This is a genomic window from Variovorax sp. GW823-FHT04F07 (assembly GCF_058795995.1).
Window position 1 is genome coordinate 555,830 of record NZ_JBXAIG010000002.1, and the last position, 109,943, is coordinate 665,772.

Sequence of the window (109,943 nt, forward strand, 5' to 3'; positions counted from 1 at the left end):
CTGGGCGCATCGATGGCGTGAAGCGGGACGGTGCCGTGCGCTCAGCGCACCACCATCGCCCCGAACACCACGATCAACAAGGCCAGGTAGACCTTGGCGTGGACGCGGTCCGGAATGCGCCCGATCCACAGCGCGGCGACGCGGATGCCGATCCACGACCCCACCACGAGCGCCGCCGCCGCGCGCACGTCGACATACCCCACATGCCACGGTCCGAACGCCGGCGTCGAAGTGGCGGACAAGGCCACGTAGGTGGCCGTGCCCGCCAGCGCGACCGGCAGGGACAGCGGATTGGCCATGGCCGTCGCGCGACTCATCTCGATGCCGCGACGGCGCATGAGCGGCACCGTCATCACGCTGCCGCCGACGCCGAGGAATGCGGCAATCCAGCCGATCGCCAGGCCCGACAGCGCCGTGGCCGTGAGAGAGGGCGCAGCCTTGCTCGCCACGGTCGGCGAAAGAAAACCGGGCCGCAGCCAGCAGTCCACGATGGTCAGCGCCAGGTAGGCGGCAAATGCCCAGCGCAGCCATTCCCCGTGGACCGCGGTGGCGGCCAGCGCACCCAGCACCGCACCGGCACCTATGACGCCCAGCAGCGGCCTGATGTGCGACCAGTCCAGCGTTCGGGCGCGCTGATGGCGCCACGTGGCCAGCAGCGCGCCGAAGACCATCACGCAGGTGGACGTGGCCACCGCGATCTGCATGGCCGACTGCCCGACGGCGCTGTCGGCCGCATTCAACTGGGACAGCAGCTGGTAGAGCAACGGGACCACGACGAATCCACCGCCGAAACCGAACAGCACGGTGGTGACGCCCGTCAGGCATCCGCACACCACCAACATCACATACAACGACACAAGGCACTCCATCGACACGGAAAGAAGCCTCGAGGCTAGAGTCCGAGGGACTGGCGCGCTTGCGATGTTCGGTCAACAATATTTGCGTTCCGGCCAACCCACCGACCCGCTGCCGTGCGCAACCAGCCTCTCGACACCCTCGACCCCACGCCCCGCGCCGTGCTGGCCATCGGCACCGACTACGCGCCCGGCACCCTGCTCGAAATGCACAGCCACCGCCGCGCCCAGTTTCTCTACGGCGCGACCGGGCTGATGGAGGTGGGCACGGATGACGGCGCCTGGGTCGTGCCGCCTCACAGCGGCGTCTGGATTCCGGCCGGCAAGCCGCACCGGGTGCGGATGGTGGGCGTCAGCACGCGCAGCCTCTACATCGAGCCAGCCGCCGCGCCGCGCGGCGGTCCGCAGTGCGAAGTGCTGGCCGTGTCGCCGCTGCTGCGGCAGCTGCTGATCGAGGCCATCGACGTGCCGGCGCTGTACGACGAACGCGGCCGCGACGGCCTGTTGATGTCGCTGGTGCTGAAAGAAGTCGGCCGCGCGGCGGCCCTGCCCTTCTTTGCGCCGCTGCCGGGCGAGCCGCGGCTGGCGGCGCTGTGCATCGCCTTCCTGCACGCGCCCGACGTGCGCACGTCGCCCCTGGCCTGGGCGCAGCAGCTGCACCAGAGCGCACGCACCTTCAGCCGGTTCTTCCGCCAGCACACCGGCATGGCGTTCGCCGAATGGCGCAGCCAGGCCTGCCTGCTCTCGGCCATGGCCCAACTGGCAACGGGCCGGTCGGTGACCGCGGTGGCGCTTCAGCTGGGCTACGACAGCCCGGGCGCCTTCTCCACCATGTTCCGCAAGCGGCTCGGGCAGAAGCCTTCGGCGTTCATCGTGGCCTGAGGCGGAGGTTCTCGCTCGCAGCGATGCATGGCATTCTTCGCCTGCTTGCCCACCGATTCACAGGGAGTGAAACCAATGAAGCCTCGTCTGCCCAAGCACCGCGCCGTGCTGGCGTGCCGTCTCGTCGCATCCGCCTGCGCAGCAGCGTCCTTGCTGACTGCCGTCGCCACACACGCCGCCGACACCTGGACCGAAATCGCCACCACCCCGCGCAAGCAGGTGCTGCTGCAACGCGATTCGGTCAAGCCGCATGGCGATGCCGTGGAAGCGTGGACGCTCTACCGCTACGACGAGCTGCAGACCGACGTGGGCAAGACCCCGTTTCGCACCTCGCGCTATCTCTACGACTACGACTGCAAGGGCCGGCGCGAAAAGATGCGCCGCGTCGTGAGCCACAACGGGCCGCTGGAAGTGCACGACATCGACCTCGCCCGGCGCAGCGAATGGAAGGCCGTGGGCGGCCCCACCACGGTGAGCGGGATCGTGTTCAAGCACGTGTGCGCGCAGGCGCGCTGACCGAAAAGACGCACGGGCGCTTTCCAGCAACGTGAAGAGGGCCTGAGGGCCCTGCGTTGCCAGCAGGAACGGCCACTGCTACGATGCCCTTCCGCGGGAAAACAGCCTCCCGCGCTGCAAAGCAAGACGGTGTCCCGTCCAAGCGCTGGTGACCCTCAACGGAGTTTTCCGTGGACACCGCCTTGCCTGACGCCCCCTCTGCGCTTCCTGCGCCCCCCACGCCCATTTCCTTTGCCGAAGCGTTTCGCTTCTGGCTCAAGCTCGGCTTCATCAGTTTCGGCGGGCCCGCCGGGCAGATCGCGATCATGCATGCGGAGCTGGTCGAGCGGCGGCGCTGGATCAGCGAGAAGCGCTTCCTGCATGCGCTGAACTTCTGCATGCTGCTGCCCGGCCCCGAGGCGCAGCAACTGGCCACCTACATCGGCTGGCTCATGCACCGCACGCGCGGCGGCCTCGTGGCCGGCGCCCTGTTCGTGCTGCCCTCGCTGTTCATCCTCATCGCGCTGTCGTGGGTCTACCTGCGCTTCGGCAACGTGCCGGTGGTGGCCGGCATCTTCTATGGCATCAAGCCGGCGGTCACTGCGCTGGTGCTGCACGCGGCGCACCGCATCGGCAGCCGCGCGTTGAAGAACCGGTGGATGTGGGGCATCGCCGCCGCGGCCTTCGTCGCCATCTTCGCGTTCGACGCGCCGTTTCCGGCGATCGTGCTGGCCGCCGGCCTCATCGGGCACTTCGGCGCGCGATGGGCGCCGGAGGTGTTCGCACTCGGCGGCGGCCATGGCAGCGCGCAGCAGCACCACGGCCCGGCGCTGATCGACGACGACACGCCCACGCCGGCGCACGCGCGCTTTTCACGCGCGCACCTGTTCAAGATTCTGGGCATCGGCCTGGGCCTGTGGCTGCTGGCCATGGGCGTGCTCATCGCGACCCAGGGCCTGCACGGCACGCTCACGCAGATGGGCGGGTTCTTCACCAAGGCCGCGCTGTTGACCTTCGGTGGCGCCTATGCCGTGCTGCCCTACGTCTACCAGGGGGCCGTCGAGCAGTACCACTGGCTCTCCGGCGCGCAGATGATCGACGGGCTGGCGCTGGGAGAAACCACGCCGGGGCCGCTCATCATGGTGGTGGCCTTCGTCGGCTTCGTCGGCGGCTGGTTGACGCAGGTGCTGGGGCCCGACTCGCTGTTCCTCGGCGGCGCGCTGGCCGCGACGGTCGTCACCTTCTTCACCTTCCTGCCCTCGTTCATCTTCATCCTGGCGGGCGGGCCCGCCATCGAGGCCACGCACGGCCGGCTGGGCTTCACGGCGCCGCTGTCGGCGATCACCGCGGCGGTGGTGGGCGTGATCCTGAACCTGGCGCTGTTCTTCGCGTACCACGTGCTCTGGCCGCACGGCTTCGCAGGCCGCTTCGACGCGATCTCGGCGGTGATGGCCGTGGCCGCGGCCGTCGCCCTGTTCCGCTTCAAGGTCGGCGTGATGACGTTGCTCGGTGCCTGCGCGGCCATCGGGTTGGCGCTCACGTGGCTGTCTGCCCTGCCGCGCTGAAGGAGTTCCCATGGACGCCCGACCCCAACCGCTGCCCTTCGACCCGGCCACGCTGCGCGGCTTGTCGCAGAAGCTTCTAATCAGCCATCACCAGAACAACTATGGCGGCGCCATCAAGCGCCTCAACGCCATCCGCGCGCAGCTCGCCACGGCATCTTTCGCCGCCATGCCCGGCTTCGCGCTCAACGGCCTCAAGCGCGAAGAGCTCATCGCCACCAACTCGATGCTGCTGCACGAGCTGTACTTCGCCTCGCTCGGCGGCGACGGCCGGACGATGGAGCCCGCCATGGCACTCGCATTGGCTGCAAATTTCGGCAGCGTCGATCGATGGCGCGAGGAATTCGCAGCGATGGGCAAGGCGCTTGGCGGCGGCTCGGGCTGGGTGCTGCTCACCTTCCAGCCGCGCGAGGGCACGCTGGTCAACCAATGGGCTGCTGACCACACCCATGCGCTGGCGGGCGGCGCGCCCCTGTTGGCGCTGGACATGTACGAGCACGCCTACCACCTGGACCACGGCGCCGCCGCCGGCGCGTACGTCGATGCCTTCATGGAGAACATCGACTGGGCCCCGGTGTACGCGCGCTACCAGCAGGCGGTGCACGCCGCCAGCGAACCCTTCGGCGCGGCGCAGGACGACGTGGCCGGTTCGATGCTGCTCGACGTGCGCCGCGCCGGCGTATTCGAGCAGGCCGCGTCGATGATCCCCGGTGCGCGCTGGCGCGACCCGGCCGCGGTCGATCGCTGGGCCGCCGAACTTCCGGCCGACCGCGCGCTCGTCGTCTACTGCGTGTACGGCCACGAGGTGGGACGCAGCACGGCCCTGCGGCTGCGCGCTGCGGGCCTGGATGCACGTTATCTGCGCGGCGGCATCGACGGCTGGCAGGCCGCCGGCCGGCCGCTCCAGCCCAAGCCTGCCGACCCAGGAGCCACGCCATGAAATGGATCACCCGCGAACGCCCGAAGATCGACCGCATCGCCTGCCCGTGGTTGATCCTGCGCTTCATCGACCGCGAGGCCGAGTTTCTCTACGTGCCGCCGGCCGACGTGCTGACGATGGCGCAAAGCACCGGCGCCACGCCCTACGACATTCCGGGCGTGGCGATGAGCCACGTCGGCGAGCGCTGCAGCTTCGATGCCTTCCTCACGAAGTACGAGCTCGCCGACCCTGCGCTGCACCAGATGGCCGACATCGTGCGCGGTGCGGACACCTCGCGACTCGACCTCACGCCGCAGTCGGCCGGGCTCTACGCCATCTCGCTGGGCCTGTCGCGCGTGTTCGCCGACGATCACGTCATGCTGCAGCACGGGCTGGTGATGTACGACGCGCTCTATGCCTGGTGCAGCGAGGGCCGCGGCGAGACGCACCACTGGCCGCCGAAGATGCCGGGGTGAAGCGGGTCGGAGGACGATGGCCTACCTTGCCGGAAGCACGCTAACATTTCGCCCGGCTCCGCCGCACCACCCGGGTCGGACCCTTGAACGCACAGCGACAACCCAGGGTGTCACCGCAAATGGAGCGTCCCGATGTGGAGCATCCTGGCCGACCTTGTCGTCGGCATCTTCGATTTCGTTCTCGATGTCCTGCTGTTCCGGGGCCTGCGCCGCAAGCACGGCCAGCGCAACCGCAGCGTGGCGCAAGACACCGTCGAGGTCGCGCGCTTCGATTTCGTCACGCTGACTTTCATCGCGCTGGTCAGCGTCGGCTTGATGCTGATCCTGGCGATCGGATTCGATGTGCCGGCGGGCTGGAGCGTGGGCATCGGCATCACCGTCGGCGCGATCTGGGGCCTCTGGCGGTACGCCCAGCTGGTTCGTGAGTGAGTGATGCGCACATGAAGCATTCAAGAGGGTCAACGATGCGGGGCACGGCTCGTTTCGCACGCCTGGTCACCGGGGTTTCGATCGCAGCGGCCGCCTTGCTGATCGCCAGTTCCGCGGCAGCCCAGTCCCTCGCCTGCAACGGCTACCTCGTCGGAAAAGGAGCGTCGCCCGCGACCTTGCTCCAGACCTGCGGCGAGCCGGTCTACCGGCAGATGGTCTGCGTGCCGATGGTGCAACTGGGCTGGATCCTCACGCCCTATCGGCCGGGCAGCCCCGAGGCGGTGCTGGCCAATCAATGCGTACCGATGGAGGAATGGACCTACGACCGCGGGCCGGGCACCTTCTTCGGCATCGTGCGCATCTACAACGGCACCATCGAATCGGTGCGCGACGGGGACCGCGGCCGTTAGGGAGGGGTCGACCGATCAGTGCGCCCGAAACGCCCGGCAACATCTGCGGTACCCACTACAGGGGAGGACGCCCGCGCAACGGCGTTGACGACGATGCCTGGCAGGGCCACCATGGCCCATCGTCCCCGTCACGCATGCCCAAACAGGCAACGGACTCGTTGGAGCAAGGGAGCAGGCCCGCTCTGTTCAGAGCTTTCAAGGAGTTCCCATGGCCGACGAAAGCGACAAGGTGTTCGCGGGCTCGATCCCGAAGTTCTACGACACGCTGATGGTCCCCCTGATCTTCGAGGGCTACGCCGTCGACGCGGCCGCCCTGGTCGCTGCGTTCTCGCCCGGCGCGGTGCTGGAAACGGCAGCCGGCAGCGGCGCGGTCACGCGGATGCTGGCACCCCAGCTCGGTGCCGGTGCACGCTACGTGGTGACCGACCTCAACCCCGCCATGCTCGACTACGCCGTCACCCGCCAGGCGAGGGACAACCGCATCGAATGGCGGCAGGCCGATGCGCTCGCCCTGCCGTTCGAGAACGCCTCGTTCGATGTGGTCCTGTGCCAGTTCGGCGCCATGTTCTTCCCTGACCGGGTCGCCGGCTACAGCGAGGTGCGTCGCGTGCTGAAACCCGGCGGGCGCTTCGTGTTCAGCGTCTGGGACCGCATCGAAGAGAACGCCTTCGCCGACGACGTCACCCGCGCCGTCGCCACCGTGTTCCCGGACGACCCGCCGCGCTTTCTCGCGCGCACGCCGCACGGCTACCACGACGTCGCGCAGATCCGCGACGACCTGCACCGTGCGGGGTTCACCGACATCGAGATCAAGACGCTCGAGAAGCTGAGCCGCTCGCCCTCGGCACGCGAGGTGGCGGTGGCCTACTGCCAGGGCACGCCGCTGCGCAACGAGATCGAGGCGCGCGATGCGAGCCTGCTCCAGCTCGCGACCGACCGCGCGGAGGAGGCGATTGCCAGCCGCCATGGCACCGGCCCGGTGGCGGGCAAGATCCAGGCGCACGTCATCGTGGCGACGGGCTAGACAGGCACTACGTCCGCAGGATCTTCTCGATCGCCTTGCCCTTGGCCAGCTCGTCGACCAGCTTGTCCATGTAGCGGATCTTCTGCATCAGCGGGTCTTCGACTTCCTCGACGCGCACGCCGCACACCACGCCCTTGATCAACGCGCGGTTCGGATGCAGTGCCGGGGCCTGCGCGAAGAAGGTCCTGAAATCGTTCTGCTGTTCGATCTGCTGCTGCAGCCCCGCCGCGTCGTAGCCGGTGAGCCAGCAGATGACCTGATCGACTTCGTCTTTCGTGCGTTGCTTGCGTTCCGCTTTCTGGACGTACATCGGGTACACCTTGGCGAACGGCATCGCGAAAATCTTGTGCTCGGACATCGTCATGTCTCCTTCAAGTCGGGCCGCAGGCTGACGCGGGCGCTCAGCCCTTGCGGCCACCCGCGGCTTTCTTCGCCACCACGGTCTTGCGCGCCGGCTTCATCGCAGGCGCCTCGCGCGCCGACTTCATGTGCCCGCTCTCCCCCGAGGTCATGCCCACGATCTTCGCGAGCTGGCGGCTCACGCTCACGTAGGCGTGGCCGAGGCGGCTGTCGAAGTACAGCGAGTCGCCGCGCGCCAGGCGCACCACCTCGCCGTTGTCGAAGTACACGTCGATCTCGCCCGACAGCACGTACGCGAACTCTTCGCCCGTGTGGCGCACGAAGTCTTCGGGGCCGTTGATGCGGCGCGCGTGCACGGTGCCGACGATGGGGCTCATCTGCTTGCCGGCAGCGGTGGTGCCCAGGAACTCGTAGGCGATGGCCAGCCCCTTGTAGACCACGCCCTTGCCCGCGCGCGTGACGACCGGGCCGTCGAGCTGCTCGGGCTTGACGCCGGCGCCCGCGAACATGGCGTTCATGTCCATCTCGAGCGCGCGGCCCAGCGCGGTGAAGTTCTCGTAGCCGAGCGCGAGCTGGCCGCGCTCGGCGCGCGAGATGGTGGTGATCGACACGCCGGAGCGCTCGGCCAGTTGCGCCAGCGTCCAGCCGAAACGCTTGCGCGCAGTGCGCAGGCGATGGCCGAAAGTGGTGCGGTCCAGCGTGGGCGGCTCTTCCTTCGGCTTCGCCCCGCCCCGGTTCCCTGTGTGTGGAGTCACGCTTGGCTTTCTCTAGGTATGCCGGGTGATTCTGCCAGCCCCGCGCCCGGCCGGCCACGCACGGCGCGACAGCCCCGGCATGCGTTTTGCGTATGCGCAAATTGCGTGTACGCAAATTTCACCTCGGTGGTGCACCCATGGTTTCCCCTTGGTTGGTGCAAATCAATTTGCGTATCCGCAAATTTCTACCTACACTTTTCGGCGATGACAACAAGCACACCCACTCCTGTCGTGGCCGACTACCTCGTGATCGGCGGCGGCATCGCCGGGGCCTCCGTGGCCCACTGGCTCGCCCCGCATGCCCGCGTGATCCTGCTCGAACGCGAAGCCCAGCCGGGCTACCACTCCACCGGCCGTTCGGCCGCTCTCTTCATGGAGAGCTACGGCACGCCGCAGGTGCGCGCCCTCACCATGGCCAGCCGCGCCTTCCTCGAACACCCGCCCGAAGGCTTTGCCGAGCACCCGCTGCTCACGCCGCGCGGCGCGATGATGGTCGCGGGCACCGAGCACCTGCACGAGCTCGAAGCGCACTGGGAGCTGCTGCGCGCCATGGACGTCGGCGCCCAGCGCCTCGATGGCGAGCAGGCGCGCGAGATGGTGCCGGCGCTGCGCCCCGAGCAGGTGGCCGGCGCGGTGTACGAACCCGACGCCTCCGACATGGACGTGCACGCCATCCACCAGGGCTACCTGCGCGGCATGCGCCAGGCCGGCGGCAAGCTGGTGTGCGACGCCGAGGTCACGGCCATGGAACGCGTGGGCGAACGCTGGCGCGTGACGGCCGGCGACGCGGTGTACGAAGCGCCCGTGGTCCTCAACGCCGCCGGCGCCTGGGTCGACACGATCGCGCAGCTGGCGGGCGTGCGCCCGCTGGGCATCGAGCCGCGCCGCCGCTCGGCCTTCATCTTCGCGCCGCCCGAGGGCCAGAGCGTGGCGCACTGGCCGATGGTGTTCGCCGCCGACGAAGGCTGGTACATCAAGCCCGACGCCGGCATGTTGCTCGGCTCACCGGCCAACGCCGACCCGGTCGAGCCGCAGGACGTGCAGCCTGAAGAGATGGACATCGCCATCGCCATGCATCGCATCGAGGAAGCGACCACGCTCGCCATCCGCCGCCCCACGCGCACCTGGGCCGGCCTGCGCTCCTTCGTGGCCGACGGCGACCTGGTGGGCGGCTTCGCGCCCGACGCGCCCGGCTTCTTCTGGGTCGCGGCACAAGGCGGCTACGGCATCCAGACCTCGGCCGCCATGGGCGAGGCCTGCGCCGCGCTGGCACGCGGCCTGCCGCTGCCCGAGCGCATCGCGGGCTTCGGGCTCACGGCCGAGATGCTCGGCCCGCAGCGACTGCGCACCGCCGCTGCCGCCTGACAAGAACAACCCACAACCCCAAGAGACCATCCCATGCGTGTCTTCAGTGCTTCCCTCGCGACCGAAACCAACACCTTCGGCCCGATGCCGACCGGCATCGCCTCCTTCAAGGACCGCGGCTACTTTCCCGCCGGCCAGCACCCCGATGCGCTGACGATCTACTCGGGCCCGCTGTGGGCCGCGCGCATCCGCGGCAAGGAAAAGGGCTGGACGCTGCTCGAAGGCATGGTGGCGGGCGCGCAGCCCAGCGGCATCACCACGCGCCACGCCTACGAAACCCTGCGCGACGAGATGCTGAACGACCTGCGCGCCGCGCTGCCGGTCGACATGGTGCTGCTCGGCCTGCACGGCGCGATGGTGGCCGACGGCTACGACGACTGCGAAGGCGACATGCTGGCGCGCGTGCGCCAGATCGTGGGCCCTGATGTGGTGATCGGCGCCGAGCTCGACCCGCACAACCACCTCACGCCCGCCATGGTGGACAACGCCAACGTGATGGTCTCCTTCAAGGAGTACCCGCACACCGACGTGCTCGAACGCGGGCTGGAGCTGGTCGACATCTGCGCCGCGGCCGTGGAAGGAAAAGTCAAGCCGGTGGTCGCGATGGTCGACTGCGACATCATCGTCACCGTCCACACCTCGCGCGAACCGGCGCGCAGCTTCGTGCAGCGCATGCAGGCGCTCGAAGGCAAGGACGGCGTCCTCTCGGTCTCGCTCACGCACGGCTTCTCGTGGGGCGACGTGCCCGAGATGGGCACCAAGGTGCTGGTCTACACCGACGGCGACCAAGCGAAGGCGAACGCGCTGGCACGCCAGCTGGCCGACGAAGTCATCGCCATGCGCGACGGCCTCACGGTCAACTACCCCAGCATCGACGACTCGCTCGACGAGGCCCTGGCCTTCGATGGCGGCCCCGTGGTGCTGGCCGACGGCGCCGACAACCCCGGCGGCGGCGCGGCGAGCGACTCCACCTTCATCTTGCGCCGCATGCTGGAGCGCGGCATCACCAACGCCGCGCTGGGCCCGATGTGGGACCCGATCGCCGTGCGCATCGCCTTCGACGCCGGCGTGGGCGCCAGGCTGCAGATGCGCATCGGCGGCAAGATCAGCCCGCTGTCGGGCGATCCGCTGGACCTCGAATGCACCGTGAAGGCGCTGAAGGAAGACCTGGTGATGACGGGCCTGTCGAACACGCCCACCGCCATGGGCGACTGCGCGCTGGTCGAGGTGAACGGCATCGAGATCGTGCTGATCACGCGGCGCAACCAGGCCATGGGCACCGACCTGTTCACGCAGCTGGGCTGCGACCTGACGGCCAAGAAGATCGTGGTCGTCAAGTCGTCGCAGCACTTCTACGCGTCGTACTCCCAGGTGGCCAAGCACGTGATCTACGCCGGCGCACCGGGTGCCGTGACGCTCGACCTCACCACCCTGCCGTACCGCAAGGCTCGCCTGCCGAAGTGGCCCATCGGCGTCGCCGCCTGAACTCCCTCTTCTTCTTTTTTGTTTCGCCCCACCGACCGGAGAACCGACGATGACCCGACGAACGCTTGCTGCCCTCGCTGCCCTGGCCCTTTCGGCCGCCAGCCTTCCCGCGCTCGCCCAGACGCCGCCCAAGACACTCAAGGTGGTGGCGCATGCCGACCTGAAGATCCTCGACCCGACCTTCACCACGGCCTACATCTCGCGCAACTTCGGCCACATGGTGTACGACACGCTGTTCGCGCAGGACGCCACCGGCAAGCCGCAGCCGCAGATGGTCGAGAAGTACACGACCTCGAAAGACGGCAAGCAGTGGAGCTTCACGCTGCGCCCGGGCCTGAAGTTTTCCGACGGCGCCGCCGTGACCTCGGCCGACGCCGTGGCCTCGCTGCAGCGCTGGGCGGCGCGCGACAGCCTGGGCCGCGCCATGACGGCCGTCGGCGCCGAGTGGAAGGCCACCGACGCGCGCAACTTCACGCTCACGCTCAACGAGCCCTTCGGCATGGTGCTCGACGCGCTGGCCAAGCCCTCGGGCTTTCCGCCGGTGATCCTGCCCGAGCGCATCGCCAAGCTGCCGGCCACCGCGCCCCTCACCGAGGTCGTCGGCTCGGGGCCCTTCATCTTCAAGCGTGACGAATGGGTGCCGGGCAACAAGACGGTGTTCGTGCGCAACCCGAACTACGTGGCGCGCAGCGAGCCGCCGAGCGGCCTGGCCGGCAGCAAGAAGACCAGCCTCGACCGCGTCGAATGGCTCTACCTGCCCGACGCCAACAGCGCGATCTCGGCGCTCAAGCGCGGCGAGGTCGACTACATCGAGCAGCTGGCGCCCGACTACATCGCGCCGCTGCGCACCGACAGCAACATCAAGATCGGCTCCGGCGGCGCCTACCAGGGCTTCCTGGTGATGAACCAGCTGCACCCGCCCTTCGACAACCCGAAGGTGCGCCAGGCGCTGCTGCAGGCCGTGAACCAGGAACGCTTCGTGGCCGCCATGGGCTTCCCGCTGGACATGCGCATGGCCTACTGCGCCACCTGGTTCATCTGCGGCAGCCCCAACGACACCTCGGCCGGCGCGGAGCCTTTCCGCAAGGCCGACGTCGCCAAGGCGAAGAAGATGCTCGCCGACGCCGGCTACAAGGGCGAGAAGGTGGTGCTGATGGTGCCCAGCGACGTGCCTTACCTCAACGCCGAGGCGCTGATGGCCGCGCAGACCATGAAGAGCATCGGCCTGAACGTCGATGCGCAGACCATGGACTGGGCCTCGATCGGTGCGCGCCGCGCCAAGCGCGACGCGTCCGACGCCGGCGGCTGGAACATGTACGTCACGGTGGCCGGCGAGTTCGACGTGAACTCGCCCATCAGCAACGCCTACCTGGGCGCGGCCTGCGGCAACACGCTGCCCGGCTGGCCCTGCGACAAGAAACTCGACGAGCTGCGCACCGCCTGGCTGAAGGAAACCGTGCCGGCCAAGCGCAAGGAACTGCTCGACGCCTTCCAGTCGCGCGCCTATGAGGCCGTGCCGTACATCAACGCGGGCCAGTACTCGGCCGCGTTCGCGGCGCGCGCCAGCATCAAGGGGCTGGACAAGATGTGGGCCGGCATGCCCACCGTCTGGGTGCTCGACAAGTAAGCCACGCGCACCGCCATGGGCTACATCGTTCGACGCTTTCTTTCCACGCTGCCGGTGATGGCGGTGGTGGCCGTGGTGGTGTTCCTGCTGATCCACCTGTCGCCCGGCGACCCGGCCGCGCTCATCGCGGGCGACCTCGCCACCACCGAGGACATCGACAAGCTGCGCGCCGCGCTCGGCCTGAACCTGCCGCTATGGCAGCAGTTCGGCCTGTGGATCGGCAAGATCTTCACGGGCGACCTGGGCACCTCGATCTTCACGCAGGTGCCGGTGACGCAGCTGCTCGGCCAGCGGCTGGAGCCGACGGTGTCGATCGCGGCACTGACCATGCTCATCACGCTGGTGACGGCCGTGCCGCTGGGCACGCTCGCGGCCTACTGCGCGGGCACCTGGATCGACCGCCTCGTGATGCTGTTCGCGGTGCTGGCCTTCTCTGTGCCGGTGTTCCTCGTGGGCTACCTGCTGGTCTACACCTTCGCGGTGCAGCTGCCGTGGTTCCCGGTGCAGGGCTACGTGAACTTCTCCGAAGGCCCCGGCGCCTGGCTGCGCGCGCTGGTGCTGCCCTGCGTGAACCTGGCGCTGGTGTACATCGCGCTGGTGACGCGCATGACGCGCGCCACCGTGCTCGAGGTGCTGCACGAGGACTACATCCGCACCGCACGCGCCAAGGGCCTGGGCGTGCTACCGGTGCTGGGCCATGCGCTGCGCAACGCGGCCATTCCCATCGCCACCACCATCGGCGCGGGCATTGCGCTGCTGATCGGCGGCGTGGTGGTCACCGAGACGGTGTTCGCCATTCCGGGCGTGGGCCGCCTGGTGATCGATTCGGTGCAGCGCCACGACTACCCGGTGATCCAGAGCGTGCTGCTGCTGTCGGCGGGCGTGTACGTGCTGATCAACCTCCTGATTGACCTGAGCTACCGCCTGTTCGATCCGCGCATCCAGTACTAGAACAAAGAACGAGCCCCACGACGCCATGTCCACTGCCCTGCCCTTGCGCGAGGTCGATGCGCCGGTGCCCTCCACCGCCGTTGCCGACACCGCCGAAGACCCTCCTTTCGTACCGCCGCGCTGGCGCTGGGTGCGCAAGCACCCGACGCTGATCGTCGGCGCGCTGCTGCTCCTCGCGGTGGCCGCGCTGTCCATCGCCGCGCCCTGGATCGCCACCCACGACCCGCAGGACATCGACCCGCTGGCGCGCATGCAGCCGGCTTCGGCCGAGCACTGGTTCGGCACCGACGCGCTGGGCCGCGACGTGTTCAGCCGCGCCGTGTGGGGCGGTCGCGTGTCGATGATCGTCGGCGCCTCGGTGGCCGTGCTCGCCACCTTCTTCGGCATCGCGCTGGGCCTGGTGTCGGGCTTCGTGCGCTGGGCCGACGGCCCGATCATGCGGGTGATGGACGGCCTCATGGCCATCCCCGGCATCCTGCTGGCGATCGCGCTCATGGCCGTGACGCGCGCCAGCCTCACCACGGTGATCATCGCCATCACCGTGCCCGAGATTCCGCGCGTGGTGCGGTTGGTGCGCTCGCTGGCGCTCACGCTGCGCGAGCAGCTGTTCGTGGAGGCCGCGCACGCGGTCGGCACGCGGCTGCCGGTGATCCTCGTGCGGCACGTGCTGCCGAACATCGTGGCACCGCTGGTGGTGCAGGCCACCTTCGTGGCCGCCGCCGCCGTGCTCACCGAGGCCGCGCTGTCCTTCCTCGGCGTGGGCGTGCCTTCGCAGACGCCGAGCTGGGGCAACATGATGGCCGAGGGCCGCAACTTCGTGACCGTGGCGTTCCACATCATCCTGTACCCGGGCCTGCTGCTGGCGGCCACGGTGCTCGCCATCAACCTGCTCGGCGACGGCTTGCGCGATGCGCTCGACCCGCGCCTGGCGCGGCAGCTGTGAAGAGGAACGCGCCATGACCATTCCCATGTCCCAGGCCACCCTCGCTCCCGGTGAGCCCTTGCTCGAGGTCGACAACCTGCGCACCTACTTCAGCACGCTCGCGGGCACCGTTCGCTCGGTCGACGGCGTGTCGTACACCGTGCGCGCGGGCCGCACGCTCGGCGTGGTCGGCGAATCGGGCTGCGGCAAGAGCGTGACGGCGCTCTCGATCCTGCGGCTGGTGCCCACGCCGCCCGGGCGCCACATGGGCGCCGTGCGCCTGCGCGGCATCGACCTGATGCAGCTGAGCGAACGCGAGATGCGCCAGATCCGCGGCAACCGCATCTCGATGATCTTCCAGGAGCCGATGACCTCGCTGAACCCGGTGCTCACCGTGGGCCGGCAGATCGCCGAGACGGTGCAGCTGCACCAGAAGGCCAGCCGCGCCGAGGCGCTGCAGCGCGCGGTCGAGATGCTGCGCCTGGTGCAGATCCCCGAGCCCGAGCGGCGCGTGAACGAGTACCCGCACCAGCTCTCGGGCGGCATGCGCCAGCGCGTGATGATCGCGCTGGCCCTGGCCTGCAACCCCGAGGTGCTGATCGCCGACGAGCCCACCACCGCGCTCGACGTGACGATCCAGGCGCAGATCCTCGACCTCATCAAGCGGCTGCAGAAAGAGCTGGGCATGGGCGTGGTGATGATCACGCACGACCTGGGCGTGGTGGCCGAGAGCTGCGACCGCGTGGTCGTCATGTACGCCGGCAAGAAGGTGGAAGAGGCCGACGTGGTCGACCTCTTCGACCGCCCGCTGCACCCCTACACCCGCGCGCTGATGGCCTCGATGCCCGCCATGAGCACCTCGAGCGCGCGGCTGCACGAGATTCCGGGCATGGTGCCCGCCGCGCACGAGCTGGGGCGCGGCTGCGCCTTCGCCGCGCGCTGCGCGCAGGCACGCGAACGCTGCCGCCGCGAGACACCGCCACTCTCGACGCAGGGCGACGGTCACGTGGTCGCCTGCTTCGCGGTGCAGGAACAATGGACCGACGAGGCTGCCGAGGTGAGCGCATGACGACAACGACAACGACGACCCCATCCACCAAGGCGCCGCTGCTGCAGGTGCGCGAGCTGCGCAAGCACTACACCTCGCCACGGCGCTGGCTGCGCCCGGCCAAGCCGGCGATCCAGGCGGTCGACTGCGTGTCGTTCACCGTGGGGCACGGCGAGACGCTGTCGCTGGTCGGCGAGTCGGGCTGCGGCAAGACCACCACCGCCAAGTCGGTGATGCGGCTGGTCGAGCCCACCTCGGGCTCGGTGCGCCTGAACGGCGAAGAGCTGCTGACCCTGCCCGCGAACGCGATGCGCCAGCGCCGGCGCGACCTGCAGATCATCTTCCAGGACCCGTACGCCTCGCTGAACCCGCGCCTCACGGCCGGCGACATCGTGGCCGAGCCGCTGCGCAACTTCGGCGACGTGTCGGTGGCCGAGCGCCGCGAGCGCGTGCAGTGGCTGTTCTCGCGCGTGGGCCTGCGGCCCGAGGCGGCGAAGAAGTTTCCGCACGAGTTCTCGGGCGGCCAGCGCCAGCGCCTGGGCATTGCGCGCGCGCTGGCGCTCAACCCAAAGCTGATCGTCTGCGACGAGCCCGTGTCGGCACTCGACGTGTCGGTGCAGGCGCAGGTGGTCAACCTGCTGATGGACCTGCAGGCCGAGTTCGGCATCGCCTACCTGTTCGTGGCGCACGACCTCGCCGTGGTGCGCCACATCAGCCACCGCGTGGCCGTGATGTACCTCGGCCACATCGTGGAGATCGCCGACCGCGACACGCTGTTCTCGGCGCCGCGCCATCCGTACACCGAGATCCTGCTGTCGGCCGTGCCCGTGCCCAACCCGCGCACGCCGGCGCGCCGCCTGCTGCTGCAGGGCGATCCGCCGAGCCCGGCCAACCCGCCCTCGGGCTGCCGCTTTCACACGCGCTGCCCGATGGCGCAGGCCGTGTGCAAGGAGAAGACGCCCGAACTGACGGAGCGCCCTTCGTCTTCCAAGGGTGGCCACTGGGTCGCCTGCCACTTCCGTTGAAAGCATTGCCCTCATGACCGACAAGACACCCCACTACGACCTCTTGATCCACGGCGGCACCGTGATCGACGGCACCAAGGCCCCGCGCTTCGACGCCGACGTGGGCATCGTCAATGGCCGCATCGCCGCCATCGGCAAGCTCGCGGGCCACACGGCCGACCAGACGCTCGACGCCACCGGCCGCATCGTCGCACCGGGCTTCATCGACTCGCACACGCACGACGACCAGGCCGTGCTGTCGCATGCGCAGATGCCCTTCAAGGTGTCGCAGGGCGTGACCACCGTGGTGGCGGGCAACTGCGGCATCAGCGCCGCGCCGCTGCGCGCCGACATGGACCTGCCGATGCCGCTGAGCCTGCTCGAGACGCCGCCGGAAGACCGCTTCACGACGTTTTCGGCCTACCTCAACGCGCTGCGCGCCACGCCTTCGTCGGTCAACGTGGCGGCGATGGTCGGCCACTCGACCCTGCGCGCCGTGACCATGTCCGACCTCGACCGCCCCGCCACCGCGCAGGAGATCGCCGCCATGCAGGCGCTGGTCGAAGAAGCGATGCAGGCCGGCGCCATCGGTCTGTCGACGGGCACCTTCTACCCGCCGGCCGTGAAGGCGACCACGGAGGAGATCATCGAGGTCGGCCGTCCGCTCACGGCGCGCAAGGCGCTGTACGTGACGCACATGCGCGACGAGAGCGACCGCGTGATGGAGTCGCTCGAAGAAACCTTCCACATCGGCCGCGCGCTCGACATTCCGGTGGTGGTGTCGCACCACAAGGTGCAGAACACGCAGAACTTCGGCAAGACCAAGGTGACGCTGCCCTTCATCCAGGAAGCGATGAAGCACCAGTGCATCGGCCTGGACTGCTACCCCTACACGGCCGGCTCCACCATGATCCGCACCGACCGCGGAATGATGGACGGGCGCGTGCTCATCGCCTCGAGCGTGCCGCACCCCGAATGCGCAGGCCGCGACCTCAAGGACATCGCGGCCGAATGGGGCGTGTCGGGCGAAGAGGCCGCGCTGCGCCTGTCGCCCGGCAGCGCCATCTATTTCATGATGGACGAAGACGACGTGCAGCGCGTGCTCGCCTTCGACGAGACCATGATCGGCTCCGACGGCATTCCACTCGGCGACAAGCCGCACCCGCGCCTGTGGGGCACCTTCCCGCGCGTGCTCGGCCACTACAGCCGCGACGTGGGGCTGTTCCCGCTGGAGACGGCGGTGTGGAAGATGACGGGGCTCACGGCACGCAACTTCGGCCTGCACGAGCGCGGCGCGCTCAAGGTCGGGCACCACGCCGACGTGGTGGTCTTCAATGCCGCCACCGTGCGCGACACCGCGAACTACGAAACGCCGACCGAACCCGCCGAGGGCATCGACGCGGTGATCGTGAACGGCGCCGTCACCTGGCGCCACGGCGTGCACAGCGGTGCGCGCAACGGGCAGGTGATCGTGCGCCAGGACGCGGCCTGACAGCGCGCACCTCGGCGGCGCCTGCACGGCGCCCGCCTTCGCATCCTGGTGCATGCGCAGCACCGGATCGGTGAACACGCCGGGCCTCACGGGCCCGGTTTTTCTTTCTCCCTGGCGCTCTTTCCCTCTGGCGGCGCACCCCTAGGGGATTTCCCTCGACAGCTGGCCCGGAGCTTGCGTAGTTTGCCCACATAGTTGAACATTTCAACTATTGAAGACTTCTACCAACCCGCCATGCACGCCCCGCTTCGCCTGAAAGACGACTACCTCAACGTCCTGCTCGACCTGGCCTCGCAGCGCACGCGCGACCGCGGCTCGCGCATCTACGAGATCGAGCTCGGCCTGTCGATCCGCGACGTGCGGCTTCTGCGCATGATCGGCGCCGCGCCCGGCATCACCATGGGGCAGCTGGTGCAGACCTGCGCCATCGAGAAGACGCTGGTCTCCAAGCTGGTGAGCTCGCTGGTGCAGCGCGAGCTGGTCGAGCGCCAGATCGGCACCGAGGACGCACGGCAGATCCGCCTGTGCCTCAGCAAGACCGGCATCGACATGGTGCTGCGCGCCGAGCCCATCGGGCATGAGATGGAAGCGCGCTTTCTCGACTGCCTGAGCGTCGCCGACATCGAGAACCTGCGCCGCATCATGCACAAGCTCATCGACGCCGAAGAAGGTTCGCGCGACATCTTCGAATTCCTGCTGGTGCAGCTGCGCGAAAGCAAGGAATCGCCCCCGTCTTCCTCCCCCTCGTCTTCCGCTCCCTCCCGAAAGAAGTAAGGCTCCATGGCAATCCACCTTTCACCGCGCCGCGTCGCGGCGGCTTCCCTGTCGGCGCTCGCTTTGTGCTTCGCCGCCACCGCGTCCGCCCAGACCGTGCTTCGCACCGTGCCCTCGTCGGATCTGAAGATCGTCGACCCGATCTGGACCACCGCCAACATCACGCGCAACCACGGCCTGATGATCTACGACACCCTCTTCGCGATGGACGAGAAGGGCGTCATCAAGCCGCAGATGGTCGACAAGTACAGCGCGAGCGCCGACAACAAGGTGTGGAGCTTCACGCTGCGCCCGGGCCTGAAGTTCCACGACGGCGCGCCGGTCACCTCGCAGGACGTGATCGCCTCGCTGGCGCGCTGGGCCAAGCGCGACACGCTGGGCCAGAAGATGTACGAGGCGATGGACAGCATCGCCGCCGACGGCCCCAACGGCTTTCGCATGACGTTCAAGCAGCCCTTCGGTGTGGTGCTCGACGCGCTCGGCAAGCCCAACCCGCTGGTGCCGTTCATCATGCCCAAGCGCGTGGCCGACACGCCCGCCGACAAGCAGATCGACGAGCTGGTGGGCTCGGGCCCCTTCACGCTCGCCAAGGAAGACTTCCGCCCGGGCGACCGCGTCATCTACCGCAAGAACACCGCCTACGTGCCGCGCAAGGAACCCGCTTCGGGCCTGGCCGGCGGCAAGGTGGTGCATGTGGACCGCGTCGAATGGGTGATGCTGCGCGACCCGCAGACGCAGGCCAATGCGCTGCTCAACGGCGAGGTCGACATGCTCGAGACGGTGCCCTCGTCGGGCTACACCGGCATGCGCACCAACGACAAGATCGAGCTGGTCGACGTGATGCCGGCGGGCCCCTTCACCGTGCTCTACAACCACAAGGTGCCGCCCTTCAACAACCCGAAGGCGCTGAAGGCCGCGATGCTGGCCATCAACCAGGAGGCGATGCTGCGCGCGCAGGTCACCTTCCGCGACTTCTACAAGCCCTGCGCCTCGATCTACCTGTGCGGCTCGCTCTACGCGAGCGACAAGACGGGCTTTTACACCGGCAAGCCGCAGTTCGAAGAGGCACGCAAGCTGCTCAAGGAATCGGGCTACGACGGCAAGCCCGTGGTGATCCTGCTGCCGGGCGACGCGCCCGCGCTGAACAAGCTGCCCGCGGTGTACGGCCAGCTGCTCAAGCAGGTGGGCTTCAACGTCGACGTGCAGACCACCGACTGGGCCACGCTCGTGACCCGGCGCGCCAAGAAGGATCTGCCCGAGAACGGCGGCTGGAACGCCTTCATCACCTTCTGGGGCGGCGTGGACGCGAGCAGCCCCATCGGCTACAGCCCGCTGACCGGCAACGGCGACCAGGGCTACTTCGGCTGGCCCGTGGTGCCCGAGCTCGAGGCGCTGAAGACCAAGTTCATCGCCACCGCCGACCTCGCGCAGCGCAAGGAGATCGCCACGCAGATCCAGCAGGTCGTGCTCGAACACGGCGTGCTCGCCCCGCTCGGCGAAGGCAAGGCGCCCACGGCCGTGCGCCGCGGCACCATCACCGGCCTGCTGCCGTCGCCGGCGGTGCTGTACTGGAACGTGCGCAAGACGTCCGCGCCATCGCCATGACCGCGACATAGGCCGGCCCGCGCGCCCGCCCCTCTCCCTTTCTGATCGCCACCCCTGACCGGCTGCGCCTTGCGCGGCAGCCGGGCGGGACTTCCTTTGCCCGCGCCACACGCCCGGCCCCTCGTCAAGGACCTGATTCACATGCTCCACTTCCTGTTGCGCCGCGGACTGGCCACCGCGCCCGTGCTCCTGATCGTGGCCGTCATCGTCTTCCTGCTGCTGCGCATGACGCCCGGCGACCCCGCGGCGGCCATCGCGGGCGACGCGGCCAGCGCGCAGGACATCGCACGCATCCGCGCCCAGCTGGGCCTGGACGCATCGATCGTCACGCAGTTCGTGCACTGGCTCGGCCAGGTGCTGCGCGGCGACCTCGGCTACTCGTTCTTCTACCGGATGCGCGTGACCGACCTGATCGGTCAGCGCCTGGAGCCCACGCTCTCGGTGGCGGCGGTGACGGTGGTGCTCACGGTGCTGATCGCCGTGCCGCTGGGCGTGCTCGCGGCCTCGCGGCGCGGCGGCCGGCTCGACCGCTTCATCATGGGCGCCTCGGTGCTCGGCTTCTCGGTGCCGGTGTTCGTGGCCGGCTACGTGATGATCTGGCTGTTCTCGATGCAGCTCGGCTGGCTGCCCTCGCAGGGCTACCAGCGCATCGGCGACGGCGTCGGCCCGTGGCTGCGCCACCTGGCGCTGCCCTGCGTCACGCTGGCCGTGATGTACGCGGCGCTCATCGCGCGGGTCACGCGCGCGGCGGTGTCGGAAGCGCTCACCGAAGACTACGTGCGCACCGCGCGCGCCAAGGGCATCGCCGAGTGGCGCATGCTGCTGCGCCACGCACTGGCCAACGCGGCCGTGCCGATCGCCACCGTCATCGGCCTGAGCGTGGCGGGCCTGATCGGCGGCGTGGTGGTCACCGAGACGATCTACGCGATCCCCGGCCTGGGCCAGCTCACGGTGGACGCCGTGCTCTCGCGCGACTACCCGCTGATCCAGGCGATCACCCTCTTCTTCTCGCTCGTGTACGTGGTGGTCAACCTGCTGGTGGACCTGAGCTACCTGCTGCTCGATCCGCGCATCCGGTACTGACCTTCCTTCGAAAGCCCCGCCATGACTTCGATCTCCCTGCGCGACGACGCGCCTGCCTCTGCCGCGGTTCCGCCCGCCGCGCCCCGGGCCCCGGCCCGCTCGCTGCTGCGCCGCCTGCTCGCCAACGGCGGCGTGCGCATCGGCGGTGTCCTGCTGGCCGCGATGCTGCTGCTGGCGGTGGCCGCGCCCTGGCTCGGCACCATCGACCCCAACGCGATGGACCCCGCGAACTCGCACCTGCCGCCCGGCGCGCGCGCCGAGTTCACCACGCTGGCGGGCGACAGCTTCGATCGCTTCTTCCCGCTGGGCACCGACAGCATGGGCCGCGACCTGTGGAGCCGCACGGCCTACGGCGCGCGCATCTCGCTGTCGGTGGGCGTGGCGGTGGCACTGGGCTCGGTCGCGTTCGGCCTCGTGGTGGGCATGGTGGCGGGCTACTTCCGGCGCCTGGACGGCGTGATCATGCGGGTGATGGACGGGATGATGGCCATCCCCGGCATCCTGTTCGCGATCGTGCTGGTGGCCGTGTGGCGGCCCAGCCTGCTCACGGTGATCCTGGCCATCGTGGTGCCCGAGACGCCGCGCGTGGCGCGGCTGGTTCGCTCGGTGGTGCTGTCGGTGCGCGAAGAGCCGTACGTGGAAGCGGCCGTCGCACTCGACACGCCGACCTGGAAGCTGATGGTGCGCCACATCCTGCCCAACACGGTGGCGCCGCTGATCGTGCAGGGCACCTTCATCTGCGCGGCGGCGATGCTGGTGGAGGCCGTGATGTCCTTCCTGGGCATCGGCCTGCCGTCCGAGGTGCCGACCTGGGGGAACATCATGTCCGAAGGCCGCACGCACTTCACCTCGCACCCCTCGACCGTGCTGCTGCCCGGCCTCTTCCTGGCGCTCACGGTGCTGGCCGTGAACATGCTCGGCGACGGCCTGCGCGATGCGCTCGATCCCAAGTTCAAGGCACGCGGAGGCTGAGCATGACATCCACCCCTTCCACAACGTCTGCCGCGCCCTGCCTCGTGGTGCGCGACCTCGCCATCGACCTGCCCGCCGGCGCCGACCGCGCGCACGCGGTGCACGGCATCTCGTTCGACGTCATGCCCGGCCAGGTCGTGTGCCTGCTGGGCGAATCGGGCTCCGGCAAGTCGGTCATCGCGCAGGCCGCGATGGGCCTGCTGCCCGCCTCGCTGCGACCCTCGTCCGGGCGCATCGAGGTGCAGGGCGAGGACGTGCTCGCGGCCAGCCCGGCGCGGCTGCGCGCCCTGCGCGGCGCGCGCATGGCGATGGTGTTCCAGGAACCGATGACCGCGCTCAACCCGGTGATGCGCTGCGGCGCGCAGGTCGACGAGATCCTGGCCGAGCACACGACGCTGGGCGCCGCCGCGCGCCGCCAGCGCGTGCTCGCCATCTTCGAGCGCGTGCGGCTGCCCGAGCCCCAGCGCATCTACGACGCCTACCCGCACCAGCTCTCGGGCGGGCAGCGCCAGCGCATCGTGATCGCCATCGCGCTGATCCTGCGCCCGGCCCTGCTGATCTGCGACGAGCCCACCACCGCGCTCGACGTGACCACGCAGGCCGAGATCCTCGCGCTCATCCGCGAGATGCAACAAGAGAACGGCACCGCCGTGCTGTTCATCACGCACGACTTCGGCGTGGTGGCGGACATCGCCGACCAGGTGGTGGTGCTGCAGCTGGGCCGGCAGGTCGAGAGCGGCCCGAAGGACGAGGTGCTGCGTCGCCCGAAGGAGGCCTACACGCGCATGCTGCTCGACGCCGTGCCGCGGCTGGCGCCCGTGCTGCGCGCGCCCATCGACGCCCAGGCGCCGCTGCTCGATGCGCGCGGCGTGGGCAAGGTCTACCGCACGGGCAGCTGGCCCGGCAAGCGCCGCACGGTGCATGCGGCGGCCGACGTGTCGCTGAAGCTGCATGCGGGCGAGACGGTCGGCATCGTGGGCGAATCGGGCTCGGGCAAGTCGACCGTGGCGCGCTGCATCGCGCGACTGATCGAGCCGACCGACGGCGACATCCGCGTGCCCGGCATCGAGGGCTCGCGCGGCGCGCAGCGCTCGGCGTTCCGGCGCATGGTGCAGGTCGTGTTCCAGGACCCGAACCGCTCGCTCAACCCGCGCCGCACGGTGGGCCAGTCGATCGTCGAGGGGCCGGTGAATTTCGGTGTGCCGCATGCCAAGGCCTGGCAGCGCGCGGAGGAGCTGATGGCGCTGGTGCGGCTGCAGCCCGAGGTGCTGCACCGCTACCCGAGCGAGTTCTCGGGCGGCCAGCGCCAGCGGCTGTGCATTGCGCGCGCGCTGGCCTGCGAGCCGCGCGTGCTGATCGCCGACGAGGCCGTGTCGGCGCTCGACGTGTCGGTGCAGGACCAGATATTGAAGCTGCTCGCGGAGATCCAGCAGCGGCTGTCGATCGGCATCCTGTTCATCACCCACGACCTGCGCGTAGCCAGCCAGATCTGCGACCGCCTGATCGTGATGCACAAGGGCCGCATCGTCGAGCAAGGCAGCGCGCACGACGTGCTGCTGTCGCCGCGCGAGGCCTACACGCGCACGCTGCTGGCCGCGGCGCCGGGCCAGGGCTATGCGTTCGGGGCCGGCTGAACGGCGCCCTCTTCCCCTCTTTCAACCCACCTTCATCCCACCACCCAAAGAAGAAACGAAGACATGACGACACCCCTGTACGAACTCAGTGCCCTCCAGTTGCTCGAACGCTACCGTGACCGCGCCTTGTCGCCGGTCGAGGTGACGCAGGCCGTGCTCGCGCGCATCGAGCGCTGGGAGCCGCACATCCACGCCACCTACGGGCTGGACGCCGAGGCTGCGCTGGCATCGGCGCGCGCCTCCGAGGCACGCTGGGCCCAGGGCAAGCCGCAGGGCGACCTCGACGGCGTGCCGGTCACGCTGAAGGAGAACATCGCCACGCGCGGCACGCCCACGCCGATCGGCAGCGCGGCCACCGTGCTGGCGCCCGCCGCCGCCGACGCCCCCGCCGCCGCGCGCCTGCGCGAAGCCGGCGCGGTGATCGTGACCAAGACGACGATGCCCGACTTCGGCTTTCTCGGCGCGGCGCCGTCGAGCTTCCACGCGCTCACGCGCAACCCGTGGGACCTGGGCCGCAACACCGGCGGCTCGAGCTCGGGCGCCGGCGCCGCCGCCGCCGCGGGCTACGGCCCGCTGCACCTGGGCACCGACATCGGCGGCTCGGTGCGCATCCCGGCCAGCTTCTGCGGCGTGTTCGGCCTCAAGCCCAGCCACGGCCGCATCCCGGTCGATCCGCCCGCCGCGGCGCGCGTGATCGGCCCCATGACGCGCACCGTGGCCGACGCCGCGCTCTTGATGCAGGTGGTGACGCGCCCCGACGCGCGCGACTACATGAGCCTGCCGCCGAACGACTTCGCATGGCAGCGGCTCGAACGCAATGTGAAGGGCCTGCGCATCGGCCTGTGGACCGAGACCATGGGCGGCTGGCCCATCGATGCGGAAGTGAAAGAGGCCGTGCTGGCCGCGGCCCGCCTGTTCGAGCAGGCCGGCGCCATCGTCGAGCCGCTGGCCGACTGGAGCACGCTGGACATGCGCATGGGCATGGCCCACTTCTTCACGATGCGCTGCCGCGTCGACCTGGCCGCGATGCCGCCGGAACGCGCGAAGCTCGCGGCCGGCTACATCCATCAGGCGGCGGAGTTCGCCGCCTCGCTCACGCCCGAAGACACCTTCCGTGCCTTCACGCGCATGCAGGCGCTGCGCGCGGCTACCGTGGCGGCCACGCAGTCCTTCGACTACGTGCTGTCGCCGGTGTCGCCGGTGCTGCCGTTTGCGGCGGAGGCCATCAACAGCGGCTCGGAAAACCTGCTGAAGGACTCGCACTTCACGTCGGTGTTCAACCAGTCGGAACAGCCGGCCGCGTCGATCAACTGCGGCCATGCGAAAAATGGCCTGCCGATCGGCTTGCAGATCGCGGGGCGTCGCTTCGACGACCTGGGCGTGCTGCAGATGGCGCGCTTCTACGAATCGGTGCGTCCGGCACAGGCGCGCTGGCCTGAACCGGCCTGACCGGGCTGGGTCAGGCGAATCAGTCCGGCGCGTTCATCACGCGGTCGAACTCTTCGTCGGCCGGCACGTTGTCGGCATCGAGCTCGCTGGCATCGGTGAGGTCGATGCCCGTTTCGTCCGACAGGTCGTCGGACGCATCGGCTTCGAGTTCGTCGAAGTCGTCGGCAGGCGTGCTGTCGTCATCGTCGTCTTCGGACGACGAGGCGGAGCGCGCGGTGGCATCGGCTTGGGGCGTCATGATCGAATTCCTCGGCAGATGAGTAAACGGCCCTCTATGGTGCGCCTGTTTTGCCCCTTGCGGTGGATCGACGGGCTGACGTCGGTGTCGGAAAGTTTCCCGTCGCCGGAGGCCGCCCACACACGTTGTCGTCAGTCCTTGTGGACGTGGCCGTGCTCGCCGTGTCCTTCATCATGGCCGTGTTCGTGGCCATGCTCGCCGTGCGCCAGGCGGCTCACGAGCGTGACCAGCAGGATGCCCGCCGCGAGCCACGCGATCTGCGCCGCGGTCTGGCGCGCGGGCAGGCGCTTTTGCAGCTGCGGAATCAGGTCGGCCAGTGCCACATAAACGAAGCTGCTGCCCGCCAGCACCAGGAAGTACGGCAGCCAGCCGTGCAGCTGGTCGACCAGCCACCAGCCCGCGATGCCGCCGAGCATGGTCATCGTGCCCGCGAGCGACACCTTCACCAGCGCTGCGCGTGAATTGGCCGAGCTCTGGCGCAGCACCACGAGGTCGCCGATGTGGTGCGGCACTTCGTGCGCGAGCACGGCCAGCGCGGCCACGAGGCCCAGGCGGATGTCGGCCACGAAGGCCGAGGCGATCAGGATGCCGTCGCCGAAGCAGTGCACGCTGTCACCGGTGAGCACGGCCCAGCCGCCGCCGCCCGTGGTGGGTGCGTGGTGGTGGGCGTGGCCATGTGAATGACCGTGATCGTGGCCGTGGTGATCGTGCGCTTCGCCCTTGGCGGGTGCGACGTCGCCATGGTGGTGCTCATGCCCGTGGTGCCACAGCTCGGCCTTGTCGAGCAGGAAGAAGAACACCAGCCCGAACAGCAGCACCGCGAACAGCAGCGCGGGTTCGATGCGGCTTTCGAAGGCCTCAGGCAGCAGGTGCATGAAGGCGGTGGCCAGCAGCGCGCCGGCCGCCAGGCTCAGCAGGTGCTGCGGGTTCACGCCGCCACCACCGCTGCGCACGCCCACGCGCAGCAGCAGGGCCGCGAGCCAGACGCTTCCGATGCCGGCGACCAGGGTCGCCACGAGAATTACTATCAAATTCATAGCTGCTTGCGCAAGAGGGACGGCCGTTATGACCTTGTTCCGTTCATAAAAAGAGAAAGGCCGTCACTTCGGACGGCCTTCGGCGGCGGGTGGCTACGGGCGCCGTCTTCGGTCAGGCGACACCATTGGCTTTGAACCAGGCCGTGGCACGCTGCCAGCCGTCTTCCGCGGCGCTCTTGAGGTAGCTGGGGCGGTAGTCGGCGTGGAACGCGTGGCCTGCTTCGGGGTACACGACGAAGCTCGATGCCTTGGCCGCTGCAGTTCCAGTGGCCAGAGCAGCTTTCATCTTATCAACCGTGTCAAGGGGGATGCCCTGGTCTTTTCCGCCGTACAGGCCGAGCACCGGCGCCTGCAGGCTGGCGGCGATGTCGACGGGGTGTTTCGGCTGCAATTCGCTGGCCTGCCCCACCAGCCGGCCGTACCAGGCCACGCCGGCCTTGACCTTGCCGGTGGCCGCATACAGCCACACGATGCGCCCGCCCCAGCAGAAGCCGGTGATGCCGGCCTTGCTCGTGTCGCCGCCGTTGGCCTTGGCCCAGGTCAGCGCGCCGTCGAGGTCGGCCATGACCTGCGCGTCGGGCACCTTGGTGACGATGTCGGCCTGCAGCTTGGGAATGTCGGTGTAGCCACGCGGATCGCCCTGGCGCGCGTACAGCTCGGGCGCGATGGCCAGGTAGCCCAGCTCGGCGAAGCGGCGGCAGGTGTCGGCGATGTACTCGTGCACGCCGAAGATTTCCTGAATCACCAGCACCACCGGCAGCCCGGTCTTGCCGGCCGGCGCCGCGACATAGGCGGGCACCTCGAAGCCGTTGACGGTGTACTTGATGGGGCCGGCCTTCAGGCCTTCGGCCGGGGTCGAGATGGCCGTCTGTGCGGCCACCGGCAGCACGGCGGCGGCGTAGCCGACACCGAGGGCGGCCTTGAGCGCGGTGCGGCGCGTGGCCCCCTGCTCGGTGCTGTCGCCGGGGCGCAGCGAATCGAATTCGGAACGGTTGTCGTCGAAGGAGGTCATGCAAGGGCTCCGGTTGAATCGTCTGACAAGGGGGTGTGGCGTAGAAAAACGCACGCCGCAATGTAGGCGAAATCGGGCCGGGCCGTATGACCGGACCGTAAAGCAGCCGGGCCGCTTCGGGCTGCGGTCAGGTGCCGTAGGCCCGCCGTGCCAGCGCCTCGGCCAGCACCTGCGCCGGATCGACGAGGCGCAGCCCCGCCACCGCGGTCGAGCCCTGCAGGCCCAGCGGCACCTCGGTGCAGCCCATGATGATCGTGACCGGGCCGTGCCGTTCGGCCAGCCGCAGCGCGACCTCGGAGAAGCAGCGTTCGGCCAGCGGCAGGTTGCCGGCCTTCACGCCGTCGAAGATGCCGCGCATGATGGTCTGGCGCTCGTCGGCCGACGGCACATGGCAACCCAGACCGGCCTCGGCCAGCGCCTGCTCGTACAGCCGCACGCGGTAGGTGCCCTCGGTGGCCATCAGCGCCACCTCGCTCGCGCCCTGCGCGGCCAGGTGCTGCGCGGTTTCGCGCGCCATGTGCAACAGCTCGACCTGCGGAAAGCGCTCCTGCAGGTTGGCGTGCCACGCATGCGCGGTGTTGCAGGCGATGGCCACGGCGCGGCTGCCCAGCGCGGCCAGCCGGCCCAGCGCCTGCAGCATCGGTTCGAGCGGCTGGTGCGCGCCCTGCGCGTCGGAGGCCAGCGCGCCGGTGCGGTCGGGCACCGGCACCTGCGCCAGCCAGTGTTCGGGAAAGGACTGGTCGCGCACCGGCTCGCCGCGCGCACGCATCTGCTGCGCGCAGGCCTGCACGAAGAGCCGGACGAAGTCGGCGCCCGCCGCGGGGCCCATGCCCCCGAGGATGCCGACGACCTGTGTGGCTGCGACCATGTCTTTTCTCTTTCGCTCTCTCTGTGCGATCAGGTCGCTGGCTTGTCGCTGAAGGCCTTCAGGTTTTCCTTCAGCTGGTCGCTCATCGGCAGATTCAGCGGCACGTTCTTCGGCGGGATCGGCTGCATGAACCACTTGGTGTAGAGCTTCTCGAACTCGCCGCTCTTCATCATGGCGGTGAAGGTGTCGTCCACCAGCTTCTTGAAGGCCGGGTCGTCCTTGGGCAGCATGCAGGCGTAGGGCTCGACCTGCAGCGACTCGCCCACCACTTCGTAGTCGGCCGGGTTCTTCGAGTTGGCGATGAGGCCGAACAGCAGGATGTCGTCCATGGCGAAGGCCACGGCGCGGTCGCTCTCGACCAGCAGGAACGCGTCGGCGTGGTCCTTGCCGAGCACGATGTTCATGTCGAGGTTCTTCTCGGTGTTGTACTTGCGCATGACCAGCGCGTTGGTGGTGCCGGTGGTGCTGGCCACGGTCTTCTTCGCCAGGTCGGCGTAGTCCTTGATCTTGGAAGACTTCTTCGTCAAGAGGCGCGTGCCCGTGTAGAAGTGGTTCACCGCAAAGGCCACGTCCTTGCCGCGCGCGGTGTTGTTGGTGGTGGAGCCGCACTCCAGGTCGATGGTGCCGTTGGTGATCAGCGGGATGCGGTTCTGCGAGGTGACCGCCATCAGCGAAACCTGCAGGTTGGGCTTGTTCAACTTCTTCTTCACCGCCTCGACCACGGCGTTGGAGAGTTCCACCGAGAACCCGATCGGCTTGTTGGGGCCGTCCAGGTAGCTGAAGGGCACCGACGACTCGCGGTAGGCGAGCGATATCTTGCCGGACTCGGCGATCTTGGCGAGCGTGTCGGCAGCCTGCGCGGCCGGTGCAGTGAAGAGGACCGCGGCAGCCAGGGACGCCATCAAAACGGAGAGTTTCATTCGAGCCTTCATCGGTTGGATTGAACAGACAGCCAGTGTAAGAAGGAGTGACACATCGGGACAATTCCAATTAACCCCGGGGTCATGCCCAAAGGTTATGGGCTGGGTTCTTTTGGCATTTCCGGGCACGGCGAGGGGCCTCTACAGTCGCACGCTGTCTCTTCTGTTCCCTTTCTTCTTCACTTCCGGAAAGCTGCCCCCATGCATGTGTGCGTGCTCGGCGCCGGCATCGTGGGCCTGGCGACCGCCTGGCAACTCGAGCGCCAGGGCCACCAGGTCACGGTGATCGACCGCGCGGCGCCCGGCGCGGGCGCCAGCGGCGGCAACGGCGCGCAGCTGAGCTACTCGTACGTGCAGCCGCTGGCCGATCCGTCGATCTGGACGCAGCTGCCCAAGCTGCTGTTCTCCCCCACCTCGCCGCTGAAGCTGCGCCCGCAGCTCGACCCGCTGCAATGGCGCTGGGGCCTGGCCTTCCTGGCCGCGTGCAACGCCGCGACCTCGCGCGACACCACCGCGCAGCTGCTTGCGCTGGCGGCCGCGAGCCGCACCGGCTTCGAGGCCATGCAGGCCGACATTGCGCCCGACTGCGATTTCTCCGCCACGGGCAAGCTGGTGCTCTACGCCAGCGCGGCGTCGCTCGAAGGGGCGAGCGCACAGGTCGCGCTGCAGCGCACGCTGGGCAGCGAGCAGCGCATCGTCACGCCCGACGAGTGCGTGGCCATCGAGCCCGCGCTCGCGGACTACCGCGGCCAGATGGCCGGTGCGGTCCACACGCCGAGCGAGTGCGCGGCCGACTGCCTCAAGGTGTGCGCCGAGCTGATGCGCGCACTGAGCGCGCGCGGCGTGCGCTTCATGCTCGGTGCAGACGTGCACGGCTTTGCGCGCAGCGAAGGTCGCGTGGCGGCGGTGCAGACCAGTGAAGGCGACATCGAGGCCGATGCCTTCGTGATGGCGCTGGGCTCGGCCTCGCACAAGCTCGGTCGCGCGCTCGGCGCCTACCTGCCGGTGTACCCGCTCAAGGGCTACAGCATCACGGTCGACGTCGACCCCGCGCCCGGCGCGGCGCCGCGCGTGAACGTGACCGACAGCGCGCGCAAGGTCGTCTTCGCGCGCATCGGCTCGCGCCTGCGCGTGGCGGGCATGGCCGAGCTCGTGGGGCACGACGCGAGCATTCCCGCCACACGCATCGAGACGCTGGCCGACGCCACGCGCGCCGTGTTCCCGCGCGCCAGCCGGCTGGCCGAACTGCATCCCTGGACCGGCATGCGCCCGGCCACGCCGAAGGGCCTGCCGATCATCGGGCGGCTGCCGCATGCGCCGTCGAACATGCTCTTCAACACCGGCCACGGCGCGCTGGGTTTCACGCTGGCCTTCGGCTCGGCGCAGCGGATCGCGCAGGCGCTGGACGCGACCCCGTCGCACGCTTGAGCTTGCGGCCCAGGCGCCGCCAGCCGATCACCACGCCGGTCAGGCTCAGCAGCGCGCCGCCCGCGCTGAGTGCGACCAGCAGCACGTCCCACAGCGGACGGTGCGCGAGCAGCGGCAGCCAGTCCCAGCTGTGCAGCATCGCGAACAGCCAGCGGCTCCACCGGCGCGCGCTGTCGCTGCGGCCGAGCACGGCGCCGGTCTGCGGATCGACGTGGACCCAGGTGGCGTGCGTGTCGGCGAACACCACGCGCCAGACGGGCAGCGGCTTCTCGCTGCCGCCGGTCATGGTGTGCGCGTCGCGCGTGTAGTAGTGGCTGTCGTAGGCGGTGAGCACGTCGATGCGCGCGACCGCGTCGGGCAGCAGTTGCGCGACGGCGCTGCGCAGCGCCTCCGGGTCGATCTGTTGCGGCTGTGCGCTGGCCGCGTCGCGCACCAGCGGCCGGCCGCCGGCGGTGCTGGCGAGCACCAGCGTCTGCCCCGCCGCGCGCACCCAGCGCAGTTCGCGGATGTCGCCACGCGTTGAAGCCAGCAATGCAGCGGGCGCCGCATCGCCAGCGTTCACCACGAGCGGCCCGCCCTGCATCGCCGCCATGCGCAATGCCGGCGCACCGCTGTCGAACACGCGCCAGGGGTTCATCGACATCAGCCCGCTGAAGATCCACGTCAGCGTGACGAGTGCGAACAGCAGCCCGCTGATGTGATGCCAGCGCATCATGAAGCCCTGGTACGGCGAGTGCGAGCCGCTCTTGTAGGTGCGCCGGAAGCGCCAGCGCATCACGCCCACCACGGTGCCGGTGAGCGTGACGGCGATGCCGACGATCGACAGCCAGTTGACGATGTCGGCCCAGTAGCGGTCCAGGCCCGTGCCGCGCAGCGGGTACAGCCAGTGGATCCATGCACCGGCGTAGTTCCACAGCCGCTCGGCGCGCGGTGCGTCGCGCACCACCTCGCCGGTCCGGCCCGAGATGTACAGCCGCGTGGCCTGCGCATCGGCCAGGTCGACCACATGCAGCGGGCGGTGCGCGTCGAGCCCGCGCGAATGGGTGAAGGCGTCTTCGTCGATGGTGCCCCGGTACCGGAGCACCACGGCCTCGCCCCCATAGGCCTGCGCACTCACGAGCGCGCGGGCGCGGTCGATCTGGCGCAGCACGGCGCCGGTCCGCGCATCGACGACGACCACGCCGCGCCCGGGCGGTGATCGGCGCGCGCCCGGTTCTGCCGCGCTCGCCGGCACCGCGAGGTACACCGCCTGCCCGCCGCTGGCCACGGCCAGCCGCAGGTCCTGCAACGGCCCTGTGATACCAGCCGCATCGAGCGCCTGTCGCGGTCCCAGCAAGGGCGTCGACGCATCAAGCGGCGGCAGGTGCTGCAGACGCTCGGCCTCGGTGAGCTTGGGGTAGCCCACGTACATCATCACCACGCCCGAGACGAACCACATCGCGAAGAAGGCGCAGACGACCACGCCCAGCCATCGGTGGACCAGGAACAACCAGCGTTTGGCATGCATGGCGGCGCTCCCGGGGTTCAGAAGCTCACGCGCACCGACACGTCGGCCGTGCGCGGCGCGCCGAGGTAGGCGAAGCCGGCGCCGACGTTCGCGGCGTACACGCGGTCGGTGGCGTTGCGCACGCGCCCCACCAGCGTGACGTTGCGGTTCACCTGCCAGCTCAGCCCGAGGTCGAGCAGCGTGTAGCCGGGCCAGTGCATCGTGTTGGCCGCATCGGCGTACACCTTGCCCACATGCCGCACGCCCGCCGTGGCCTGCAGGCGCGGCGTGATGGCGTACGACACCCAGAGGTTCGCGACCACCGCCGGCGTGTTGGTCGGCGTGCGGCCCGCGAGCGACACGCCGCCCTGGCGGAACTGCTCGTAGCGCGCATCGACGTACGTGAGGTTGCCCTGCAGCGACCACTGCGGCGTGGGCTGCAGCCCGAGCACCAGCTCCACGCCCTTGGACGACTGCTCGCCGACCAGCACCGTGAGCGCGCTGTTGGCCGGGTCCTGCGTCGCGATGTTGGTGCGGCGGATGCTGTAGGCCGCGAGCGTGGCCGTGCCCTTGCCCTGCCAGAAGTCGAGCTTGGTGCCGACCTCGACCTGCCGGCCCGTGGTGAGCTCGCTGTTGTTGCGCACATCGGCGAACGAGGCGGTCGAGAGCACGCCCGAGGGCGGATCGGCCGCCGTGGCGTACTGCGCGTACAGGTTGGCGCCGGGCGCGAAGTCCCACACGAGGCCGATGCGGCCGGTGGTGGGCTTGTAGCCACGATGGAAGGTGGCCGGGTTCGCCGCGTCCACGGTGCGGCGGTTGACCAGGTCGAGGTCGATGCGCTCGTGGCGCAGCGCCGTCACGAGGTGCAATGACGGCTGCAGCGCGGTGCGGTTCTCCAGGTACAGCGCGGTGGTTCGCACCTTGTTGTCGCGGTCGGGCCGGAAGCCCGGTGTCATGCCCGGCACGTCGAAGAAGCGCTCGGTGGCGAAGACGTACGGGTTCACCGTGCTCACGGTACCGGGCAGGCTGTTGGGAAAGCGCGTCTGCCGGTTCACGCTGAAGTCCAGCCCGAAGGACCAGTCGCTCTTCAGCCCGCCGAGCTGCCCCTTGTAGAGACCCTCGACGCGGTTGCCCCACACGTCCTGGTCGTGCCGCTGCAGCAAGGCGCCCGAGCGGATGACGGCCGTGTTGCGCGCGTTGTAGCGGTAGTTCTCGACGTTGCGGTAGTCGCGCAGCGCGTCGTAGGCATAGAAGGTGTTCTTGAACTGCAGCGCGTCGCTGGCCTGCCACTCGGTGACCGAGCGCAGCCACTGCACGCGCTGCGCGTAGAGGCCGTCGGCGCTGTTGTAGTTCTTGAAGCGCGCGGCGCGGTCGATGCGCATCTCGCCGCCCGCCGGGTTCAGCACCGGCGTGCCCCAGTAGGGTCGCGTGACGTCTTCGTCCTGGTATTCGTAGGCCAGCGTGTGCTTCAGGCCGCCGCCGAAGTCCGACAGCAGCGAGGCCGCGAGCTGCGTCGACTTGCTCTTGGTGCCGTCGGTCCAGCCGTGGGCGTCACGGTGGTTCACGTCGATGCGCGCGTAGTGACTGCCTGCGCCGCCGTCGCCGGCGATGCGGCGGTTCAATCCGAACGAAGCCTCCTTCAGGTTCTGCGTGCCCAGGCGCAGCTGCGCTTCGGCGAAGTCGCTGCGCTCGGGCGCCTTGGTGATGTAGTTGATCGAGCCGCCCAGCGCACCCGAGCCGAACAGGAAGCTCGACGGGCCGCCGATGGCCTCGACGCGGTCGTAGATCCAGCTGTCGACCGGGCGCGCCGCGATCGAGTACTGCAGGTTGATGCCGTTGAACAGCTGCGCGATCGAGCCGCTGCCGAAGCCCCGGTAGCTCACGCCGACATTGCCGGGCGCGTCGTGCGCAGTCACGCCGGGCACGGCACGCAGCGCCTCCTGCGTGTTCTGCGCGCCACGCGCATCGAGCACTGCGCGGTTCACCACCGTGACGGAAGCGGGCGTCTCGCGCGGCGTGAGGCCCAGGCGGCTCGCGGTGTCGGCGGGCGTGTCGAGGTCGAGCCGGCCGTTGGGGCGCGGGGCGTCGTCGGCCACTTCGATCAAAGGCAGTGAAGACACGGCGGTCTGGGCATGGGCAGGCGCATGGACGGCGCCGAACAAGGCAAGCAGCCCCAAGGCGGGGGCACGGGAAAGGGTGGACATGGCATCTCTCTTGCGACGGCGCCGGCGAAAACAAATGGAGCGCAGCGCCGGCCGCACAACGACCGGGAACGCACCGCGCGGCCCGTTCAGGCGGCGTCAGGTGCAGGAACGACGAAGCTCAGGAGAGATGCGTGGGCGGCCCGCGCGCCGGCAGCGGCGAGGCCGTGGCTGCCGCGAGGCGGGCAGCGGGAATCGATTGCAGCGCGCGGCCCAGCGGCAGCGGCGTGGGCAGCGTCACCTGCACGGTGGCGGGCGGCGGCCCGGAGACCATGCACAGCGGGCAGTCCATGGCCGCCATGCCGACTTCGGTGGCGCCGTCGTCGCCCTGCACGATGAGCTTGACGGTGCCGGCGGCGGAACACACCAGCTCCATCGCCTGCGGGTTCACGAGCGGCGATGCGCCCGCAATCAACAGCGACGCCATGAACCACGCCAGCACCAGACGGTGCATTGCGCAGAAGGTTCGAAGGGCGTGCATGGGCGCGGATTATGGCGCGAGGCGAATGCCCCGCATCTTTCTCAGGCGGTCTGCTCGATCGCTTCGCGCATGCAGCGCGTGATGCCGCGCACCGCCACCGAGTCGGGCCGGCCCGCAAAGCGCAGCGCGCGCACCGGCACCGGAATGTGCGGCTCCAGCGTCAGCACGTCGACCTTGGCGCGGTCGGCCGAGCGCGCCGTGCAGCCGTCGACCAGCGCCACGCCCAGCCCGTGGTGCGCCATGGCCAGCGCCGCGTGGTAGGTCTGCACCGTGACGACGGCCTGCTGGAAGCCCACGCCCGCCTGCCGGCAGGCCTGGCTCAGGCTGGTGCCGACCGGGTCGCGGCCGTCCAGGCCGATCACCGGGCGGTCGATGAGGTCGTGCAGCGCCACCGAGCCGTTACGCACCAGCGCGCGCGGCAGCATGCCCTTGGGCGCCACGCACACCATGCGGCTGTCGGCCAGCGTCTCCTGCGTGAGCGAGGGGTGTACCGCGGGGCTGAAGGCGAAGCCCACGTCGGCCTCTTGCAAGAGCAGCGCCGACATGATCTGCGGAGAGTGCAGCGACTCGACCGTGATCGCGTAGCCCGGATGCATCTCGCGGAAGGCCTTGAGCGCGCGCGGCAAAATTTCGTAGCTCAGTGCGAGCACGCTGAGGATGCGCAGCTCGCCCGTGTCGTTGCCCGCGCGCAGGTTCGCCGCCAGCCGCTGCACCTCGTCGAGCTGCGCAAACAGCCGCTCGATGTGCGGGTACAGCGTGAGCGCCTCGGTGGTCGGCGTGAGCCGCCCCTTGGCGCGCTGGAACAGCGGAAAGCCCAGTTGCAGCTCGGCATGCTGCAGCGTGCGGCTCACGGCCGGCTGCGTGATGTTGATCAGCCGCGCGGCCGCGCTCACGCTGCCCGCGAGCATGATCGCGTTGAAGACCTCGATGTGGCGCAGCCGCATGGCCGACAGCGGTCGGTGGCGGTCAGCGGACGGTGGTCTTGCCGGTGGCGATGTCCATCACCATGCGCACACCCAGATAGAGGCGCGGCTCGATCGAATCGATCAGCACGTACTCCGCGTCGGCCGTGTGCGCGCCGAAGCCCTGCAGGCCAAAGCGCTCGATGACCGGCGCCTTGGTCTTGAGCGAGGCGAACGCCGCGTCGGTGCCGCCACCGGCCGCCTTGTCGTCGGCGCCCAGCGGGCGGCCCAGCTCGTCCTTGTAGATCGCCTGCGCATGCTTGGCCAGCGCGCGCGACGCGTCGGTGGCCTCGAGCGGCGGACGGCGGCGTTCGAACTTCAGCTCGACCTTGGCCTCGGGCACCAGCTGCTTCTTCACGCGCTCGTTCACTTGCTGCTCGATGCGGTCGTAGTCGGCCACCTTGAGCACGCGCACGTCGGCGCCCGCCGTGGCGCTGGCCGGGATCACGTTGCGGTTGGTGCCCGACTTGGAGATGGTCCAGTTCATCTTCAGGCCCGTGGACGGGTCGGACAGGTCGCGCATCTGCAGGATCTGGTGCGACAGCTCGTACAGCGCATTCACGCCCAGCTCGGGCGCGGAGCCCGCGTGCGAGGCCTTGCCCGCCACGTTCAGCGTGACCGAGGCGATGCCCGCGGTGGCCAGCGAGAGCTTGTCGTCCTTGATGGAGGCGCCCTCGAACGACAGCACGGCGTCGTGCTCGCCGCCCAGCTTGGTGAGCAAGGCGCGCGAACCGGGCGAGCTGATTTCCTCGTCGCCGTTGATCAGCACGGTGAGCGTGCCGTAGTCCTTGAACTTCAGCGCCTGCAGCATCGACACCAGGTGCGTGATGACGGCCACGCCCTGCTTGTCGTCGGCAATGCCCAGGCCGTAGGCCTTGTCGCCGTCGACGCGGAACGGCTGCTTGTTGAGCATGCCCACGGTGTAGACCGTGTCCATGTGCGCGATGAGCATGATCTTCTTGGTGCCCGTGCCCTTGAAGGTGGCGCGCACCACGCGGCCGATCTTCTCGGGCGTGTCTTCCATGCGGTAGGCGTCGGCGCTCGGGTCGATGAGCTCGACCTCGCCGCCCAGCGCCTTGAACTTGGCGGCGATGAGGTCGGAGATTTTCTCGAGGCCTTCGATGTCGCGGCTGCCCGACTCGATGGAGACCAGCTCCTTCAGCGTCTCGAGCAGGGCGGGCTTTTCCTTGGCGGCCAGCGCGGCGATGCGGGCATCAGGGGCAGCGGAAGCGGTGCCGAGGAAGGCCGCGCAGACGGCGGCGAGCAGGAAGGTGCGGGGCTGGAGTTTCATGGAGGTGCTTCTTCTTTCTTCGGGATGTCTCGTTGGGTCGTGCGAACGTGGATCAGCGGGGATCAGTGGGCCTTGTCCCAGTTGGGACCGACGCCGATCTCGGCGAGCAGAGGCACCTTGAGCGCCGCCACGCCGGCCATCAGGCGCGGGATTTCGGTGCGCACCCATTCGACCTCGGCCTCGGGCACTTCGAACACCAGTTCGTCGTGCACCTGCATGATCATCCTGGTGGCGCGCTTCTCTTCGTCAAGCACGTTCTGTACCTTGACCATGCTGAGCTTGATGAGGTCGGCCGCCGTGCCCTGCATCGGCGCGTTGATGGCCTGGCGCTCGGCCGCCTTCTTGCGGGGGCCGTTGCCGCCGTTGATCTCGCTCAGGTAGAGGCGCCGGCCGAACACGGTCTCGACATAGCCTTTGTCGCGCGCGAACTCCACGATCTGGTCCATGTAGGTCTTCACGCCCGGGTAGCGCGCAAAGTAGCGATCGATGTACGAGGCCGCGGCCTTGGTCTCGATGCCCAGGTTCTTCGCCAGGCCGAAGCTGCTCATGCCGTAGATGAGCCCGAAGTTGATGACCTTGGCATAGCGGCGCTGCTCGCTGGACACCTGGTCGGGCGTGGTGCCGAACACCTCGGCGGCCGTGGCGCGGTGCACGTCGACGCCGTCGGTGAAGGCGCGCAGCAGCGACTCGTCGCCGCTGATGTGGGCCATGATGCGCAGCTCGATCTGCGAGTAGTCGGCGCTGGCGATCACGCTGCCCGCCGGTGCCACGAAGGCCTCGCGCACGCGCCGGCCTTCGGGCGTGCGGATCGGGATGTTCTGCAGGTTGGGGTCGTTGCTGCTCAGTCGGCCCGTGACGGCCACGGCCTGCGCATAGTGCGTGTGCACGCGACCGGTGCGCGGGTTGGCCAGCTGGCCGAGCTTGTCGGTGTAGGTGCCCTTGAGCTTTGACAGGCCGCGGTGCTCGAGGATCTTGGCGGGCAGCGGGTAGTCTTCGGCCAGCTTCTCCAGCACTTCCTCGTCGGTGCTGGGCGCGCCGCTCGGCGTCTTCTTGACCACGGGCAGGCCCAGCTTGGTGAAGAAGATTTCGCCGATCTGCTTGGGCGAGCCGAGGTTGAAGGGCTGGCCCGCGATGTCGTAGGCCTCCTGCTCCAGCGCCATGATGCGCGTGCCCAGGTCGTGGCTCTGCGCGGCCAGCGTGGGCGCGTCGATCAGCACGCCGTTGCGCTCGATGCGGTACAGCGCCTCGCTCGAATCCATTTCGAGCTGGTAGATGTAGGCCAGCTTCTCTTCCTTCTGCAGCAGGGGCCACAGCGCGTGGTGCACGTCGAGCGTCTGGTCGCTGTCCTCGCACGAGTATTCGGCGGCCTTGGCGATGTCGACCTGGCTGAAGGAGATCTGGTGCGCGCCCTTGCCGCACAGGTCTTCGTACGAGATGCCACTGCGCCCCAGGTGGCGCTCGGCCAGGGACGAGAGGCCGTGCGGCTTGTTCACTTCGAGCACGTAGCTTTGCAGCATGGTGTCGTGCGCGTAGCCCTGCACCTCGATGCCGTGGTTGGCGAACACGTGGCGGTCGTACTTGATGTGCTGGCCGAGCTTTTTCTTGTCGGCGTTCTCGAGCCAGGGCTTGAGTTTGGCGAGCACCTCGTCGATGGGCAGCTGCGCGGGCGCGTCGGGGTAGTTGTGCGTGAGCGGAATGTAGGCCGCTTCGCCCGGCGTGACGCTGAAGCTGATGCCCACGATCTGCGCGACCATTTCGTCCAGCGAGGTGGTCTCGGTGTCGATGGCCGTGAGTTCGGCGGCCTCGAGCTTGGCGAGCCAGGCGTCGAACTGCGCCCATTCCATGATCGTGTCGTACTTGAGGTTGCTCGCGGGCGCGGCGGCCTCTTGGGCGTCCAGCTCCGAAGGCTCGTCGAACAGGCCACCCTGGTCGCGGTCGGCCTTGGCGGCGGCCTTCTTTTTCGCGTTCTCTTCGATCAGCTCGGGCGGTACTTCCTGCGCTTCGAGCGACTTGACGAGGCTCTTGAAACCGAACTTCTCGTAGAAGGGCTTCAGCTCGGCCGTCTGCGGCGCGCCGACGGGCAGGCCTTCGAGCGAGGGCAGGCCTTCGACAAAGCCGTTCAGGTCGCAGTCGGTGCGGATGGTGACGAGGCGTTTGCTCAGCGGCAGCTTGTCGAGCGCCTGGCGCAGGTTTTCGCCGGCGGCACCCTTCACTTCGGCGGCGCGTTCGACCAGCGCATCGAGCGAGCCGTATTCGAGCAGCCATTTGGCCGCTGTCTTGGGGCCGACCTTCGGCACGCCGGGCACGTTGTCGACCGTGTCGCCGATGAGCGTCTGGTAGTCGACCATGAGGCTGGGCGGCACGCCGAACTCGGCCGTCACGCCGGCGATGTCGCGCTTCTTGCCGTTCATCGTGTCGATGATGGTGATGTGCTCGTCGACCAGCTGGCTCAGGTCCTTGTCGCCGCTGGACACGATCACCTCGACGCCCTGCGCGGCTGCCACCTTGGCGAGCGTGCCGATCACGTCGTCGGCCTCGACGTCGGGCACCGTGAGCACCGGCCAGCCCAGCAGCTTGACCACTTCGTGGATGGGGTCGATCTGGCTGCGCAGGTCGTCGGGCATCGGCGAGCGGTTGGCCTTGTACTCGGGGTACCAGTCGTCGCGGAAGGTCTTGCCGGGGGCGTCGAAGATGCAGGCCGCGTAGTCGGCGCGCACCTCGCGGCGCAGCGCGGTCATCATGTTGATCATGCCCCGGATCGCCCCGGTGGCCGGGCTCTTGGGGTCGCCGGGCACGGCGCGCAGATCGGGCATCGCGTGGAAGGCCCGGTACAGGTAGCTCGAGCCATCGACGAGCAGCAGCGTTTTCTTGTCGGTCATCGGGGCATTTTGCCGTGCCCGGACCGGCGTCCGGAACGACACCAGGGTCGGCTGGCGGCCGACACGCCGCCAGCGGGTGCACGCCTACAATCCGTGCATGCCTAGCTCCCCACTCCTGGTCGCCCGCCGCATCCTGCTGGCGCTGGCTTTCGCCACCCCCGTTGCCGCCCTCGCGCAGGCGCCGGCCGCGCCCGCCGCCAAGCCGGCCCCGGCGGAACCGCTACAAAATCAGGAGCAGGCCGACGGCCGGCGCAACCAGAAGGTCGAGCACATCCACACGGAAGACAGCGGCGCCTCGGTCGACGAGGTGCGCTACGGCGGCCGCACGCAGAGCATCAACGTCAAGCCCAAGTCGAACATGCCCGGTTACGAAGTGCTGCCCAACGACGGCGGCAGCGCCCGCCCCGGCACGACCGGCGACGCGAACAGCGGCGGCAACGGCCCGCGTGTCTGGAACGTGCTGAAGTTCTGACCGTGACGCTGTCGTTCTCCTTCCCGCCCTCCCTCTTTTCTCCCGCAGCCGCCGTCCGGCGCTGAGCATCGCCATGGCAGTTTTTACCGAAGTCCAGTTCGGCGAGGCAGACGCGCTCGTCCAGCGCCTTGGCATGGGTGCCCTGCGCGAGCTGCGCGGCATCGAGGGCGGCATCGAGAACACCAACTACTTCGCCACCACCGAGTCGGGCGAATTCGTGCTGACGCTGTTCGAGCGCCTGAGCGCCGAGCAGCTGCCGTACTACCTTTGCCTCATGAAGCACCTGGCCGGCGCCGGCCTGCCGGTGCCCGCGCCCGTGGCCGACCCGGCCGTGGCGCCGCCGACCGGCCATGCGCTGTCGATCCCCGCGCAGGCGCCCTGCGAGCTGCTGCACCGCGTGGCCGGCAAGCCCGCGGCGCTGGTGCAGAAGTTGTCAGGCCGCAGCGAGCTGGCCCCCACCGCCGCCCACTGCGCCGAACTGGGCGCCATGCTGGCCCGCATGCACCTGGCCGGGCGCGACTACCCGCGCATCCAGCCCAACCTGCGCGGCCTGCCCTGGTGGAACGAGACCGCCCCGGTGGTGCTGCCCCACATGGACGAGGCGCAGGCTGCGCTGCTGCGCGCCGAGCTGGCCTACCAGAACCATGTCGCCGAATCGTCGGCCTACGCGGCACTGCCGCGCGGCCCGGTGCATGCCGACATGTTCCGCGACAACGTGATGTTCGCGACCGGCGGCGAGCCCGACGCGCCGCCGCGCCTCACGGGCGTGTTCGACTTCTACTTCGCCGGCACCGACACCTGGCTGTTCGACCTGGCCGTGTGCCTGAACGACTGGGCCATCGACCTGGCCAGCGGCCGGCACGACGCCGCCCGCGCCGACGCCCTGCTCGCCGCGTATGAAAGCGTGCGCAGGCTGAACGCCTCCGAGCGCGCCCTGCTGCCCGCGATGCTGCGCGCCGCCGCGCTGCGCTTCTGGATCTCGCGCCTGTGGGACTTCCACCTGCCGCGCGAGGCCAGCATGCTCAAGCCCCACGACCCGACGCACTTCGAGCGCGTGCTGCGCGAGCGCGCCACCCACCCGCACGCCATCGCCCACGTCCTAGAGCCGGCGCTGGCAGCCTGACCGTACACATGAAACTCCACCTCGTGCCGGCGCGCACCGGCTTCGACTGGGTCCGCCTCGGACTCAAGACCTTCTGGCGCCAGCCGCTGGCCTTCATCTCGCTGTTCTTCCTGCTGATGGCGATGATCTCGACGGTGTCGATGCTGCCGCTGCTCGGCAGCGTGCTCGCACCGATCCTGCTGCCCTTCATGACGCTCGGCCTGATGGTCGCGACCTCGGTGGCAGCAACCGACAACGCCGATGGCCTGGGCAACGCGGGCGACCTGGGCCGCCCTACGGGCTCGGCCATGTTCATCGCGGTGTTCGACGCCATGCGCACCGAATGGCGCTCGCTGGTGGTGCTGGGCGTGATCTCGGCCGTGTACTTCGTGCTGGCCGTCACGCTGACGGCGCTGGTCGACGGCGGCCAGCTCATGCGCGCCTACCTGTTCGACGAGGTGGTGACGCCCGAAGTCATGAAGAGCAGCGAGTTCCTCACGGCGCGCACGCTGCTGATGTGCCTGAATCTGCCGCTGTCGCTGGCCATGTGGCATGCGCCGGCGCTGGTGCACTGGCACCGCGTGGAGCCGGTGAAGAGCGTCTTCTTCAGCATCGTCGCGCTGTTCCGCAACTTCGGCGCCTACGCGCTGTTCGGCCTGGCGTGGTTCGGCGTGTTCATGCTCGCGGGCATCGCCATCGGTCTGCTCGCCACCGTGCTGATCGGCGTCGGCGCCATGGGCTCCGACGGCGCAGCCCTGGCGATCGGCAACATCCTGATGATCGGCACCGCGCTGGTGCTGGCGGCCATGTCGCTGGCCTCGACCTGGTTCACCTTCCGGGACAGCTTCGACGCGAACTGAAGTCGGCATCGCCCGCTGCCCTTTCGGGCAAGCGGGACCGCCGCCGGACTCAGACCGGCGTGAGCTTCGCCACCGACAGCGCCAGCCACTTCACGCCGTGGCGCGCGAACTTCACCTGCGCCCGCGCGTCGTCGCCGGTGCCTTCCAGCGCGGTCACCGTGCCCTCGCCGAACTTGTTGTGGAACACCTGCATGCCTGAGCGCAGGCCGTGCGACGGCGCGGTCTTCTGCGGTGGCACGGGTGGGCTGGCGAAGGTGTCCTTGCCGGCGCTGCTGCCGCCACCACCGTAGCGGTTGCCGCCGCCCCCACCACCGTAGCCACCGGCACCGCCGCGCGTGCTGCCGTAGCCGCCGCCATAGCCGAAGGCCGAGGGCGCAAAGCCCTGGTTCTTCGGCGTGAGCCACTTGAGCGCGCCTTCCGGCAGCTCGTCGAAGAAGCGGCTCTTGACGTTGTAGCGGGTCTGGCCGTGCAGCATGCGCGTCTGCGAATGGCTCAGGTACAGGCGCTTGCGGGCGCGCGTGATGGCCACATACATCAGGCGGCGCTCTTCCTCGAGGCTCTCGAAATCGCTCATCGAGTTCTCGTGCGGGAACAGGCCCTCTTCCATGCCGGTGATGAACACGCAGTCGAACTCCAGGCCCTTGGCGGCGTGCACGGTCATGAGCTGCACCGCGTCCTGGCCGGCCTGCGCCTGGTTGTCGCCCGACTCGAGCGCCGCATGCGTCAGAAAGGCCGCGAGCGGGCTCAGCGTTTCGCCGGTTTCGGCATCGGGTGCCAACGGCTCGTCGAGCACCGGCCGGTTGGGGTCGAGCCCCTGGCTGGCGGGCGACTGGCGCAGTTCGTCGACCGGCAGCGCCACGGCGTCGCGACCGAAGCCTTCCTGAGTGACAAAGCTTTCGGCCGCGTTCACGAGTTCGTCCAAGTTCTCGATGCGGTCGGCGCCTTCGCGGTCGGCCTTGTAGTGTTCGACGAGGCCGCTGTGGTCGAGCACCAGCTCGATGATCTCGCGCAGGCTCACGCCCTGGGTCTGCTCGCGCAGCACGTCGATCTTGGCGACGAAAGCCGTGAGGTTCGAGCCGGCCTTGCCGCCGACCGCGCTCACCGCGTCGTGCAGCGAACGCCCGGCGGCGCGCGCCGCGTCCTGCAGGCTTTCGAGCGTGCGTGCGCCGATGCCGCGCGGCGGGAAGTTGACGACGCGCAGGAAGCTGGTGTCGTCGTCCTTGTTCTCGAGCAGGCGCAGGTAGGCCAGCGCATGCTTGATTTCGGCGCGCTCGAAGAAGCGCAGGCCGCCGTACACGCGGTACGGCACCGAGGCATTGAACAGCGCCGTTTCGATCACCCGGCTCTGCGCATTGCTGCGGTAGAGCACGGCCATTTCCTTGCGGTCGAAGCCGTCGCGCGCCAGCTGGCGCATTTCCTCGACCATCCACTGCGCCTCGGCGAGGTCGGTGGGCGATTCGTACACGCGCACCGGCTCGCCCGGCCCCTGATCGGTGCGCAGGTTCTTGCCCAGGCGCTTCTTGTTGTGGCTGATGAGCTCGTTGGCCGAGTCGAGGATGTTGCTGTAGCTGCGGTAGTTCTGCTCCAGGACGATCTGGCGGCGCACGTCGAACTCGCGCACGAAGTCGGTCATGTTGCCCACGCGCGCGCCGCGGAAGGCGTAGATGCTCTGGTCGTCGTCGCCCACGGCGATCACGCTGTTGTGCTCGCCCGGTGTGAAGTGGCCGCCGGCCGCCGTGTGGCCCGCGAGCATCTTCAGCCATGCGTACTGCAGGCGGTTGGTGTCCTGGAACTCGTCGACCAGGATGTGGCGGAAGCGCCGCTGGTAGTGCTCGCGCACCGGCTCGTTGTCGCGCAGCAGCTCGTAGCTGCGCAGCATCAGCTCGCCGAAGTCGACCACGCCTTCGCGCTGGCACTGTTCTTCGTACAGCTGGTAGAGCTCGACCTTCTTGCGGTCGTCGTCGGTGCGGGCCTCGATGTCGCCGGGGCGCAGGCCGTCTTCCTTGGCGCCGGCGATGAACCACTGCGTCTGCTTGGCCGGAAAGCGCTCGTCGTCGACATTGAACTGCTTCATCAGGCGCTTGATGGCCGAGAGCTGGTCTTGTGTGTCGAGGATCTGGAAGGTCGAGGGCAGGTTGGCCAGCTTCCAGTGCGCGCGCAGCAGGCGGTTGCACAGGCCGTGGAAGGTGCCGATCCACATGCCGCGCACGTTCACCGGCAGCATCGCGGTCAGCCGCGTCATCATTTCCTTGGCGGCCTTGTTGGTGAAGGTGACGGCCAGGATGCCGCCGGCGGACACCTGCCCCGTCTGCAGCAGCCAGGCGATGCGGGTGGTGAGCACCCGCGTCTTGCCGGAGCCGGCACCGGCAAGGATGAGGGCATTGCCCGCGGGCAGCGTGACGGCAGCAAGCTGCTCGGCGTTGAGGTTGTTGAGCAACGGCGAGGCAGGGCCGCCCGTATCGGCTGCGGACGCGCCGGAAAACAGGTCGTGAGGGAGCATGGGTGCCATTGTAGAAAGCTGCCCCGCCCCGGGCCCCGGCGGACGCGCTTGCCCCTGCGGGCATGACCTGGATCAAGGCCGGGCCCGCGGGCGTGCACAGGCCTGCCCCTCTTGCGGCAGATCAAGTGATACGGCCGTGCCCAGCGGGAGACTGCCTCTCAGTTGCCGGCCCTGCGCGCCGGCCGTCACTGGAGAACCCATGCCCAAGAAACTCGCCCCCGCCTGCATCGCCGCCCTGCTCGGCGCCATGGCCGTCCTGCCCGCCGCAGCGCAGGACGCACAAGGCAACTGGCTGGTGCGCGCCCGCGCCGTGTACCTGAAGCCGGCGAACCATTCGGCGCCGGTGGCCGACCTGTCGATTCCCGCCGATGCGATCACGGTCAACAGCAAGACCATTCCCGAGCTCGACGTCACCTACTTCTTCACGCCGAACATCGCCGCCGAACTGGTGCTGACGGTGCCGCAGAAACAGACGGTCACCGTGCAGCAGAGCGCGCTGGGCGGCCCGGTGGACATCGGCACCTTCAAGCACCTGCCGCCCTCGCTCATGCTGCAGTACCACTTCATGCCCACAGCGAAGATCCGGCCCTACATCGGCGCGGGCCTGAACTACACGCGGCTGAGCGGCGTCAACCTGCAGGTGCCGACGGTCGGGCGCCTGCAGCTGCAGAACGAAAGCTTCGGCCTCGCGCTGGGCGCCGGTGTCGACATCGAGGTGGCGAAGAACACCTACCTCAACATCGACGTGAAGAAGCTGCGCATCCGCAGCGCCGTGAACATGAATGGCGTGCAGCTTTCGACCGTGAAGGTCGACCCGTGGCTGTTCGGCGTGGGCATCGGCTACCGGTTCTGACAAAGAAGCGCACTGCGGTCGTCAGGTATACGCAGCAACCCATAGGGTCAATACGCCCCGGCAACTTGCGCATCATCGCCATGGCCGTAAAATCAATCACCGGGCCCAAGTTTCTTGCGTCCGGTTTTTTTTGGCCGTCATTTTCATGACGCGACCACGAGAACCGGCCGGACCAAGCGCTCATTCGTTCCACTCAACGATTCCTTTTTGGAGCCTGGTCATGCAAATCTTCGATTACGACAACATCCTTCTGCTGCCGCGCAAATGCCGCGTGGAAAGCCGCTCGGAATGCGACGCCAGCGTCACGCTGGGCGAACGCACCTTCCGCCTGCCGGTGGTGCCTGCCAACATGAAAACGGTGGTCGACGAGTCGATCTGCCTGTGGCTCGCGCAGAACGGCTACTTCTACGTGATGCACCGTTTCGACCTGGACAACATCCAGTTCGTGAAGGACATGCAGGGCAAGGGCGTGTTCGCCTCGATCTCGCTGGGCGTGAAGAAGCCCGACTACGACACCGTCGACCAGATGGTGGCCCAAGGCCTCGTGCCCGAATACATCACGATCGACATCGCGCACGGCCATGCCGACAGCGTGAAGAACATGATCGGCTACCTCAAGGCCAAGCTGCCCAAGTCGTTCGTGATTGCCGGCAACGTCGGCACGCCCGAAGCGGTGATCGACCTGGAGAACTGGGGCGCCGACGCGACCAAGGTCGGCATCGGCCCGGGCAAGGTCTGCATCACCAAGCTCAAGACCGGCTTCGGCACGGGCGGCTGGCAGCTGTCGGCGCTCAAGTGGTGCGCGCGCGTGGCGACCAAGCCGATCATTGCCGACGGCGGCATCCGCGACCACGGCGACATCGCCAAGAGCATCCGCTTCGGCGCGTCGATGGTCATGATCGGCTCGCTGTTCGCGGGCCACGAAGAGTCGCCGGGCAAGACGGTCGACGTCGACGGCACGCTCTTCAAGGAGTACTACGGCTCGGCCAGCGACTTCAACAAGGGCGAGTACAAGCACGTCGAAGGCAAGCGCATCCTCGAGCCCATCAAGGGCAAGCTGGCCGACACGCTGGTCGAGATGGAGCAGGACGTGCAAAGCTCGATCAGCTACGCGGGCGGCCGCACGCTGATGGACATCCGCAAGGTCAACTACGTCACGCTGGGCGGCGACAACGCCGGCGAACACCTGCTGATGTGAGCGCGACGGGCGGCCTCTGCCCGCCCGTCTTTTTCTTTCAGGCCTCGAGCAGCTGCACTGCGTAGCGGTGCAGCGCATGCGCCGGATCGGCCAGCGCATCGACCACGCCGAAGTGGTCCAGCCCCGGCAGCACCTCGCACACCGGCACGGTGTGGCGGCCCCAGGCCTCGCGGATCATCGCGTTGTGGCGCAGGAATTCAGCGCTCTCGTTGCCCCCTACCGCCGCATAGAGCTGGCCGCGCGCCGGCGCGGGCCACAGCGCCGGGCTTGCGCGCCGCGCGTCGGCATCGGTGAGCTTCAGCGTGTGCTCGAGGAAGGGCGTGCGCTGCAGCGGACGCAGGTCGAACAACCCCGAAACCGACAGCGCATTGCGCACGAGCTGCGCGGGCAGATCGGGCGCGACCGCCTTCCAGTCGCAGGCCAGCAGCGCCGCCGCCATGTGGCCGCCTGCCGAATGCCCCGCGACGGTAATGCGCGACGGGTCGCCGCCATGCGCCGCGACGTGGCGCCAGGTCCATTCGAGCGCCCGCACCATCTGCAGCAGGATGCTGGGCACCGTCACCGGCTGGTCGACCGGGCCCGGGCACAGCGCGTAGTTGGGTTGCACCACGCAGATGCCACGGTCGTGGAAGGCGGGGCTGATGAACGAGTGGTCCTTCTTGTCCATGGCGCGCCAGTAGCCGCCGTGGATGAAGACCAGCACCGGCGCATCGGGCACGGGCGCCGGGAAGACGTCGAGCGTCTCGTTCGGGCCGGTGCCGTAGGGCACGTCGATGCGGCACGGCAGCGTGTCGCGCGCCACGGCGGAATCGCGCCCCCAGCGCGCGAAGTACGCGGGGTGGTCCTTCACCCGCGCCAGGTTGTTGTACATGCCTTCCAGCCAGGCGGGGTCGTGCGCTTCCATGCGGTGCTTGCTCCTTGTTTTTCCGGGGCGCATCTTGGCACGGCCGCGTGCATGGAAATGCGCGGCTGGATAAAATGTGGGCTGTGTTGGGGGGGTAGCTCAGCTGGGAGAGCGCCGCGTTCGCAATGCGGAGGTCGGGAGTTCGATCCTCCTCCTCTCCACCAACCGACCCAGCAAAAAGGCCTTGGCAATCGCCAAGGCCTTTTTCATTTGCAGCTGTGCACTGCGGCCGGGAAATGTCAGGCGTCGAGCGTCAGGTGCTGGCCGTGCAGCGCCGCGGCGCCTGGCGATGCCAGGAAGCCGATGGTCTGCGCCGCGACCGAGGTCGACACCCACTCGGCCGGGTTTGCGTCGGGCATCGCCTGGCGGTTGGCCGGCGTGTCGAGCACGCTGGGCGCCACGCTGTTGATGTTCACGCCGTGCGGCGCGGCTTCGGCCGCCATCGATTCCACCAGCCGCTGCAACGCGCTCTTCGACGCGATGTACGCCGCCATGGCCGGCAGGCCACGTGCCGCCACCTTGGCCGTCACCGCGATGATGCGGCCCGCGCGGCGCTCGATCATCGAGGGCAGAACGGCCTGCGTCACGGCGACGAACGACCAGGCGTTGAGATTCATCATCCGGTCCCAGCTCGCACGCGTGAGCGCATGCGTCGCCTCGCCCATCTCGAAGCCGCCGGCGATGTGCACCAGCGCGTCGACGCGGCCGAAGGCCTGCAGCACCTGGCCGGTGAGCGCGGCCATGTCGGGCGCCGAGGTCACGTCGCCAGCGAGCAGCAGGTGCTGCGAGTTGTCCAGGCCCGGGAAGACTTCGGCCAGGCGACCGGCGTGGTGATCGACCAGCGCGAGCCGCGCGCCCTGGTCAAGAAAGTGCTGGGCCACGGCCCGGCCCAGCGCGCCCGCGGCGCCGGTGATCAGTACATGGGGCGTGTTGCTTGCATCGCTCATCGAAAACTCCTCGGATAGGGGGTGGGGCGGGGCCCCGACGGTCGCGCATCCTAACGCTCTCGTACAAATGTGCAGAAAATTTTTGAAGTCCCAAAAAGATTGGTATATACTCGTGGTCTTGCCAGAAAACACTAACGGTTTTCAAAGCAAGGGCTCTTAGCTCAGTTGGTAGAGCAGCGGACTCTTAATCCGTAGGTCGAGTGTTCGAGTCACTCAGGGCCCACCAACCAACATCGCGGCAACGCTGGAAAGCCTGCTACCCACAAGGTAGCAGGCTTTTTTCATGGTGCGTTCACTTGTACGTTTGATCGCGCCGACGCGACCCTTCGCAAGCCCCTCCCCGACATCCCGTGAAGAAATCCAAACCCGCGCCATCGCCGAAATCCTTCGACCTCAAGCAGCACTGGCATTGGGGCCGCGGCATGCGCCAGTTGCGCATCGCCGACTTCCTGAAAGACGGCCGCCTGCTGGTCCCCGGCGACCTCACGGGCGAAGGCCCGGCCACCGATGACGGCACCGGCGCGCTGCGCACCGTGGGCGGCGTGCAGGTCGGCAGCGCCGACTATGAAACCGGCCTGATGTGGGTCGGCCGCAAGCTGCGCGAAGGCGACCTGCCGAGCAAGCCCCAGGGCTGACCTAGCTACGGCGCCGTGACGCGCCGCAAGAACTGCAGCGAGCGCTCCAGCGCCAGCCGCCCCGGCGCATCGTCGAGGTTGAACTGGTACTCGTGCGGCAACGCCGGCGTTTGATCGGCGGGGAAGAACAGGCTGTCGACCTGCACGCCCTTCGCGGTCAACGTCTCGGCCATCGACCGCGACTGCCCTTCGAGCGGATCGCCATTGCCTGCAGTGATGAACGACGGCGGAAAGGCCCCGGTCACATAGCGGCGCACCGACGCAGTCTCGAAGGCCGGCGCGTTCTGGAAATCCTTGCTGCCGCTGTACGACCAGAACACGGTGCGCAGGAAACCGCCGAAGGCACCGTCGAGCCGGGCCTGTGCCGCGTCGTAGGCGCCGCAATGCAACAGCATGCCACGCAGCTGCTCGCGCGCAATCACGGGCGTGAGGCCCACGGCCTTCGCGTACCCCGGGACGGCCACCGCGTTCGCGACCTGCGCGACGATGTGCGCGCCCGCCGAGTCGCCGGCCAGCACGAGCCGCGCGGGGTCCACGCCCAGCCGTGCCGCCTCGCGCACCAGATAACCCAGCGCCGTGTTCACCTGCCGCACCGGCACCGGATAGCCCTGGCCCGGCGCAATCGAATAGCCGACGGCCACCACGGTGAAGCCCTGCCCCGCCAGCACGCGCGCGTAGTTCGCCACGTCGCGCCGATGGCCCGAGACCCAGGCGCCGCCGTGCACCCACACGATGGTGGGCAAGGGCTGCGCGCCCGCCGAGGCCGGACGGAACACGTCGAGGTAGGCATCCGGGTCGGCCTCGTCGTAGTGCTGATCGAGCACCGCCGAGATGCCAGTCGGCACGTACTTCTGCAGCGACTGCGACGCGGCGTCCGAGCCCTTGCCGAAGGCATAGCGGATCATCAACACCGAAGGCCACGGACTCCACTGGAACGCGGCATAGCCCACGATCGCGAGGCCGGCGATGACGCCGAGGATCCGCAGCAGGATGGTCTTGAGCTTCACGGTGGAGCGCCTGCGCCGGACGGCCCGGCGCTTCAGGGAGCGCCCTGCATTCTGCTTGCCACGGGCAGTGCCCCGCTATGCTCGCCTCACATGTCGCCACCGCCCGTCATCGCGCCCTCCTCCGCGCTCACACAACCGCTGCGCCACGCAGCGCGCACGCTGTGCGCAGCCCTGGTGTTCACGGCGGCGCCCACCTTCGCATCGGCCGCGTCCGGCTGCCTTGCCACGGCCTCCTACATTCCGCCGCCGCCACGCGCCCTCGCAATGGCCGCGCTGGCCCGACAAGAGCACGTTGCCTTCGGCAGCCAGACCATGGACGCCGAAGGCCGGCTCACCGAGTCTGGCTATTCGGAAGCAGAAGACACGCGCTATCCGATCGACGCGCTGCCCGCATGGCAACGCGTGCTGCGCTACTGGCGCGCGGTCGATCCGTCGAGCGAGCGGTTGCCTTCTCTCGTTCGCTTCGGTGCCCCGCACGCGGCCGACCGCACGCGATTGACCGACGCGCTGAACCAGGCGAGCGCGGCGCGCCTGCAAGGCCTGGGTGTCGGCCCCGGCCAGGGGCTGGACGCGTCGGACCAGCGCGCCCTCGAAGTGGCCCTGCAGCGCGTCGCGGTGATCGACACGCCCTGGTCCGCCGCGTTCATCAGCTGGGTGGCGCGCGAGGCCGGGCTCGGCGCCGACGAGTTCGTCTTTTCCGAGGCCCACGTCGACTACGCCGGCGCCGCGTGGCAGGCCGGCATCGACGAGGCGGCGGGCCGCCCGACACCGCAAGCCTTGCGCGCCTGCGACCTGATGCGCACACCGCCGCGCCCGGGCGACCTGGTCTGCCATGCACGCGGCCTGCGCGGTGCCGCGCTCGACGGCTTCGGCAAGATCGGCGAGTGGCTCACTGGGCGTCCGACGGGCGGCGCACCGTTGCCGATGCACTGCGATGTGGTGGTGGGCGTGGACGGTGCGGGCTTCGATGCCGTGGGTGGCAACGTGCTGCAGTCGGTCACCTTGCGGCGCCTGGCCTTTGCGCCCGGCACGCGGCTGCTGGACCCGAGCTACCTGCCCGAAGGCTGCACGGCGGGCGGCAGCGCATGCATCGATCGCCACATGAGCCGGCAGCCGTGGTCGCTGCTGCTGCAGTGGCGTTGAAAGAAAAAACAGGAACGGTGGGGCGCGTGCCCCGGTCCGTCAGTCGCGGTAGTACACCTCGACAGCGCCCTTGAGCTTGATCAGCAGCGGATAGCCCTTGCGGTCCAGCGTGCGGCCGGCGGGCACCTTGATCCAGCCTTCGCTGATGCAGTATTCCTCGACGTCCAGGCGGTCCTTGCCGTTGAAGCGGATGCCGATCGGGTGCTCGAACACGGCGGGAATGTGGTGCGGGCTGCGCGGATCGGTCGAGAGATGGTCGGGCAGCGTGGGCTTGGAGGTGGCTTCTTCGGTCATGGGGAAACGGGTGTCTGAATCGACCCGAATGATAGAACCTGCCGCATGCCCCTTCGCGGGCGCCGCTAGCGCCGCTTCTTCCAGGCCTTGGGCGGCGGCTTCGGCCCGAAGCCCAGCGCGGCCCGCGCGAGCGCGTCGGCCTCGGCGTTGCGGTGGCGCGGAATCCATTGCACGCGCGCCTCGTCGAAGCCCTGCAGCAGCGTGCGCGCCTCGTCGAACAGCGGCGCCATCCGCACGATCGGCCGCACGTCGGCAGCGCCGCTCAGCTGTTCGACCAGCGTGCTGTTGTCGCTGAAGGCCTGCACGCTCGTGGCGCCGCGCGCCTGCAGCTCGCGCAGCGCGAGCGTGAGCGCCCGCAGCTCGGCCTCGTTGTTGCAGCCCGTGGTGTGCGTGGCCTGCGAGAAGGTGTGGCGGGTGCCGTCGGGCTGCGTGATGACGACGCCGACGCCCATGCGCCCGGGGTTCGGCATGGCGCTGCCGTCGCAGTGGACGACCCACGGGGAAAGGCGCTCGGGCGCGGCAACGGTCATGAAGAAGCAGGAAGCAGAGGAAAGAGGACGAACGCGCTCAGCAGTTGTTGCGCTTGATGCCCGCGAGATTGCACGGCCGCTGGCCGGGCGGCGGCCCCGGGTCGCGCGGCGGACGCGGCGGCCGGGGGTGATACCCCGGTCGCGGCGGGCCGTAGTACGGATCGCCGCCCCAGATGTAGGTCGGCCCCGGGTCGGCCGCGGGCGCCTCGCCCACCGGGTAGCGCGGAATGATGGCCGGCCCCGAAGGTGCGGGCTGCGGCGGTGGGGCGGACGGTGCCGCGTAGTCCGGCCGGCGCGGCTCGGCTTCCTCGCTGGAGGCACGCGGCGGCGCAGGCGGCGGCTCGTCGATCCGCAACTGCCGCGACTGCCTGGTGCCCGGCGGGCAGGCGCCGTCGGTGTAGACGATGCGGCCGTCGGCGTCGGTGCAACGCACCACCTCCGCCTGCGCGGCCGGCGCGGCCACGACAAGCCAGAGCAGCGAAACGAAAAGAATGGTGGGCGAGCGCATGGAGACGCCCTTTGTAACAGTGCGCGGCCGCTCAAACAAGCGGGCACGGAGAAACGGGTGGGGGATGAGGTTCGCAGCAGAGGCAAAGTCGATGCCGGCCGGCGCGTCAACGCGACTTGGCTCGCGCCCCTTTCCTGGCCGGAGGACTAGCCTGCGTGGTGATGCGCGGGTAGTGCTCGAAGGTATGTTTCATCACATCGCGCAGCCAGACCACGGCAGGGTCGTGGTGAAAGCGCGGATGCCAGTGCTGGTTGAGTTGAAACTGGGGCACGGGCACCGGCGGCTCGAACATGCGCACCGTGCCCATGCGGGCGAAGACCTCCGCCAACTCGCGCGGCACGGTCGCGAGCAGATCGGCGTGCCGGTCCATCAGGAGCGGAACCATCAGGAAGTGGGGCGTCATCACGGCCACGGTGCGGCGGATGCCCTGGTCTTCCAGCACCTTGTCGTAGCTCTCCGCCGAGTGGCCGGTGAGCGAGACCACGATGTGCCGCATCGCCTCGAAGCGCTCGCGCGTGAGGGTGGCGCCGATGTCCTTGTTCCGCGCGCTGGCGATGGTCACGAAGGAGTGCAGGAACAGGCGCTGATGAAACAGCCCCTCGGGCGCCGCACGGATGGACCCCACCGCCAGGTCGGCCTCGCCTGACGCAAGCAGCCCTTCGACCTGCTCGAGCGGCACCTGCAGCGTGCGCAGCGAACACCCGGGCGCCTCCTTCTTGAAGCGCTCGAGCAGCGGCGGCAGGAACACCAGTTCGCCCATGTCGGTCATGCACAGGGTGAAGGTGCGTCGCGCCAGTGCGGGCTCGAACCGTGCGCCCGCCAGGATCTGCTGGCGCACGGTGGTCATCACCTCCACCACCGCAGCGCGCATGCCCTCGGCCTTGCGCGTGGGCTCCATGCGGCTGCCGACCTTGACGAACAAGGGGTCGTCGAAAAAAGCACGCAGCCGGTTGAGCGCATGGCTCATCGCGCTCTGCGTCAGCCCGAGGCCCTGCGCGGCCTTCGTGACACTGGCCTCGCGAAACATCGCGTCGAAGACCGCCAGCAAATTCAGGTCGAAGTTTTCCGCATGCATGCCGCGCATTCTAGGAATGACTGAAATGACATTGATACATGAGAACCCTCGTCCTACGCTCTGCTCATGCCGTGACCCGAACGCGGCGAACAACAAAGGAGACGCCCCATGTTCATCAAAAACACCTGGTACGTGGCTGCCTGGGACAACGAGCTCACGCCGCAGGGCCTGTTCGCCCGCACCATCATCGGCGTGCCCGTTCTCATGTACCGCAAGGACGACGGCGAGATCGTCGCCATGGAAGACCGCTGCTGCCACCGCGGCGCGCCCCTGTCGGTGGGACGGCGAGAAGGCGACTGCGTGCGCTGCATGTACCACGGCCTGAAGTTCGACGCCTCGGGCCAGTGCATCGAGGCGCCGGCCCAGAAGCGCATTCCCATCCAGGCCAGGGTGCGCACCTTCCCGGTGGTGCAACGCCACCGCTGGGTCTGGATCTGGATGGGCGCCCCCGACAAGGCCGACCAGGCGCTGATCCCCGACACGCCATGGCTGGACGACCCGCACTGGCGCAGCCTGGACGGCTACATCCACTACGACGTCAACTACCTGCTGATCTGCGACAACCTGCTGGACTTCTCCCACCTGCCCTTCGTGCACCCGACCACGCTGGGAGGCAGTGCGGACTACGCCGCCGCCCAGCCCAAGGTCGAACGCATCGACAACGGCGTGCGCATCACCCGGTGGGCCCTCGACACCGAGCCTCCGCCGTTCGCCCAGGCGGTCAAGGACTGGGGCAGCAGGGTCGATCGATGGAACATCTACAACTTCACCATCCCGGCCATCCTGCTGATGAACTCCGGCATGGCGCCCACCGGCCAGGGCGCTGCCGAAGGCAACCGCGACGGTGCGATCGAATTTCGTGGCTGCCAGGCCATCACGCCCGAGACGGAAAACTCCACCCACTACTTCTTCGCGCATCCCCACAACTTCGCCATCGACCAACCCGAAGTCACGCACTCGATCCACCAGGCCGTGGTGGATGCCTTCGATGAAGACCGCGACATCATCACCGCGCAGCAAAAGAGCCTGGCGCTGGCGCCCGACTTCAAGATGATGGCCTTCGGCATCGACGCCGCGCTGAACCAGTTCCGCTGGATGGTCTCGCGCCGGCTGGAAGAAGAGGCGCTCGAAGAAGCCGCGGCCCGCCCCGCCGCCACTGCAGCGCCCGAACCCGTCAAGGCCTGAGCCATGAAGCTCCTCGTCACCCGCCTCACGCAAGAGGCGCAGGATGTGCTCGGCCTGGAGTTGCGTGCGCAGGACGGCGCCGCGCTGCCGCCCTTCACCTCGGGCGCCCATGTGGACCTGCTGCTGCCCGGCGACATCCGCCGCCAGTACTCGCTGGCCAACTCGCCGCTGGAGCGCCACCGCTACGTGCTCGGTGTGGGCCTGGCGCCAGCCTCGCGCGGCGGCTCGGCCTTCGTTCACCAGCGCCTTGCCGTGGGCGATGTGCTCGAGGTGGGCGCGCCGCGCGCCCTGTTCGGCATCGACCCGACCGCCACCGAGCATGTGTTCGTGGCCGGGGGCATCGGCATCACGCCCATCCTGAGCATGATCCTCTGGTGCGAGGCCAACGCCAGGCCCTGGAAGCTGTTGTACTGCGTGCGCACGCGGGCCCGTGCCGCCTATGCGTGGACGCTGGCGCGCCACCATGACCGCGTGCAGCTGCACGTGGACCAGGAAGCGGCGGGCACGCCACCCGACCTGGCGGGCTGGCTGGCCGGTGCGGCCCCAGGCGCCCACCTCTACTGCTGCGGCCCCGAAGGGCTGATGAACGCGGTCGGCGCGGCCGCAGGCGTTGTCGGCATCGACAAGGCGGCCACCCATTTCGAACGCTTCGCACCGCCGGAACCCGCCACGCCCGCAGCGCCGGCCGGCACCTTCACCGTGGTGCTGCATCGCAGCGGCCAGAGGATCGAGGTCGCACCGCGGCAGAGCCTGCTCGATGCACTGGAAGGCGCCAACGTCAGCATTCCCTTCTCGTGCCGCGAAGGCATGTGTCGCAGCTGCGAGGTGCCGCTGCTCGAGGGCGAGGCGGATCACCGCGACTTCGTGCTCAGCGACGAAGAGCGCGACAGCCACACCTGCATCCTGCCCTGCGTGTCCCGCGCGCGCAGCGCCGTCCTCGTCCTCGATCTCTGACGTTCCCCTCGCAACACCAACAACTCAACCCCACCACTGGAGACAACCATGTTCAGAAAAATGACTGCCGCATGCGCAGCGATCACGCTGGCGCTGCCCATCGCCGCGCAGGAGAGCTACCCCTCGCGGCCGATCCGCCTCGTCGTGCCCTACGCCGCCGGCGGTGCGACCGACTTCGTGGCACGCACCCTGGGCGATCGCCTCTCGAAATCGATGGGGCAGCCGGTGGTGGTGGACAACAAGGCGGGCGCGGCGGGCGCCATCGGCGCCGGCGAAGTCGGCCGCGCCAGGCCCGACGGCTACACGCTGCTGATGACCATCACCGATTCGCAGATCAACAACACGGCGCTGTTCAAGACCCTGGCCTACGACCCGCAGAAGGACTTCGTCGGCGTCACGCAGGTGGTGCGCAGCCCGGCGCTGATTTCCACGCACCCCGGCACCGGCATCAGGAGCATCGAAGACCTGAAGGCCAAGGTGGCCAAGGGCGGCGCGAAACTGAGCTACGGGTCCTGGGGCGTCGGCGGGCTGGGCCACCTGGCCGGCGAGAGCCTCAATCGCGGACTGAGTGCCGGCATGGTGCATGTGCCGCAGCGCGGCGAAGGGCCCGTGTTGACCGACCTGCTGTCGGGCACCATCGACGTCGGCCTGTCGTCGGTGCCCAGCGCGATGCAGCATGTGCCCACGGGCAAGGTCGTGCCGCTGGCCGTGCTGGGACGACAACGCTCCACCTCGCTCCCGCAGGTTCCGACCATGAACGAGCTGGGCTTCAAGGACCCGCTCTACGACACCAACGTCTGGATCGGGCTGCTGGCACCGGCGAAGACGCCACAGCCCATCGTCGACAAGCTGGCCCGGGAAGTGCGCGCCATCGTCGGCTCGCCCGATGTCAGCCAGTTGTTCGTGGGCCGGGGCTTCGAGGTGATGAACAGCACGCCCGAGCAGTTCGCGGTGTCGTACAAGGAGGAGTTCAACGTGATCACCAGGCGGATGCGCGAGCTAGGCGTCGAGGCGCAATGAGGCAGGCAACCACCCGGACCGTCATGCAAGGACGACCGATGCATCTTCCGTGCGCCGACCGCCAGTGACTGTGTGGCCGGCCGCATCAGGCGTTCCCTAGGCGACAGGCGCGGCGCGGAGACTTTGCCATCATCGCGAACTCGACTGGCGCCCGCCGCCGGCTACACGGAGCCCTTCCCCATGACCTCGCCTTTCACCACCACCGCCCTGGGCCTGTGCGGCCCGGTGCGCCAGCCGCGCCAGATGCTGGCCGACCAGACCTACGACGACCACAAATCGATCCACGACGACGCGACGGCGGAAACGCTGGGCTTGCGCGCCGGGCCGATCGAAGGGCCGACGCACTTCAGCCAGTTCGACCCCTTGCTGTTCCATGTGTTCGGCCAGGCCTGGTTCGAAACCGGCTGCATCAGCGCCCACTACCAGAACATGGTGGTCGAGGGCGAGTCGGTGCGCGCCTTTGTCGACCTGCCCGCGCCCGGCGCCACCTTCGTGCGCCTGCGCGCCGAGAAGGCCGACGGCACGCCGGTGCTGACCGGCACCGCGTCGGTGGGCGATGCCAGCCAGCACCCGCACGAGCTGCCCCAGCGCATCGCCAAGCTGCGCCCGCCCCAGGGCCTGGTCATCAACCGCGACCTGCGCGTGGGCCAGCGCGGCGCCGTCGTCGAGAAGATCCGCATGGGCTTCGACCAGCACATGGGCGACCACTACCCCTTCACGCTCGCCGACAAGCTCGAGGTCATCACCGAGCCCTGCGACTGGTACACGGCCGAAGGCGGCAAGCGCTCGCCGTGGGGCCGGGCCATCATCCCGACCGAGATGATCAGCGTGCTGCTCGGGTCCACCAGCGCCGAGGCGCAACTGAGTGGCCGCAAGCCGGCCGTGGGCCTGTTCGCCGGACAGGAAATCCGCCTCATCAAGGGCCCGCTCTTCGTCGACCAGGACTACGAACTGGAGCGCGAGATCATTGCGCTGAGCGAGAGCGCGCGCACCGAGTCCGTGTGGGTGCGCACCCAGGTCTACGAGATGCCGTCGCGCACCCTCGTGGCCGAGATGATCCTCAACGGCGCAACGATGAAGGCGTCGTACCCCCACTACGAAGCCGAGGCCAAGGAGCTCGGGCTGGCCTGAGCGCCGGCGCGCGCAGCTGCATCGAACGCCGTCGATCGAGGGGGCAGAATCCTCCTCTTTTTTCCGGGTGCCGTATGCCAGCTGTACTTGAAGGGGGTTGCCTCTGCGGCAAGGTCCGATTCAGCACGACCCAGCCGCCGCTGCGCACGTTCGCGTGCCATTGCACGTTCTGCCAGCGCATGACCGGCACGTCCTTCTACGCCGAGTCGCTTTTTCCGATGGATGCCGTGCAGTTCAACGAAGGCGAACTGCGGCAGTACGCGCACCGATCGGACGGCAGCCACAAGCAGGTCTTCGTTCATTTCTGCCCCTCGTGCGGCACAACGATGGGCCTGACCTTCGAGCGCTGGCCCGATGTGCGCGCCATCTCGCGCGGGTGCTATGACGATCCCAACGCGGTCGAACTCACGAGCCACATCTGGACCCGCTCCGCCCAAAGCGGCGTGGCCTTGCCGGCCGATGTGGATTGCTTTGCCAGGGCGCGGGCCACGCTCGATGGCCAGCCGGAAGTGGCCTCGCGGCATGAGGCGCCCGTATTGGCTCGACAAGACGGCGGGGCCTGAACTCTCGCTTCAGCCGGCCATCAGCGGCCATTCGCCCGACGACGGCGAAGCACGACCCCCAGGTAGTAGACCGAGGCGCACGTGAAGAGGCCAGCGACCACGGACCAGACGGCGCTCCCGCCGATCAGATTGGCGCCGTCGGGCGTGATGCAGCTGGAGGCGGATGCTTCGATGCAGTCCCTGTGCCTGTAATACCGCTCATGGAACGCCCACCAGAAGAACCCCGCCGCAGCGGCGCATGCGACGCAGAGGATGGCGGGCCGGGTGATTGGAAGAGGGTCTGTGGTCATGGGCTTGGATCGCCATGCCGGGCAGCCAGGGGGCCGCGGAGCACGATGCGAATGAGCGCTTTCCTCACGGCGGACGTTCAGCGCGGCCGAGACGCCACACGGAGCGCTTCTTCCCTGATGTACGAAGAGGCTGCCGTCTTCGCCAGATCGTGCAGCGTCTGCAGCAATGAAACGCCGCCGATCTCCGTCGTGCCGGCGTTCAGGATGCGCCCGACCATCGTGATGCCGAGTTCGCTGGGCTGTCGCGCGAGGGAGCGAAGAAGCTCAGGCTGGTAGTTCGGCAAGCTCTCCAATCCGTGAACGATGGTCCACATGACCCCGTAGCCGTCTTCCTCCGGGTAACGCTCGAAAACGCTCAGCATTTCGGGCATGGCTTGCTCCGGATTACCTGCCCTCCAGAGTTCATCCAGAAGCGAGTCCAGGTAGCGCCAGTTGCCGTCCTCCGGCGGTTCGAAGTTGGCGATGTCGTGGGCGATCTCGGAAGTGGTTCGGGGCATTGGAAGTCTTGTGCGCGTGGCTGCTTCTGGCCGACTGTAGCCGTTCAGCAGCTCAGGCGGCCTTGCGCTTTTTCTGTACGGACCTCGGCGCCTCGCTTCGCGCCAGCCACAGTCCGCTCGCAACGATCAACGCCCCGCCGCCCAGCGTCCATGCATCGGGCGCGGCCTGCCAGAACACCCAGTCCATCACGAGCGCCCACGCGAGCGCGCTGTATTCGAAGGGCGCGATGGCCGCGGCCTGGCCGTGGCGGAAGGCCTCGGCGATGGCCAACTGGCCCAGGAAACCGCTGAGGGCCAGGCCCGCCAGCGCCCACGCGTGCTCGGCCTGCAGCGGCACCCATTGCGGCGCCGCGAACAGGCTGCCGCCGAGCGCCATGCCCGCCGTGGTCCAGAAGACCAGCGCGGCGCTCGGCTCGGTGCGGCTGATGAGCCGGCCCAGCATGTTCGACAGCGCATAGCAGACGGCCGCCACCAGGATCGCCAGCGCACCCGTCGAGAGGAAGGCCCCCTGCTCGGGCCGCAGCGCGACCACCACGCCGACGAAGCCCAGCCCGATGGCGATCCAGTGCCGCGGCTGCACCGATTCGCCCAGCATCGGCACGGCGATGAGCACCATCAGCAACGGCGCGATGAACGTGAGCGTGTAGGCCTCGGCCAGGCCCAGGGTCTTCAGGCCGTGCACGAAGAGCACCAGCATCGTCATATTCAGCGCGGTGCGCAGCAGGTGCAGGCGCCAGCGCAGCCGACGGTTGAAAACACCGGCTGCCTCGCGCCGCCGGGCGATGTACAGGCACACCAGGGGCAGCGCCGTGAGACCGCGCAGCGCCATCACCTGCACCGGCGGGTAGTGCCCGGCCAGGGTCTTGAGCAGCGCGTCCATGCAGGCGAAGAAGGCGCAGGCCAACAGCATCGCGGCGATGCCACGCAGGGTTCCGGTCGGGTGCATGGTCAGGCTGTGGTCTCGCGGCGGTGGCCGGGACGGACGGGGTTTGTTCTTGAACGCCGAGCATAGGCGCTGCGAACGTCGAGGGCTTGGCCTGATGCTGCCGGCCCCTGCCTACCGACACTCGTTCCAGTACCCATCCGGGTTCGCCTCCAGCGGCGTGGCGACCCGCTTGAGCGACGTGCGGCCCTGCGCGTCCTTCGCGACCACGAAGATGTGCCCGTCCTGCACCGGGAAACCGTTGCGCAGAAACTTGAAGCCACTGCGCACCGACGAGAAGTCGGCCTCGTTGAGCGCGTTGCGCAAGGCACCGCGATCGGCGACGGAGCCCTTGGTCTCCTTCAGCGCACTGTCGATCAGGAGCGCCGCATCGAAACCTTGCGCCGCGTACTGCGAAGGGATGCGCCCGTGCTTCTTTTCGAAGGCGGCAACGAAAGACCTGCTCGTCGGGCTCGGCAGGTCGGGGCCCCAGACCGCGCCGGCCACCACACCAAGCGCTGCATCCTTGAGCAGCGGCAGCGTCGTGCCGTCGACCGTGCCCACCGTCAGCAAGGGCACCTTGTTCAGCAGGCCCGATCGGTTCATCTGCTGGATGAAGTTCACGCCCATCTCGCCCGGCAGGAAGGCCACCACCGCATCGGGCGCCACGTGCTGGATCTGCGCCAGCGCTGCCGCGTAGTCGGTCTGGTCGGGCTTGACGTTGATTTCGCTCACCACCTCGCCCGAGTAGTAGCGCTTGAAGCCCCGCAGCTGGTCCTTGCCCGACGCGTTGTCAGGCGCAATGAACAGCGTCTTCCAGTAGCCCTTGTCGACGGCGTAGCGTCCCACGATCCCGGCCTGGTACTCGTCCTGGTACGAGGCGAAGACGAACCGGGTGTTGCACTGCTTGCCGGCGATCGGCGCGGGGCCGGCATTCGAGCCGACGAACAGCATGCCCGCCCGGGCGATCGGCTTGGCCATGGCCATCATCACGTCGGAGAAGGTCACACCGGTGACGAAGCTGACCTTGTCCTTCTCGATCAGGTTCTGCACCAGCTGCGCCCCGCGCTCGGGGTTGTGCTGGTCGTCTTCCTTGAGGACCGCCACGGGAACACCGCCGAGCATGCCTTGGCGCTGCTCGACCGCCAGCATGAAGCCGTCGTACTGTTCCTGCCCGAGCGCGGCCCCGGGTCCGGAGAGCGTGCCGATGAAGCCGATGTTGACCTGCGCGGAAACGGCCAGTGCCGCGGCGCCCAAGGTGCAGGCCACGAGGGCCGTGCGGATGCGGTGGATCAAGATGTTCCTTGTGATTTCGCTCGCGATGTTTCGCGGTTCGACTACCCGGCCTTCAAAGGGCCGACGACCTTGTAGGCGCTGAGGAGGATGCCCGATGGCATTGCTTTCGTGGTGACAAGCTCGAAGGCGCGTGGTGGAGTGCCCTGTGCGAAGAAGCGCTTTCCCGCGCCCAGCAGCACCGGATAGACGAGCAGCACGACGTCATCCACCAGGCCATGCGCGAGCAGCGTCGATGTCAGCGAGGAACTGCCCCAGAGGGTCAGGTTCGGGCCCGCCTGCGACTTGATGCGGCGAACGCCCTCGACGACGTCCGGCCCCACGCTTTCGAACGGGCCCCATGCCAGGCTTTCGGGGCGGTGGGTCACGACATGCTTGGTCGCCGCATTCAAGCCGTCCGCCATCGCGCTGCTCGGTGCCTTGGGCCAGTAGTCCGACCACATGTCGTAGGTGCGACGCCCGAGCAGCAGATCGAAGCGCCCGCCATGCGCGGCGAGCACTTCATCCCGGCCGGCGGGGCTGCGGTAGGGCGTGGTCCAGTCCGCGTAGGGAAAGCCGTCTTCGCCCGAGGTCTGGATCACACCATCCAGCGAGATGTGCTCCATGATTTTCAGCGTTCTCATGCGGGTCTCCTTGCTTGGGGTGGGAGGGCGCTCAATGGGCCTGCGCATCAAAGTATGCCGGCCACGACAGCGGCGAAGCCTGGAGCCCTTCGGCCCCACGGAATGCAGACATGGCTTTCGCGCGTGAGCCGAAGTTCATCGTTGCCACGCCGAGGTTGAAGAACGTGTTCCGATCGGTGGAGCCGAGTTCGACTGCACGCTTCAGGACGGATGCAGCCTCTTTGTGCTTGCCTTGATCGGAAAGCACGGCGCCCAAGCACGTCAGGGCAAGGACATTGCCAGGAGATTCAACGAGCGCCTTCGAGAGCAACGCTTGCGCAGAGGCAAGGTTGGCTTCCCACTTGTCGGGGTTGTTCCATGCGTCCTCGACCAGTAATCGGCTGATGGAGATGAAGTCCTCGCTCATAGGCTGTTCAAGCTTTTCTCGACTCTATTCCGTCCAGCACTCGACTGACTGGCCCCGGTCAATTCAGGTTGCAAGCAGATATTGAAGCACCGCCCTTTGCACCGGCAAGAGGAGCTTCTTCTGCTCGTAGCCGATGAAGTGCGGATAGCGACGAGGGTCCACCGAAAGTTCACCACCGACAGTGAACGGTGGCGTCGGCAACAGCACGGGGTTGCCCATCCGAGCCAGATCTTCAACGGACAGCGGACGGCTCAACTGCTCCGTGCCCCGAGGCCAGCCATCGGTGATGACCACGTCTGTTGCTTCTGGGGAAGCCGATGAAAAGGCGACGTTGGGGATGGTCTCGTGGAAGCTCTCATGGCAGACATGAACCAGCGTAAAGCCCATCACGCTGGCCAGCTCGTGCCACGAACGAAACACGTTGGTCGGCGGCCCCCAAAGGCAGATGCGCACCTTCTGGATCGGGCCCATGGTTGTTTCGATGAAGTAGGCGTCGGTAAGAACTTCGCATGGATGGCCGGTGTTCGACATCGCGTTGACTACGGGTCTGCGAGACGAGGCAGCAAACTCCGCGAGGCGTTCGTGGTTCGATTCCCGGACGACGTAGATGTCATAGAACGGGTCCAGATAACCTGCGAGATCACACACGCGTTCGCTTGTCTTCAGAAGATTCGGCAGCTCGATGACGGACAGGTCCAGTTCCTGGAATGCCTTCAGGAACGTCGTGCGCGTGCGAATGCCATTTCCTTCGAACGACCAGGCGGCGGTGCCTTGGATGCCCACACCGGGTGATGCAGCCAGACGCCAGATCGTGTGAACATCCTCGGGGGTAAGTGACGACAGGCTGACTAGGTTCATGGCTGGGGATGTGTCGGAGATCAGAGATTGGAGGATGCGGTTGAACGTCCGCTTCTAGCCGTGGAGTGCCACCTCAAGCTGGTGACCAGAAGTGAAGATTTGGAGGGTGGTGGCTCCTGACCATCAACAGCCGACTTCAATCAATTGACCGGCGCTTTCGTAAATCTCTTGAACTCTGAATAGTTGTAGAGACCAACAAGTACCCCGACAGCGAGCGCCGACATGAAGTACGCGGCAAGCATCCAAAAAGGCGCTGCAACCAAGAGTCCTCCGATCGAGCTGAAACTCATGGCAGGGAACACCACCACGAGGGGGATCACGATGGACATGATCAGCACGGGAATTGCATAGAGCACAGCAAACAGCAATCCGCGAAATTTCAGTGGAACCTTCTCATCCCAAAGGTTGGGCTGAATCATCAGCGGGATGGAAAAGAAGTGGTACGGCTTCCCGGGAACGTGAGTTGGTGGAGGGTTCATCTCAAATCAAGAAACTGGGGCAACTGACAAGGCTCACTCGTTCCCGATAGTACCTACCCACCTCAGCCGCACACCCCCTCAGCGCCACGAAGACAGAGGCGCGCGTTCCACTCGCATCAGCAACCGGGGACAATGAAAGCATGGCCAAAGGAAAACGAATCTCTTCCGACATTGGGGACGACGCGATCGAAGCGATCAAGGCGTTCGGGGCTGCCGCCAAGCTGGCGCGCACCACCGCTGGCGAGGGCCAGGCCGCTGCTGCCGCGCGCCTGGGCGTTCACGTCCAGACGATCGCGCGGATCGAATCGGGGGAGCCGGGCGTTGCCATCGGGCACGTGCTCGGCATGCTGGCGCTCTACGGCATCTCGACGACGCTGCAACAGCGACAGCAGCAACCACCGGCGGAGAACGGCGAGCGCCCCGCCTGAGCCGTCAGCCCCGCTGGGCATCGCCCACGGCAGCACGCAGCGACTGCAGCGTGGCCTCGGCGGCTTCGATGCGCCGCTGCAGTTCTTCATTGACCAGCCGCACCAGCGCGCCGAGTTCGGTGCGCGTCGGGTACACATCGTCGGTGTCGTTCACATGTTGCGGCACGATGAGCTTCTCGATGCACGCATACGCGCGACGCACCGTGTGAAAGCTATCGAGGTCGTCGCAGGCCTGCAAGGCAAGCGATTCGGCGGATACGGAAGTGACGAGAGCCATGCATGGCCTCCAAGAGGTGCGGTTTGCTGAAACCGCCGCTCCCGAGACCAATCGGAGGCGGCAGCTCGACGGGTTGGTCTACCGGGCACCTCTTGCGAGAACCGGCCGGGCTCGCGCCCGCCCGTCGAGCCGCCAAAACTGGAGGCACGAACGACAAAGCCGCAGACCCTGCGGGGAACTGCGGCTTTCGTCGCAGAGATGCTTCAGGAGACCAATCCCGGTCACGCCTCTTAGCGGCGCAACGGCCGCAGTATAGCCACGCACCCCCGCCCCCTTCGCAGCGCAAAACCGGGATGCCCCTACGACCCGTGCCCCCTCCCCCGATGCTGGAACAATGCGCCGATCTATGGATGGTCTCGATCTCATCAAAACGTTCCGCGAAGTCGCGTTCCGGCGCAGCTTCTCCCGCGCGGCCCTGTCGCTGGGCATGTCCAAGGCGACGGTCAGCCGCTATGTGGCCGAGCTGGAAGCGCGCAGCGGCGTGCGCCTGCTCAACCGCTCGACCCGCTCCCTGAGCCTCACCGACGCGGGCGAGGTGCTGCTGGAGCGCAGCACCGAGCTGGTGACGATGGCCGAGAACACGCTCAACGACCTGCAGGCGCACGGCTCGCACCCGCGCGGGCGCCTGCGCATGAGCGCGCCGCACGGGCTCATCGCGGGCTGGCTTTCGGACGTGATCGCGGAGTTCATCAAGCTCTACCCCGACGTGTACGTGAGCCTGAATTTCACCAACCACGACATCGACCTGATCGAGGAAGGCATCGACATCCACCTGACGGGCGGGCGCATCGACGACATGAACCTGATCGTGCGCCGGCTGGTGCGCTTCGACATGGTGGTGTGCGCGTCGCCCGCCTACTGGGCGCAGCGCGGCATTCCGCAGGTGCCCGAGGACATGGCGCGGCACGACGTGCTGAGCTATTCGCCGATGCCCACCACGCACCTGCCGTTCGAGACCGACGGCCAGCCGCACGACGTGGCGGTGCACAGCCGCATGGAGGCCAACGACGCGGTGGCGCTGATCGAGCTGGCGCTGCGCGGCGTGGGCGTGGCCTACGTGCCCGAGCCGCTGGCGCAGTCGCACCTGGAACGCGGCGCGCTGGTGCCGGTGCTGCGCGACCACATGCCGCACGAGCACTGGCTGTATGCCGCGTACTCGCAGCGCCGCCACAACAGCGCGGCGATGCGCGCGATGCTCGACTTTCTCGAAAAATCGATGGGGCCGGTGCCCGAACCCATGCCCGCGGCAGTGCCGGTGGCGCTGCCGGCCTGCCCTGTCAACGCCGCGACCACCGCCGCTGCCATCGCGGCGCGCAACACATCCGTGCCCAATGGAAAGGCCCCCTGACCTCATGACCACGCCCGCGCTCCTGATCCGCCCGCCCACGCCCGACGACTTCGCCGCATGGAAGCCGCTCTGGGACGGCTACAACGCCTTCTACGGCCGCGAGGGCCCCACGGCCCTGCCCGAGGCGATCACGCAGGCCACGTGGCAGCGCTTCTTCGATCCGTACGAGCCGGTGCATGCGCTGGTGGCCGAGCGCGACGGGCAGCTGGTGGGGCTGGTGCACTACCTGTTCCACCGCAGCACGACGCGCATCGAGCCGACCTGCTACCTGCAGGACCTGTTCACGCAGTCGTCCGAACGCGGCCGGGGCGTGGGCCGGCAACTCATCCAGGGCGTGTACGACGCGGTGCGGCGCGCAGGCGGGCAGCGCGTGTACTGGCAGACGCACACGACCAACGCAGCGGGGCGCACGCTCTACGACAAGGTCGCGAAGCACGAGGGCTTCATCGTCTACGCGACGATGGTCTGATCGATCAGTACTTGATGGTGACGCCGGCCTTCACGCCGGTGTTGGCCTTGCCGTCCGAATGCGCGCCGCCCGAGAAGGAGACGTCGCCGCCGGTCTTGGCGCCGACCGAGTAGGTGGGCCGCTTGCCCGAGGTGTCGGTGCCGGCTTCGAGGGCACTGCCGTCCGGGCGCTGCACACCGACCGTGGCGCCGTTCGTGCGGGCCGAGGTTTCGGTGGAGTTCACGTTGGGGGCGATGTAGGCCGTGCCCTTGTCGTCGCTGTCGACGGGCACCCTCACAGGCTCCGCGATGGCCGCCACGGCGGCGGCGCAGGCAACCCCACCCAGGAACGCAAGAATCACTCTGTTCATGGGCACCGATGGTGGATGCAGCGCGTCGCGCGGGCTGTGGGCGTGGCCTCACCGCGCGCGTAGGACGAAGGCGGCATCAGTGCCATGACAGGTTGAACAGGAAGAACGCCGCCAGCACCCACAGGAGCAGCACGAGGTGCGTGAGCTGCAGGCCCTCTTGCCGGATCCAGTAGCCGAACCACAGGCCGCCCAGGTGCATCGCGAACAGGAAGGCAGCAAATCCGGCCAGCCCCAGGTTGAGCCACGGCCGCGCGGCCGACAGGTCGCCGCCGACCACCAGCATCGCGCCGCCGGCCCAGAACGCCAGCGCCGCGCCGAGCTGCAACACCAGCACCACGCCCAGCGCCGCGCGGTGCAGCGCCACCGAGCGGATGGCGCGCGTGAGCAAGGGCGTGTCGACGGCGGGGTCAAAGCGCAACGGCGCCATCGACATCGTGCCGCCGACCGCGAACGCGGAGCCCGCAAAGCCGCGCCAGTTGTTGCGCACGGCAATCGACAGCCACAGCGCCATGCCTAGCGCGTGGAGAGACTGGAACAGCCAGACGGAGGTAGGGAGATTCATCGGAACGCCTGCGTTTTTAAATATCAAAGATTATTCTTTGATATTGACGCAACCGCCGGCCGGCGCTCAAAGTCCCTCAAGGAAGGTCGAACCAATGCCATGAACACCGCCACCACCCCACCCGGCCCCTCCCCCGAGGCGCTCGAGCGCCTGCTGGCCGCCGGCCGCGACGGCGCCCTGCTGCGCATGAGCCTGGCGCTGGCGCACCAGCGGCGCGACGACGCGCCCACGGCGCTGATGCATGTCGAGAAAGCGCTCGCCTTCGACCCCGAGTTCACCGCCGCGTGGCGGCTGCAGGGCCTGCTCGCGCTGGCGCTCGGCGACGCCGCGAAGGCCGAAGCCTCGTTCGCACAGGCGCTGGAGGTGGCGCAGCGGCGCGGGGAGCTTCAGCTGGTGAAGGAGCTCACCGTGCGGCTGCGGCGCCTGCGCACGCCGAAGCCGCCCGCCGACTGAACGGCCTCAGGCCGCCGCCGTCATCGCCAGCGGATTGAGCCCCGGCTCGCCGACGCGCGTGAGCGTGTTGCGGTCGGTGTGATGGAAGGGCTCGGCCTGGCCCAGGATCTGCATCACGGTGTCCTGGTCGTACGACCAGGTGCCGTCGGCGTTGATCTTCACCGTGATGTTCCACGCCACCGTGGTGAAGGCACGCTCCAGGAACGGGTTCGACACGATGCCGTTCACCAGGCTGCCGTGCTCGGCGCTGAGCGTGAACTCGGTGTCGCCGGGCTTCACGTGGCCGCTGGCCATGGCCACCTGTCCGCGCGGAATGGCCAGCGTGAGAAACACGGTGCTGGTGGCCGGCTCCCACAGCCAGTAGCCGACCTGGTCGTGGTACATCTTCGTGAGGCCGGGCTTGTGGATGTAGGTGTGGTAGCGCAGGCCGTACAGCAGCTGCGGGCCGTTGGTCTGCGCGTCGATGGGCTGCAGCTCGTAGTGCTCGACGTAGACCTGCGTCTTCGGGCCCTCTTTCTTCGGCTTGACGTCGACGCCTTTCATGCCCTCCCAGATGCCGGCCAGCGGCCGCAGCGGGCCTAGGTTGGCGAGCGTGTCGGGATCGGCGGGGGGTTCGGTGTAGATGTCTTCGGGAGTGGTCATGGTGTCGATCGTGGGAGGGAAAACAGGACGAGGTTGCTTCGATTCGGATTCTGCTTGAGTGCGATGGCGGCCCGGTCGCGGGTCGTGGTCAGAGCGTGTCCCAGACCTGCACGAGCCCGACGAGGTGCACCACGCCGTACACGAAGCACACGAGCGAGCTCCACACCCAGAAAGCACTGAGGCGGCGCCGATCGAACAGCCACATCGCGACGGCGACAAGGCCGCGCAGCAGGTACACGGCGGTGATGGCGGGCAGCACCAGCGCCTGCAAGGGCAGCGGCTGCAACACGCCGGCGCCCGCCAGCGCGTAGGCGGCCCACACGCCCAGCATGCCGGCGATGACCAGCGTGACGGCCACGGGGTACAGGTGGCCGGCCTCGGCGCTCGCGGCCATGCGCTCGCCTGCGCCGAAGAAGCGGTACCAGGACGGGCCGCCGAAGATGACGCAGATGTGCAAGAGCGCGGCGATGGCGCTCAGCACGGCACCGGCGATCAGGAAGAGGTTGGGGGTCACGCAGGCTTTCTCATCAGGTCAGCGCAGCAGGTCGCGCGCGCGGACGGCCTCGCGCACCGGGCCGAACGCACCGAAGCGCACGGGCAGGCCGCTGAGGGCTTCCACGCGCCGCACCCACTCGGGGGCGTTGGCGACGGGGTGCGGGTCGTACAGGGGTTGCGCACCTTCCAGCAGGTGGGTCAGCGCGTGCTGGTGGTCGAGGTCGGGCGCGTCGCTCAGGGGCAGCGACGACAACGTGTGCCCGTCGGCATCGCGGTAGCCGGTGCACCAGCGCAGGTCCGCGTGCGCGAGCGCGTCGAGGTGGCTGGCGAGCAGCCCGTCGAGCGGCCCGGCGGCGGCGAGCGCGTAACGCAGCAGCACCGCGTCGGGGTGGCCACGTCGGAACGCGCCCTGCCAGCCGTCGTCGGCGTTGTGCGGCTCGGCCAGCCGCGCATCGAGCGCGCGGTCGTGCGTGGGCAGCGGACCGGCGCCGTGCCGCGTGAGGTGGCTGCGCAGCACGCCCAGGTGCTGCACGGGCGCCGCGATGCCCGCATCGCGAAGCACCGCCTCGACGGCGGCGGTGGAGACGGTGCTCCAGGTCGTGTGCGGATGAAAGCCGCGCCACTCGTCGAGCAGCACGCCCTGCGCGCCTTCGAACAGCACGGTGCCGGCGCGCACGAGCCGTTCGCCGATGGTGTCGGCGCTCGCGGGTGGCGACTGACGCAGGCAGGGCTGCACGGCGTCGAGCCAGCGTTGTGCGAGTGAAGCGTCGGTGAGCACGGACAGCTCTTGCTCGGCGTCGGCCGACGAAGGCACCGCGTTCGCGAACTCGCGGTGCAGCGCGAGGCGCAAGGCTTCGAGCTTGTCGAGCGTGCGCGCGGGGTGAACAAGGTCGCTGTAGTGCAGCGTCGTTTCGGGCGCGGCCAGCGCCTGCCGCACGGTCTCGCCCACGCCGACGCCGCAGCTGCCGTGCGCCGCCGCGCCGCGTGCCCATTCGCGCAGGCGGCCAGCAGCCTGATGAAAAGGCGTGGTCACGCGGCAGCGCGCGTCGATGAACAGGCGCGCGAAGGCGTCGGGCACACCCGCGCGCTGCAGCACGTCGGCTTCGACGCGCAGCGCGGTCGGATGCACCACCACCGGGCTGGCGAGCACGGTCGCCACGCCGGCATGGAAGCTTCCGGCGCCGAACTGCGAGAAGGTGTGGTGGCGGCCGTCGGCCAGCACGACGTTGTGGCCGGCCTGCGCGCCGCCGTTGAAGCGCACCACGGTGTGCGCGCCCCAGGCGCCGCACAGGAAATCGGTGAAGCGGCCCTTGCCGCAGTCGCCGAAACCGAGGCCGAGCAGCGAGACGTAGCGCGTCGAAGTCAACGGCAGGCCGTCAGCCGAAGAGCCGCTTCCACCACGAGCTGCGTGCCCCGTGACCGGCGGCCGGCGTGGCGCGGCGCGGTGCGGTCGGGTCGAGCAGCGCGGCGTAGCCGTCGAGCGCGTGCAGCACGCCGCCCACGCGTTCCTTGGCCATGCCGGTGGAGCTCATCACGCCGGCCAGCGCGTCGAGGCTGGGCACGGCCTTCTCGGTGAGCGCGACGATGCCGGCCGCCACGGCGCAGGCGTCGTCGGGCGAGTCCATGCAGATCACGTGGTCGCCCAGCAGCTCGCGCCAGCGCGGCTCGCAGCGGCGGCGACGTTGTGCGTCGGGGATCAGGAAGAACAGGTGCGTGGTCTCGGCCGCGGCGGCGATGACCTCTTCGATGGGAATGTCCTCGTCGAGCTTCTCGCCGATGAGGCCTTCGACCTGGTGGCGCGACACCGCCGGGTACGGCAGCTCGTCGCCGGTGACGAACAGGTAGCCGCGCTTCTTGCGTTTGACCCAGCAGTCCATGTCGGTGTGCTGCGCCATGACGTAGAAGGCGAGTTCGTAGCTTTCTTCGCCGCTGCCCCCGCCGCCGCCTTCGAGGTAGCTCCAGGTGAGCCACTGGTCCATGAGGTTGGCGGTCGATTCGAACTGCCCCACCTGCAGCGGCGCCTGGTCGGAGGTGGCGTCGCCGATGGCCATGAACAGCAGTTGGGGGTCGGCCACGCCGCAGTCGGTCAGGAGCTTCATGAAGGTGGGCAGCTCGCGGCGCGCCAGGGTCTGCGGGATGTCGCCCATCGAGCCGGTGACGTCGAGCGCGAACACGATGCCCAGCGAGTTCGGGTGGTCGGCGTTGTCGCGCGACTCGCGCACCTTGAGCCCCTGCGGGTTCATGAGCGCGTGCGTGGCGGTCTGCGTGAAGACCTCGCTGCCGGACTTGGCGGCGCGGTCGGCCACGATGGCCGCGTGGGCGGCGTGCGAGTAATTTCCGTAACCCATGGACGTGCTCCTTCGTGAGGAAAAAGTGAAAGGCTGGCGGCTAGCCGGCCGGCGCGGGGTCGAAGTGAACGAAGCGCGGCGGCCCGAAGGCCTCGCGCGAGGCGACCGACAGCGCCTGCTCGATGCCCTGCGCGCCCAGGCGCTCGCAGGCGACGGCGTCGTCACTGCACTCGCGCAGCAAGGCGGCCAGCGGCGCGGAGGTGGCGCTGTCGGACAGCAGCGCGCGCACGCTGCGCGCCGACGCCATCAGGTCGCGCCCGATGGCGCCGCCCGACACGTCCTGCCTGGCCTGCGACCAGCCGATGAGCAGCACGCCGTGGTCACGCGGATGCACGAGCGCATGCGCGGGCGCGAGCGCGCGGTGCGTCCAGCCGGCGCCGTGCACGAAGGCCAGCACCTCGAGCATGCGCCGCCAGAGCCAGACGGCATGGCGCGCATCGATGCCTTGCGGATTGGCCTGCTGCACCTCCTGCAGGCTGCCCCAGAAACCGGTCGGGTGGCGCAGCACGAGCGCCTGCCGTTCGCCGTCGCCCAGGCCTTGCGCCACGCCCAGGCCCAGCGGCTGCGGCAGCCGCCGCGTGAAGTAGGCCGCGCCGGGCACCGACAGGGCTTGCAGCGCCTGCAGCACACCGGCCTCGCGCGCCAGCACGGCGTCGCCGGCCGCTTCACGCGCGAGCTTGATCGTCACGCGCTCGGGCAGCGCGCCGAGCCGTTCGGCCAGCAGCACCTCGCTGTGCTCGCCGTGGCCCAGCGGCGCGAGCACGCGGTAGTGCGCGCCGCGCCATTGCAGCAGCCGGCCGGTGTCCGCGAGCTGCGCCGCGTTGGCGCGTCGCCAGGCGGCGCGAAAGCTCTCGCGCTCGACGGTTTCGGTGCCGCGCGTGATGGTGGCGCCGCAGTAGCCGCAATTGACGGTGCGCCAGCGCGCCGCGCGCGGCAGCGGGGCCGAGCATTGGGGGCAACTCAGTGCAAGCAGCGACAGCATGGCCGCGCCCTCCTCTTCAGTCTTCTTGCGGCGCGGCCGGGTCAGGCGACGCCAGCACGCGGTCGATGCGGCGCCCTTCGAGCGCCACGACCTCGAAGCACCAGCCCGCGCAATCGATGTGCTCGCCCACGGCGGGCAGGTGGCCCGACACGGACATCAGCAGGCCGGCCACGGTGTTGTAGCGGCCACGCTCTTCGTCGGGCAGCTCGCGGATGCCCAGGCGCGCGCGCAGTTCCGACACGGGCATGAGGCCGTCGAGCTCCCACATGCCGTCGGCGCGCTGGTGGGCCCAGGCGTCGGCCTGCATGCCGGGCTGCAGCTCGCCGGTGATGGCCTCGAGCAGGTCGCGCGGGGTCATGAGGCCCTGCACCACACCGTACTCGTCGACCACGAACACGAGCCGGCCGGCGCGCGTGCGGAACTGCTCGAGCAGCTCCATGCCGGTGAGCGTCTCGGGCACGAACACGGCCGGCGTGGCCTCCTGGCCGAGCACGCCCTTGTGGGCGGAACCCAGGCGCAGCAGGTGCGCCACGCTGATCACGCCGACCACGTCGTCCAGCGAGTTGCGGCACACGGGGTACCACGAGTGCACGAGGTTGAGCGCCGCGGCGTCCGCCACCTTCTGCAGCGCCTGCGCCACGGTGTTGGAGGCGTCGAGCCATTCGATGTCGGCGCGCGGGATCATGAGCGACGACAGGCGGCGGTCGTCCAGGTGGAACACGTTGCGCACCATCTGGTGCTCGTGCTGCTCGATCACGCCGGCGTCCACGCCTTCTTCGAGGCTGGCCGAGATTTCTTCTTCCGTCACCGAGCGCGCGGCGTTGGCGTCGATGCGCAGCAGCTTCAGCGTGGTGGCGGTGGCGCCGGCCAGCAGCCACACGAAGGGCTTGGCGCCCTTGGCCAGCCCGCGCATGGGGCGCGACACGAAGCGCGCCACCGGCTCGGGGTACAGCTGGCCGATGCGCTTGGGCACCAGCTCGCCGAAGATGATGGTGAAGAAGGTGATGCAGGTCACCACCACCGCGGTCGACACGATGCTGGAGGTGCCGGCGCCCATGCCCAGGCCTTCCATCCACACGGCGAGCGGCGCCGCGAAGGCGGCCTCGCCCACGATGCCGCTGAGCATGCCGATCGAGGTGATGCCAATCTGCACGGTCGAGAGGAATTGCGTGGGCGATTCCATCAGCTTCAGCGCAGCCTCCGCCCCGGTGTCCCCCGTTTCGGCCAAGGCCGCGAGGCGTGCGCGGCGGCTGGTGGAAAGGGCCATTTCGGACATTGCGAACACCGCATTGAGGGTGGTCAGCAAGGCCAGCAGGAAGACATCCATGAACGGGGGGAGAGAATGAGGGAATGTCACTTTACTGTATCGGCGACGTCCAGGGCTGCGATGTCCCCCTGGGCCGGCTGCTCGACAAGATCGATTTCTCCCCCAGCCGCGACACCCTCGTGGTGCTCGGCGACCTGGTCAACCGGGGCCCCGATTCGGCCGCGGTGCTGCGCCGCCTGCAGGGCTACGGCGCCTCGGCGCGCAGCCTGCTGGGCAATCACGACCTGCACCTGCTGGGCGTGGCGCACGGCGTGCGCAAGGGCGGCCGCAAGGACACGGTGGCCGACCTGCTGGCCGCGCCCGACAGCGCGGCGATGCTCGACTGGCTGCGCCAGCAGCACATGGCGCTGCACATGCAGATCGGCGGCGGCGACCTGCTCATGGTGCATGCCGGCGTGCTGCCGCAATGGACGGTGGGCGACACGCTGGCGCTGGCCTCGGACGTCGAGTCGGTGCTGCGCGGCCCCGCGCTGGGCGACTTCCTGCACGAGATGTACGGCAACACGCCCGACCACTGGGACGACGCGCTCGCGGGCCATGCGCGGCTGCGCGTGATCGTCAATGCGCTCACGCGCCTGCGCTACTGCACGCCAGAGGGCGTGATGGAGTTCGAGAGCAAGGACGGCGCCATTCCCGGCCCCGAGGGCTACCTGCCGTGGTTCGACGTGCCGGGCCGCAAGACGGCCGCGGCCACGGTCGCCTTCGGCCACTGGTCGACGCTGGGCTGGCTCTCGCGGCCCGACCTGCTCTCGACCGACACCGGCTGCGTGTGGGGCGGCTGCCTCAGTGCGGTGCGCTTCGGCGCGACGCTGGACCAGCGCGAGCTGGTCCAGGTGGAATGCGAACAGGCGCAGAAGCCCGGCAAGGGGGCCTGACGAGCACCCGCCCCGTTCGGGGGCTCAGAACCCGTGTGTCATCAGCGCGTAGACCGTCTGCACGCCGGTCACGTAGTTGCCCATGCGCAGGTTCTCGTTCGCCGCGTGCTGGTTGTTGTCGGCGTTCACCAGCGGAATGATCGCGAACGGCACCTGCAGCACGCGCACGATTTCCGCCGTCGGCACGGTGCCGCCCATCATGCGGATGCGCACCGGCTCGGGCGTGGTGCCGAAGGTGTCGGTCAACGCCTTGTAGGCCCACTGGCCGATGGGTGAGTTGATGGGCGAGCCCGCCGCGTCGGCGCCCTCGCTGCGGTAGCTGAAGCTCGCGATCTTGTCGTAGCGGGCGCGCTCCTCGTCGGTGGGTGCGCCCTTCACGAGGTGGTAGCCCTGCTTGACGATGTGCGCCTCGATGAGCTTGCCCAGGTAGGGCGCGTCGGAGTCGGGCGTGGTGCGCAGGTCCATCTCGGCCTCGGCCTTGTCGGGGACGATGTTCGCCACCTTGTCGCCCACGGCTGCCGAGGCCATGCCGCGCACGTTCAGCGAGGGGTACTGCATCGCCTCCTGGTAGTTGGCGCCGACCCGGTCGGTGCGGGCGATGCCCAGGCGGCGCTTGAGCGCGGCCTCGTCGTCGGGCACGGCGGCCATGATCTTGCGCTCGGCCTCGCCGATCTTCACGCGGTCGTAGTAGCCGGGCACGGTCACGCGCCCGGTGTCGTCCTTCATCGTGGCCAGCAGGCTGGCCAGGCGCTGCGCCGGGTTGGGCGCGTAGTTGCCGTAGTGCCCGCTGTGCAGCGGCACCTTGGCGCCGTACACGGTGAGCCGTGCATCGGCCGCACCGCGGTTGCCGAACACCAGCGTGGGCCGGTTGGTGGCGTGCATGGGGCCGTCGTGGATCACGATGGCGTCGCTGCGCAGCAGCTCGCGGTGCGCCTGCATGACCTGGCTGATGGACGGCGAGCCTTTTTCTTCCTCGCTGTCGAGGATCACCTTGACGTTGACCGCCGGCTGGCTGCCGCCGGCCTTCAACGCGTCGATGGCTGCCAGCAACATCATGATCGGGCCCTTGTCGTCCGCCGAGGCCCGGCCGAACACGCGCCACTCGGGGTCCAGCGGGCCGCTGAAGAGCGGGGCCGCATCGATCTCTTCCCACTCGCCCTTGTCGGTCTTGCGCTTGAGCACGGGCGTCCACGGGCTCTTTTGCGCCCACTGTGCGGGAATCACCGGCTGCCCATCGAGGTGCATGTAGAAGAGCACCGTCTTGCGCGCGGGGTCGCTGCCCGGGAACTCGGCATACAGCATCGGCTTGCCGCTGTTGGGCAGCTGCTTCGTCGTGAAGCCGCGCTTGCGGAAGGCCTGCTCCAGCCAGTCGACGTTCTTGCGGATGTCCTCCGGCACGGTGGCGTCGTTGGGCAGGGCCAGCAACTCGAAGTACTCGCGGTAGGTGCCCTGCGCATGGCGCTCGGCCTGGGCCGGCGAGAGTTCGGCCGACTGCGCGAGGCCGTGGCCCAGCAGCAGGACGGCCGTGGGGAGCAGCGCCAACAGGCGACGGGATGAGCGGGGGGAAGGTGTGGGCATGGGTGGCAGCGCAGAAGGGAGCAGGACGGCGAACCGGGGATCTGCGCAGCATAAAAAGCGGGCACCTTTTCAACAATTGCTATTTTCTTGAGCTACCTTTGCATTCAGTGCAAACCTCACGCCACCCCATGCCCAGCCGCCGCCTGCAGGAAACCTCGCTGCGCTACTTCCTCGAAGTGGCCCGCACGGGCTCGCTCACCGAGGCGGCCGCGCGGCTGAACGTCAGCATCTCGGCCATCAGCCGCCAGGTGGCCGCGCTCGAAACGCTGGTGGGCGCGCCGCTGTTCGAGCGCCGCCCGCGCGGCATGGTGCCCAGCGCCGCGGGCGAGCTGCTGGCGGCGCACGCGCTGCGCGGCGCGCTGGAGGCCGAGCGCGTGCTGTCGGACATCCAGGCGCTGCAGGGGCCGCTGAGCGGGCGGGTGCGCATCGCCTGTTCCTCGGGCTTCGCCAACGAGTTCCTGCCGCGCACCATCGCGGCGTTCCGCGAACAGTACCCGGGCGTGCGCTTCCGGCTCGATGCCACCGGACCGACACAGGTGAGCGACGCCGTGCTGCTCGGCGAGGCGGACATCGGCCTGACCTACAGCCGCGCGGCGGTGCGCGGCATCCGGGTCGAGCACCGCCAGGCGGCGTCGGTGTTCGCGATCATGCGGCCCGACCATGCGCTGGCGAAGTCGCGCAGCGTGACGCTGGCGCAGATGCATCCCTTCCCCATCGCGCTGGGCAGCCCCGAGAACACGGTGCGCCAGCTGTTCGACGTGGGCTGCAGCAACCGCGGCCTGGTGTTCGAGCCCGTGTTGGTCAGCAACCGTTTCGAGGCGCTCGCCAACTTCGTGCTGCAGGGCGGCGGACTGGCCATCACGGGCGAGATCACGGTGCGCGACCGCGTGCAGCGCGGCGAGCTGGTGGCGGCCGAGATCCGCGAGCCCGGCATGCGCGGGCGCTCGGTCGAGCTGCAGACGCTGGCCGACCGCACGCTGCCCGAGGTGGTGCGCACCTTCCTGGCCTACCTGCGCGAACAGCTGCCGGCGGCCGGCCGCACGCCTACGCCACGCACGCGCAAGGCCGCCTGAGCTCAGCCGCGCGCGGGCCCGGACCCCGGGAAGCTGATCACCCGGCGCTGCGTCGCGCCCGAGGGGCGCAGCAGCCCGCGCCGCATGGCCTCGTGCACGGCCTGCGTGCGCGAATGGACCGACAGCTTGCGGTAGATGCTCTTGATCTGGCTGGCGACCGTGCTGTCGGAGCGGTGCAGCGCCTCGGCCACGCGCCGGTTGCTCCAGCCCTGGGCCACGAGTTCCAGCACCTTGAGTTCGCGCGGCGAGAGCAGGCCCTCGTCGCCGGTTTCTTCGTGCGCCCTGTCGAGCCCGCGCGCCGCCAGGGCCGCCTCCTCGATGTCGCACAGAATCTGCCGCGCCGTGCGCGCGGCCGCCCACACGTCGCCGCGCTCGACCGCCGTCATCAGGTTGGCCAGCTCCAGCTGGTTGGCCTGGGCAAAAAGCCGCGCCGCGGCGTTGGCGGCCACGGCGGGGCTCAAGGGCGGTGCGTCGTCCAGTTCCGAAATGGCACGCAGCTCGGCGCTTCCTTTGGACATGTCAATGCTCGCTCGGTCGATCAACGCTAGGGGAAAAAGTAAACCCGGCGTCCCTCTGCCACGAAATGCGATGCAAGGACGCCTCTCGCGAGCCTGAGGTCGCTTTGTAAACAGCCTTGACCTTCCGTCTCAGTTCTTGGGAGAATTTCGCAAAATCTGTGATTTTTTAACGCTTAGTTAGTACTATTTGGCGGGCATGGACCCTCCAGCCCCTTGGCGCCGCTCCGACCTCGCCCTATGACGCACAGCGCCGCCACGGCCCCCGAACGCCCCCTCTGTCCCCCGGGCGTGGCGCACAGCCATTTCGACGTGCACGCAGAGCCGCCCGACCGGCAGTTCCTGGCCTGGCGCGCACGCGTCGGCCATGTGATGGACGCGCTGCCCACGCGCGATGTGCTCGAGCGTCCGTTCAGCGCCGCGATCGACCGCTACGACGTGGGCGGCCTGGTCTTCACCGAATGCCGCTCCGACACGCTGGTGCTGGAGCGCTCGCTGGCCCGCGTGTCGACCGACAGCGTGCGCGACTTCGTGTTCCATGTGTTCGAGGAAGGTGGCGTCGACGACCTGCGGGTGCGCGCCACGCCCGGCGCACGCCGCAAGGGCGAACCGCCGCCCGCCCCCGCCGGCACGCCCACGATCCTTGCGCTGGACATGAACCAGCCGGTGCGCATGCGGCGCCACGACTGCCGGGTCCACACCTTCTTCGTGCCCGGCGCGCTGGTGCAGGAGAGCTTCCCCGACCCCGAGGCCCTGCACGGGCGCACGCTGGCCTGCACCACACCGCTGGCGCGGCTGGCGGCGGGGCACGCGATCTCGCTGGCGCGCCACATCGGCGGCATGACGCCGGCGGCGGCGCAGAGCGCGGTGCGCACGGGCGCGCAGCTGGTGGTGTCGGCCTTCGGCAAGCAGGCCGGCTTCGACGGCAACGCGCGCGCGGCGGCACGCGCCGCCATGTTCGACCGGGTGCGCCGCCATGTGCAAACGCACCTGCACCGCGCCGACCTCACGCCCGAGAGCGTGCTGGCCGCGCTGCAGCTGCCGCGCCCCACGCTGTACCGCATGTTCCAGCACGAGGGCGGGCTGGGCAGCTACATCCGCAGCCTGCGGTTGCGCCAGGCGGCGAGCGACCTGGCGCGCTACCCGCATGTGATGGTGACCGATATCGCCTACGGCGCGGGCTTTCGCAGCGCCTCGGACTTCAGCCGCGCCTTTCGCCGCGCCTACGGCATCGCGCCGCAGGACTTCCGCGTGCAGGCGCTCGAACGGCGGTTCTAGGCCGCCGTGCCGAAGCCGGTGTCGAACGTGCCCTTCACGTCGAGCGGCTGCTTGATGAGCCCCACCTGGCGGTAGAAATCGGCCGTGCCCTGCTGGTCGGCGATGACCTGCGCGTCGATGGGAATCCACTGCTGCTGGCGGCGCTCGAACTGCAGCTTCGCCGCCTCGGGCGGAATGCCGATGATGCGTGCGAGCGTGGCCGAGAACGCATCGACGTTGCGGTACGACCAGCGCTGCGCCTTCACCACGCGCTGCAGAAAGTCCTGCAGCACCGGCCGCTTGGCGGCAATGGCAGCGTCGGTCGCGGCGAGGTAGCTCAGCCCCGGCAGCAGGCCGCGCCCGCTGACCAGCACGCGCGCATGGCGGCTGATTTCGGCCAGCGCGGTGTAGGGCTCCCAGGTGGCCCAGGCATCGACCGAGCCTTGCGTGAGTGCGAGCTTGGCATCGGCCGGCGCGAGGAAGCGCAGGTTCACATCCTCGGGCTTCAGGCCCGCCGCGGTGATCGCCTTGAGCGTGACGTAGTGGCCGATGGAGCCGCGGTTGGTGGCGACGCTCTTGCCCTTGAGTTCGGCCGCGCTCTTGAGCGGCGAATCGGGCCGCACCAGCACCGCCGTGCCGTAGGCGTCGGAGCGGTTCGCGCTGATGGCCTTGACGCGCGTGCCGGCCGCGAGCGCGAAGATCAGCGGCGCATCGCCGATCGGGCCTGAATCGACCGCACCCGCGTTGAGCGCCTCGGCCAGCGGCGCGGCGGCCGGGAACTCCGACCACTGGATGTCGTAGCCCAGGCCCTCGAGCCCGCCCGCCGCTTCGAGCAGCGCGCGCAGCCCGCCCTTCTGGTCGCCGGCCTTGAGCACCGGTCGGCCCTGCGCACGCACGAAGGCGGGCAAGGTGGCGGTCGTGGCAGCGGCAAGGCCGCCGGCAAGCAGCTGGCGGCGCGATCGGTCGAGGTGTGAGGTCATGGGTTCGTTCTCCGTGGAAGCAGTTAAAAGGAAATCAGTGGATGAAGCCGCCCTTGACGAAGCGCACCGGCTCGGCGTCCATGCGCGCGATGAGCGCGCCCAGGCCATCGGGTGGCAGCACGGCGCCTTTCGCCGAGGCAGTCGGTGGGCTGTCGCTGCGGCACAGCAGGTCGTCGTCGGACCAGCCGGCCTGTCCCGGCTGGCCGCGCACGCGCAGCCAGCCGTCGCGGTCGGCGATCAGCTGCATGCCCGCGAGCTGGTCGGTGCCCGCGATGAGCGCCAGCGCCTCCCAAGCGGCCGGTGAATCGGCCACGCAATCGGCGGTGACACCTGCGGCCTTCGCCCCGGGCGGCAGCAGCTGCACCGTCACCAGGCGCGGGTCTTCGCTGGGCGCGACGGTGCCCGCCACGACGCGCACGCGCTGCCCGCGCCACTGCGCGAGCGACCGGGGCGCCTGCACACCGCAGCGCACCGCCATGTCGGGCAGGCCGACGGGCTGCGGCCAGTGGCCCTGCGCGCGCAGGCTCTGGCCCGCGCCCTGCGCCTTCATGTAGTCGATGAGCGCCCAGGCATCGGCCGCGTCGAGCGGGCCGCCGAAGCCGGGCATGGTGGCGGTGCCGTGAAGCACGCGCCAGAGCAGGTCGCCATCGGCGCGGCGCCACAGCAGCGGGCCCGTGAGGTTCGGCGGCCACACGGCCAGCGAGGCGGCCAGCGGCCCTTCGCCCTTGCCGTCGGTGCCGTGGCAACTCACGCAGTGCTGCGCGTAGAGCACGCGGCCCTGCGCGATGGACGCGGCTGTGAAGCCAGTCGGCGACGCCTGGAAACTCGTCGGCGTCGCTGGCACCAGCACGACGTTCGCATGGGGCCAGGGCGCGGCGATCAGCAGCATCGGCACCAGCGCGAGCAGGTACCAGCGCGGGCGCCGCCAGAGCAACGCGATCGACAGCAGCAGCAAGGCGACACCGACGCACGCCAGCGTCCACGCGAGGCTGCGCGCCTGCCCCAGGTCGATCAGCAGGTTCTCGCCCGACAGCCGGTGCGCCCACGGCCACGCCGGCTGGCCATGCACCTTTTGCACGAGGCCGAGTGCATCGAGCACGCGCAGCAGCTGCAGTTGGGCGCCCTGGAGCAGGCCGATCAGCAGGTTGAGCCAATCGGCCTCGGGCGTTGCGTTCATGTCACCAGGTGGCGTCGAGCCCCAGGTGGCGCAGCGCTTCGTGGCGAAGCTCCGCCAGACGCGCGTGGCCGCGATGCCGCGGGTACGGCAGGTCGACCACGAGCTCCGCCGCGATGCGCGCCGGCCGGTCGCTCAGCACGATCACGCGGTTGGCGAGGAACAGCGCTTCTTCCACGTCGTGCGTCACCAGCAGCGCCGAGAAGCCCGCGCGCTGCCACAGGTTGACCAGCTCGCTCTGCATCGCGATGCGCGTGAGCGAGTCGAGCTTGCCCAGCGGCTCGTCGAGCACCAGCAGCTGCGGGTCGTTGACCAGCGCACGCGCCAGCGCCACGCGCTGCGCCATGCCGCCCGAGAGCTGGTGCGGAAAGGCTTTCGCGAAGTCGGTGAGGCCGACGAGCTTCAGCGCCTCGTCGACGCGCCCGCGCTGCGCCTTGAGCACGCCGCGCGCCTGCAGGCCGAGCGCCACGTTGTCCCACACGCTGCGCCAGGGGTAGAGCGTCGGGTCCTGGAAGACGACGATGCGCGACGGGTCGGGCCGCGTGATGGGTGCGCCGTCCTGCGTGATGCGACCGGCCGTGGCGGGCTCCAGCCCGGCCACGAGGCGCAGCAGCGTCGACTTGCCGCAACCGCTCGGACCGAGCAGCGCGACGAACTCGCCGGGCTTCACCGTCAGGTCGATGTCGTCGAGCACCTGCAGCGGGCCCGCTGGCACGTCGAACCAGTGGCTCACGCCCTGGATGTCGATCTGCGCGCCGGCCTGGCGCACACCCGCTTCAGCAACAGCGGTTGCTACCATTTCACGGTCCCCTTCTGCCACGACAGCACACGGTCGCGCACCTTGAACAGCAGCGTGATCAGGCCCGAGCACAGCAGCGCCATCACGATCAGCGCGGCGTACATGTTCGAGTACGAAGCCCAGCCCTGCGCCCACGACAGGTAGAAGCCCAGCCCGGCCTTCACGCCCATCATCTCGGCCGTCACCAGCACCGAGAACGCGGCGCCCAGCCCCATGAACAGCCCCACGAACACCTGCGGCAGCGCGGCGGGAATCGCCACGCGCAGCACCAAAAATCGCTCGCTCGCGCCCATGGTGCGCGCCACGTCGTAGTAGTTGCGGTTGACGCCCGCCACGCCCGACCACGTCAGCACCGCCACCGGAAAGCCCGTGGCCAGCGCGATGAGGAACACGGCCGCCGCGTAGCTCGACGGAAAGAAGAAGAACGCCAGCGGTAGCAGCGCCGAAGCCGGCACCGGCCCCACGAAGCGCAGCACCGGATGCACCCAGTAGCCCGCGATGCGCGACCAGCCGATGGTCACGCCCGTGAGAAAGCCCGCCAGCGCGCCCAGCACGAAGCCGTGGGCGAGCAGCCGCGCCGAATGCGCCAGGCTTTCGCCGAGGCGGCGCCAGTCGTCGATGTAGGTCTCGATGAGGCTCTGCGGCGGCGCGAAGAACGGCGTGGGCAGCAGCGCGAGCTTGGCGGTCGCGATCTCCCAAAGGGCGAACAGCACCGGCAGCGCCACCAGCCAGGGCCCGGCCGGTCGCAGCGTGCGCGCCACGCGGCCCGCGCGCGCGCCGAGCAGCGCCACGAGCAGCAGCGCCGCGCCGATGGCGATGGCGGCAATGCCGAATTCGTCGGTGTAGGCCCAGTCGCTGAAGCCCACCGCCTTGTTGGGCCAGTAGACGGTGAGCAGGCCCAGCGCGATCCAGCCCGCGCTCGCGAGCGCGCCGGTGCGCCAGAAGCCTTCGGCGGGGCGCGCGAACACGGCGGCCGGCGCGGCCTTCTCGATGCCGGGGCGGCGCCAGTTCCCCGGCGCCGGCGGTGCTTCCAGCACCCGGTCGATGACGGCGCTCATGCCAGCGGATCGAAGGACACGTGCTCCGCGAAGCGCACCGGGTCGGTGGTCTTCTTGAGCACGCCGACGCCGCGGAAGTCGCGCGCGTAGAACTCCACCTCGTCGCGCAGCTTGCGGCCCAGCGGGTGGTGGTTGTGCGTGAGCGTGCCCAGCAGCGCGCGCAGGTCTTCGACCGGCACCTTGGGCGAGTACTTGGCGAAGAGCTTGGCCGACTCGTTGGGGTTCTCGGCCACGTAGTCGGAGGCCTGCGCGATGGCGCGCACCAGCGAGGCCACCGTCGCCTTGTCCTTGCGCACCAGCTCGCCGCGCGCGCCGACGATGCAGCAGACCTTGTCCTTGTACTCACCCGAGAGGTTGCTCGCGAGCTCGACGAAGGTGCCCTGGTTGCGCTTCTCGATGAGGTACACGTTCGGGTCGCCGTCGGCAATGGCGTGGATCTCGCCCTTCTTCACCGCGATGTCGAGCAGGTCGGCCGGGTACTGGCGCCAAGTCACGTCGCGGTCGGCGTCGATGCCGTTCTTGGCGAGCAGGATCGAGAAGAAGTTCTTGCCCGGGCTCGCGATGTCCGACACGCCGATGATCTTGCCCTTGAGGCTGGCCAGGCTGGTGGCGCCCGCGTCCTTGGCGCCCACCAGGCGCACGCAGCCGCCGTGCGAGCTGCCGACGATCTTCACGTCGAAGCCCGATTCGAGCGGCTTGAGCCAGCGGTGGATCATGCCCACGGCCGCGTCGGCCTTGGCGGTGGCGAGCGATTCGAGCAGCTGGTCGGTCGAGCCCGTGTAGTTGATGAGGTCCACCTGCAGGCCGTTGCGCTCGAAGTAGCCGCGCTCCTGCGCCACCACCACGGGCGAGAGGCAGAACGCGGCGGCGTTCCAGGCGAAGGTGAGCTTGCGCGTCTGCTGCGAGAAGGCCTGCGAGGCGATGAGGCCGCCCGAGGCGACCACGGCAGCGGCGGCGCCGGTGCGCAGCACGCTGCGGCGGGAAAGGGATGCGTTCATCGGGGAAAGGCTCCAGGGGTTCGTCGTCATCGTCAAAGCAGGAGTTCGGGTTCGGCCTCGACCAGGCCTGCGTACAGGCTGTCGAAGGAATGGATGGCGCCTTCGGGCCCGCCGATCTGGCCGTGCGTGTGGCGCGCGGTGGCCTCGTCGATCGGCTGCGGCGTGCCGGCCGCCTCGGCCAGCAATTGCGTGTGGCAGGCGTTGTCCAGCGCGATGTACCACCACGCGGCGGCCTCCACGGTGGGGCCGGCCGTCAGGATGCCGTGGTTCTTGAGGATGGCGCCCTTCCTGTCGCCCAGCGCGCGGGCGATGCGATCGCCCTCGCTGGTGTCGACCACCATGCCGGTGAAGTCGTCGAACAGCGCCACGTCGTCGTGGAACACGCAGCTGTCTTGCGTGAGCGTGTCGAGCTTGCGGCCCAGCGTGGACCAGGCCTTGCCGTAGGTCGAGTGCGTGTGGGCGGCGGCCACGATGTTCGGGTTGTGCTCGTGGATCGCGGCGTGGATGGCGAAGGCGGCCTTGTTGAGCGGCCGGTCGCCGACGACGGTTTCACCCTTCGCGTTGACGAGCAGCAGGTCGGACACCTTGATGCGCGAGAAGTGGATGCCCAGCGGGTTGACCCAGAAATGGTCCGTCAGCTCGGGGTCGCGCGCCGTGATGTGGCCGGCCAGGCCCTGCGCGAAGCCGAAGCGCGCGAACAGGCGGAAGGCGCCCGCCAGGCGCTCCTGCCGGTGGCGGCGCTCGGCCTGCACGGTGGGGCGCGGCGGGATGGGGTCGAACCAGTGCTTCTGCTGCGGGTTCGCGTGCAGCTTCAGCGGCTGGGCCGCGCTGCGGTCGATGGACAGGACGGCGCTCATGGCTCAGGCCGCCTTGCGCTGCGACTGCAGGCGCTGCGCGACGAGTTCACGCGTGCGCGGAATCAGCGCGCGGCCGTAGTCCGTCGCGTCTTCGAGCGGATCGAAGCCACGGATCAGGAAGGTGGTCACGCCGAGGTCGTAGTAGTCGAGCAGCGCATCGGCGACCTGCTCGGGCGTGCCGACCAGCGCGGTGCTGTTGGAGCGCCCGCCGATCTCCTGCGCGACCGCGGTCCACAGGCGCTTGTCCAGGCGCGAGCCCTTCTCGGCCGCGGCCAGCAGGCGCTTGGCGCCTTCGCTCTGTTGCGGGCCGCCGCGGTTGTAGCCCTGCACCACGCGCAGGCGTTTCGTCTCCGCCAGGATGTTCTCGGCGCGCGCCCATGCCGCGTCTTCAGTCTCCGCCAGGATCGGACGGAACGACACCGAGAAGCGCACGCTGCGCCCATGCCTGGCGGCCTCGGCGCGCACGCGGGTCGTGAGTTCGCGCGCCTGGTCGAGCGATTCGCCCCACAGCGCGTACACGTCGGCGTACTTGCCCGCGACCGGGATCGCCGCCTCCGACGCGCCGCCGAAGTACACGGGCACGTGCGGCTTGCCGTGGCGCGTCTGCACCGGCTTCACTTCGGAGAACGCGTTCTGGAAGCGGTAGTGCGCGCCTTCGTGGTCGAAGGGCTTCTCGGCCGTCCACACCTTGTGCAGCACCTCGAGGTATTCGTCGGTGCGGGCGTAGCGCTGGTCGTGGTCGAGCCAGTCGCCGTCGCGCTTCTGCTCCTCGTCGGAGCCGCCCGAGATGTAGTGCACGCCGAGCCTGCCGCCGCTGAACTGGTCGAGCGAGGCGAACTGGCGCGCCGCGAGCGTGGGCGCCACGAAGCCCGGGCGGTGCGCGAGCATGAAGTGGATGCGCTCGGTCACCGAGGCCGCGTAGGCCACGGTGAGCGTGGCGTCGGGGCTGGTGGAATGGTGCGGCACCAGCACGCGGTCGAAGCCGGCGTTCTCGTGCGCCTGCGCGAAGGCGCGCACGTAGTCGCGGTCGATGGCCGGGCCCTTGGCGGCGTGGATCTCCGAGACCTTCTGGCCCTGGATCATGCCGATGAATTCAACGTCGTTCTGGCTCATGGTGTCCTCGTGGATGCGGATGGAATGAAGGGGTCAGGCGGCAGGAAGCCGCAGCAGGTTTTCGAAGCGGCGGTCCCACAGCGGCTTCACGTCGGCGGGGCCGTCGAGCACGCCGATCTTCTGGAAGGTGTCGGCCACGTCCTGGTGGCTGCGCACCACGGCGTCGGTGACGGGGCCGAGGCTGTAGTCGCCGCTGCGGCCGTTGAACAGCTCGACCAGGTCACCCACGGGCACGCGCGTCTCGGCCGACTGCGCACGGGCGTAGGCCAGGAAGTTGCCGTTGATCCAGGCGAACGCGCGCTGCAGGCGCTGCAGCAGGTCGCCCAGTGCCGCGCGGCGCAGCGTGTCGTCGAGCGCGCGCGGGTTGGCGTAGATGGGGAAGTTGCCCGACAGGTAGCCCACGCCGGTCTTGAGCGTGCGCGCGCCGTACTGGGTGCGCGCGAGTTGGCCGTTGTAGCCGTAGATGGCCCAGGCATCGAGGTCGCCGCGCGCAAAGGCCGAGAGGCCGTCGGCCGGCGTGAGGCTCACGGGCTGGATGTCGGCGAACGACAGGCCCGCCTCTGCCAGCTGCTTGGCCAGGTAGTAGTGCGAGGTGGTGGCGCGCACGTAGCCCACGCGCTTGCCCTTGAGGTCGGCGATGCTGCGGATCGGCGCGTCCTTGCGCGCCAGCGTGGCCTGGTTGTTGAGGTCTTCGTGCGTCACGGCCACGAGCCGCACGCTCGACTTCTGCCGCGCCGCGAACACCGGCGGGATCTCGCTGCCCGAGCCCAGGTCGAGCGCGTCGCCGTTGATGGCCTCGATGTGCAGCACGCCGTTGTTGAGCTCGCGCCAGTCGATCTTGTAAGGCGTGTCGGCCTGGCCCGAGGCCGTGAGCAGCGGCCGCCACAGGCCCTTGTAGGTGCCCACGCGCAGGGTCACGCCCGACAGGTCGCGCGAGGGCGCGGCGGCCTGCGCCACGCCCGAAGCCGCCACGCCCCATGCGGCGGCGGCCTGCAGCAGGCGGCGTCGGTCCAGCGGGAAATCGGGTGTCATGCCTTGTGTTCTTTCTTCTTCACTCACTCACGAGGAGAAGCGAGACCGTACCGAGACGGGCCCCGAAAACGAACGCAGAAAAACGAATTTGGATATGCGCGATGCATCCTTCGCGCGCTGGCAGCGGGCCTTTACCGTGCGGGCACCATGAGTGCACTCCCCTTGCGCCGCGCGCCGGCCATTCCCGAAACAGACACCTCGCCCTCCGTCGACCTCAGCGTGCTGGCCCGCCTGTCGGACCAGTTCGCGTCCACGGCCGAAGACCACGACCGCAGCGGCGCCTTTCCGCGCCAGAACTTCGAGGCGCTGCAGGCGCACGGCCTGATCGGCCTCGTCGCGCCCGCCGCATACGGCGGCGGCGGCGCCACGCTGGCCGCGGCGCGCCGCGTGATCGCGGCGGTGGCGCGCGGCGAACCCGCCACCGCGCTGATCCTCACCATGACCTACCTGCAGCACCAGGCGCTCGCGCGCCGCGAGAGCCGCTGGCCCGCGCACCTGCGCGAGCGCGTGGCACGCGACGCGGTGGCGCACGGCGCGCTCATCAACGCACTGCGCGTGGAGCCCGCGCTGGGCTCGCCGGCGCGCGGCGGCCTGCCCGGCACCGTGGCGCGGCGCACGCCCGAGGGCTGGCGCATCGACGGCCACAAGCTCTACACGACGGGCATCGAGGGCCTGTCGTGGCTCGCGGTGTGGGCCCGCACCGACGAGCCCGCGCCGCGCACCGGCGTGTTCCTGGTGCCGCGCGACGCGCCTGGCATCCGCGTGATCGCGAGCTGGGACCACCTGGGCCTGCGCGCCTCGGGCAGCCACGAGGTGGTGTTCGAGGACGTCGCCATTGCCGCCGACCACGCCGTCGACCTGCGCGCGCCCGCCGACTGGGCGCCCGGCGCCGGCAGCCAGACCGACATCGACGCCCATGCGGCGCAGCAGGCCTGGATGGTCGTGCTGCTGGGCAGCCTCTACGACGCCGTGGCGCACGCCGCGCGCGACTGGCTGGTCGACTTTTTGAACCGGCGCGCGCCCGGCAGCCTGGGCGCGCCGCTGGCCAGCCTGCCGCGCGTGCAGGAGCAGGTGGGCGAGATCGAGGCGCTGCTACGCACCAACCGCGTGCTGCTCGACGACGCGGCCGCCGCGGTCGACAGCGGCCACACCCCGCCCGCCGCCGACAGCGGCCTGCTCAAGCACACCGTGACCACCCACGCCATCCGCGTGGTCGAGCTGGCGCTCCAGCTGAGCGGCAACCACGGCCTCACGCGCCAGAACCCGCTCGAACGCCACTACCGCGACGTGCTGTGCAGCCGCATCCACACGCCGCAGAACGACGCGATCCTGGTCGCGGCGGGCCAGCGTGCGTTGCAGGTGTCGGGAGGTGCCGCATGAGCGCGCTGCCAATTTCTCGCCGCACCTGGCTCGCGCAAGGCGCCGCGCTGTCGCTGGCCGTGGCCGGCCCGTTGCGCGCGGTGGCGCAACCCCAGGCCACGCTGGTGCTCGGCGACCAGGCCGGCGGTCTGCGCTCGCTGTTCGAGGCCTCCAAGGCCCTCGACGACGCGCCCTTCGCCTACCGCTGGGCCAACTTCCAGGGCGCCGCGCCGCTGTTCGAGGCGCAGCGCAGCGCCGCCGTCGACACCGCGATGGCCGGCGACCTGCCCGTGCTCGCGGCGGCCGTCGGCAAGACGCCGCTGAAGATCGTCGCCACGCGCGTGGGCAAGGCCGAGTCGCTGGGCATCGTGGTGCAGCCCGACTCGCCGCTGCGCCGCGTGGCCGACCTGCGCGGTCAGACGGTGATCGTCTCGTCGGCGCGCGGCAGCATCTCGCAGTACCAGCTCTACGGCGCGCTCGAAGAAGCCGGCGTGCGGCGCGACGAGGTCACGGTGAAGTTCGTGCTGCCCACCGACGCGGCCGCCGCGTTCGCGTCGAAGCAGATCGACGCCTGGGCCATCTTCGACCCCTACTACGCCATCGCGCTGCAGCAGGGCGGGCGCATCCTGCGCGACGGGCGCGGCATCAACACGGCGCTGGGCTTCATCACCGCGAGCGAGCATTCGCTGGCCGATGCGGCCAAGCGCGCGGCCATCGTGCAGTTCCTCGAGCGGCTCGCCCGCGCGGGCGACTGGGCGCTGGCCAACCCCGAGGCCTATGCGCAGGCCTACAGCCAGCTCACGCGGCTGCCGATCGCGTCGGCGCGCCTCATCACGGCGCGCGCCTCGGTGGCGGGGCGGCCCGTGAGCGAAGCCGACATCACCGCGCTACAAACTGTGGCCGACCGCTCGGCGCGTGACGGTATCCTTCCCACACGCGTGGATGTGCGCGCGATCACCGACACCCAACTCTGGAAACGCCCCGCATGATTGCTCCGCTGCGCGATTTCGTCGGCGCCTTCGGCCGGCTGCTCGACAGCCGGCCCGACGAGCCGCGCATCCTGTCCGAAGGCGGCGCGCTGCTGCGCACGCTGGTGGCGCGCGACGACTGGCTGCCCGACGCCTTCGCCGTGGCCGACCCGACCTACTACCAGCAGTTTTTGCTGCACGCCGACAGCACCGAGCGCTTCTCGGTCGTGAGCTTCGTCTGGGGACCAGGCCAGGCCACGCCGATCCACGACCACACGGTGTGGGGCCTCATCGGCATGCTGCGCGGCGCCGAGTACAGCCAGCCCTACGAGCTCGACGCCGACGGCACCGCGCGGCCCCAGGGCGAGCCGGTGCGGCTCGACGCGGGCCATGTCGAGGCCGTGTCGCCCACCGTGGGCGACCTGCACCGCGTGCACAACGCGCACGCCGACCGCGTGTCGATCAGCATCCACGTGTACGGCGCCAACATCGGCGCCGTGCGCCGCCACACCTACCCGGCCGAAGGCGGGCGCAAGCCCTTCGTCTCCGGCTACTCCAACACGCTGCTGCCCAACCTGTGGGACCGCTCCGCCGAACTCCGAAACACTGCCGCATGACGACGACAACGACCGCCTCCTTTCCCCTGCTGCCCTTCGCCGCACTGCGCGAACGGCTGATCGCGCGCGAGGAGACCGCGCTGCTCGACCTGCGCGAGGAAGACCCGTTCGCCCAGGAGCACCCGCTGTGGGCCGCCAACCTGCCGCTGTCGCGCATCGAGATCGAAGCGTGGCGGCGCATTCCGCGGCGCGACACCTTCATCGTGCTGTACGGCGCGCACGACGGCGTCGACCTCGCGCCGCTGGCCGCACGCACCTTCGCCGCGCTCGGCTACACCAACGTGCACCTGCTCGACGGCGGCCTTGAAGGCTGGCGCGCGGCGGGCGGCGAGCTGTTCCGCGACGTGAACGTGCCGAGCAAGTCCTTCGGCGAGCTGGTCGAGCACGAGCGGCACACGCCCTCGCTGTCGGCGCCCGAGGTGAAGGCGCTCATCGACAGCCGCGCCGACGTGGTCGTGCTCGACGCGCGTCGCTTCGACGAATACCAGACCATGAGCATCCCCTCGGCCACCAGCGTGCCGGGCGCGGAGCTGGTGCTGCGCGTGCGCGAGCTCGCGCCCGACCCGGCCACGCGCGTGATCGTGAACTGCGCAGGCCGCACGCGCAGCATCATCGGCACGCAGTCGCTCGTGAACGCGGGCATCCCGAACCCGGTGGCGGCCCTGCGCAACGGCACCATCGGCTGGAAGCTCGCGGGCCAGGTGCTCGACCACGGCGCCGGCCGGCAGGCACCGGCTGCAGTGTCTGAGGCGAACCGCACCCAGGCGCAGGCCGACGCGCGCCGCGTGGCCGACGCCGCGGGCGTGCGCCGCATCGCCCTCGACGCACTCGACACGCTTGAAGCGCCAGGCCGCACCGTGTACCGCTTCGACGTGCGCACGCCCGAGGAATACACCGCCGGCCACCTGCCCGGCTTCGCGAGCGCGCCCGGGGGGCAGCTGGTGCAGGAAACCGATCACCAGGTGCCGGTGCGCGGCGCACGCATCGTGCTGGCCGACGACGACGGCGTGCGCGCGTCGATGAGCGCCTCATGGCTCGCGCAGATGGGCTGGGAGGTGTACGTGCCCGATGCGGTGCCGCCAGCCGCCGCGCACAGCGAGACCGGCACGCCAACGTCGGCCTACCCGCCCGTCGCAGCCACGGTCGCCGAGATCGCGCCGCAAGCCTTGGCCGAGTTGCTGAAGCAGCAACCCGCCACCGCCGTGATCGACGTGACCACGAGCGCCAACTACGTGAAGCGCCACATTCCCGGCGCCTGGTACGCGATCCGCGCGCAGCTCGCCCAGGCGCTCGACCGCCAGGCCCTTCCGTCCGCCCCGCGCTACGTGCTGACCTGCGGCAGCAGCCTGCTCGCCCGCTACGCCGCCGCGGACCTGCGCGCCCTGCTCGACGCACGCGGCCAGCGCGACGTGGAGGTGCAGGTGCTCACGGGCGGCAACACCGCCTGGTTCGCCGCCGGGCTGCCGGCCGAGACCGGCGAGACCCGCCTGGCCACGGCCCGCACCGACCGCTACCGCCGGCCCTACGAAGGCACCGACGCGCCCGCCGAGGCCATGCAGGCCTACCTGGACTGGGAGTTCGGGTTGGTGGAACAGCTGGGACGCGACGGCACGCATCACTTCCGCGTGGCCTGAGCGCGCGCAGCGCAGACGAAAAAAAGCCGGGCATGCCCGGCTTTTTGCTTTCACTGTCGCGCGACGCCGGTTTAACCCGGCTCGGCCGCCTTGAACAGTGCCGCGACCTTGCGCTTGCTCTTGATGTTGCTCGAGATGCCGCGCGCGGGCGCGGCCTTGGCCGACGCTTCCCAGGCCGGCGCGGCTTCGCGCTCGCCGGACTCGTAGGGCTTGTCGAAGAACGGATCGCGCGGCGCGGACGGTGCGCGGTGCGGGCGGCCGCCACCGCTCATGCTGCGGCGGGTGTCGGCTTCGCGGCGTTCGCGCGGCTGGTCGAGCACGTCGCGTGCGTCGCCGGCTTCGCCTTCTTCACGCCAGTGGCGGCGTCCGTCGTTGATGCGGCCGCGCGGGCGGTCTTCTTCGAACTCGACGGGTTCGAGCTCGATCTTCTTCTTGATCAGCTTCTCGATGTCGGCCACCAGGCGCGCATCGTTGCCGCCGCTGGCGAAGCTCACGGCCAGGCCCGAAGCGCCGGCACGGCCCGTGCGGCCGATGCGGTGCACGTAGTCTTCGGCGTTGAACGGGATGTCGAAGTTGAAGACGGCGGGCACGTCCTTGATGTCCAGGCCGCGGGCCGCGACGTCGGTGCACACCAAGAGGTCGACTTCGCCGGCCTTGAACGAGGCGAGCGCCTTCAGGCGTTCGTCCTGGCTCTTGTCGCCGTGCAGTGCGGTGGTACGCAGACCGTCGCGCTCCAGCGAGCGTGCGAGGCGCGCGCAGCCGAGCTTGCTGTTGACGAACACGAAGGCCTGCGTAATGCCGCGTTGCTTGACGATCTGCTTGAGCGCACGGCGCTTGTCGTCGTCGGAGACGCTGTAGAAGTGCTGTTCGACGGTGGAGGCCGTTTCGTTCGGCCGCGCCACTTCGATGGTGACCGGGTTCTGCAGGTAGCTGCTGGCCAGTCGCTTGATCTCGGGCGAGAAGGTGGCCGAGAACAGCAGCGTGGTGCGCTGCTTGGGCAGGTAGCTCAGGATGCGCTGCAGGTCGGGCAGGAAGCCGATGTCGAGCATGCGGTCGGCCTCGTCGAGCACGACGTATTCGACCTGGTTGAGCACCGCGTTCTTGGCTTCGATGTGATCGAGCAGCCGGCCCGGCGTGGCCACGAGCACTTCGACGCCCTTCTTCAGCTCCAGCGTCTGGGGCTTCATGTCGATGCCGCCGAACACGACCGTGCTGCGCAGGTTGGTGTACTTGGCGTACAGCTTGACCTGTTGCGCGACCTGGTCGGCCAGTTCACGCGTGGGCAGCAGCACCAGCGCACGCACCGGATGCCGCGCGGGCGAGGTGGAGGCGTTTTCGTGCTTGAGCATGCGCTGCAGCAAGGGCAGCGAAAACGCCGCCGTCTTGCCGGTGCCGGTCTGCGCGGCGCCCATCACGTCCTGGCCTGAAAGCACGACCGGAATGGCCTGTGCCTGGATGGGCGTCATGGTCTCGTAGCCCATTTCGGCCACGGCGCGGGCCAGCGGTTCTGCCAGCGAAAGATTGGAGAAGGACATTGTCATTGAGCCTTCTATTGTCGCACTGCCGCAAAAAACGGCAGTGACAACGAAACGACAACATCCGCGCAGGCCGAATTGCTATTTATTCAATAGCAAAGACCCCAATGAACTCGGGGCTCTCGGGAGACAATCTTTACAGATTGCGCGCGTTGAAGGTGTCGCAGGACTTCATTTCACCCGTCTGGTAGCCCGTGCCGAACCAGCGTTGGCGCTGTGCACTGGAGCCGTGGGTGAAGCTGTCGGGCACCACGGCGCGGCCCGCCGAGCGCTGCAGGGCGTCGTCGCCGATCTTCTGCGCGGCGTTCATGGCGGCCTCGATGTCGCCCGGGTCGAGCCACTTCTTCGACTCCTGCGAGTGGTGCGCCCACACGCCCGCGAAGCAGTCGGCCTGCAGCTCGACGCGCACGCTGACGGCGTTGTTCTGCGACTGGCTCAGGCGCCCGCGCATGCCGTCGACCTTGGCGGTGATGCCCAGTTCGTCCTGCACGTGGTGGCCGACCTCGTGCGCGATGACGTACGCCTGCGCGAACTCGCCGGGTGCGCCGAGCTGGTTCTTCAGGGTGTCGTAGAACGCCAGGTCGATGTAGACCTTCTTGTCGCCCGGACAGTAGAACGGCCCCATGGCCGATTGACCGGTGCCGCAGGCCGTGGGCGTGGCGCCGCGGAACAGCACGAGCCGGGGCGCCTGGTAATTGCCGCCGCTCTTGCGGAAGAGATCGGTCCAGACCACCTCGGTGTTCTTCAGCACGGTGGAGACGAAGGCCGCCTCGCGATCGCCGGTGGGCGGCTTGGGCGCGGGGCCTTGCTGCTGTTGCTGCACCTGGACCGGGTCGCCGCCGCCGCTGAGCAGGCTCAGCACGGTGAGCGGGTTGATGCCGAAGATCCAGCCGGCGATGAGCGCGACCGCGATGGTGCCGATGCCGATGCCGCGCCCACCGATGAAGCCGCCGCCTCCGCCGCCACCCCCGCCGTCACGGCGGTCTTCGACGTTGTCGGATTGTTCGTTGCCTTCCCATCTCATCGCAGTCTCCTTGCCGGCTTGCTGAACGGCGTATTTGCCGGAACGTCGCAGGATGGTACTTGGCCCGGCCGCCCGGAACGTAACCGGCGGTCAGGATGCCTGTATCAGGCTGTCAGGTCTTGGGCAGCGTGACGCCGCGCTGGCCCTGGTACTTGCCGCCGCGGTCCTTGTAGCTGGTCTCGCAGACCTCGTCGCTCTCGAAGAACAGCACCTGCGCGCAGCCTTCGCCCGCGTAGATCTTGGCGGGCAGCGGCGTGGTGTTGCTGAACTCCAGCGTCACGTAGCCTTCCCACTCGGGCTCGAACGGGGTCACGTTGACGATGATGCCGCAGCGCGCGTAGGTGCTCTTGCCCAGGCAGATGGTCAGCACGTTGCGCGGGATGCGGAAGTACTCCACGGTGCGCGCCAGCGCGAAGCTGTTGGGCGGGATGATGCAGTAGTCGCCGTGCATGTCGACGAAGCTCTTCTCGTCGAAGTTCTTCGGGTCGACCACGGTGCTGTGGATGTTGGTGAAGACCTTGAACTCGGGCGCGCACCGGATGTCGTAGCCGTAGCTCGAAGTGCCGTAGCTGATGATCTTGTGGCCGTCGTTCTCACGCACCTGGCCCGGTTCGAAGGGATCGATCATTCCTTCGTTCTCGGCCATGCGCCGGATCCATTTGTCGCTCTTGATGCTCATATGCGCTCGCTGATGCTGCTGCGGGGGAAATCGGGGCCGAATTGTGGCATGGGCGCCCTGCGCGCCTTCCCCGCAGGCGCCGCTCAGCCCGCCTGCGAAATCACCGTGCGCTCGACCAGCCGGTCGTCGCCCAGCACGATCATCGCGAACAGCAGCTCTTCGAGGTTGTTGGCCAGCGAGGTCTTGCGCGCCAGCAGCGGCGTGGCGGACGGGTTCAGCACCAGGAAGTCGGCCTCGCAGCCCGGCTGCAGGTTGCCGACCACGCCGTCGAGCCCCAGCGAACGCGCGGCGCCGCCGGTGTGGTGCCACCACAGCCGCGAGGGCGCGATGCTCAGGCCGGTCTTGGTCTGGCCCTCACGGCCCACGTAGTACGCGGCCAGCATGGTGTGGAAGGGGCTGAAGCTGGTGCCGCCGCCCACGTCGCTGGCCAGGCCGTACGGTTGCTCGAGGCGGTCGGCCGCGCCGAAGTCGAAGAAGCCGCTGCCCAGGAACAGGTTGCTCGTGGGGCTCACGGCGGCGGCCGTCTTCGTCTCGTGCATGAGCGCACGGTCGGTGTCGTCCAGGTAGATGCAGTGGGCGTACACGGCGCGTTCGCGCAGCAGACCGAAGTCGGCGTACACGTCCAGGTAGGAGCGCGACTGGGGGTACAGCTCGCGCGCCCACTTCACCTCGTCGCGGTTCTCGGCCACGTGCGACTGGATCCAGGTGTCGCCGTATTTGGCGGCCAGCTCGCCGGCACCGCGCATCTGCGCGTCGGTGCTGGTGGGTGCGAAACGCGGCGTGATGGCGTAGCCCAGGCGGTCGACGTTGTGCCACTTGCGGATCAGCGCCTCGGTGTCGACCAGGCTCTGCTCGGTGTCGTCGCGCACGCCGTCGGGCGAGTTGCGGTCCTGCAGCACCTTGCCGGTGATCATGCGCAATTGGCGGCGCTGCGCGCTCTCGAAGAAAGCGTCGACCGAGGCGACGTGCGAGGTCGCGAAGGTCAGCGAGGTGGTCACGCCGTTGCGCAGCAGCTCGTCGAAGAACACGTCGGCCACCACGCGCGAGTGCGCGGGGTCGGCGAACTTGCTTTCGGCCGGGAAGGTGTAGTTCTCGAGCCAGGGCAGCAGGCCGGCGGCGGGCGCGCCGATGATGTCGGTCTGCGGGTAATGCACGTGCATGTCCACGAAGCCCGGCGCCAGGATGCGGCCCGGCAGGTGGGTGGTGTGGGCGCCGGCATGGCGCTGCGACACGTCGGCATGGCTGCCGGCGTCGAGCACGCGCTGGCGGCCGGTGCTGTCGGGGGCGACGACCAGCAGGCCGTCCTCGTCGAAGACAGGCAGGCCGGCGGCGTCGAATCGCAGGAGGGAGGCGCGGTAGGCTTTTTTCATCGTGGATTCGGAGGGTAATCCAGCCCCGGACGACGGGAATTGCCCTGCGCGTATGAGTGCTATACGCGCAACGCTCTCTTCAGGCGGGGCAAAAGGCCGCGCTCAGCGTGTCACCCGCCCCTGCACGCCCTCGGCCAGCCAGTTCATCTGCAGGATCTGTTCGTCGCTCAGCTGCGCGCCCTTGGCGATCGCGACGCGGCCTCCGTTGTCGCGCACGTCGGCCGCCGCCGCGCGGAACGGCTGCAGCTTGCCCGCCGCGATGTCCTTCTGCCGCGCCAGCACCTCGTCCTGCACGGCCTTGGGCACCTTCGTGCCGAAGTCGCCGACGCGGATCATTCCTTCCTTCACGCCGCCCCAGAGGTTGCCGCTCTTCCAGGTGCCGTCGAGCACGGCCTTCGCGCGTTGCGTGTAGTAGCCGCCCCACTGGTGCGTGACCGCGACGATCTGCGCGTCGGGCGCGATCTTGCGCATGTCGGAGTGGTAGGCCACGGCCATCTTGCCGCGCTCCTGCGCGGCGGCCATCACGGCGGTGGAGCCGGTGTGGAAGGCGAGCACGTCGGCGTTCTGGTTGAACAGCGCCATGGCCGCGTCGCGCTCCTTCGGCGGATCGAACCACTCGTTGAGCCACACCACGATCACCTTGGCCTTCGGGTTCACCGAGCGCATGCCGAGCGTGAAGGCATTGATGCCCTGCAGCACCTCGGGAATCGGAAAGCCCGCGACGTAGCCGGCCACGTTCGTCTTCGTCATGCGCCCGGCCGCGATGCCCGCGAGGTAGCGGCCTTCGTAGTAACGGGCGTTGGCAGTCGCCACATTGGGCGCGGTCTTGTAGCCGGTGATCGATTCGAACTTCACGCCGGGGAAGTCCTTCGCGACCTTCAGCGTCGGCTCCATGTAGCCGAAGCTGGGCGTGAAGATCAGCTGGCTGCCCTGCTGCGCGAGGTCGCGGATCACGCGCTCGGCATCGGCGCCCTCGGGCACGTTCTCGACGAAGACGGTGTTCACGCGGGGGCCCAGCGCGGCCTCGACGGCCTTGCGGCCTTCTTCATGCTGGCGCACCCAGCCGGCATCGGTGACCGGCGTGACATAGACAAAGCCGACCTTCAGCGCGTCCTTGGCGGGAGGCGGCTTCGGCGGCGCGGTCTGGGACAGGGCGGGAGATAAAAAGCAAGCGGCTGCCAGCGCCAGAACGGCGCGGCCCGCGAGGTTTTTGTACATGGTGTTCCTCTACATGGCCCCGGAAAAGCAAAACCCCGCAGCAGGCCGGGACGCCCTGCTGCGGGGTTCGGATTTTAATGCCGCAGCCTCCCGTCAGCCATGGCCGCCGCAGAACGCGAACGCGAACGCATCCGGCCGCGCAGACGCATCGGATGCGGCGGCCAGGAACGCCGCACACTCATTACGATCCGTGCCTCCGCATCACACCCTGCCAGCCATGACCCTCAGCATGCATTTCGACTTCACGCCGCTGCCACGAACGCCCGTGCTCGAGCCATGCATCGTCGCCAACGCGGCGGGCTACGACCTCTTCACCAACGAGACCGTCACCCTGGCCTTCGGCACGAAATGCGTGATGGTGAAGGCCAAGAACCGCGATCCGATCCCCTTGCCCTACTTCGAGCTGGCCGAGCTCACGATCGAGAACCGCGAAGTCGCGACAACCGGCGGTACCACGCAAGGCCTGACGGGGCTGGGCAACCCGACGGGCCGGGAACACATCTCCGCCACGACGCAACCGACCCTGCAGAGCTTCATTTCCTTCGTCACGCATCTCGGCGAACTGCACCTGTTCTACCGCGGCATGCCGCCGACCGTGCTGCGCATGGCACTGGCCGAGGCCTTCGCCGTCTGGCGCCAGCACCAGCCGGAATGGCTCGAGAAGCGACGCAAGGTCGTGGACGCCTATGCCGACAGCGAAGGACTGGACGCGCAGACACGCGACGCGCTGAAAGCGAGGTTGCTGACGCCGATCGTGCCGCCTGCGTCGGCCGCGCCGCTCTCGTTTCCTTCCGCCGGCTTCCCCACCGACGACATGCCGGCGCCGGACACCTTCGACCCCGCGACCCGCCTCGGCGTGTGCCCCTCGTGCAATGCGGAGATTCCGTACTTCTCCGAGGAATGCCCCCAGTGCCGGGCACTTTTCGGACCGGACTCCGCATGGCAGGTGCGGCCGCTCTGACCGCCCTTGAAGTGAAGCCAGGCTGGCGGAGTTCCTGGGGCACGTCTTCTTCGTGCACGACCGACGGCCTCACCCGCCGAACGCAGGCGTCATGCCAGTAGCGCGGTGGCACCGACGCCGTAGCGCGCCGCCGGCGCCGTGCTGGACAACCGGCCCGACATCGCACGCCGCGCCGCATCGAACGCATCCCACTCGGCCAGATCAGGCAGCGCCGGAATCGTGACCTGCTCGCCTTGGTCGAGCCCCGCGAGGGCCGCGTCGACCATGTCTTCTGCCGTCATCACGATCTCCTTGGGCAGGTGCGCCATCGGCACGCCCGCAACGCCCCAGAACTCGGTGGCTGTCGCGCCAGGCAGCACCGCCTGCACGCGCACGCCCTTGTCCTTCAGCTCGTGCTGCAGCGACTGGCTCAGCGCCAGCACGAAGGCCTTGGTGCCGCCGTACACGCCGTTGAGCGTCTCGGGCGAGATCGCCACGATGGAGGCGATGTTCACCAGCGTGCCGCCGCCGCGTTCGACGAAACCCGGCACAGCCGCGTAGGTGAGCCGCGTGAGCGCGCTCACGTTGAGCTCGATCATGTCCGCCATCTTGTCGATGTCCGAGCCGAGCAGCGGCCCGGCGGCGCCGAAGCCGGCGTTGTTCACCAGCAGGGTGATGTCGCCGCGAGTGCGCAGCACGGCTTCCACGGACGCGATGTCCTTCCGGTCGGACAGGTCGGCCGGAAGAACCTCGACCTTGCGCCCGGTCTCGTCAGAGAGCTTCGCGGCCAGCGCGGCAAGGCGCTCGCGGTTGCGCGCCACCAGGATCAGGTCGAAGCCGCGCCGCGCGAGACGGTCCGCGTACACGGCGCCGATGCCCGACGACGCGCCGGTGATGAGGGCCGTGCCCTTGTTCGGATTTGCTTGCGTTGCAGTCATGGAGTTTCCTTCGTCGCCACGGGTGTGTGGCCGTGGGGAGAAGTCTCTTCCTGCAAGGCGATGGCGTAAATGTCATATAAGCCACCTTTCAGGACATGCGCTGCTCAAGCCGCCGCGGCCTCCCGACGGGCCACGCGGCGCACGCTCTGCGGCGGATGCCCCAGCGTGCGCAGGAAGGCGCGGCGCATGCGCTCGGGGTCGCCGAAGCCCGTTTCGCGCGCGACCACGCCGAGCGCGAGGCTGCCCTCGTCGATCAGCGCGCGTGCCGCCTCCACGCGCAGGTTCTCGACCGCGTGCGCCGGCGACTGCCCGGTCTCGGCCTTGAAGGCGCGGCTGAACTGGCGCGGGCTGAGGTGCGCGACCTCGGCCAGTTCGTCCACCGACAGCGTCTCGCGCAGGTTGGCGCGCGCATGCACCAGCGCCTTCTGGATGCGATCCGACTTGGGCGCCAACTCGAGCAGCGCGGAATGCTGCGACTGCCCGCCCGCGCGGCGGTGGTACACGACCAGCTTCCTCGCCGCGAACCGTGCCGCCTCCACGCCGAGGTCTTCTTCCACCAGCGCCAGCACGAGGTCGATGCCCGCCGTCATGCCGGCCGAGGTCCACACCGGCCCGTCGTTGATGAAGATGCGGTCGGGCTGCACCTTGACGGCGGGATGGCGCTTCTGCAGTTCGCCCGCAAAGGACCAGTGCGTGGTCGCCCGGCGTCCGTCGAGCAGGCCCGCGTCCGCCAGCCCGAAGGCGCCGGTGCAGATGCTGGTCACGCGGCGCGCGTTGCGCAGCCCCGCGCGCAGGAAGCGGCACATCTTCTCGGACGTGGGCGCGATGAAGAGCGCGCCGCTCATCACCAGCGTGTCGAATTTCCCCGTGCCGAAGCGCTTGCTGTCGGTGACCACGCCCGACGAGCTGGCCACGGGGCCGCCCTCCTCCGACAGCAGCTCGACCTGGTAGACCTGCTTGCCGGCATGGAGGTTCGCGAGCTCGAAGGCGGCAATGGCAGCGAGGTCGAGGATCTGGAAGCCGGGGAAGACGAGCATGCCGATGCGTTTCATGGCCATGTCCTGAAAAGAGGGTTGTTAGAGGTAGTAGACACAAGGCTAGACCAACCCGTCACACCGCGCCAGCGGGAGGGATACGGCCCGCGCCCTTCCCGCGCCGCGATGGGTGTCCCCACCAATCGGCAAGCGCCAGCCAGCGCGGGTCGTCCCACAATGGGCGCTCCCCACCATGACCAACCCGACGACAACGACAGCAGGCGCCCCCACAGCCGAACCGGGCGCCCACGCATACTGGCAGCGCAACCTCGCCGTCTGCATGTTCGGCTCCTTCACGACCATCATCGCGATGACGCTGCTGCTGCCCTTCCTGCCGCTGTACGTCGAGCAGCTCGGCGTGAAGGACCACGCCGCCATCGTGCAGTGGTCGGGCGCGGCCTACGGCGCCACCTTCCTGAGCGCCGCGCTGGTCGCGCCGCTGTGGGGCCGGCTGGCCGACCGCTACGGGCGCAAGCCGATGCTGATCCGCGCAAGCCTCGGCATGGCGGTGGCGATGGCGCTGATCGGCCTGGCGGCCAACGTGTGGCAGCTCGTGGGCCTGCGGCTGCTGGCGGGGCTGCTCGGCGGGTACGCCTCGGGCTCGATGGTGCTGGTCGCCACGCAGACGCCCAAGGACCGCACCGGCTGGGCGCTGGGCACGATGTCGTCGGCCATCATGGCGGGCAACCTCGTGGGGCCGCTGGTGGGCGGGGTGCTGCCGCCGCTGGTCGGCATCCGCAACACCTTCTTCGCGGCGGGCGCGATGATCTTCATCGCCTTTCTCGCGACGGCCTTTCTCATCCGTGAAGAGAAGAAGGCGCCTTCCGCAGCGAAGCAGCGCGGCGCCTCCGACGACACCGGCTGGGCCGCCGTGCCCGACAAGCGCCCGCTGGTCGCGATGCTCTTCACCGGCATGCTGCTGATGCTGGCGAACATGTCGATCGAGCCGATCATCACGGTCTACGTCGCCACGCTGCTCGACGACCCGCAGCGCGTGACGATGATGGCCGGCCTCGTGATGTCGGCTGCGGCACTCGGCAGCATCCTCTCGGCCTCGCGGCTGGGCAAGCTGGCCGACCGCGTGGGGCACTGGAACGTGATCGTCGGCTGTCTCGCGGTGTCGGCGCTGCTGCTGATTCCGCAGGCCTTCGTCACGGCAGGCTGGCAACTGGTGGTGCTGCGCTTCCTGATGGGGCTGTCGCTCGGTGGGCTGCTGCCGTGCATCGCGAGCGTGATCCGCCACAACGTGCCCGAACGCGTGGCCGGCAACATGCTGGGCTACTCGACGTCGGCGCAGTACGCGGGCCAGGTGGCGGGCCCGCTGCTGGGCGGCTTCGTGGGCGGGCACGTCGGCATGCGCGCCGTGTTCCTCGGCACCTGCGTGCTCATGGCCGCAGGCGCCGGGTGGAACTGGCTCGCGCAGCGCGCGGCTGCGTCGTCGGCTACTCGCTGACGACGGCGCTGCGGTAGGCCGCGTCGCCCTTGATCTCCGCTTCGGAGAACGGCACCTTCAACCACTGCCCCGCGCTGTAGGCCCGGGTGTAGTCGGCGTTGTGCGCCGAGGCCGGGTCGTCCGAGAGCGAGAACGTGAGGAAGGTGTGCGCCTCGACGCCACCCTCGGGGAAGCGCACGATCTGCATGTAGCTGTTGCCGTTCGGGTTGCCGTCCATGGTGTAGCCGCCCTTGTCCAGACGGTTCTCCGAGCACGCGATGGTGAAGTAGCCCGGGCCGTGGCAGCCGCCGTACAGCGGGATCTTCTGGCCGCCGCGCGTGGCGAACAGGTAGTCGCCACGCTGTGCATCGAGTGCGAAGCCGCTGGCCTCCACGCGCGCGACGGCCGCGCCGAAGGCCTGCTGCAGGGCACTCGCGGCACCGGCCTTCAGGTCACGTGGCGTGTGGATCGGATCGCTCGCGCTGAAGGGCACGTTGTAGAGCGTGGCGGCGGATTGCAGCGACGCGCGGTTCCAGAACTCGTCCCAGATGTGTGCGCCGCGCGCGCCGAGCGTGCCCGTGTTGTTCCAGGCCCTGAGCACCGCGCAGGCCGGGCCGGTGTCCACGTCGCGCCCGATGGCTGCGCCGCCTTGCGGATCACTCGCCACGTTGATCGTCGGCGTCGCGCACACCATGGCCAGCGCCTGGTCCTTGAACAGTTCGGCCGTCAGCACGCGGCTGTTGAGCACCATCTGCTTGACGGTCTCCGGCGTGGCCGCCTTGCCGGCGTAGCTGTCGGTGCCGTCGATGCGTGCCTGCGCCATCAGGTTGCCCAAGCGCGTGCGGAAGCTCACTGGCGCCGTGCCCGCGGGTCCCATGATGGCCGGGTAGCCGGTCATCGGCGCCTTCGGGTTCGCGAGCCAGTAGCTGTCGTTCGAGTTCTCGACATAGTCGTCGCGCAACAGGCTCGGCAAGCGGGCCGCGCCGATGGCGCCCTTCTGCGCCGAGTCGGCATCGGTCTGCCAGTCGCATTCGCTCTTCGAGCCGTCGAAGAACGGCGCGAGCGGGAACGAGGAGGCGGCTGCCGCACCCAGCGGTGTCGTGCAGCTGGCCACCTGGGTGGGCGACACGTTGGGAACCGCGCCGATGTCGGCATACCAGGCCTTGGCCGCGCCGCGGCCCACGGCCACGGTGTTGACCCACGGAATGGCCGCTTCCTCGCGCTGGATGGCAATGAACTCGTCGAGCGACTTGGCCTGGTTCCAGCGCAGCCAGTTCTTGAAGGTGCGGTAGTTCTCGCCGTTGATGTCGCGGATCGCGAAGGCCGTGGTCTGGCTCCAGGCATAGGGCGCACCCGCCGCGGCCAGGTTGACCATCGGACCGTACTCCGACTTGTAGAGCGTGCGCGTCACCGGCGCCACGCTGCCGTCGGCCTGCTTCACGTTGACGGTGATGTTGAGCGCCTGCATCTTCACGGGCTTGCCGTCGCGCATGTAGCTGGTCGGGTCGCCCGCCGCGAGCTTCAGTTCGTAGAAGCCGAAGCGCCGCGCGGTGGACACCGTGTGGCTCCACGCGATGTTGTCGTTGAAGCCGATGAGGATCACCGGGATGCCGAGGAACGAGGTGCCGCTGATGTTGAGCTGGCCCGGAATCGTGAGCTGTGCCTGGTAGAAGCGGTCCGGTCCGCGCCAGTACCAGTGCGGGTTGCCGAAGAGCAGCGGGCTGCTGTCGCCGGTGGCGGCCGTGCCGAAGCCGATCATGTTGCTGCCCACGCCCTCCTTGCCGCCCACCTGCAGCAGCTTGGGCACGGGCACGCTGGCCGCCGCCAGCTGCAGCGCGGGCTTCTTCGCGCCGCCGCGCGCGGCCATCTTGGTGGGCGCCGCCGGTGCCGGTGCGATCGCATTGGCGATGTTCGGCAGGAAGACGCTGTAGCCGCCCGCGAGGTTGGCCGCGTACATGCGGCGGTAGATGTCCTCGGCAGTGATGGGCTTCACCCAGGCTTCGTTGCGGCAGGCCTGGTGCGCCGTGCCGCCGGCCTTCACGTCGCGCACGTAGCGGTTGTAGCCGGCGGCGAAGCCCTCGACCAGCTGCTTCAGGTTGTCGGGCTGGGCGGCGATCATCTTCGCGAGCACGTCGGCCGAGATCACCTGCTTGTGGAAGAAGTCGGAGTCGATGTTCTTCGGCCGCGCGATGGTGCTGCTGGCCACGAGCTGCGCATCGCCGCCGAGGTACTGCGAACGCTCGCCGCGGTAGGTGAGGAAGGAGTCGGCCATCGTGCACAGGTCGTCTTCCGCCTGCGCAAAACCGTAGCCGTAGCCCACGCCGGGCCAGTTGTCGGCCTTGATGTGCGGCACGCCCAGGGCGGTGCGGCGGATCTCGGCCTTGTAGGCGCCTTCGGCCGGCGGGTTGGTGGGCGGGTTGCCGCCGATGGGAAAGAACGGGAACCCGTTGCCGCCTCCACCACCGCCACCGCAGGCGGTGAGCGTGGTCGCTGTGACCAACGCGAGCAGGGACAGCGGCATGGCGCCGCGCGAGGATGTCTGTCTCATGGATGTCTCCGGTTGATGCTCTCTTGATGGAGCACCGCCAGCTTAGGCAGGCAGGCCGGCTGCGGCTTGAACGCAGCCGCTGTCCTGCGCCGCGCCTGGAGACCTTCGAAGGCGCCTCAGTGCGCGAGGCCGCGCCCCCACGCGTGCGAGGCCTGCTCGTCGGCCGTCACGCGCACCTGGTTCGACAGGAAGGACGGCGACAGGCCGAAGTAGCGCTGGAAGGTGCGGCTCATGTGCGCCGCGTCGGTGAAGCCGCTGACCAACGCCACGTCGGTCAGCGGGCGGCGCGCGGTGAACTGCTGCACCGTGCGGCGCACCTTGGTCCACAGCGCATAGCGCTTGATCGACACGCCCACCTGCTGCGCGAACAGGTGCGTGAGCCGGTCGGGCGAAAGAAAGGCCAGTGCCGACAGCTCGCGCAGCGGGATCTGCCCCGCATGCGTGCGGATGGCCTGCAGCACGCGGTCGATGCGCGGGTCGATGACGGCCTGCAGCTCGGGGCACTCGGTGATCGACGTGACCAGCTTCGAACTCAGCACCTGCAGGCGCCGGTCGGACAGCGCGCCGTGCTGCGCCGGTTCGAAGTCGTCGCGCGCGCGGCCGAAGCGGCGCGCGTCGAGCGGCTGGATGCCGTGGCCGCCCAGGTGCCGCGAGAGCATGCGGTAGGCGCTGGAGGCCGGGTCGAGGTTGAGCGACAGCAGTCCGCAGCCGTCGACATCGAGCCGGCGCGACACGTGCGGCCCCACCAGCGCGGCGGTGCAGCGCACGCGCGTGCCGTCGACCGCCTCCAGCGTGAAGGGATGGCCGCTCACCGAGGCCAGCAGCGTGGCCGACGAACGCGCCGTGAGCCCCGACTGGATCGCCGGCGTGATGTAGAGGAACCTGTCGTCCCACAGGTGCAGGGAGTTGTGCCGCGTGGTGGTCATGCCGTCTCGCTTGGGTCTTGTCTCTTGTACTTGTCTCCAGCGGCGGATTCTCACGCATCGCGGCGGCGGCCCGCGCAAGGGCCTGCGCTCAGCGGGGTTGCACGGTCTCGAGCTGCAGATGCTGGCGCACGGCCTCCAGCAGCAGCGTGGCCAGCCGGCTCGCCGGGGCCTCGGCGCGGGCCTGCGCGCGGTACAGCACGAGCGAGATCTGCGGCAGCGCCGGCAGCGAGAGCACCGCGCGGTCGAGCGCGCGCACATGCGCAGGCAAGCCGAACGGCGTGCGCACGGTCAGGCCCAGGCCGGCCGAGGTCGCGGCCCACAGCGCCGCCAGGCTGGCGCTGCCGAAGGCGCGGCGCCACGGCAGGCCGGCGCGGTCGAGCGCGGTGATGACGATCTCGCGCAGCGGGCACGGGGCGTCGAGCATGATGAGCGGCAACGGCTCCTTGCTCTTCACGGCGCGGACGCCCGCGCGGTGCTCGCGCTCGGTCCACCAGGGCGCATCGACGCGCTCGGGCGCCGTGGGGCCGATCCACAGCAGCGGCATCCGCGCCACGCGCTCGGCATGCGGCGACAGCGGCTGGTCGCCCGCGTCCCAGGCCAGCGCCAGGTCGAGCTGGCCCAGCTCGAGCCGCTCGCGCAGCTCGCCGCTGCGCGCCACGCAGGCCTCGATGCGCACCTTGGGATGGGCACGCGCGAAGCGGCCGAGCACGGCCGGCAGCAGCGTCTCGCCGAAGTCTTCCTGCAGGCCCAGCCGCACCCAGCCCTGCAGGTCGGCGCCACGCAGGGCGGCGCTGGCCTCGTCGTTGAGCTCGAGCATGCGGTGCGCGTAGGCCAGCAGCGTCTCGCCGGCATCGGTGAGCGCCAGGCCGCGGCCCTCCTTGCGGAACAGCACGGTGCCGGCCTGCGACTCCAGCTTCTTGAGCTGCGCGCTCACGGCCGAGGTCGAGCGGCCCAACTTGTCGGCCGCGCGCGCGTAGCTGCCGAGGGCCATGCCGGTGGAAAAGGTGCGCAGCACGTCGAGATCGAACATCACCTGGGTCATCGCGGGTCCTTGCATGAGGTCTCTCAATCATCCTGAATTTCAGGACGATCCGCTCATTATTTTCTGATTTTCAAAACCTTTGCAGCGGTGGACACTGCGCTGCAACATGACCCATTCGCCCTCCTCCACCCCGCTGTCGCCCCGCCACCGCTGGAAGGTGCTCGCCGCCGGCGTGGCCGCCAACGCGGCCTTCTCGGTCGCCTTCAGCGGCATTCCCATGACCGCCGTGCTCATGCGCACTGGCTACCAGCTGGACAACGCCGCGCTCGGCCTGGTGCTCGGCCTCATGGGCCTGGGCATCGCCGTGAGCGAGCTGCCCTGGGGCCTGCTGACCGACCGCTGGGGCGACCGCCCCGTGCTGCTGGCCGGGCTGGGCAGCACGGCAATCGCGCTGGTCGCGATGGCGCTGTGGGCCGCGCCGGGCGCCGGCCATGTGCCGGGCCTCGGCGTGCTGGGCGCGGGGCTGCTGCTGGTGGGCCTGCTCGGAGGCAGCGTGAACGGCGCCAGCGGGCGCGCGGTGATGACCTGGTTCGACGCCGGCGAGCGCGGCCTGGCCATGAGCATCCGCCAGACCGCCGTGCCGATGGGCGGCGGCATCGGCGCGCTGGTGCTGCCCTTCGTGGCGCTGCACTTCGGCTTTGCCGCGCTGTACGGCCTGCTGGCGCTGCTGTGCGCGCTGAGCGCGGCGATGAGTTGGGCCTGGGTGCACGAGCCGCCCGTGGCGCCCCGCCACACGAGCGTGGAAGCACCGGCGCCGAAGACCGGCCCGCTGCGCGACGTGCGCGTGTGGCGCATCGTGGCCGGCATCGGCATCCTGTGCGCGCCGCAGTTCGCGGTGCTGTCCTTCGGCACGGTGTTCCTGCACGACTTCGGCCACGTGGGCCTGGGCACGATCACCGCCGCCATGGTCTTCGTGCAGGTCGGCGCGATGGCGATGCGCGTGTGGAGCGGCCGCTGGACCGACCGCCGCCGCAACCGCCCGGCCTACCTGCGCGCCTGCAGCGCGCTCAGCGTGGTGCTGTTCGCGGGCCTGGCCGCGCTGGTGATGGCGGCGGGCACCGAGGCACCCTCCACACCGCTGCGGCTGGCGCTGATCGCGCTGCTGGCGGTGAGCGGCGTGTGCGTGTCGGCCTGGCACGGCGTGGCGTACACCGAGCTGGCCACGCTGGCCGGCGCGGCGCGCGCCGGCACCGCATTGGGCATGGCGAACACCAGCGTGTTCCTCGTGTGCTTCGTCACGCCCTTCTCGATTCCGCACCTGCTGGCGCTGCAGGGCTGGCCGGTCGTGTGGCTGGCGGCCAGCGCCTGCGCGCTGGTGGCCATGCCGCTGCTCGTGCCGCGCCGCAACGCCGATCCCGGCGCCTGCACGGCCGAGCTGGCTCAGAAGGTCGCGAAGACGGCGTTGAGCCGGTCGACGTAGGCGCGCTTGGCGGCCGCGTCGATGAAGCTGCCCTCGAAGCTGTTCGCCGCGAGCTGCCAGGCCTGTTGCACGCCCAGGCCGGTGGCGGCGAAGGTCTGCGTGAAGTTCTGGTTCATGTAGCCGCCGAAGTAGGCCGGGTCGTCCGAGTTGACGGTGGCGACCAGCCCCGCGTCGAGCAGCGCGCCCAGGTTGTGCTGCGACAGGTCGGGGAACACGCACAGCTTGAGGTTCGACAGCGGGCACACGGTGAGCGGAATGCGGTCCTGCGCCAGCCGCTTCATCAGTGCCGGGTCTTTCGCGCTTTGCACGCCGTGGTCGACGCGCTCGACCTTCAGCACGTCGAGCGCGCTCCACACGTAGGCCGGTGGGCCCTCTTCGCCCGCGTGCGCGACGAGGTGAAAGCCCAGTTCGCGGCAGCGTGCGAACACGCGCGCGAACTTCTCGGGCGGGTGGCCGACCTCGCTCGAGTCGAGCCCCACGCCGATGAACTTGTCGCGGTACGGCAGCGCCTGCTCCAGCGTCTCGAAGGCCTCTTCCTCGCTCAGGTGGCGCAGGAAGCACAGGATGAGCGAGGCGCTCACGCCCAGCTTGGGCAGCGCATCGACGCAGGCGCGGTGCAGGCCGTTGACCACCGTTTCCATGGCCACGCCGCGCGCCGTGTGCGTCTGCGGGTCGAAGAACATCTCGGTGTGCACCACCTGGTCGGCGGCGGCGCGCTCCAGGTAGGCCCAGGCCATGTCGTAGAAGTCCTGCTCCTTCAGCAGCACGCTGGCGCCGGCGTAGTAGATGTCGAGAAAGGTCTGCAGGTTGGTGAAGGCGTAGGCCTTGCGCAGGTCTTCCACGCTGGCATACGGGATCGAGACACCGTTTCGCTGCGCGAGCGCGAAGATCAGCTCGGGCTCGAGCGAGCCTTCGATGTGCATGTGCAGTTCGGCCTTGGGCATGGCGCGCAGCAGCTCGGGCAGGCGTTCGGCGGGAATGCGCTGCGCGAAGCTGGGGTCGAAGAGGGGGCGGCTGGAATCGGTCATGGGGCGTGGGAAATCGACGTTGTGATCGCGCACAGCATAAGGGCAGACACCCTGCGCGGCATCCCCGAAAACGTATACGCTGCCAGCCCCATTTCCCCCAAACTGATCTGGGTCAAATCGGGCCATGGCGGATGCGCTAGGCTTGGACCCCGGCAGGCCCGGCATCGGGCGTGTTCCCTCCAATCCGCGCGCAGCGTGCATTCGTGCCCCTGGCGCCGTCCTTGATCGACTCGCATGACCCTACAAAACGCCTTCACCCGCGAAGACCTGCTGCGCTGCAGCCGCGGCGAACTGTTCGGCCCCGGCAACGCCCAGCTGCCCGCCCCGAACATGCTGATGGTGGACCGCATCACCCACATCAGCGCCGAGGGCGGTACCTACGGCAAGGGCGAACTCACGGCCGAACTCGACATCACGCCCGACCTGTGGTTCTTCGCCTGCCACTTCGAAGGCGACCCGGTGATGCCGGGCTGCCTGGGCCTGGACGCCATGTGGCAGCTGGTGGGCTTCTTCCTCGGCTGGCAGGGCCTGCCGGGCCGTGGCCGGGCCCTGGGCTCGGGTGAAGTGAAGTTCACGGGCCAGGTCCTGCCGACCGCCAAGCTCGTCACCTACA

At 69.1% G+C, this 109,943-nt stretch carries 110 protein-coding genes and 2 tRNA genes (2 of these 112 running past the window's edge); 53 read left to right on the plus strand and 59 right to left on the minus strand.

Annotated features, from left to right (window positions below; genetic code table 11):
• Positions 1-21 carry the end of an ankyrin repeat domain-containing protein gene (locus AC1RAA_RS11735; protein WP_492729227.1) on the plus strand. The gene continues 1,632 nt to the left of window position 1, outside the view, so only the last 21 of its 1,653 coding nucleotides appear in the window; the start codon falls outside the window, past its left edge; its stop codon occupies positions 19-21.
• 20 nt (positions 22-41) lie between these two features.
• On the opposite strand, the gene AC1RAA_RS11740 is transcribed toward AC1RAA_RS11735, so the two are convergent.
• Entirely contained in the window at positions 42-842 is an 801-nt protein-coding gene (locus tag AC1RAA_RS11740) for a sulfite exporter TauE/SafE family protein (RefSeq protein ID WP_492740583.1), read from the minus strand.
• A gap of 129 nt (positions 843-971) precedes the next feature.
• Between AC1RAA_RS11740 and AC1RAA_RS11745 the strand changes: the two genes are divergently transcribed.
• The 8 genes from AC1RAA_RS11745 to AC1RAA_RS11780 all read left to right on the plus strand — a co-directional run bounded on the left by AC1RAA_RS11745 (position 972) and on the right by AC1RAA_RS11780 (position 7,051).
• Positions 972-1,736: an AraC family transcriptional regulator gene (locus tag AC1RAA_RS11745; RefSeq protein WP_492729223.1), complete on the plus strand. Its 765-nt coding sequence runs from the start codon at positions 972-974 to the stop codon at positions 1,734-1,736.
• A 75-nt stretch (positions 1,737-1,811) separates the two neighbouring features.
• Positions 1,812-2,252, plus strand: coding sequence for a surface-adhesin E family protein (locus AC1RAA_RS11750; RefSeq protein WP_492729221.1), 441 nt, complete (start codon positions 1,812-1,814; stop codon positions 2,250-2,252).
• Positions 2,253-2,422: 170 nt separating this feature from the next.
• Positions 2,423-3,796, plus strand: coding sequence for a chromate efflux transporter (chrA, locus tag AC1RAA_RS11755; RefSeq protein ID WP_492729219.1), 1,374 nt, complete (start codon positions 2,423-2,425; stop codon positions 3,794-3,796).
• A gap of 10 nt (positions 3,797-3,806) precedes the next feature.
• Entirely contained in the window at positions 3,807-4,733 is a 927-nt protein-coding gene (locus AC1RAA_RS11760) for a Fe-Mn family superoxide dismutase (protein WP_492729217.1), read from the plus strand.
• Positions 4,730-5,188, plus strand: coding sequence for a chromate resistance protein ChrB domain-containing protein (locus AC1RAA_RS11765; RefSeq protein WP_492729215.1), 459 nt, complete (start codon positions 4,730-4,732; stop codon positions 5,186-5,188). The genes AC1RAA_RS11760 and AC1RAA_RS11765 overlap by 4 nt, the downstream gene beginning before the upstream one ends.
• A gap of 132 nt (positions 5,189-5,320) precedes the next feature.
• Complete coding sequence (locus tag AC1RAA_RS11770; protein ID WP_492729213.1) at positions 5,321-5,617, plus strand: hypothetical protein; 297 nt, start codon at positions 5,321-5,323, stop codon at positions 5,615-5,617.
• A 35-nt stretch (positions 5,618-5,652) separates the two neighbouring features.
• Positions 5,653-6,027: a DUF2845 domain-containing protein gene (locus AC1RAA_RS11775; protein ID WP_095744284.1), complete on the plus strand. Its 375-nt coding sequence runs from the start codon at positions 5,653-5,655 to the stop codon at positions 6,025-6,027.
• A gap of 208 nt (positions 6,028-6,235) precedes the next feature.
• Entirely contained in the window at positions 6,236-7,051 is an 816-nt protein-coding gene (locus tag AC1RAA_RS11780; RefSeq protein WP_492729209.1) for a class I SAM-dependent methyltransferase, read from the plus strand.
• A gap of 7 nt (positions 7,052-7,058) precedes the next feature.
• Here the strand turns inward: AC1RAA_RS11780 and AC1RAA_RS11785 are convergent, their stop codons facing one another.
• Entirely contained in the window at positions 7,059-7,409 is a 351-nt protein-coding gene (locus AC1RAA_RS11785) for a DUF2200 domain-containing protein (RefSeq protein ID WP_492729207.1), read from the minus strand.
• Positions 7,410-7,452: 43 nt separating this feature from the next.
• On the minus strand, positions 7,453-8,166 hold the full coding sequence (locus AC1RAA_RS11790; protein WP_095946835.1) for a helix-turn-helix domain-containing protein: 714 nt from the start codon (positions 8,164-8,166) through the stop codon (positions 7,453-7,455).
• Between the two features lie 204 nt (positions 8,167-8,370).
• Between AC1RAA_RS11790 and AC1RAA_RS11795 the strand changes: the two genes are divergently transcribed.
• From AC1RAA_RS11795 to AC1RAA_RS11860, 14 genes are all read left to right on the plus strand, one after another.
• A complete protein-coding gene (locus AC1RAA_RS11795; RefSeq protein ID WP_492729204.1) occupies positions 8,371-9,531 on the plus strand; it encodes an NAD(P)/FAD-dependent oxidoreductase in 1,161 nt (386 codons plus the stop codon).
• Positions 9,532-9,564: 33 nt separating this feature from the next.
• Positions 9,565-11,016: a M81 family metallopeptidase gene (locus AC1RAA_RS11800; RefSeq protein WP_492729202.1), complete on the plus strand. Its 1,452-nt coding sequence runs from the start codon at positions 9,565-9,567 to the stop codon at positions 11,014-11,016.
• Between the two features lie 49 nt (positions 11,017-11,065).
• Complete coding sequence (locus AC1RAA_RS11805) at positions 11,066-12,643, plus strand: ABC transporter substrate-binding protein (protein ID WP_492686089.1); 1,578 nt, start codon at positions 11,066-11,068, stop codon at positions 12,641-12,643.
• 15 nt (positions 12,644-12,658) lie between these two features.
• Complete coding sequence (locus AC1RAA_RS11810; protein ID WP_056574393.1) at positions 12,659-13,594, plus strand: ABC transporter permease; 936 nt, start codon at positions 12,659-12,661, stop codon at positions 13,592-13,594.
• Between the two features lie 25 nt (positions 13,595-13,619).
• Positions 13,620-14,537, plus strand: a complete 918-nt coding sequence (locus AC1RAA_RS11815) for an ABC transporter permease (protein ID WP_492729200.1) — start codon at positions 13,620-13,622, stop codon at positions 14,535-14,537.
• Positions 14,538-14,550: 13 nt separating this feature from the next.
• Positions 14,551-15,585: an ABC transporter ATP-binding protein gene (locus tag AC1RAA_RS11820; protein ID WP_492729198.1), complete on the plus strand. Its 1,035-nt coding sequence runs from the start codon at positions 14,551-14,553 to the stop codon at positions 15,583-15,585.
• Entirely contained in the window at positions 15,582-16,589 is a 1,008-nt protein-coding gene (locus AC1RAA_RS11825) for an ABC transporter ATP-binding protein (RefSeq protein ID WP_492729196.1), read from the plus strand. Before AC1RAA_RS11820 ends, AC1RAA_RS11825 begins: the two co-directional genes overlap by 4 nt.
• Before the next feature lie 13 nt (positions 16,590-16,602).
• Positions 16,603-18,060: an N-acyl-D-amino-acid deacylase family protein gene (locus AC1RAA_RS11830; RefSeq protein WP_492729194.1), complete on the plus strand. Its 1,458-nt coding sequence runs from the start codon at positions 16,603-16,605 to the stop codon at positions 18,058-18,060.
• Between the two features lie 234 nt (positions 18,061-18,294).
• A complete protein-coding gene (locus tag AC1RAA_RS11835; protein ID WP_307694462.1) occupies positions 18,295-18,834 on the plus strand; it encodes a MarR family winged helix-turn-helix transcriptional regulator in 540 nt (179 codons plus the stop codon).
• 6 nt (positions 18,835-18,840) lie between these two features.
• Positions 18,841-20,439, plus strand: a complete 1,599-nt coding sequence (locus AC1RAA_RS11840; protein ID WP_082817904.1) for an ABC transporter substrate-binding protein — start codon at positions 18,841-18,843, stop codon at positions 20,437-20,439.
• 141 nt (positions 20,440-20,580) lie between these two features.
• Positions 20,581-21,522 carry an ABC transporter permease gene (locus AC1RAA_RS11845; protein ID WP_062468895.1) on the plus strand — a complete coding sequence of 314 codons (942 nt, stop codon included), beginning with the start codon at positions 20,581-20,583 and terminating at the stop codon, positions 21,520-21,522.
• Between the two features lie 21 nt (positions 21,523-21,543).
• A complete protein-coding gene (locus AC1RAA_RS11850) occupies positions 21,544-22,494 on the plus strand; it encodes an ABC transporter permease (RefSeq protein ID WP_492677790.1) in 951 nt (316 codons plus the stop codon).
• A gap of 2 nt (positions 22,495-22,496) precedes the next feature.
• Positions 22,497-24,128 carry a dipeptide ABC transporter ATP-binding protein gene (locus tag AC1RAA_RS11855; RefSeq protein ID WP_492729191.1) on the plus strand — a complete coding sequence of 544 codons (1,632 nt, stop codon included), beginning with the start codon at positions 22,497-22,499 and terminating at the stop codon, positions 24,126-24,128.
• Between the two features lie 63 nt (positions 24,129-24,191).
• Positions 24,192-25,577 (plus strand): amidase, encoded by a 1,386-nt coding sequence (locus AC1RAA_RS11860; protein WP_492729189.1) that lies wholly within the window; start codon positions 24,192-24,194, stop codon positions 25,575-25,577.
• A 19-nt stretch (positions 25,578-25,596) separates the two neighbouring features.
• Here AC1RAA_RS11860 and AC1RAA_RS11865 read toward each other — a convergent pair whose 3' ends face one another.
• The 5 genes from AC1RAA_RS11865 to AC1RAA_RS11885 all read right to left on the minus strand — a co-directional run bounded on the left by AC1RAA_RS11865 (position 25,597) and on the right by AC1RAA_RS11885 (position 29,652).
• Positions 25,597-25,815, minus strand: coding sequence for a hypothetical protein (locus tag AC1RAA_RS11865; RefSeq protein ID WP_062468907.1), 219 nt, complete (start codon positions 25,813-25,815; stop codon positions 25,597-25,599).
• Positions 25,816-25,946: 131 nt separating this feature from the next.
• Entirely contained in the window at positions 25,947-26,852 is a 906-nt protein-coding gene (locus AC1RAA_RS11870) for a ZIP family metal transporter (RefSeq protein ID WP_492729187.1), read from the minus strand.
• Positions 26,853-26,964: 112 nt separating this feature from the next.
• The gene (locus AC1RAA_RS11875; protein ID WP_492729185.1) at positions 26,965-27,864 is read right to left on the minus strand and encodes a dienelactone hydrolase family protein; all 900 of its coding nucleotides are present in this window, start codon (positions 27,862-27,864) and stop codon (positions 26,965-26,967) included.
• A gap of 127 nt (positions 27,865-27,991) precedes the next feature.
• The gene (locus tag AC1RAA_RS11880; RefSeq protein ID WP_159277906.1) at positions 27,992-28,732 is read right to left on the minus strand and encodes an aspartate/glutamate racemase family protein; all 741 of its coding nucleotides are present in this window, start codon (positions 28,730-28,732) and stop codon (positions 27,992-27,994) included.
• Between the two features lie 29 nt (positions 28,733-28,761).
• On the minus strand, positions 28,762-29,652 hold the full coding sequence (locus tag AC1RAA_RS11885; RefSeq protein ID WP_062468917.1) for a transporter substrate-binding domain-containing protein: 891 nt from the start codon (positions 29,650-29,652) through the stop codon (positions 28,762-28,764).
• A 201-nt stretch (positions 29,653-29,853) separates the two neighbouring features.
• On the opposite strand from AC1RAA_RS11885, the gene AC1RAA_RS11890 reads away from it, so the two are divergent.
• Complete coding sequence (locus AC1RAA_RS11890; protein WP_492729182.1) at positions 29,854-31,080, plus strand: D-amino acid dehydrogenase; 1,227 nt, start codon at positions 29,854-29,856, stop codon at positions 31,078-31,080.
• Here AC1RAA_RS11890 and AC1RAA_RS11895 read toward each other — a convergent pair.
• The 6 genes from AC1RAA_RS11895 to polA all read right to left on the minus strand — a co-directional run bounded on the left by AC1RAA_RS11895 (position 31,013) and on the right by polA (position 40,380).
• Positions 31,013-32,587, minus strand: coding sequence for a PepSY domain-containing protein (locus AC1RAA_RS11895; protein ID WP_492729180.1), 1,575 nt, complete (start codon positions 32,585-32,587; stop codon positions 31,013-31,015). The two genes, AC1RAA_RS11890 and AC1RAA_RS11895, sit on opposite strands and share 68 nt — an antisense overlap.
• Before the next feature lie 17 nt (positions 32,588-32,604).
• A complete protein-coding gene (locus tag AC1RAA_RS11900; RefSeq protein ID WP_492729178.1) occupies positions 32,605-34,770 on the minus strand; it encodes a TonB-dependent receptor in 2,166 nt (721 codons plus the stop codon).
• A gap of 118 nt (positions 34,771-34,888) precedes the next feature.
• Entirely contained in the window at positions 34,889-35,248 is a 360-nt protein-coding gene (locus tag AC1RAA_RS11905; RefSeq protein ID WP_489062364.1) for a hypothetical protein, read from the minus strand.
• A 41-nt stretch (positions 35,249-35,289) separates the two neighbouring features.
• Positions 35,290-36,192 carry a LysR family transcriptional regulator gene (locus tag AC1RAA_RS11910; protein WP_062468929.1) on the minus strand — a complete coding sequence of 301 codons (903 nt, stop codon included), beginning with the start codon at positions 36,190-36,192 and terminating at the stop codon, positions 35,290-35,292.
• Between the two features lie 22 nt (positions 36,193-36,214).
• Positions 36,215-37,501, minus strand: coding sequence for a M20/M25/M40 family metallo-hydrolase (locus AC1RAA_RS11915; protein ID WP_095744265.1), 1,287 nt, complete (start codon positions 37,499-37,501; stop codon positions 36,215-36,217).
• Between the two features lie 62 nt (positions 37,502-37,563).
• Positions 37,564-40,380, minus strand: a complete 2,817-nt coding sequence (gene polA / locus AC1RAA_RS11920; RefSeq protein WP_492729174.1) for a DNA polymerase I — start codon at positions 40,378-40,380, stop codon at positions 37,564-37,566.
• Between the two features lie 97 nt (positions 40,381-40,477).
• Between polA and AC1RAA_RS11925 the strand changes: the two genes are divergently transcribed.
• From AC1RAA_RS11925 to AC1RAA_RS11935, 3 genes are all read left to right on the plus strand, one after another.
• Positions 40,478-40,852: a hypothetical protein gene (locus AC1RAA_RS11925; protein ID WP_062468938.1), complete on the plus strand. Its 375-nt coding sequence runs from the start codon at positions 40,478-40,480 to the stop codon at positions 40,850-40,852.
• Positions 40,853-40,925: 73 nt separating this feature from the next.
• The gene (locus tag AC1RAA_RS11930; protein WP_062468941.1) at positions 40,926-41,975 is read left to right on the plus strand and encodes a homoserine kinase; all 1,050 of its coding nucleotides are present in this window, start codon (positions 40,926-40,928) and stop codon (positions 41,973-41,975) included.
• An 8-nt stretch (positions 41,976-41,983) separates the two neighbouring features.
• Positions 41,984-42,814, plus strand: a complete 831-nt coding sequence (locus AC1RAA_RS11935) for a BPSS1780 family membrane protein (RefSeq protein ID WP_095744262.1) — start codon at positions 41,984-41,986, stop codon at positions 42,812-42,814.
• 49 nt (positions 42,815-42,863) lie between these two features.
• Here the strand turns inward: AC1RAA_RS11935 and AC1RAA_RS11940 are convergent, their stop codons facing one another.
• On the minus strand, positions 42,864-45,314 hold the full coding sequence (locus tag AC1RAA_RS11940) for a UvrD-helicase domain-containing protein (RefSeq protein WP_492729172.1): 2,451 nt from the start codon (positions 45,312-45,314) through the stop codon (positions 42,864-42,866).
• Between the two features lie 199 nt (positions 45,315-45,513).
• Between AC1RAA_RS11940 and AC1RAA_RS11945 the strand changes: the two genes are divergently transcribed.
• Entirely contained in the window at positions 45,514-46,167 is a 654-nt protein-coding gene (locus tag AC1RAA_RS11945; protein ID WP_492729170.1) for an OmpW/AlkL family protein, read from the plus strand.
• Positions 46,168-46,387: 220 nt separating this feature from the next.
• Positions 46,388-47,365: a GMP reductase gene (locus AC1RAA_RS11950; protein ID WP_095744259.1), complete on the plus strand. Its 978-nt coding sequence runs from the start codon at positions 46,388-46,390 to the stop codon at positions 47,363-47,365.
• A gap of 37 nt (positions 47,366-47,402) precedes the next feature.
• Here the strand turns inward: AC1RAA_RS11950 and AC1RAA_RS11955 are convergent, their stop codons facing one another.
• Entirely contained in the window at positions 47,403-48,269 is an 867-nt protein-coding gene (locus tag AC1RAA_RS11955; RefSeq protein ID WP_492729168.1) for an alpha/beta hydrolase, read from the minus strand.
• A gap of 88 nt (positions 48,270-48,357) precedes the next feature.
• Here AC1RAA_RS11955 and AC1RAA_RS11960 point away from each other — a divergent pair.
• Positions 48,358-48,433 (plus strand) — tRNA-Ala (locus AC1RAA_RS11960).
• 75 nt (positions 48,434-48,508) lie between these two features.
• On the opposite strand, the gene AC1RAA_RS11965 is transcribed toward AC1RAA_RS11960, so the two are convergent.
• On the minus strand, positions 48,509-49,216 hold the full coding sequence (locus AC1RAA_RS11965; protein ID WP_489061801.1) for an SDR family NAD(P)-dependent oxidoreductase: 708 nt from the start codon (positions 49,214-49,216) through the stop codon (positions 48,509-48,511).
• Positions 49,217-49,366: 150 nt separating this feature from the next.
• Between AC1RAA_RS11965 and AC1RAA_RS11970 the strand changes: the two genes are divergently transcribed.
• Together AC1RAA_RS11970 and AC1RAA_RS11975 are read left to right on the plus strand one after the other, a co-directional pair.
• Positions 49,367-49,442, plus strand: a tRNA-Lys gene (locus tag AC1RAA_RS11970).
• A gap of 124 nt (positions 49,443-49,566) precedes the next feature.
• The gene (locus AC1RAA_RS11975) at positions 49,567-49,851 is read left to right on the plus strand and encodes a hypothetical protein (RefSeq protein WP_062468955.1); all 285 of its coding nucleotides are present in this window, start codon (positions 49,567-49,569) and stop codon (positions 49,849-49,851) included.
• A 5-nt stretch (positions 49,852-49,856) separates the two neighbouring features.
• Here the strand turns inward: AC1RAA_RS11975 and AC1RAA_RS11980 are convergent, their stop codons facing one another.
• Positions 49,857-50,858 (minus strand): alpha/beta hydrolase, encoded by a 1,002-nt coding sequence (locus AC1RAA_RS11980; RefSeq protein ID WP_492729166.1) that lies wholly within the window; start codon positions 50,856-50,858, stop codon positions 49,857-49,859.
• A 90-nt stretch (positions 50,859-50,948) separates the two neighbouring features.
• Between AC1RAA_RS11980 and AC1RAA_RS11985 the strand changes: the two genes are divergently transcribed.
• Positions 50,949-52,001, plus strand: coding sequence for a DUF2272 domain-containing protein (locus AC1RAA_RS11985; RefSeq protein ID WP_492729164.1), 1,053 nt, complete (start codon positions 50,949-50,951; stop codon positions 51,999-52,001).
• Positions 52,002-52,040: 39 nt separating this feature from the next.
• On the opposite strand, the gene AC1RAA_RS11990 is transcribed toward AC1RAA_RS11985, so the two are convergent.
• From AC1RAA_RS11990 to AC1RAA_RS12005, 4 genes are all read right to left on the minus strand, one after another.
• Positions 52,041-52,295 carry a DUF3297 family protein gene (locus AC1RAA_RS11990; protein WP_062468964.1) on the minus strand — a complete coding sequence of 85 codons (255 nt, stop codon included), beginning with the start codon at positions 52,293-52,295 and terminating at the stop codon, positions 52,041-52,043.
• A gap of 65 nt (positions 52,296-52,360) precedes the next feature.
• Positions 52,361-52,825: a ribonuclease HI family protein gene (locus AC1RAA_RS11995; protein WP_492729163.1), complete on the minus strand. Its 465-nt coding sequence runs from the start codon at positions 52,823-52,825 to the stop codon at positions 52,361-52,363.
• A gap of 37 nt (positions 52,826-52,862) precedes the next feature.
• Entirely contained in the window at positions 52,863-53,333 is a 471-nt protein-coding gene (locus AC1RAA_RS12000) for a DUF4124 domain-containing protein (protein ID WP_369644242.1), read from the minus strand.
• A gap of 106 nt (positions 53,334-53,439) precedes the next feature.
• Complete coding sequence (locus tag AC1RAA_RS12005) at positions 53,440-54,408, minus strand: LysR family transcriptional regulator (RefSeq protein WP_492729160.1); 969 nt, start codon at positions 54,406-54,408, stop codon at positions 53,440-53,442.
• A 108-nt stretch (positions 54,409-54,516) separates the two neighbouring features.
• Between AC1RAA_RS12005 and AC1RAA_RS12010 the strand changes: the two genes are divergently transcribed.
• The 5 genes from AC1RAA_RS12010 to AC1RAA_RS12030 all read left to right on the plus strand — a co-directional run bounded on the left by AC1RAA_RS12010 (position 54,517) and on the right by AC1RAA_RS12030 (position 59,261).
• Positions 54,517-55,593 (plus strand): aromatic ring-hydroxylating dioxygenase subunit alpha, encoded by a 1,077-nt coding sequence (locus AC1RAA_RS12010; protein ID WP_492729158.1) that lies wholly within the window; start codon positions 54,517-54,519, stop codon positions 55,591-55,593.
• A gap of 3 nt (positions 55,594-55,596) precedes the next feature.
• On the plus strand, positions 55,597-56,547 hold the full coding sequence (locus AC1RAA_RS12015) for a PDR/VanB family oxidoreductase (RefSeq protein ID WP_492729156.1): 951 nt from the start codon (positions 55,597-55,599) through the stop codon (positions 56,545-56,547).
• Between the two features lie 48 nt (positions 56,548-56,595).
• On the plus strand, positions 56,596-57,567 hold the full coding sequence (locus AC1RAA_RS12020) for a Bug family tripartite tricarboxylate transporter substrate binding protein (RefSeq protein ID WP_492729154.1): 972 nt from the start codon (positions 56,596-56,598) through the stop codon (positions 57,565-57,567).
• 180 nt (positions 57,568-57,747) lie between these two features.
• Positions 57,748-58,698 (plus strand): hypothetical protein, encoded by a 951-nt coding sequence (locus AC1RAA_RS12025; RefSeq protein WP_492729152.1) that lies wholly within the window; start codon positions 57,748-57,750, stop codon positions 58,696-58,698.
• A gap of 74 nt (positions 58,699-58,772) precedes the next feature.
• Complete coding sequence (locus AC1RAA_RS12030) at positions 58,773-59,261, plus strand: GFA family protein (protein ID WP_492729150.1); 489 nt, start codon at positions 58,773-58,775, stop codon at positions 59,259-59,261.
• A 367-nt stretch (positions 59,262-59,628) separates the two neighbouring features.
• Here AC1RAA_RS12030 and AC1RAA_RS12035 read toward each other — a convergent pair whose 3' ends face one another.
• The 7 genes from AC1RAA_RS12035 to AC1RAA_RS12065 all read right to left on the minus strand — a co-directional run bounded on the left by AC1RAA_RS12035 (position 59,629) and on the right by AC1RAA_RS12065 (position 64,569).
• Positions 59,629-60,048, minus strand: coding sequence for a hypothetical protein (locus AC1RAA_RS12035; protein ID WP_492729148.1), 420 nt, complete (start codon positions 60,046-60,048; stop codon positions 59,629-59,631).
• Positions 60,049-60,100: 52 nt separating this feature from the next.
• Positions 60,101-60,994: a DMT family transporter gene (locus AC1RAA_RS12040; protein ID WP_492729146.1), complete on the minus strand. Its 894-nt coding sequence runs from the start codon at positions 60,992-60,994 to the stop codon at positions 60,101-60,103.
• 111 nt (positions 60,995-61,105) lie between these two features.
• Entirely contained in the window at positions 61,106-62,266 is a 1,161-nt protein-coding gene (locus AC1RAA_RS12045; RefSeq protein ID WP_492729144.1) for an ABC transporter substrate-binding protein, read from the minus strand.
• A 41-nt stretch (positions 62,267-62,307) separates the two neighbouring features.
• A complete protein-coding gene (locus tag AC1RAA_RS12050; RefSeq protein ID WP_492729142.1) occupies positions 62,308-62,886 on the minus strand; it encodes a dihydrofolate reductase family protein in 579 nt (192 codons plus the stop codon).
• Between the two features lie 31 nt (positions 62,887-62,917).
• On the minus strand, positions 62,918-63,292 hold the full coding sequence (locus tag AC1RAA_RS12055) for a tetratricopeptide repeat protein (protein ID WP_159274537.1): 375 nt from the start codon (positions 63,290-63,292) through the stop codon (positions 62,918-62,920).
• Between the two features lie 63 nt (positions 63,293-63,355).
• Positions 63,356-64,150, minus strand: coding sequence for an ornithine carbamoyltransferase (locus AC1RAA_RS12060; RefSeq protein WP_492729140.1), 795 nt, complete (start codon positions 64,148-64,150; stop codon positions 63,356-63,358).
• Positions 64,151-64,290: 140 nt separating this feature from the next.
• The gene (locus AC1RAA_RS12065; RefSeq protein ID WP_492729138.1) at positions 64,291-64,569 is read right to left on the minus strand and encodes a hypothetical protein; all 279 of its coding nucleotides are present in this window, start codon (positions 64,567-64,569) and stop codon (positions 64,291-64,293) included.
• 200 nt (positions 64,570-64,769) lie between these two features.
• On the opposite strand from AC1RAA_RS12065, the gene AC1RAA_RS12070 reads away from it, so the two are divergent.
• Positions 64,770-65,057 (plus strand): helix-turn-helix domain-containing protein, encoded by a 288-nt coding sequence (locus AC1RAA_RS12070; protein WP_492729136.1) that lies wholly within the window; start codon positions 64,770-64,772, stop codon positions 65,055-65,057.
• A 4-nt stretch (positions 65,058-65,061) separates the two neighbouring features.
• On the opposite strand, the gene AC1RAA_RS12075 is transcribed toward AC1RAA_RS12070, so the two are convergent.
• Positions 65,062-65,334: a hypothetical protein gene (locus AC1RAA_RS12075; RefSeq protein WP_492729134.1), complete on the minus strand. Its 273-nt coding sequence runs from the start codon at positions 65,332-65,334 to the stop codon at positions 65,062-65,064.
• Positions 65,335-65,680: 346 nt separating this feature from the next.
• Between AC1RAA_RS12075 and AC1RAA_RS12080 the strand changes: the two genes are divergently transcribed.
• Positions 65,681-66,682, plus strand: a complete 1,002-nt coding sequence (locus AC1RAA_RS12080; protein WP_307584703.1) for a LysR family transcriptional regulator — start codon at positions 65,681-65,683, stop codon at positions 66,680-66,682.
• Between the two features lie 4 nt (positions 66,683-66,686).
• Positions 66,687-67,151 (plus strand): GNAT family N-acetyltransferase, encoded by a 465-nt coding sequence (locus AC1RAA_RS12085; RefSeq protein ID WP_492729131.1) that lies wholly within the window; start codon positions 66,687-66,689, stop codon positions 67,149-67,151.
• A 4-nt stretch (positions 67,152-67,155) separates the two neighbouring features.
• Here AC1RAA_RS12085 and AC1RAA_RS12090 read toward each other — a convergent pair whose 3' ends face one another.
• Both AC1RAA_RS12090 and AC1RAA_RS12095 read right to left on the minus strand, forming a co-directional pair.
• Entirely contained in the window at positions 67,156-67,500 is a 345-nt protein-coding gene (locus AC1RAA_RS12090; RefSeq protein WP_307637332.1) for a hypothetical protein, read from the minus strand.
• 76 nt (positions 67,501-67,576) lie between these two features.
• Positions 67,577-68,062: a DUF2165 family protein gene (locus tag AC1RAA_RS12095; protein ID WP_492729129.1), complete on the minus strand. Its 486-nt coding sequence runs from the start codon at positions 68,060-68,062 to the stop codon at positions 67,577-67,579.
• 99 nt (positions 68,063-68,161) lie between these two features.
• On the opposite strand from AC1RAA_RS12095, the gene AC1RAA_RS12100 reads away from it, so the two are divergent.
• Positions 68,162-68,515: a hypothetical protein gene (locus AC1RAA_RS12100; RefSeq protein ID WP_307584695.1), complete on the plus strand. Its 354-nt coding sequence runs from the start codon at positions 68,162-68,164 to the stop codon at positions 68,513-68,515.
• A 6-nt stretch (positions 68,516-68,521) separates the two neighbouring features.
• Here AC1RAA_RS12100 and AC1RAA_RS12105 read toward each other — a convergent pair whose 3' ends face one another.
• The 6 genes from AC1RAA_RS12105 to AC1RAA_RS12130 all read right to left on the minus strand — a co-directional run bounded on the left by AC1RAA_RS12105 (position 68,522) and on the right by AC1RAA_RS12130 (position 74,309).
• Complete coding sequence (locus tag AC1RAA_RS12105) at positions 68,522-69,157, minus strand: FABP family protein (protein ID WP_492729127.1); 636 nt, start codon at positions 69,155-69,157, stop codon at positions 68,522-68,524.
• An 88-nt stretch (positions 69,158-69,245) separates the two neighbouring features.
• The gene (locus AC1RAA_RS12110) at positions 69,246-69,671 is read right to left on the minus strand and encodes a hypothetical protein (RefSeq protein ID WP_307584690.1); all 426 of its coding nucleotides are present in this window, start codon (positions 69,669-69,671) and stop codon (positions 69,246-69,248) included.
• Between the two features lie 18 nt (positions 69,672-69,689).
• Positions 69,690-71,018, minus strand: coding sequence for an adenylosuccinate synthetase (locus tag AC1RAA_RS12115; protein WP_492729124.1), 1,329 nt, complete (start codon positions 71,016-71,018; stop codon positions 69,690-69,692).
• 10 nt (positions 71,019-71,028) lie between these two features.
• A complete protein-coding gene (locus AC1RAA_RS12120; protein ID WP_492729122.1) occupies positions 71,029-72,000 on the minus strand; it encodes a VWA domain-containing protein in 972 nt (323 codons plus the stop codon).
• A 40-nt stretch (positions 72,001-72,040) separates the two neighbouring features.
• Complete coding sequence (locus AC1RAA_RS12125) at positions 72,041-72,982, minus strand: protein kinase family protein (protein WP_492729120.1); 942 nt, start codon at positions 72,980-72,982, stop codon at positions 72,041-72,043.
• Positions 72,983-72,998: 16 nt separating this feature from the next.
• The gene (locus AC1RAA_RS12130) at positions 72,999-74,309 is read right to left on the minus strand and encodes a hemolysin family protein (protein ID WP_369631899.1); all 1,311 of its coding nucleotides are present in this window, start codon (positions 74,307-74,309) and stop codon (positions 72,999-73,001) included.
• A 23-nt stretch (positions 74,310-74,332) separates the two neighbouring features.
• On the opposite strand from AC1RAA_RS12130, the gene AC1RAA_RS12135 reads away from it, so the two are divergent.
• Positions 74,333-75,184, plus strand: coding sequence for a symmetrical bis(5'-nucleosyl)-tetraphosphatase (locus AC1RAA_RS12135; RefSeq protein WP_492729117.1), 852 nt, complete (start codon positions 74,333-74,335; stop codon positions 75,182-75,184).
• Positions 75,185-75,208: 24 nt separating this feature from the next.
• Here AC1RAA_RS12135 and AC1RAA_RS12140 read toward each other — a convergent pair whose 3' ends face one another.
• On the minus strand, positions 75,209-76,762 hold the full coding sequence (locus AC1RAA_RS12140; protein WP_492729115.1) for a M20/M25/M40 family metallo-hydrolase: 1,554 nt from the start codon (positions 76,760-76,762) through the stop codon (positions 75,209-75,211).
• Positions 76,763-76,890: 128 nt separating this feature from the next.
• Here AC1RAA_RS12140 and AC1RAA_RS12145 point away from each other — a divergent pair, with 128 nt between their 5' ends.
• On the plus strand, positions 76,891-77,835 hold the full coding sequence (locus tag AC1RAA_RS12145; protein ID WP_492729113.1) for a LysR family transcriptional regulator: 945 nt from the start codon (positions 76,891-76,893) through the stop codon (positions 77,833-77,835).
• 2 nt (positions 77,836-77,837) lie between these two features.
• On the opposite strand, the gene AC1RAA_RS12150 is transcribed toward AC1RAA_RS12145, so the two are convergent.
• On the minus strand, positions 77,838-78,353 hold the full coding sequence (locus AC1RAA_RS12150) for a response regulator transcription factor (protein WP_492729111.1): 516 nt from the start codon (positions 78,351-78,353) through the stop codon (positions 77,838-77,840).
• Positions 78,354-78,590: 237 nt separating this feature from the next.
• Here AC1RAA_RS12150 and AC1RAA_RS12155 point away from each other — a divergent pair, with 237 nt between their 5' ends.
• Positions 78,591-79,628, plus strand: coding sequence for an AraC family transcriptional regulator (locus AC1RAA_RS12155; RefSeq protein ID WP_492729109.1), 1,038 nt, complete (start codon positions 78,591-78,593; stop codon positions 79,626-79,628).
• Here AC1RAA_RS12155 and AC1RAA_RS12160 read toward each other — a convergent pair.
• From AC1RAA_RS12160 to AC1RAA_RS12195, 8 genes are read right to left on the minus strand one after another with little or no spacing between them, the layout of a single operon-like run.
• Positions 79,625-80,587, minus strand: a complete 963-nt coding sequence (locus AC1RAA_RS12160; RefSeq protein WP_492729107.1) for an ABC transporter substrate-binding protein — start codon at positions 80,585-80,587, stop codon at positions 79,625-79,627. The genes AC1RAA_RS12155 and AC1RAA_RS12160 overlap by 4 nt on opposite strands.
• Positions 80,588-80,621: 34 nt before the next feature.
• Entirely contained in the window at positions 80,622-81,764 is a 1,143-nt protein-coding gene (locus tag AC1RAA_RS12165) for a c-type cytochrome (protein WP_492729104.1), read from the minus strand.
• A gap of 1 nt (position 81,765) precedes the next feature.
• Positions 81,766-82,560 (minus strand): ABC transporter ATP-binding protein, encoded by a 795-nt coding sequence (locus AC1RAA_RS12170; protein WP_492729099.1) that lies wholly within the window; start codon positions 82,558-82,560, stop codon positions 81,766-81,768.
• On the minus strand, positions 82,554-83,618 hold the full coding sequence (locus AC1RAA_RS12175) for an ABC transporter permease (protein ID WP_492729094.1): 1,065 nt from the start codon (positions 83,616-83,618) through the stop codon (positions 82,554-82,556). Before AC1RAA_RS12175 ends, AC1RAA_RS12170 begins: the two co-directional genes overlap by 7 nt.
• On the minus strand, positions 83,615-84,616 hold the full coding sequence (locus tag AC1RAA_RS12180) for an ABC transporter substrate-binding protein (protein WP_492729092.1): 1,002 nt from the start codon (positions 84,614-84,616) through the stop codon (positions 83,615-83,617). The genes AC1RAA_RS12175 and AC1RAA_RS12180 overlap by 4 nt, the downstream gene beginning before the upstream one ends.
• Before the next feature lie 32 nt (positions 84,617-84,648).
• A complete protein-coding gene (locus AC1RAA_RS12185) occupies positions 84,649-85,473 on the minus strand; it encodes a class II aldolase/adducin family protein (protein ID WP_492729090.1) in 825 nt (274 codons plus the stop codon).
• A 3-nt stretch (positions 85,474-85,476) separates the two neighbouring features.
• Positions 85,477-86,586 (minus strand): LLM class flavin-dependent oxidoreductase, encoded by a 1,110-nt coding sequence (locus AC1RAA_RS12190; RefSeq protein ID WP_492729088.1) that lies wholly within the window; start codon positions 86,584-86,586, stop codon positions 85,477-85,479.
• A gap of 33 nt (positions 86,587-86,619) precedes the next feature.
• Positions 86,620-87,618, minus strand: coding sequence for an ABC transporter substrate-binding protein (locus tag AC1RAA_RS12195; RefSeq protein ID WP_369644273.1), 999 nt, complete (start codon positions 87,616-87,618; stop codon positions 86,620-86,622).
• 147 nt (positions 87,619-87,765) lie between these two features.
• On the opposite strand from AC1RAA_RS12195, the gene AC1RAA_RS12200 reads away from it, so the two are divergent.
• The 4 genes from AC1RAA_RS12200 to AC1RAA_RS12215 are packed head-to-tail and all read left to right on the plus strand — an operon-like array spanning position 87,766 to position 92,196.
• Positions 87,766-88,998: an acyl-CoA dehydrogenase family protein gene (locus tag AC1RAA_RS12200; RefSeq protein ID WP_492729085.1), complete on the plus strand. Its 1,233-nt coding sequence runs from the start codon at positions 87,766-87,768 to the stop codon at positions 88,996-88,998.
• Positions 88,995-89,966, plus strand: a complete 972-nt coding sequence (locus AC1RAA_RS12205; protein WP_492729083.1) for an ABC transporter substrate-binding protein — start codon at positions 88,995-88,997, stop codon at positions 89,964-89,966. Before AC1RAA_RS12200 ends, AC1RAA_RS12205 begins: the two co-directional genes overlap by 4 nt.
• Complete coding sequence (locus tag AC1RAA_RS12210) at positions 89,963-90,562, plus strand: cysteine dioxygenase family protein (RefSeq protein ID WP_492729081.1); 600 nt, start codon at positions 89,963-89,965, stop codon at positions 90,560-90,562. Before AC1RAA_RS12205 ends, AC1RAA_RS12210 begins: the two co-directional genes overlap by 4 nt.
• Positions 90,559-92,196 (plus strand): rhodanese-related sulfurtransferase, encoded by a 1,638-nt coding sequence (locus tag AC1RAA_RS12215; RefSeq protein WP_492729079.1) that lies wholly within the window; start codon positions 90,559-90,561, stop codon positions 92,194-92,196. The genes AC1RAA_RS12210 and AC1RAA_RS12215 overlap by 4 nt, the downstream gene beginning before the upstream one ends.
• 71 nt (positions 92,197-92,267) lie before the next feature.
• Here AC1RAA_RS12215 and AC1RAA_RS12220 read toward each other — a convergent pair whose 3' ends face one another.
• The 5 genes from AC1RAA_RS12220 to AC1RAA_RS12240 all read right to left on the minus strand — a co-directional run bounded on the left by AC1RAA_RS12220 (position 92,268) and on the right by AC1RAA_RS12240 (position 98,022).
• On the minus strand, positions 92,268-93,737 hold the full coding sequence (locus tag AC1RAA_RS12220) for a DEAD/DEAH box helicase (protein WP_062477554.1): 1,470 nt from the start codon (positions 93,735-93,737) through the stop codon (positions 92,268-92,270).
• Positions 93,738-93,867: 130 nt separating this feature from the next.
• Positions 93,868-94,755, minus strand: coding sequence for a KPN_02809 family neutral zinc metallopeptidase (ypfJ, locus tag AC1RAA_RS12225; RefSeq protein WP_062477550.1), 888 nt, complete (start codon positions 94,753-94,755; stop codon positions 93,868-93,870).
• A 112-nt stretch (positions 94,756-94,867) separates the two neighbouring features.
• A complete protein-coding gene (gene dcd, locus AC1RAA_RS12230; RefSeq protein ID WP_062477547.1) occupies positions 94,868-95,434 on the minus strand; it encodes a dCTP deaminase in 567 nt (188 codons plus the stop codon).
• A gap of 83 nt (positions 95,435-95,517) precedes the next feature.
• Positions 95,518-96,804: a guanine deaminase gene (gene guaD / locus AC1RAA_RS12235; protein ID WP_492729077.1), complete on the minus strand. Its 1,287-nt coding sequence runs from the start codon at positions 96,802-96,804 to the stop codon at positions 95,518-95,520.
• A gap of 102 nt (positions 96,805-96,906) precedes the next feature.
• A complete protein-coding gene (locus AC1RAA_RS12240; protein WP_492729076.1) occupies positions 96,907-98,022 on the minus strand; it encodes a BMP family ABC transporter substrate-binding protein in 1,116 nt (371 codons plus the stop codon).
• Between AC1RAA_RS12240 and AC1RAA_RS12245 the strand changes: the two genes are divergently transcribed.
• On the plus strand, positions 98,021-98,983 hold the full coding sequence (locus tag AC1RAA_RS12245; RefSeq protein WP_492729075.1) for a hypothetical protein: 963 nt from the start codon (positions 98,021-98,023) through the stop codon (positions 98,981-98,983). The two genes, AC1RAA_RS12240 and AC1RAA_RS12245, sit on opposite strands and share 2 nt — an antisense overlap.
• Positions 98,984-99,072: 89 nt before the next feature.
• Here the strand turns inward: AC1RAA_RS12245 and AC1RAA_RS12250 are convergent, their stop codons facing one another.
• Both AC1RAA_RS12250 and AC1RAA_RS12255 read right to left on the minus strand, forming a co-directional pair.
• Positions 99,073-99,900 carry an SDR family NAD(P)-dependent oxidoreductase gene (locus AC1RAA_RS12250; protein WP_492729074.1) on the minus strand — a complete coding sequence of 276 codons (828 nt, stop codon included), beginning with the start codon at positions 99,898-99,900 and terminating at the stop codon, positions 99,073-99,075.
• A gap of 104 nt (positions 99,901-100,004) precedes the next feature.
• Positions 100,005-100,952 carry a GlxA family transcriptional regulator gene (locus tag AC1RAA_RS12255; RefSeq protein ID WP_492729073.1) on the minus strand — a complete coding sequence of 316 codons (948 nt, stop codon included), beginning with the start codon at positions 100,950-100,952 and terminating at the stop codon, positions 100,005-100,007.
• 175 nt (positions 100,953-101,127) lie between these two features.
• On the opposite strand from AC1RAA_RS12255, the gene AC1RAA_RS12260 reads away from it, so the two are divergent.
• Positions 101,128-102,387, plus strand: a complete 1,260-nt coding sequence (locus tag AC1RAA_RS12260) for an MFS transporter (protein ID WP_492729072.1) — start codon at positions 101,128-101,130, stop codon at positions 102,385-102,387.
• Here the strand turns inward: AC1RAA_RS12260 and AC1RAA_RS12265 are convergent.
• The 3 genes from AC1RAA_RS12265 to AC1RAA_RS12275 all read right to left on the minus strand — a co-directional run bounded on the left by AC1RAA_RS12265 (position 102,377) and on the right by AC1RAA_RS12275 (position 106,882).
• A complete protein-coding gene (locus AC1RAA_RS12265) occupies positions 102,377-104,914 on the minus strand; it encodes a penicillin acylase family protein (protein ID WP_492729070.1) in 2,538 nt (845 codons plus the stop codon). The genes AC1RAA_RS12260 and AC1RAA_RS12265 overlap by 11 nt on opposite strands.
• Before the next feature lie 116 nt (positions 104,915-105,030).
• Positions 105,031-105,840: a helix-turn-helix domain-containing protein gene (locus AC1RAA_RS12270; protein WP_369631878.1), complete on the minus strand. Its 810-nt coding sequence runs from the start codon at positions 105,838-105,840 to the stop codon at positions 105,031-105,033.
• 88 nt (positions 105,841-105,928) lie between these two features.
• Complete coding sequence (locus tag AC1RAA_RS12275; protein ID WP_307637305.1) at positions 105,929-106,882, minus strand: LysR substrate-binding domain-containing protein; 954 nt, start codon at positions 106,880-106,882, stop codon at positions 105,929-105,931.
• 106 nt (positions 106,883-106,988) lie between these two features.
• Between AC1RAA_RS12275 and AC1RAA_RS12280 the strand changes: the two genes are divergently transcribed.
• Positions 106,989-108,302 carry an MFS transporter gene (locus tag AC1RAA_RS12280; protein WP_492729067.1) on the plus strand — a complete coding sequence of 438 codons (1,314 nt, stop codon included), beginning with the start codon at positions 106,989-106,991 and terminating at the stop codon, positions 108,300-108,302.
• Here the strand turns inward: AC1RAA_RS12280 and AC1RAA_RS12285 are convergent.
• Positions 108,263-109,330 carry an adenosine deaminase gene (locus tag AC1RAA_RS12285; RefSeq protein ID WP_369631876.1) on the minus strand — a complete coding sequence of 356 codons (1,068 nt, stop codon included), beginning with the start codon at positions 109,328-109,330 and terminating at the stop codon, positions 108,263-108,265. The genes AC1RAA_RS12280 and AC1RAA_RS12285 overlap by 40 nt on opposite strands.
• A 234-nt stretch (positions 109,331-109,564) precedes the next feature.
• On the opposite strand from AC1RAA_RS12285, the gene fabA reads away from it, so the two are divergent.
• Positions 109,565-109,943: the 5' portion of a 3-hydroxyacyl-[acyl-carrier-protein] dehydratase FabA gene (gene fabA, locus AC1RAA_RS12290; RefSeq protein WP_056574156.1), read on the plus strand. It continues 137 nt past the right edge of the window; only the first 379 of its 516 coding nucleotides appear in the window; it begins with the start codon at positions 109,565-109,567; its stop codon lies beyond the right edge, outside the window.

Coding starts and splice junctions, on each gene's coding strand:
- AC1RAA_RS11740 (WP_492740583.1), bottom strand. CDS start 842: ATGTTGGTGGTGTGCGGATGCCTGACGGGCGTCACCACCGTGCTGTTC.
- AC1RAA_RS11750 (WP_492729221.1), top strand. CDS start 1,812: ATGAAGCCTCGTCTGCCCAAGCACCGCGCCGTGCTGGCGTGCCGTCTC.
- AC1RAA_RS11760 (WP_492729217.1), top strand. CDS start 3,807: ATGGACGCCCGACCCCAACCGCTGCCCTTCGACCCGGCCACGCTGCGC.
- AC1RAA_RS11765 (WP_492729215.1), top strand. CDS start 4,730: ATGAAATGGATCACCCGCGAACGCCCGAAGATCGACCGCATCGCCTGC.
- AC1RAA_RS11770 (WP_492729213.1), top strand. CDS start 5,321: ATGTGGAGCATCCTGGCCGACCTTGTCGTCGGCATCTTCGATTTCGTT.
- AC1RAA_RS11775 (WP_095744284.1), top strand. CDS start 5,653: ATGCGGGGCACGGCTCGTTTCGCACGCCTGGTCACCGGGGTTTCGATC.
- AC1RAA_RS11780 (WP_492729209.1), top strand. CDS start 6,236: ATGGCCGACGAAAGCGACAAGGTGTTCGCGGGCTCGATCCCGAAGTTC.
- AC1RAA_RS11785 (WP_492729207.1), bottom strand. CDS start 7,409: ATGTCCGAGCACAAGATTTTCGCGATGCCGTTCGCCAAGGTGTACCCG.
- AC1RAA_RS11795 (WP_492729204.1), top strand. CDS start 8,371: ATGACAACAAGCACACCCACTCCTGTCGTGGCCGACTACCTCGTGATC.
- AC1RAA_RS11800 (WP_492729202.1), top strand. CDS start 9,565: ATGCGTGTCTTCAGTGCTTCCCTCGCGACCGAAACCAACACCTTCGGC.
- AC1RAA_RS11805 (WP_492686089.1), top strand. CDS start 11,066: ATGACCCGACGAACGCTTGCTGCCCTCGCTGCCCTGGCCCTTTCGGCC.
- AC1RAA_RS11810 (WP_056574393.1), top strand. CDS start 12,659: ATGGGCTACATCGTTCGACGCTTTCTTTCCACGCTGCCGGTGATGGCG.
- AC1RAA_RS11815 (WP_492729200.1), top strand. CDS start 13,620: ATGTCCACTGCCCTGCCCTTGCGCGAGGTCGATGCGCCGGTGCCCTCC.
- AC1RAA_RS11820 (WP_492729198.1), top strand. CDS start 14,551: ATGACCATTCCCATGTCCCAGGCCACCCTCGCTCCCGGTGAGCCCTTG.
- AC1RAA_RS11825 (WP_492729196.1), top strand. CDS start 15,582: ATGACGACAACGACAACGACGACCCCATCCACCAAGGCGCCGCTGCTG.
- AC1RAA_RS11830 (WP_492729194.1), top strand. CDS start 16,603: ATGACCGACAAGACACCCCACTACGACCTCTTGATCCACGGCGGCACC.
- AC1RAA_RS11835 (WP_307694462.1), top strand. CDS start 18,295: ATGCACGCCCCGCTTCGCCTGAAAGACGACTACCTCAACGTCCTGCTC.
- AC1RAA_RS11840 (WP_082817904.1), top strand. CDS start 18,841: ATGGCAATCCACCTTTCACCGCGCCGCGTCGCGGCGGCTTCCCTGTCG.
- AC1RAA_RS11845 (WP_062468895.1), top strand. CDS start 20,581: ATGCTCCACTTCCTGTTGCGCCGCGGACTGGCCACCGCGCCCGTGCTC.
- AC1RAA_RS11850 (WP_492677790.1), top strand. CDS start 21,544: ATGACTTCGATCTCCCTGCGCGACGACGCGCCTGCCTCTGCCGCGGTT.
- AC1RAA_RS11855 (WP_492729191.1), top strand. CDS start 22,497: ATGACATCCACCCCTTCCACAACGTCTGCCGCGCCCTGCCTCGTGGTG.
- AC1RAA_RS11860 (WP_492729189.1), top strand. CDS start 24,192: ATGACGACACCCCTGTACGAACTCAGTGCCCTCCAGTTGCTCGAACGC.
- AC1RAA_RS11865 (WP_062468907.1), bottom strand. CDS start 25,815: ATGACGCCCCAAGCCGATGCCACCGCGCGCTCCGCCTCGTCGTCCGAA.
- AC1RAA_RS11870 (WP_492729187.1), bottom strand. CDS start 26,852: ATGAATTTGATAGTAATTCTCGTGGCGACCCTGGTCGCCGGCATCGGA.
- AC1RAA_RS11875 (WP_492729185.1), bottom strand. CDS start 27,864: ATGACCTCCTTCGACGACAACCGTTCCGAATTCGATTCGCTGCGCCCC.
- AC1RAA_RS11880 (WP_159277906.1), bottom strand. CDS start 28,732: ATGGTCGCAGCCACACAGGTCGTCGGCATCCTCGGGGGCATGGGCCCC.
- AC1RAA_RS11885 (WP_062468917.1), bottom strand. CDS start 29,652: ATGAAACTCTCCGTTTTGATGGCGTCCCTGGCTGCCGCGGTCCTCTTC.
- AC1RAA_RS11890 (WP_492729182.1), top strand. CDS start 29,854: ATGCATGTGTGCGTGCTCGGCGCCGGCATCGTGGGCCTGGCGACCGCC.
- AC1RAA_RS11895 (WP_492729180.1), bottom strand. CDS start 32,587: ATGCATGCCAAACGCTGGTTGTTCCTGGTCCACCGATGGCTGGGCGTG.
- AC1RAA_RS11900 (WP_492729178.1), bottom strand. CDS start 34,770: ATGTCCACCCTTTCCCGTGCCCCCGCCTTGGGGCTGCTTGCCTTGTTC.
- AC1RAA_RS11905 (WP_489062364.1), bottom strand. CDS start 35,248: ATGCACGCCCTTCGAACCTTCTGCGCAATGCACCGTCTGGTGCTGGCG.
- AC1RAA_RS11910 (WP_062468929.1), bottom strand. CDS start 36,192: ATGCGGCTGCGCCACATCGAGGTCTTCAACGCGATCATGCTCGCGGGC.
- AC1RAA_RS11915 (WP_095744265.1), bottom strand. CDS start 37,501: ATGAAACTCCAGCCCCGCACCTTCCTGCTCGCCGCCGTCTGCGCGGCC.
- polA (WP_492729174.1), bottom strand. CDS start 40,380: ATGACCGACAAGAAAACGCTGCTGCTCGTCGATGGCTCGAGCTACCTG.
- AC1RAA_RS11925 (WP_062468938.1), top strand. CDS start 40,478: ATGCCTAGCTCCCCACTCCTGGTCGCCCGCCGCATCCTGCTGGCGCTG.
- AC1RAA_RS11930 (WP_062468941.1), top strand. CDS start 40,926: ATGGCAGTTTTTACCGAAGTCCAGTTCGGCGAGGCAGACGCGCTCGTC.
- AC1RAA_RS11935 (WP_095744262.1), top strand. CDS start 41,984: ATGAAACTCCACCTCGTGCCGGCGCGCACCGGCTTCGACTGGGTCCGC.
- AC1RAA_RS11940 (WP_492729172.1), bottom strand. CDS start 45,314: ATGCTCCCTCACGACCTGTTTTCCGGCGCGTCCGCAGCCGATACGGGC.
- AC1RAA_RS11945 (WP_492729170.1), top strand. CDS start 45,514: ATGCCCAAGAAACTCGCCCCCGCCTGCATCGCCGCCCTGCTCGGCGCC.
- AC1RAA_RS11950 (WP_095744259.1), top strand. CDS start 46,388: ATGCAAATCTTCGATTACGACAACATCCTTCTGCTGCCGCGCAAATGC.
- AC1RAA_RS11955 (WP_492729168.1), bottom strand. CDS start 48,269: ATGGAAGCGCACGACCCCGCCTGGCTGGAAGGCATGTACAACAACCTG.
- AC1RAA_RS11965 (WP_489061801.1), bottom strand. CDS start 49,216: ATGAGCGATGCAAGCAACACGCCCCATGTACTGATCACCGGCGCCGCG.
- AC1RAA_RS11985 (WP_492729164.1), top strand. CDS start 50,949: ATGTCGCCACCGCCCGTCATCGCGCCCTCCTCCGCGCTCACACAACCG.
- AC1RAA_RS11990 (WP_062468964.1), bottom strand. CDS start 52,295: ATGACCGAAGAAGCCACCTCCAAGCCCACGCTGCCCGACCATCTCTCG.
- AC1RAA_RS11995 (WP_492729163.1), bottom strand. CDS start 52,825: ATGACCGTTGCCGCGCCCGAGCGCCTTTCCCCGTGGGTCGTCCACTGC.
- AC1RAA_RS12000 (WP_369644242.1), bottom strand. CDS start 53,333: ATGCGCTCGCCCACCATTCTTTTCGTTTCGCTGCTCTGGCTTGTCGTG.
- AC1RAA_RS12005 (WP_492729160.1), bottom strand. CDS start 54,408: ATGCATGCGGAAAACTTCGACCTGAATTTGCTGGCGGTCTTCGACGCG.
- AC1RAA_RS12010 (WP_492729158.1), top strand. CDS start 54,517: ATGTTCATCAAAAACACCTGGTACGTGGCTGCCTGGGACAACGAGCTC.
- AC1RAA_RS12015 (WP_492729156.1), top strand. CDS start 55,597: ATGAAGCTCCTCGTCACCCGCCTCACGCAAGAGGCGCAGGATGTGCTC.
- AC1RAA_RS12020 (WP_492729154.1), top strand. CDS start 56,596: ATGTTCAGAAAAATGACTGCCGCATGCGCAGCGATCACGCTGGCGCTG.
- AC1RAA_RS12025 (WP_492729152.1), top strand. CDS start 57,748: ATGACCTCGCCTTTCACCACCACCGCCCTGGGCCTGTGCGGCCCGGTG.
- AC1RAA_RS12030 (WP_492729150.1), top strand. CDS start 58,773: ATGCCAGCTGTACTTGAAGGGGGTTGCCTCTGCGGCAAGGTCCGATTC.
- AC1RAA_RS12035 (WP_492729148.1), bottom strand. CDS start 60,048: ATGCCCCGAACCACTTCCGAGATCGCCCACGACATCGCCAACTTCGAA.
- AC1RAA_RS12040 (WP_492729146.1), bottom strand. CDS start 60,994: ATGCACCCGACCGGAACCCTGCGTGGCATCGCCGCGATGCTGTTGGCC.
- AC1RAA_RS12050 (WP_492729142.1), bottom strand. CDS start 62,886: ATGAGAACGCTGAAAATCATGGAGCACATCTCGCTGGATGGTGTGATC.
- AC1RAA_RS12055 (WP_159274537.1), bottom strand. CDS start 63,292: ATGAGCGAGGACTTCATCTCCATCAGCCGATTACTGGTCGAGGACGCA.
- AC1RAA_RS12060 (WP_492729140.1), bottom strand. CDS start 64,150: ATGAACCTAGTCAGCCTGTCGTCACTTACCCCCGAGGATGTTCACACG.
- AC1RAA_RS12065 (WP_492729138.1), bottom strand. CDS start 64,569: ATGATTCAGCCCAACCTTTGGGATGAGAAGGTTCCACTGAAATTTCGC.
- AC1RAA_RS12070 (WP_492729136.1), top strand. CDS start 64,770: ATGGCCAAAGGAAAACGAATCTCTTCCGACATTGGGGACGACGCGATC.
- AC1RAA_RS12075 (WP_492729134.1), bottom strand. CDS start 65,334: ATGGCTCTCGTCACTTCCGTATCCGCCGAATCGCTTGCCTTGCAGGCC.
- AC1RAA_RS12080 (WP_307584703.1), top strand. CDS start 65,681: ATGGATGGTCTCGATCTCATCAAAACGTTCCGCGAAGTCGCGTTCCGG.
- AC1RAA_RS12085 (WP_492729131.1), top strand. CDS start 66,687: ATGACCACGCCCGCGCTCCTGATCCGCCCGCCCACGCCCGACGACTTC.
- AC1RAA_RS12090 (WP_307637332.1), bottom strand. CDS start 67,500: ATGAACAGAGTGATTCTTGCGTTCCTGGGTGGGGTTGCCTGCGCCGCC.
- AC1RAA_RS12095 (WP_492729129.1), bottom strand. CDS start 68,062: ATGAATCTCCCTACCTCCGTCTGGCTGTTCCAGTCTCTCCACGCGCTA.
- AC1RAA_RS12100 (WP_307584695.1), top strand. CDS start 68,162: ATGAACACCGCCACCACCCCACCCGGCCCCTCCCCCGAGGCGCTCGAG.
- AC1RAA_RS12105 (WP_492729127.1), bottom strand. CDS start 69,157: ATGACCACTCCCGAAGACATCTACACCGAACCCCCCGCCGATCCCGAC.
- AC1RAA_RS12120 (WP_492729122.1), bottom strand. CDS start 72,000: ATGGGTTACGGAAATTACTCGCACGCCGCCCACGCGGCCATCGTGGCC.
- AC1RAA_RS12125 (WP_492729120.1), bottom strand. CDS start 72,982: ATGCTGTCGCTGCTTGCACTGAGTTGCCCCCAATGCTCGGCCCCGCTG.
- AC1RAA_RS12130 (WP_369631899.1), bottom strand. CDS start 74,309: ATGGATGTCTTCCTGCTGGCCTTGCTGACCACCCTCAATGCGGTGTTC.
- AC1RAA_RS12135 (WP_492729117.1), top strand. CDS start 74,333: ATGTCACTTTACTGTATCGGCGACGTCCAGGGCTGCGATGTCCCCCTG.
- AC1RAA_RS12140 (WP_492729115.1), bottom strand. CDS start 76,762: ATGCCCACACCTTCCCCCCGCTCATCCCGTCGCCTGTTGGCGCTGCTC.
- AC1RAA_RS12145 (WP_492729113.1), top strand. CDS start 76,891: ATGCCCAGCCGCCGCCTGCAGGAAACCTCGCTGCGCTACTTCCTCGAA.
- AC1RAA_RS12150 (WP_492729111.1), bottom strand. CDS start 78,353: ATGTCCAAAGGAAGCGCCGAGCTGCGTGCCATTTCGGAACTGGACGAC.
- AC1RAA_RS12155 (WP_492729109.1), top strand. CDS start 78,591: ATGACGCACAGCGCCGCCACGGCCCCCGAACGCCCCCTCTGTCCCCCG.
- AC1RAA_RS12160 (WP_492729107.1), bottom strand. CDS start 80,587: ATGACCTCACACCTCGACCGATCGCGCCGCCAGCTGCTTGCCGGCGGC.
- AC1RAA_RS12165 (WP_492729104.1), bottom strand. CDS start 81,764: ATGAACGCAACGCCCGAGGCCGATTGGCTCAACCTGCTGATCGGCCTG.
- AC1RAA_RS12170 (WP_492729099.1), bottom strand. CDS start 82,560: ATGGTAGCAACCGCTGTTGCTGAAGCGGGTGTGCGCCAGGCCGGCGCG.
- AC1RAA_RS12175 (WP_492729094.1), bottom strand. CDS start 83,618: ATGAGCGCCGTCATCGACCGGGTGCTGGAAGCACCGCCGGCGCCGGGG.
- AC1RAA_RS12180 (WP_492729092.1), bottom strand. CDS start 84,616: ATGAACGCATCCCTTTCCCGCCGCAGCGTGCTGCGCACCGGCGCCGCC.
- AC1RAA_RS12185 (WP_492729090.1), bottom strand. CDS start 85,473: ATGAGCGCCGTCCTGTCCATCGACCGCAGCGCGGCCCAGCCGCTGAAG.
- AC1RAA_RS12190 (WP_492729088.1), bottom strand. CDS start 86,586: ATGAGCCAGAACGACGTTGAATTCATCGGCATGATCCAGGGCCAGAAG.
- AC1RAA_RS12195 (WP_369644273.1), bottom strand. CDS start 87,618: ATGACACCCGATTTCCCGCTGGACCGACGCCGCCTGCTGCAGGCCGCC.
- AC1RAA_RS12200 (WP_492729085.1), top strand. CDS start 87,766: ATGAGTGCACTCCCCTTGCGCCGCGCGCCGGCCATTCCCGAAACAGAC.
- AC1RAA_RS12205 (WP_492729083.1), top strand. CDS start 88,995: ATGAGCGCGCTGCCAATTTCTCGCCGCACCTGGCTCGCGCAAGGCGCC.
- AC1RAA_RS12210 (WP_492729081.1), top strand. CDS start 89,963: ATGATTGCTCCGCTGCGCGATTTCGTCGGCGCCTTCGGCCGGCTGCTC.
- AC1RAA_RS12215 (WP_492729079.1), top strand. CDS start 90,559: ATGACGACGACAACGACCGCCTCCTTTCCCCTGCTGCCCTTCGCCGCA.
- AC1RAA_RS12220 (WP_062477554.1), bottom strand. CDS start 93,737: ATGACAATGTCCTTCTCCAATCTTTCGCTGGCAGAACCGCTGGCCCGC.
- ypfJ (WP_062477550.1), bottom strand. CDS start 94,755: ATGAGATGGGAAGGCAACGAACAATCCGACAACGTCGAAGACCGCCGT.
- dcd (WP_062477547.1), bottom strand. CDS start 95,434: ATGAGCATCAAGAGCGACAAATGGATCCGGCGCATGGCCGAGAACGAA.
- guaD (WP_492729077.1), bottom strand. CDS start 96,804: ATGAAAAAAGCCTACCGCGCCTCCCTCCTGCGATTCGACGCCGCCGGC.
- AC1RAA_RS12245 (WP_492729075.1), top strand. CDS start 98,021: ATGGTGTTCCTCTACATGGCCCCGGAAAAGCAAAACCCCGCAGCAGGC.
- AC1RAA_RS12240 (WP_492729076.1), bottom strand. CDS start 98,022: ATGTACAAAAACCTCGCGGGCCGCGCCGTTCTGGCGCTGGCAGCCGCT.
- AC1RAA_RS12250 (WP_492729074.1), bottom strand. CDS start 99,900: ATGACTGCAACGCAAGCAAATCCGAACAAGGGCACGGCCCTCATCACC.
- AC1RAA_RS12255 (WP_492729073.1), bottom strand. CDS start 100,952: ATGAAACGCATCGGCATGCTCGTCTTCCCCGGCTTCCAGATCCTCGAC.
- AC1RAA_RS12260 (WP_492729072.1), top strand. CDS start 101,128: ATGACCAACCCGACGACAACGACAGCAGGCGCCCCCACAGCCGAACCG.
- AC1RAA_RS12265 (WP_492729070.1), bottom strand. CDS start 104,914: ATGAGACAGACATCCTCGCGCGGCGCCATGCCGCTGTCCCTGCTCGCG.
- AC1RAA_RS12270 (WP_369631878.1), bottom strand. CDS start 105,840: ATGACCACCACGCGGCACAACTCCCTGCACCTGTGGGACGACAGGTTC.
- AC1RAA_RS12275 (WP_307637305.1), bottom strand. CDS start 106,882: ATGACCCAGGTGATGTTCGATCTCGACGTGCTGCGCACCTTTTCCACC.
- AC1RAA_RS12280 (WP_492729067.1), top strand. CDS start 106,989: ATGACCCATTCGCCCTCCTCCACCCCGCTGTCGCCCCGCCACCGCTGG.
- AC1RAA_RS12285 (WP_369631876.1), bottom strand. CDS start 109,330: ATGACCGATTCCAGCCGCCCCCTCTTCGACCCCAGCTTCGCGCAGCGC.